Origin of the sequence: Streptomyces sp. NPDC048288 (assembly GCF_043201555.1) — a bacterium.
Classification (GTDB): domain Bacteria; phylum Actinomycetota; class Actinomycetes; order Streptomycetales; family Streptomycetaceae; genus Streptomyces.
Genome location: NZ_JBICZD010000001.1, coordinates 229,384 through 344,726 on the forward strand (window position 1 = coordinate 229,384; position 115,343 = coordinate 344,726).

Sequence of the window (115,343 nt, forward strand, 5' to 3'; positions counted from 1 at the left end):
GTGGGGCAGGAGGACCTGCTGCTCGACCGTGCGGTGCAGCAGGTGGTGGCCGCCGCCCGGGCCGCCGACGCCGACACGGACGTGCGGGATCTGAGCCCGGACCAGTTGCAGCCCGGCACGCTCGCCGAGCTGACCAGCCCGTCGCTCTTCTCGGAGCGCAAGGTCGTGGTCGTCCGCAACGCGCAGGACCTGTCCGCCGACACGATCAAGGACGTCAAGGCGTACCTCGGGGCGCCCGCCGAGGAGATCACCCTCGTGCTGCTGCACGCGGGCGGCGTCAAGGGCAAGGGGCTGCTGGACGCGGCGCGCAAGGCGGGGGCCCGGGAGGTCGCCTGCCCGAAGATGACCAAGCCCGCGGACCGGCTCGCGTTCGTGCGCAGCGAGTTCCGGGCCTCCGGGCGGTCCGCCACGCCGGAGGCGTGTCAGGCGCTGGTCGACGCCATCGGCAGCGATCTGCGGGAGCTGGCGTCGGCCGTGACCCAGCTCACCGCCGACATCGAGGGCACCATCGACGAGGCCGTCGTCGGGCGGTACTACACCGGGCGGGCCGAGGCGTCGAGCTTCACCGTCGCCGACCGGGCCGTGGAAGGGCGTACCGCGGAGGCGTTGGAGGCCTTGCGCTGGTCGCTGGCGACCGGGGTGGCGCCGGTGCTGATCACGAGCGCCCTCGCGCAGGGCGTGCGGGCGATCGGGAAGCTGTCCGGCGCGCGCGGCGGGCGGCCCGCGGATCTCGCGCGGGAGCTGGGGATGCCGCCGTGGAAGATTGACCGGGTACGGCAGCAGATGCGCGGGTGGACACCGGACGGGGTTGCCGTGGCGCTGCGGGCCGTCGCCGATGCGGACGCGGGCGTCAAGGGCGGCGGGGACGATCCCGAGTACGCCCTGGAGAAGGCCGTGGTGACCATCGCGCGGGCGGCGCGGTCGCGCGGGCGGGGGTAAAGCCCGCCGCCGGGACTGGGAGGGGCTGGGCCCCCATCGGCCCCCTGAAATCCGTCGGAAGCGCCGAAAGCCCCGATGTCCCACCCTGGGGAAGGGTGAGGTATCGGGGCTTCGGTTCGTGCTGTGAGGAGCCACGCCCGCGTGGCGAACGCAGGCCGCGCGTGGCTCCGGGGGGCCGGCCGGGGGCGGATGAGAGAGGGCCCGCCCGGGTCCGTCCGGCGATCAGATCAAAGAAGAGGTTCAGCCCTGGAGGGACGCGACCTTGGAAGCGAGCGCCGACTTCTTGTTGGCGGCCTGGTTCTTGTGGATGACGCCCTTGGAGACGGCCTTGTCGAGCTGACGCGCGGCAGCGCGCTGCAGCTCGGTGGCCTTCTGGACGTCGCCCGCGGCAGCGGCCTCACGGGCCTTGCGGATCGCGGTCTTCAGGGAGGACTTGACGGCCTTGTTGCGCAGCCGAGCCTTCTCGTTGGTCTTGATCCGCTTGATCTGGGACTTGATGTTCGCCACGAATGAGCCTTTTCAGGTTCTTGTCCGGGGCCGTGAAGCTCCCGTACCGATGATTTCCAGAAGATGTGCCTCGCGCTGAGAGGGCATGAGACACAGCTGCCCACACTACCAGCGAGGCGGACAACGGCCCAAACCTGTCCCTGGTCCCTCTCCATGGGACCATGGAGGCTACGTATCGATCCGACCCGAGGCACAAGGCGCCTCAAGAGACAGGACCCTGCGTGCCCGCGACCCCTAACAATGTGCCCGAGCCGAGCCGTACCGCCCCGGCTCTGATTCGCAATTTCTGCATCATCGCGCACATCGACCACGGCAAGTCCACGCTCGCCGACCGGATGCTCCAGCTGACCGGTGTGGTCGAGCAGCGGCAGATGCGTGCTCAGTACCTCGACCGGATGGACATCGAGCGCGAGCGCGGCATCACGATCAAGTCCCAGGCGGTGCGTCTGCCCTGGGCCCCCACCGAGGGCCCGGACCAGGGCAGCACGCACATCCTCAACATGATCGACACTCCGGGGCACGTCGACTTCACGTATGAGGTGTCGCGGTCGCTGGCGGCCTGCGAGGGGACCGTTCTTCTCGTCGACGCCGCCCAGGGCATCGAGGCGCAGACCCTCGCCAACCTCTACCTGGCGATGGAGAACGACCTCACGATCATCCCCGTGCTCAACAAGATCGACCTGCCGGCCGCGCAGCCGGAGAAGTTCGCCGAGGAGCTGGCGAACCTGGTCGGCTGTGAGCCGGACGACGTGCTGCGGGTCTCCGCGAAGACCGGTGTCGGCGTCGACGCGCTGCTGAACAGGGTCGTCAAGGAGATCCCGGCGCCGGTCGGCGTCGCCGACGCGCCCGCCCGCGCGATGATCTTCGACTCGGTCTACGACTCCTACCGCGGTGTCGTGACGTACGTCCGTGTCATCGACGGCCAGCTCAACAAGCGTGAGCGCATCAAGATGATGTCGACCGGCGCCACGCACGAGCTGCTGGAGATCGGGACGAACTCGCCGGAGATGCTGTCCGCGGACGGACTGGGCGTCGGCGAGGTCGGCTATCTGATCACCGGTGTGAAGGACGTCCGGCAGTCCAAGGTCGGTGACACGGTCACCAGCCAGAACAAGGGCGCCACGGAGGCCCTGGGCGGCTACAAGGACCCGAAGCCCATGGTCTTCTCCGGGCTCTATCCGCTCGACGGCTCCGACTATCCGGAGCTGCGCGAGGCCCTGGACAAGCTGCAGCTCAACGACGCCGCGCTCGTCTACGAGCCGGAGACCTCGGCGGCGCTCGGCTTCGGTTTCCGCGTCGGCTTCCTCGGGCTGCTGCACCTCGACGTGATCCGGGAGCGGCTGGAGCGCGAGTTCGGGCTCGACCTCATCGCCACCGCGCCGAACGTGGTCTACCGCGTGGTCATGGAGGACGGGACCGAGCACACGGTCACCAATCCGAGCGAATTCCCCGAGGGGAAGATCAACGAGGTGTACGAGCCCGTCGTACGGGCCACGATCCTCGCGCCGAGCGAGTTCATCGGCTCGATCATGGAGCTGTGCCAGACCCGGCGCGGCACCCTGCTCGGGATGGACTACCTGTCGGAGGACCGGGTCGAGATCCGGTACACGCTGCCGCTCGCGGAAATCGTCTTCGACTTCTTCGACCAGTTGAAGTCGAAGACGCGCGGCTACGCGTCGCTGGACTACGAGCCCACCGGCGAGCAGACCTCCAGCCTGGTCAAGGTCGACATCCTGCTGCACGGCGACAAGGTCGACGCCTTCTCGGCGATCACGCACAAGGACGCGGCGTACGCGTACGGCGTGCGGCTCGTCGCCAAGCTGCGCGAGCTGATCCCGCGGCAGGCCTTCGAGGTGCCCATCCAGGCCGCCATCGGCTCGCGGGTGATCGCCCGCGAGACCATCCGCGCCATCCGCAAGGACGTCCTCGCCAAGTGCTACGGCGGCGACATCTCCCGTAAGCGCAAGCTGCTGGAGAAGCAGAAGGAAGGCAAGAAGCGGATGAAGATGGTGGGTTCCGTGGAGGTTCCGCAGGAAGCCTTCATCGCCGTGCTGAGCAGTGATGACAGCGCGGGATCGGCCAAGAGCAAGAAGTAACCGCGGGTAACTTGTGACCGCGTCCGCAAAACGGGTGCAAGAGGGGTCCGTCGTACGAAAGTGTGGCGGGCCCCTACGCGTGCGTAGGGTCGCTCTGCGTGGAACATGCGGGGAAACAGACAGGCCGATGCCCCTTACGTACAGGCCGGTCGCGGCTTAGTCTGATCCCTGCTCGATAGTTACTCGCGAGTTAAACAACCAGCTTCAGCCCCGCCGTGAGTAAAACCAGCCGCACTGAGCCAGCCGCATCGTCGCGGGCCCCGGAGGATGTCGTGAGCGACACACAGACACTGATCGAGAACCGACCGCCGTCCGTGGCGGCCCTCTTCCTGGATCGCGTTGCGGCCACACCGGACGCCGAGGCCTACCGTTACCCGGTGCCCGCGGCTTCCGGCCAGGGCCCGGACGACTGGAAGTCGCTCAGCTGGGGACAGGCCGCCGAGCGGGTCTACGCGATCGCGGCCGGTCTCATCGAACTCGGCATCCAGCCGGAGCAGCGGGTCGCCCTCGCCTCCTCCACCCGCGTCGAGTGGATCCTCGCCGACCTCGGCATCCTGTGCGCCGGAGCGGCCACTACGACCGTCTACCCGCAGACCAACGCGGAGGAGTCGGCGTTCATCCTGTCCGACTCCGGGAGCCGGGTGCTGATCGCGGAGGACGCGGCGCAGGTCGCCAAGGCCGTCGAGAAGCGCGCCGAGCTGCCCGAGCTCACCCAGGTCGTCGTCATCGACGCGGCCGGCGTGGAGACCGGCGACTGGGTCATCACGCTCGCCGAGCTGGAGCAGCGCGGTGCCAAGTACCTGGAGAAGCACCCCGAGCTGATCAAGGAGCGGGTCGGCGCGATCACCAAGGACCAGCTCGCCACCCTCATCTACACCTCCGGCACCACCGGCCGCCCCAAGGGCGTACGGCTGCCGCAGGACAACTGGTCGTACATGGCGAAGGCGATCGCCGCGACCGGGCTGATCAGCGGCGAGGACGTGCAGTACCTGTGGCTGCCGCTCGCCCATGTCTTCGGCAAGGTGCTCACCTCCGGGCAGATCGAGGTCGGCCACGTCACCGCCGTCGACGGCCGGGTCGACAAGATCATCGAAAATCTGCCGGTCGTGCAGCCGACGTACATGGCCGCCGTGCCGCGGATCTTCGAGAAGGTCTACAACGGCGTCGCGGCGAAGGCCCGCGCGGGCGGCGGCGCCAAGTACAAGATCTTCCAGTGGGCGGCCGAGGTCGCCCGCGAGTACGCCAAGGTCACCCAGGACAACTTCCGCCGCACCGGCGCCGCGACCGCCCCCTTCGGGCTCACCGCGAAGCACAAGGTCGCCGACGGGCTCGTCTACAGCAAGCTGCGGGAGGCCTTCGGCGGGCGGCTGCGGGCCTGTGTCTCCGGCTCCGCCGCGCTCGCACCGGAGATCGGCTACTTCTTCGCCGGCGCCGGTGTGCACATCCTGGAGGGCTACGGCCTCACGGAGTCCTCGGCCGCGTCCTTCGTGAACCCCGGCGAGGCCTACCGCACCGGTACGGTCGGCAAGCCGCTGCCCGGCTGCGAGGTGCGGATCGCCGACGACGGCGAGATCCTGCTGCGCGGCCCCGGCATCATGCAGGGCTACCACGGGCTGCCCGAGAAGACCGCCGAGGTCCTGGAGAGCGACGGCTGGTTCCACACCGGTGACATCGGCGAGCTGTCCCCCGACGGCTATCTGCGGATCACCGACCGCAAGAAGGACCTCATCAAGACGTCCGGCGGCAAGTACATCGCGCCGGCCGAGGTCGAGGGGCAGTTCAAGGCGGTCTGCCCGTACGTCTCCAACATCCTGGTGCACGGCGCCGACCGGAACTTCTGCACCGCCCTGATCGCCCTCGACGAGGTCGCGATCCTGGAGTGGGCCAAGGAGAACGGCCTGGGCGGCAAGTCCTACGCCGACGTGGTGGCCGCGCCGGCGACCGTCGAGATGGTCGACGGGTACGTCAAGGAGCTCAACGGCGGTCTGCAGAAGTGGCAGACCATCAAGAAGTTCCGGCTGCTGCCCCGGGACCTCGACGTGGAGCACGGGGAGATCACGCCGAGCCTGAAGCTGAAGCGGCCGGTCGTGGAGCGGGAGTACAAGCACCTCATCGACGAGATGTACGCGGGGACCCGCGAGGCCTGAGGGCCTGAGGGGCTCGGTTCCGGGCGCGGGCGCGTGGGGGCTGTTCACGCAGTTCCCCGCGCCCGTTCCCGTCAGCGGGGCCTGCCCTGGCCGAGCAGTCGCCGCAGCTCCCTGGCTTCTTCTCGCAGCGTTGCCACATCGACGGGTTCCTCGCCGAGCCGGTCCTCCAGGACCGCCAGCCGCTTGCTCAGCTCGCTGAAATCCGCCTTTTCCCGTGCCAGCAGGGTCTGCAGCTGCTGGTTCTTCCGGTGCAGTTCCAGGAAGACGTTGACCTTCGCCCGCAGCACCCAGGGATCGAACGGCTTCGTCAGATAGTCGGCGGCGCCCGTCGCGTAGCCCCGGAACGCGTACCCCGCCTCCTCCTCCGCTCCCGTCAGGAAGATGATCGGGACGTCTTTCGTCTGGTCGAGGCGTTTGATGTTCGCGGCGGTTTCGAAGCCGTCCATGCCCGGCATACGGATGTCGAGAAGGACCACGGCGAACCGGCGGCGCAGCAGCGCCTTCATCGCCTCCTCGCCGGAACGCGCCCGTACGATCGGCTCGTTCAGCGACGCCAGAACGGCCTCCAGCGCGATCAGGTTGTCCTCCATGTCGTCGACCAAGAGGATGCCGGCCCGCTCGTCAGGGATCATTGCTGCGTCCGTTCGTTGTCGGCCGTCTCGCCGTCCTCGGTGCCGTCGGGGTCCAGGAGCGCGCAGACGACGGTGAGCAGCCGGTCGACGTCGACCGGTTTGGGCACGTAGTCGTTGGCGCCGCGCGCGATGGACTTCTCCCGGTCGCCGGGCATGGCCTTCGCGGTGAGGGCGACGATCGGCAGGCCCGTCCAGCGGGGGGCGCGGCGGATCGCCGCGATGGTCTCGTAGCCGTCCATCTCCGGCATCATGATGTCCATCAGGACCAGTTCGACGTCCGGGTTGCGTTCCAGGGTCTCGATGCCCTCCCGGCCGTTCTCGGCGTACAGCACCGGCATGCCGACCCGCCCCAGGACATGGGTGAGGGCGAACACGTTGCGGATGTCGTCGTCGATGATCAGGACGCGGCGGCCGGGGAGGATCCGGCCCGCGCGGCCTGTCTGCCAGGCTTCCAGCCTGGTCGGGGCCGGCCAGGCGTCGTCGGTGTCGGGGGCGGTGGCCGGGGCGGGGTCGAGGACCGGCAGGGCGTGGTCCTTGGGGGTGGGGCCCGCCGCCGTGTGGCCGGGGCTGACGACCGGGACGTACAGCGTGAACGTCGAGCCCTTGCCCGGTTCGCTCTCCGCGACGATACGGCCGCCCAGCAGGCCCGCGATCTCCCGGCTGATGGACAGCCCGAGGCCGGTGCCGCCGTACTTGCGGTTGGTGGTGCCGTCGGCCTGCTGGAAGGCCTCGAAGATGACCGGGAGTTTCTCGGCGGCGATGCCGATGCCGGTGTCCGACACCTCGAAGGCGATCACCTCGTCGCTGTCGCGGACGCAGTGGCGCGCGGGGTCCTTCTCCCGGGTCACCCGTAGTTCCACGCGTCCCTTGGCGGTGAACTTGATTGCGTTGGAGAGCAGGTTGCGCAGGATCTGCTGGAGGCGTTGTTCGTCCGAGTACATCTCGCGCGGTACGTCGTCGCCGACGGTCACCTCGAAGGCCAGGCCCCGGTCCAGGGTGAGCGGGCGGAAGGTCGCGTGGACGTAGTCGAGGAGTTTGATCAGGGGGAGGCGCTTGGGGCGTACGTCCATCCGGCCGGCCTCGATCTTCGACAGGTCCAGGATGTCGTTGATGAGCTGGAGGAGGTCCGAGCCCGAGCGGTGGATCGTCGTCGCGAACTGGACCTCCTGATCGGAGAGATGGCCGTCCGGGTTGTCGGACAGCAGTCGGGCCAGAATCAACAGGGAATTCAGTGGAGTGCGCAGTTCGTGCGACATGTTCGCCAGGAACTCCGACTTGTACTGGGAGGATGTCGCAAGGAGGGCCGCTTTCTCCTCCAGTTCCGCGTTCGAGCGCTGCAGTTCGGCCTGTTGTTTCTGCAGTTCGTCAGAGCGTTCCTGGAGCTGCATCGCGAGCCGTTGCGACTCGCCGAGCAGGGACTCCGTGCGCGAGTTGGCGATGATCGTGTTGATGGCCACGCCGATGGTGTTGACGAACTGGTCGAAGAACGCCAGGTGGACGTCGGAGAAGCGGGAGAAGGAGGCCAGCTCGATCACGCCGAGGAGTTTGTCCTCGAAGAGGATCGGGATGATGACGATCGTGGTCGGGGCGGCCTCGCCCAGACCGCTGTTGATCTTGATGTAGTCCGGTGGGGTCTCCTCCACGAGGATCCGCTGCTTCTCGCGGGCCGCCTGGTGGACCAGGCCGTGCACCGGGAGCCCGCCGGTCTCGACCGTGGCGCCCTGTGCCGACCCGTAGCCGGCGATGAACGCCAGCCCCTTCGCCGGTACGGCCGTGCGCACGGCGGCGCCGTCCTCGTCCGGGTCGGCCAGGAAGAACGCGCCGTACTGGGCGTTCACCAGCGGGGTCAGCTCGCGCAGGATCAGGTCGGCGACCTCCATCAGGTCGCGGTGGCCCTGCATCAGCGCGGCGAGCCGGGCCAGGTTGGACTCCAGCCAGTCCTTCGCGCGGGTCGTCTCGCGCAGGTTGGCCACCATCAGGTTGATGTTGTCCTTCAGTTCGGCGACCTCGCCCTGTGTCTCGACGGTGATCGAGCGGGACATGTCGCCCTGGGCCACGGCCGAGGCGACCTCGGCGATCGCGCGGACCTGGGTGGTGAGGTTGAGCGCGAGTTCGTTCACGTTCGTCGTGAGGCGTTTCCAGGTGCCGTACACGCCTTCCACGCGGGCCTGGCCGCCGAGCTGTCCCTCGGAGCCCACCTCGCGGGCCACCCGTGTCACCTCGGAGGAGAACGAGGACAGGGTGTCGACCATCGTGTTGATGGTCGTCTTGAGTTCGAGGATCTCGCCGCGCGCGTCCACGTCGATCTTCTTCGACAGGTCGCCCTGGGCCACGGCGGTCGCCACCTGGGCGATGTTGCGGACCTGGGAGGTGAGGTTGTCGGCCATGTAGTTGACGTTGTCGGTCAGGTCGCGCCAGACCCCGGAGACGCCGAGGACCTGTGCGCGGCCGCCCAGCCGGCCGTCGGTGCCGACCTCGCGGGCCACGCGGGTCACCTCGTCGGCGAAGGCCCGCAGTTGTTCCACCATCGTGTTGACGGTGTCCTTCAGTTCCAGGATCTCGCCGCGCGCGTCGACGGTGATCTTCTTGGAGAGGTCGCCGTTGGCGACGGCCGTCGTCACCTGGGCGATGTTGCGGACCTGGGAGGTCAGGTTCAGCGCCATGAAGTTGACGTTGTCGGTGAGGTCTTTCCAGACGCCGGAGACGCCCCGGACCTGCGCCTGACCGCCGAGGTTTCCTTCGGTGCCGACCTCGCGGGCGACGCGGGTGACTTCGTCGGCGAAGGCGGACAGCTGGTCCACCATCGTGTTGATGGTTGATTTCAGTTCAAGAATCTCGCCTTTCGCCTCCACGGTGATTTTCTTGCCGAGGTCTCCCTGGGCGACGGCGGTGGAGACGAGAGCGATGTTGCGGACCTGGGACGTCAGGTTGTCCGCCATGAAGTTGACGTTGTCGGTGAGGTCTTTCCAGACGCCGGAGACGCCCCGGACCTGGGCCCGGCCGCCGAGGTTTCCTTCGGTGCCGACCTCGCGGGCGACGCGGGTGACTTCGTCGGCGAAGGCGGACAGCTGGTCCACCATGGTGTTGATGGTTGATTTCAGTTCAAGAATTTCGCCTTGTGCGTCGACCGTGATCTTCTGGCTGAGATCTCCGTTGGCGACGGCCGTCGTCACCTGGGCGATGTTGCGGACCTGCGAGGTCAGGTTCGACGCCATGAAGTTGACGTTGTCGGTGAGGTCCTTCCAGACGCCCGACACACCCCGCACCTGGGCGCGCCCGCCCAGCCGGCCCTCCGTGCCGACCTCGCGGGCGACGCGGGTGACCTCGTCGGCGAACGCGGAGAGCTGGTCCACCATGGTGTTGACGGTCAGCTTCAGTTCCAGCAGTTCGCCGGTCGCCTCGATGGTCACCGTGCGGGTCAGGTCGCCGCGGGCCACCGCCGTCGTCACCAGGGCGATGTCGCGGACCTGGGCGGTCAGCCGGGACGCCATGGTGTTGACGGCCTCGGTCACGTCCCGCCAACTGCCCGAGAGCCCCTGCACCTTGGCCCGGCCGCCGAGCCGCCCCTCGGTGCCGACCTCGCGCGCGACCCGGGTCACCTCGCCGGTGAACAGGGACAGCTGGTCGACCATCTTGTTCACCGCGCGGCCCAGCCGCCGCAGATCGCCGCGCAACTGCCGGCTGCCGTCGTGCAGATCGACCCGCTGGGTGAGGTCACCGCCGGCCACCGCGTCCAGCACGCGCGTGGCGTTCGCCGCCGGCGCGACCAGGGCGTCGAGAACCTGGTTGACGTCGTTGACACGGGACGTCCAGGCGCCCTGGCCGGGACTCGCCGACAGGCGTTCGTCCAGGCGGCCGTGGCGCACCAGCTCCCGTTTCACGCGGCGCACATCGGTGTTGAAGTGGATGTTGCGGTCCATGATCTGGTTGAAGACGGCGGTGAGTTCGCCGACGATTCCCTCGCCCGTCTCCGGCACCTTGGTGAAGTCGCCGTCGCGGGCGGCGGTCATCGCGGCGAGCAGAGGGCGCAGTTCGGATGCTCGGAGTTGTTCCAGTTTCTGTCCGTCTTCGAGCACACGCGTAGCACTGTTCTCACTCATGGCGGCCCACTTCGGTAACTCGGTGCTTATGGGCGCAGTCAGTCTGTCACTCTGTCCGCATCGATCGGGATGTATTCGTCCGAACTGCTCGGGGAGCTGGACATGGGGGCCATACCCACGCAACGGGAGACCGTCTCCCGGGTCCGTGAGGCGCCTGCGCACGACGATGCGCCCGCGCGCGACGAGACATCAGCGCACCGAAACGCGCCCGCGCAGCACGACGCGCCCGCGCAGCACGACGCGCCCGCGCACGACGACCCGCCCGCGCACGAGACCGCGGGCTTACGCGCCCAGGGGCGCGTGACTCTGCACGGAAGCCCTCTCGCGCCCGGTTCCGCCCGCGCACTGGTGCGCGCCTCCCTCGACGAGTGGATCGACTGCGGACTGCTGGGCCGGGAGCGGCAGCGGGTCGCCGAGGACGCCATGGTCGTCGTCAGCGAACTCGTCACCAACGCCGTGGTGCACGCCGGCACGGACGTCGAGGTCGACTGGTGGCTGGAACAGTACGCACCGGAAGAGGACGAGGAGCCGGCGTTCGTCGTCGAGGTCACCGACCACCACCCCTCCCGCGCCCCGCGCGACCACCCGGGCGAGACGCCGTACGAGACACCGGAGTTCGGGCGCGGGCTGCGGCTGGTCGCCTCGCTCGCCGAGTCCTGGGGGGTGACCTACCGCACCGGCGCGAAGTCGGTGTGGGCGCGGCTGACCGGCCGCGGCGGCACGCTCCCCGACGAGCGGGAACTGAAGGTCGCCGAGATCCTCGCCCCCGAGCCGCCCGCCCCCGCGGACGACCCCCCGCGGGCCTGCTCCCACCGCCCCGAACGCGACCGGGACTGGCTCAACCGGGGCGCCCTCACCTTCCTCGCCGAGGCCTCCGACCTGCTCGCCGGGCAGCTCGACGAGAACCTGGTGGCCGCGCTCACCGGGCAGCTGATCGTGCCCCGGCTCGCCGACTGGTGCGCGGTGTGGCTGGAGGACGAGGCGACCGTGCGCGGCGCCGGCTGGCGCGATCCCACCGGCGCGGGCGGGCCGCGGCTGGCCCGGGTCTGGCACGGCAGCGAGAACCGCATCGAGGAACTGCGCCGCGCCCTGGAGAAGGACCCGCCCTGCGCCCGGGACGGCATGGGGGTGCCCCCGGTCGAGCGAAGCCGGGAGTGGGGGAGGTCCGGGCCCGAGCCGTATCCCTGGCCCCGCGAGGCGCTCGGCCCGCAGGGCGCCCTCGGCTCGGCGCTCGCCTACCGGCTGATCGCGGGCGGCCGCCCGCTCGGCACGCTCGTCATCGGGCGCTCCGGCCCCGACGGCTTCCCCGACGAGATCACCGGCCTGGTCGAGGACTTCGGCCGCCGGGTCGCCCTCGCCATCGGCGCGGCCCGCCAGTACGCCCGCCAGGCCACCATCAGCGCCGTGCTCCAGCGCGGACTGCTGCCCGGCGCGGTCGCCGAGATCCCGGGGGTGCGCAGCGCGCTCGTCTACGAACCCTGCGACAAGGGCGGACCGAGCGGCGACTTCTACGACCTCTTCCCGGCCGGTGACGGCCGCTGGTGCTTCGCCGTCGGCGACGTCCAGGGCAAGGGCCCCGAGGCCGCCGTCGTGATCGGGCTCGCCCGGCCCTGGCTGCGCCTGCTCGCCCGCGAGGGCTACCGGGTCGCCGACGTCCTGGACCGCCTCAACCAGCTCCTCCTCGACGACGCCACCGAGGCCGCCGACGCCGCCGCCCGCGCCCTGGTCGCCGCCGGCGGCCGCCCGCTGCCGCCCGGCGACGGCCCGCAGACCCGCTTCCTGTCCCTCCTCTACGGCGAGCTGACCCCGCTGGAGGGCGGCGGGGTCCGCTGCACCCTCGCCTCCGCCGGGCACCCGCTGCCGCTGCTCCTCGGCCCCGACGGCGAGGTCAGCACCGCCGCCCGGCCGCAGACCCTGCTCGGGGTCATCGAGGACGAGACGTACACCAGCGAGACCGTCGAGCTCGCGCCCGGCCACAGTCTGCTGTGCGTCACCGACGGGGTCACCGAGCGCCGCTCCGGCACCCGCCAGTTCGACGACGGCGACGGGCTCGCGCGGGCGCTGGCCGGCTGCGCGGGGCTGAGCGCCGAGCTGATCGCCGAACGGATCAGACGGCTCGTCCACGAGTTCGGCGGCGGCCAGCCCGAGGACGACCTGGCCCTGCTCGTCCTCCAGGCGGAGTGACCGGCGGAACGACCTGCGGAACGGCCTGCGGAGTGACCGGCGTCGTACGGGACAATGGAGGACATGCCTTCCGCACTCCCCGACGGCGAGCCCGTCCCCGACGACGGCGCGCTCCCCGCTTCCGCGCTCGCCGGGGCCGCCGCCCGCCCCCTCGGGTTCTACCTGCACGTCCCCTACTGCGCGACCCGCTGCGGCTACTGCGACTTCAACACGTACACCGCGACCGAGCTGCGCGGCACCGGCGGTGTCCTCGCCTCCCGCGACAACTACGCGGACACGCTGATCGACGAGGTCAGGCAGGCCAGGAAGGTCCTCGGCGACGACCCGCGCGAGGTGCGGACCGTGTTCGTCGGCGGCGGTACGCCGACGCTGCTGGGCGCCGCCGATCTCGTACGGATGCTGGGCGCGATCCGGGACGAGTTCGGGCTCGCGGCGGACGCCGAGGTCACCACGGAGGCGAACCCGGAGTCCGTCGACCCGGCCTATCTGGCGGCCCTGCGGGAGGGCGGCTTCAACCGGATCTCCTTCGGCATGCAGAGCGCGCGGCAGCACGTGCTGCGGGTGCTCGACCGCACGCACACCCCCGGCCGCCCCGAGGCATGCGTCGCGGAGGCCCGCGCGGCCGGCTTCGAGCACGTCAACCTCGATCTGATCTACGGCACCCCGGGCGAGTCCGACGACGACTGGCGGGCCTCCCTGGAGGCGGCGATCGGGGCCGGCCCCGACCATGTGTCGGCGTACGCGCTGATCGTCGAGGAGGGCACCCAGCTCGCCCGCCGGATCCGCCGCGGCGAGGTCCCGATGACCGACGACGACGTCCACGCCGACCGCTACCTGATCGCCGAGTCGGTGCTGACGGACGCGGGCTTCGACTGGTACGAGGTGTCCAACTGGGCCACCTCCGAGGCGGCCCGCTGCCTGCACAACGAGCTGTACTGGCGGGGCGCCGACTGGTGGGGCGCCGGACCGGGGGCGCACTCCCACGTGGGCGGGGTGCGCTGGTGGAACGTCAAGCACCCGGGGGCGTACGCGGCGGCCCTCGCGTCCGGACGCTCCCCGGGCGCCGGACGCGAACTCCTGACGGACGAGGACCGCCGGGTGGAGCGCGTCCTGCTGGAGCTGCGGCTGCGCGAGGGCGTGCCGCTGGCGCTCCTCAAGGAGGAGGGGCTCAGCGCGTCGCGCCGGGCCCTGTCGGACGGACTCCTGGAACAGGGGGCCTACGACGAGGGGCGGGCCGTGCTGACGCTGCGCGGGCGGCTGCTGGCGGACGCCGTGGTCAGGGACCTGGTCGACTGATCACTCCGGTGGGTGAACGGTGGGTGAACGGGGCGTCAGGCCCCCTCGCCACCCGTGACGAAGTCGATCAGTTCCTCCACCCGGCCCAGCAGCTCCGGCTCCAGGTCCCTGTACGAGGTCACCTTCGCCAGGATCGCCTGCCACACCGCGCCCGTGTTCTCCGAGGGCCAGCCCAGCGCCCGGCACACGCCCGTCTTCCAGTCCTGGCCGTGCGGGACGCGCGGCCACGCCTCGATGCCCAGGGACGACGGTTTCACGGCCTCCCAGATGTCGATGTACGGGTGGCCGACGACCAGGGCGTGGTCGCTGGTGACCGACTGGGCGATGCGCCACTCCTTGGTGCCGGGGAGCAGGTGGTCGACGAGGACACCCAGGCGGGCGTCCGGGCCGGGGGCGAATTCGGCCACGATGGAGGGGAGGTCGTCGACGCCCTCCAGGTACTCGACGACCACGCCCTCGATGCGCAGGTCGTCGCCCCAGACCTTCTCGACGAGTTCCGCGTCGTGGCGGCCCTCCACGTAGATGCGGCCCGCGCGGGCGACACGCGCGCGGGCGCCGGGGACGGCGACCGAGCCGGAGGCGGTACGGGACGGGCGTGCCGGACCCGCGGACGCGGGCCGTACCAGGGTGACGACCTGTCCCTCCAGGAGGAAGCCGCGCGGCTCCAGAGGGAAGACGCGGTGCTTGCCGAAGCGGTCCTCCAGGGTGACCGTGCCCGCCTCGCAGCGGATCACCGCGCCGCAGAACCCGGTGCCGGGCTCCTCCACCACCAGGCCGGGTTCGGCGGCCACCTCCGGCGCCGGCTTCGGCTTCTTCCACGGCGGGGTCAGGTCGGCGGAGTACTGGCGCATTCGGATGACGATAGGAGAAGCCGAACGGGTGCGCCTACGACACGCCGAAGCGGGCCGCCAGGGCGTCGCGCTGGGCCCGTACGAACGCCGCGTCGACCACCGCTCCGTGACCGGGGACGTACCGGGCGTCGTCACCGCCGAGCGACAGCAGGCGGTCCAGGGCCGCGGGCCAGCGGGACGGTACGGCGTCGGGGCCGGCCTGGGGATCGCCGGACTCCTCCACCAGGTCGCCGCAGAAGACCACCGGCGGGTCGCCGGGGACGAGGACCGCGAGATCGTGGGAGGTGTGGCCGGGGCCCACGTCGGCCAGCAGGGCCCGGCGGCCGCCGCCCAGGTCGAGGGCCCGCTCGCCGGAGACCGGGCGGCGCGGCAGTGGGAGGGCGTCGGCCGCCTCCTCGGCCTCGGGGGCCGGGAGGCCGTTGTGGACCGCGTCCAGGCGCAGCGCCTCGCGGTCGTGGGCGAAGACGGCCTCCGCGCCCGCCGCCGCGTACAGGTCGGTGCCCGCGAAGGCGGGCGTGCCGAAGACGTGGTCGAAGTGGGGGTGGGTGAGCGCGAGATGGGTCACACGGCGCCCGGCCAGCGCCTGCGCCTCCGTACGCAACCGCGCGCCCTCCGCCAGGCTGGACCCGGCGTCCACCATCAGGACCGCGCCCGGACCGAGGACCAGCCCCGCCGTGCAGTCCCAGCCCGGCAGCCGGCACCGGCCGACGCCTTCGGCCACCCGCTCCCACCCCAGCTCTTCCCAAGTCACCGTCATGCCGCGACGCTAGCCGTAGAACGTCACGGGTCCTGACCGACCTTGCCCAGTCAGTACCCGACGGCCGTACACTGGGCCGGGGATGTTGGCACTCGGGATCGCAGAGTGCCAGACGAAAGACCCGAAGGACCCGAAAGGCCGCGGGCACGACTTTCTGGAGGTGTGGCGCTGGATGCTGAGTGAACGCAGGCTTCAGGTATTGCGCGCCATCGTCCAGGACTATGTCGGCACCGAGGAGCCGGTCGGGTCGAAGGCGCTGACCGAGCGGCACAACCTCGGGGTCTCCCCGGCGACCGTGCGCAACGACATGGCCGCCCTGGAGGACGAGGGGTACATCGCCCAGCCGCACACCAGCGCCGGGCGGATCCCGACCGACAAGGGCTACCGGCTGTTCGTCGACAAGCTCGCCGGCGTCAAGCCGATGAGCGCGCCCGAGCGGCGGGCGATCCAGAACTTCCTCGACGGCGCCGTCGACCTCGACGACGTCGTCGCGCGGACCGTGCGGCTGCTGGCGCAGCTGACGCGGCAGGTGGCGGTGGTGCAGTATCCGTCGCTGACGCGGTCCACCGTGCGCCACGTGGAGCTGCTGTCACTGGCTCCGGCCCGGCTGATGCTGGTGCTGATCACCGACACCGGGCGGGTCGAGCAGCGGATGGTCGACTGCCCGGCACCCTTCGGGGAGACGTCGCTGGCGGATCTGCGGGCGCGGCTGAACAGCCGGGTCGCGGGGCGCCGGTTCTCGGACGTGCCCCGGCTGGTGGAGGATCTGCCGGACGCCTTCGACGTCGAGGACCGCGGCACGGTCTCGGCGGTGCTCTCCACGCTGCTGGAGACGCTCGTCGAGGAGAACGAGGAGCGGCTGGTGATCGGCGGCACCGCCAATCTCACCCGCTTCGGGCATGACTTTCCCCTCATGATCCGGCCCGTCCTGGAGGCCCTGGAGGAACATGTCGTTCTTCTCAAGCTCCTTGGCGAGGCGGGGGATTCGGGCATGACCGTACGTATCGGTCACGAGAACGCCTATGAGGGACTCAACTCCACGTCCGTGGTGTCGGTCGGTTACGGTTCGGGCGGCGAGGCACTCGCCAAACTCGGCGTGGTCGGACCGACCCGCATGGATTACCCGGGAACGATGGGAGCGGTACGAGCGGTGGCACGGTACGTCGGACAGATCCTGGCGGAGTCGTAAGTGGCCACGGACTACTACGCCGTTCTCGGCGTGCGCCGCGACGCGTCGCAGGAAGAGATCAAGAAGGCCTTCCGTCGGCTCGCGCGCGAGCTGCACCCGGACGTCAACCCGGACCCGAAGACCCAGGAGCGGTTCAAGGAGATCAACGCCGCTTACGAGGTGCTCTCGGACCCGCAGAAGAAGCAGGTCTACGACCTCGGCGGCGACCCGCTCTCGCAGGCGGGCGGCGCGGGCGCGGGCGGCTTCGGGGCCGGTGGCTTCGGGAACTTCTCCGACATCATGGACGCGTTCTTCGGTACGGCGTCCCAGCGTGGGCCGAGGTCGCGTACGCGGCGCGGCCAGGACGCGATGATCCGGATCGAGGTGGAGCTGGACGAGGCCGCTTTCGGTACGACCAAGGACATCCAGGTCGACACGGCGATCGTCTGCAACACCTGTAACGGTGAGGGCGCGGCGCCGGGCACCTCCGCCCAGACGTGTGACATGTGCCGGGGCCGTGGTGAGGTCTCGCAGGTGACGCGGTCCTTCCTCGGCCAGGTCATGACCTCGCGGCCCTGCCCGCAGTGCCAGGGGTTCGGCACGGTCGTGCCGACGCCGTGCCCCGAGTGCGCGGGCGACGGGCGGGTGCGGTCGCGGCGGACGCTGACCGTGAAGATCCCCGCCGGTGTCGACAACGGCACCCGGATCCAGCTCGCCGGTGAGGGCGAGGTCGGGCCCGGCGGCGGTCCCGCCGGTGACCTGTACGTCGAGATCCACGAGCTGCCGCACTCCACGTTCCAGCGGCGCGGCGACGACCTGCACTGCACGGTGACGATCCCGATGACGGCGGCCTCGCTCGGCACGAAGGTGCCGCTGGAGACGCTGGACGGCATGGAGGAGGTCGACATCCGGCCGGGCACCCAGTCCGGGCAGTCGATCCCGCTGCACGGGCGCGGTGTCACGCATCTGCGGGGCGGCGGCCGGGGCGACCTGATCGTCCACGTCGAGGTGATGACCCCGACCAAGCTCGACCCCGAGCAGGAACGCCTCCTGCGCGAGCTGGCGAAGCTGCGCGGCGAGGAGCGGCCCACGGGGCAGTTCCAGCCGGGGCAGCAGGGCCTGTTCAGCCGGCTGAAGGACGCGTTCAACGGGCGTTGACGGGGGCGCCCGCGGCGGGTCGCGGAGGGGTCGTGCCGCCGCGATATGTGGCATGTGCCAAAGAGGCGACCCGATTCGGTCTTGTTCGGAGGACGTGACAACATGCCGTCATGTCCTCCGCACTGACCGATCTCTTCCCCTTTCCGATCGTGCAGGCCCCCATGGCCGGCGGGGTCTCCGTCCCGCAGCTGGCCGCCGCCGTGTCCGAGGCGGGCGGGCTGGGTTTCCTCGCCGCCGGGTACAAGACCGCCGACGGGATGTACCAGGAGATCAAGCAACTGCGGGGGCTGACCGGCCGCCCCTTCGGCGTGAACCTGTTCATGCCGCAGCCGGAGTACGCGGAGTCCGGCGCCGTGGAGCTGTACGCGCACCAGCTGGCCGGTGAGGCCGCCTGGTACGAGACCGAGCTCGGCGACCCGGACAGCGGCCGGGACGACGGGTACGACGCGAAGCTTGCCGTACTCCTCGACAACCCGGTGGCCGTCGTCTCCTTCCACTTCGGTGTGCCGACCCGCGAGGTGCTGGAGTCCCTGCGCCGGGCCGGAACCCTCACCCTGGTCACGGCGACCACCGCCGAGGAGGCCCTCGCCGTCGAGCGGGCCGGGGCGGACGCGGTGATCGCGCAGGGCGTCGAGGCCGGCGGGCATCAGGGCACCCACCGGGACATCGCCGAGAACGACGGAGCCGGGATCGGGCTGCTGTCGCTGATCGGCCAGATACGGGAGACCGTGGGCATCCCGGTGGTCGCCGCCGGCGGGATCATGCGCGGCAGCCAGATCGCCGCCGTGCTCGCGGCGGGCGCGAGCGCCGCCCAGCTGGGTACGGCCTTCCTCGCCACCCCGGAGTCCGGCGCCGCCGACATCCACAAGCAGGCCCTGACCAACCCCTTGTTCGTCCGCACGGAACTGACCCGGGCCTTCTCCGGGCGGCCCGCCCGCGGGCTCGTCAACCGCTTCCTGCGCGAGCACGGGCCGTACGCGCCCGCCGCCTACCCGGAGGTTCACCACCTCACCTCCCCGCTGCGCAAGGCCGCCGCCAAGGCCGGGGACGCGCAGGGCATGGCGCTGTGGTCCGGGCAGGGGCACCGGATGGCCCGGGAGCTGCCCGCCGGGCAGCTGGTGGAGACCCTCGCGGAAGAACTCGCCGCCGCGTCGACAGCGTTGTCGACCAAGCTGCCCCGGGGCGAGGGGGGCCCGCGATGACCGCTCCCGTGTTCGTCGTGGAGGACCTCCGCGCGGACGGCTCCGGACAGTACGTGCTGGACGGGCCCGAGGGCCGGCACGCGGTCTCCGTGAAGCGGCTGCAGCCCGGCGAGGAGGTCGTCCTCACCGACGGCGTCGGCCGCTACGCGGTGTGCGACGTGATCGCCGCCGAGGGCAAGGACCGGCTGGTCGTCCACCTGAGGACGGTCGCCGAGGAGCCCGCGCCGCAGCCCCGCATCACCGTCGTCCAGGCCCTGCCCAAGGGCGACCGCGGCGAGGTCGCCGTGGAGACCATGACCGAGGTCGGCGTCGACGCGATCGTGCCCTGGCAGGCCGCCCGCTGCGTCACCCAGTGGCGGGGCGACCGGGGGCTCAAGTCGCTCGCGAAGTGGCGGGCCACCGCCCGTGAGGCCGGCAAGCAGTCCCGCCGGGTCCGGTTCCCGGAGGTCGCGGACGCGGCGAGCACCAAACAGGTTGCCGCACTTCTCGCCGAAGCCGACCTCGCCGCCGTCCTGCACTCCGACTTCGAGCACGGCAGCACACCGCTGGCCACCGCCGACCTGCCCGCGACGGGCGAGATCGTGCTGGTCGTCGGCCCTGAGGGGGGCGTCGCCCGGGACGAGGTGGCGCTCTTCGAGGAGGCGGGCGCGCGGACGTACGTCCTGGGGCCCAGCGTGATGCGTACCTCGACCGCCGGCACGGCCGCCGCGGCCCTGCTGCTCGGCCGCACCGGCCGGTGGTCCTGACCCGCACGACCCTCTGCACGACCCTCTGGGGGACACACCGTGGAACTCGCCCAAGTCCGGCTCCTGGTCACCGACTTCGCCGCCTGCTACCGGTTCTACGCCGAGGTGCTCGGGCTGCGGCCGCAGTCGGGGGCGAGCGAGGGACCGTACGAGAAGTTCAGTCCGCACGCCGGGTCCGCGGGGATCGCCCTGCAGGACCGGACGATGATGGCCGAGGTGCTGGGCGAGCTGGGGGACACCGCCACCGGGCACCGGTCGCTGGTGGTGCTGCGCGTCGACGACCTCGACGCCTACTGCGAGCAGATCGCCGCGCGCGGCGCGGTCCTGGTGCAGGGGCCCGTGCCCATGACGGAACGTATGCGGGTCGCCCACCTCAAGGATCCCGAGGGGAACCTGGTGGAACTGCAGGAATGGCTGCTGCTGCGCACCTGAAGGGTGACGGCTGCGAACACGTGAGTGGCCGTATGCCCCCTACCGTCACGGGCCCGGCGGTGGGAGGCTGCCCTTCATGGGGGCATTGAGCCGGATTCCGCGCCGGCCGCGCGGGGCCAGGGTGGCGGCCGTGGCGGGGCTCGCGGTGATCGCCGTGGGCGGTGTCGTGGGCTGCCAGCCGACCGACCTGAACTCCGCGACCGTCGCGTACACCACCGACCAGACCGCCACCGCCGAGCTGAAACGGCAGCACGTCGACGTCAGCTGGCTCACCTGCACCGGCAACTACGGTTCGTCGGCGACCGGTTCCACGAAGACACCGTCGGCCTCGCAGACCACCGTGGTCTCCGTGGACTGCCGGGGCCGGACCAAGGACGGGCGGGACATCACCGTCACCGGGCGGGTCACCAAGGCGGTCAGCGGGGCGTGTGTGCGCGGGAGTCTCGTCGCCAAGGTCGGCGGCAAGGAGTGGTTCCGGGTGAAGGGCCTCGGCAACTGCGACGCCACGCCCGGCCCGACGTACAGCACCTACCGGCCGCCCACCTACGGGCAGCAGCCCGGCCCCACCGTGACCGTGACGAAGACCGTCTGGTGCCAGGGTGACCCCAAGTGCTGGCCCGTGCAGGGCAAGTGATCGAAATCGGCCGCCGGGAACCCGCCGCGGTGCATAGGCTGAGCGGGTGACTCAGGGTGCAGCGACAGGACCGCGGTCCTACCTCCGATTTCCCCATGTCCACGGCGACCTGGTCGCCTTCACCGCCGAGGACGACGTGTGGCTCGCGCCGCTGGACGGCGGCCGGGCCTGGCGGGTCAGCGCCGACAACGTCCCGGTGACCCTGCCCCGTATCTCACCGGACGGGACCACGGTCGCCTGGACCTCCACCCGCGACGGCGCCCCCGAGATCCACCTCGCCCCCGTCGACGGCGGCTCCGCCACCCGCCTGACGCACTGGGGGAGTTCCCGCACCCAGGTGCGCGGCTGGACCGCCGACGGGCAGGTCCTCGCGATCACCACCTACGGCCAGGCCAGCCTCCGGCGCAGCTGGGCCCGTACCGTCCCGCTCGACGGCGGCCCGTCCACCGTCCTCCCGTACGGCCCGGTCGGCCATGTCGCCCTCGGCCCGCACCCGGTGCTGCTGTCGGCGCCGATGGGCCGCGAGGCGGCCTGGTGGAAGCGGTACCGGGGCGGTACGGCGGGCAAGCTGTGGATCGACCGGGACGTCCGCGACGGGGAAGGCGCGGGCGGGTTCGTACGGCTGCACGCGGAGCTGGACGGCAACCTCGAATACCCCGTCTGGGCCGGCGAGCGGATCGCGTTCCTCTCCGACCACGAGGGCACCGGGGCGCTGTACTCCTCCCTCGCCGACGGCTCCGACCTGCGCCGGCACACGCCCCTCGACGGCTTCTACGCCCGGCACGCGGCCGGCGACGGCAGCCGGGTCGTCTACGCGTCCGCCGGTGAACTCTGGCTCCTGGACGACCTGGAGGGGGCCGAGCCGCGCCGGCTGGACATCCGGCTCGGCGGCTCCCGGGTCGACCGGCAGCCGTACCCGGTGAACGCGGGACGCTGGTTCAGCTCCGCCTCGCCCGACCACACCGCGCGCGGCAGCGCCGTCCTGGTCCGCGGCGGGGTGCACTGGGTGACCCACCGGTCCGGTCCGGCGCGCGCGCTCGCCGCGCAGCCCGGAGTACGGGGACGGCTGCCCGTCACCTTCCGCGCGGACGCGGAGGAGTGGGTGGTGTGGGTGACCGACGCCGAGGGCGACGACGCCCTGGAGTTCGCCCCCGCCACCGGCCTCGCGCCCGGCTCCACCCCGCGCCGGATCGCCGCCGGACAGCTCGGCCGGGTCCTGGAACTCGCCGTCGCCCCCGACGGCGGCCGGGTCGCCGTCGCCGCCCACGACGGCCGCCTGCTCCTCGTCGAACGCGAGAGCGGCGAGGTCCGCGAGGTCGACCGCAGCGAGGACGGCGACGTCTCCGGCCTCGCCTTCTCCCCCGACTCCGGCTGGCTCGCCTGGTCGCACCCCGGCGCCGGCGGCCTCGCCCAGCTCCGCATCGCCCACACCACCGACCTCACCGTCACCGAGGCGACCCCGCTGCGCTTCCAGGACTACGCCCCCGCCTTCACCCGCGACGGCAAGCACCTGGCGTTCCTCTCCACCCGCTCCTTCGACCCGGTCTACGACGAGCACGTCTTCGACCTGGCCTTCGTGGTCGGCGACCGCCCGCACCTGATCACCCTCGCGGCCACCACCCCCTCCCCGTTCGGCCCGCAGCGGCACGGCCGCCCCTTCGAGACCCCCGACAAGGACGAGACCCCCGACGCCGAGGGCACCCCCGCCACCCGGATCGACCTGGAGGGCCTCGCCGACCGGATCGTGCCCTTCCCCGTCGAGGCCGGCCGCTACTCGGGTCTGCGCGCCGCCAAGGACGGCGTGCTCTGGCTGCGCCACCCGGTGCGCGGTGTCCTCGGCGCCTCCCGCGCCCATCCCGAGGACCCCGCGCCCAAGACCGAGCTGGAGCGCTACGACCTCGCCCAGCAGCGCATCGAGTACCTCTCCTCCGACGCCGACCACTTCGAGGTCAGCGGCGACGGGAAGCGGGTCCTGCTCTGGTCCGACGGCAAGCTCAAGGTCGTCCCCAGCGACCGCCGCGCCTCGAACGACGACGACAGCGACACCAACATCACCGTCGACCTGGCCCGGGTACGGCAGACCGTCGACCCGGCCGCCGAGTGGCGGCAGATGTTCGACGAGACCGGCCGCATCATGCGCGACCAGTTCTGGCGCCCCGACCTCGGCGGCGTCGACTGGGACGGCGTCCTCGCCCGCTACCGCCCGCTCGTCGACCACTGCGCCACCCACGACGACCTCGTCGACCTGCTCTGGGAGGTCCAGGGCGAACTCGGCACCTCGCACGCCTACGTCACCCCGCGCGGCGGCCACGGCAACGGCGCTCGCCAGGGCCTGCTCGGCGCCGACATCTCCCGGCACGAGGACGGCAGCTGGCGCATCGACCGCATCCTGCCCGCCGAGACCTCCGACCCCGGCGCCCGCTCCCCGCTCGCCGCACCCGGCGTCGCGGTCCGCGCCGGCGACGCGATCGTGGCCGTCGCCGGCCGCCCCGTCGACCCGGTGACCGGCCCCGGCCCGCTCCTCGTCGGCACGGCCGGCAAGGCCATCGAACTGACCGTGTCCCCGGCCGGCGGCGGCGAGCTGCGCCACCCGGTGGTCGTCCCGGTCGCCGACGAGGAACCGCTGCGCTACCACGCCTGGGTCGCCGACCGCCGCGCCCACGTCCGCGAACTCTCCGGCGGCCGGCTCGGCTACCTCCACGTCCCCGACATGCAGGCCCCCGGCTGGGCCCAGATCCACCGCGACCTGAGCGTCGAGATGGCCCGCGAGGGCATCGTCGTCGACGTCCGCGAGAACCGCGGCGGCCACACCTCCCAGCTCGTCGTCGAGAAACTCGCCCGCCGCATCGTCGGCTGGGACCTGCCGCGCGGCATGCGGCCCTTCAGCTACCCGAGGGACGCACCCCGCGGCCCGGTGGTCGTCGTCGCCAACGAGTTCTCCGGCTCCGACGGCGACATCGTCAACGCGGCCATCAAGGCCCTCGGCATCGGCCCGGTCGTCGGCACCCGCACCTGGGGCGGCGTCATCGGCATCGACAGCCGCTACCGCCTCGTCGACGGCACCCTAGTCACCCAGCCGAAGTACGCCTTCTGGCTGGAGGGCTACGGCTGGGGCGTCGAGAACCACGGCGTCGACCCGGATGTGGAGGTCGTCCAGACCCCGCAGGACTGGGGCGCGGGGAGGGATCCCCAGCTCGACGAGGCGGTACGGATAGCGCTGGAGGCGTTGGAGACGGCTCCCGCGAAGACTCCACCGACGCTGCCGAACTGAGAAGGGGCGCGGGGCTGATTCGATATGCGGCTCCGCCGCGTGGGCGCGACCAGCCCCCACCGGACCCGCACCCGACGACGATACGATGCCCTCGAAACTGATCACCGGGCGAGGAGAAGACATGCCAGGGGAACCCCAGGACGACTGCCTCTTCTGCAAGATCGTCGCAGGGCACGTCCCCGCGACGATCGTCCGGGAGACGGACACCACCGTCGCCTTCCGGGACATCAACCCCCAGGCACCCACCCACGTCCTGGTGATCCCCAAGGTCCACTACAAGAACGCGGCCGAACTCGCCGAGAGCGAACCCACGATCGCCGCCGACATACTGCGCGAGGCCCGCACCGTCGCCGACGAGGACAAGCTGGAGAGCTACCGCATCGTCTTCAACACCGGCAGCGGCGCCGGCCAGACCGTCTGGCACGCCCACGCCCATGTCCTCGGCGGCCGTGGCCTGACCTGGCCGCCCGGATAACCCACCGTGTCCGTACGCGAGTTGGTGGTCCTCGGCACAGCCAGCCAGGTACCCACCCGGCACCGCAACCACAACGGCTACCTGCTGCGCTGGGACGGCGAGGGCATCCTCTTCGACCCCGGCGAGGGCACCCAGCGGCAGATGCTGCGCGCCGGGGTCGCCGCGCACGACCTGAACCGGATCTGCGTCACCCACTTCCACGGCGACCACTCCCTCGGCCTCGCCGGGGTCATCCAGCGGATCAACCTCGACAAGGTCCCGCACCCGGTCACCGCGCACTACCCGAAGTCGGGGCAGCGCTTCTTCGACCGGCTTCGCTACGCCACCGCCTACCGCGAGACCGTCGGCGTCACCGAGGCCCCGGTCCACGGCGAGGGCGGCGACCTCGCCGCCACCCGGTCCTACCGGCTGGAGGCCCGCCGGCTCTCCCACCCGGTGGAGTCCTACGGCTACCGGCTCACCGAACCCGACGGCCGCCGCATGCTCCCCGAACGGCTCGCCGCGCACGGCGTCACCGGCCCCGACGTCGGCCGGCTCCAGCGCGCGGGTGTCCTCGGGGACGTCACCCTCGACCAGGTCAGCGAGGTGCGGCGCGGCCAGCGGTTCGCGTTCGTGATGGACACCCGGCTGTGCGCGGGGGTGTACGCGCTCGCCGAGGGCTGCGACCTGCTGGTCATCGAGTCCACCTTCCTCGACGAGGACGCCGGACTCGCCGTGGACCACGGCCATCTGACCGCCGGGCAGGCGGCGGCCGTGGCCCGGGACGCGGGCGTACGGCACCTGGTGCTGACCCACTTCAGCCAGCGCTACTCGGAGCCCGAGGAGTTCGAACGGCAGGCGCGGGCCGCCGGGTACGAGGGCGAGCTGACCGTGGCACGGGATCTGCTCCGGGTGCCGGTCCCGAAGCGCAGGTGAAACGGCCGTACCATGCTCTGATGCCCCTCCCCAAAGCAGAACTGCACCTCCACATCGAAGGCACCCTGGAGCCCGAGCTGGCGTTCCGGCTCGCCGGACGCAACGGCGTCGAGCTGTCGTACCCGGACACCGACGCGCTGCGCAAGGCGTACCAGTTCGAGGACCTGCAGTCCTTCCTGAACCTGTACTACGAGCTGATGGCGGTCCTGCGCACCGAGCAGGACTTCGAGGACCTCGCCAACGCCTACCTTGCCCGCGCCGCCGCGCAGGGCGTGCGGCACGCCGAGATCTTCTTCGACCCGCAGGCGCACATCGCCCGGGGCGTCGGCATGGGCACGGTCGTCGAGGGCCTGTGGCGGGCGCTCGGCCAAAGCGTCGAGAACCACGGGGTCTCCACCCGGCTGATCATGTGCTTCCTGCGGGACGAGTCCGCCGAGTCGGCGATGGCGACGCTGCAGGCCGCGCGGCCGTACCTGGACCGGATCACCGGCATCGGGCTGGACTCGGCCGAGGTCGGGCATCCGCCGGCCAAGTTCCGCGAGGTGTACGAGGCGGCGGCCGGGCTCGGGCTGCGGCGGGTGGCGCACGCGGGTGAGGAGGGGCCGCCGCAGTACATCACCGACGCCCTGGACCTGCTCGGCGTGGAGCGCGTCGACCACGGGCTGCGCTGCATGGAGGACCCGGAGCTGGTCGCGCGTCTGGTGCGGGAGCGGATCCCGCTGACGCTGTGCCCGCTGTCCAACGTCCGCCTGCGCGCCGTCGACGTGCTGGCCGAGCATCCGCTTCCGGCCATGATCGAGGCCGGGCTGCTGTGCACGGTCAACTCCGACGACCCGGCCTACTTCGGCGGGTACGTCGCCGACAACTACCACGCCGTACGCGACACCCTGGGCCTGTCCCGGGAGCAGATGCGGGAGCTGGCCCGCAACTCCTTCCTCGCGTCCTTCCTGGAGGACGACGAGGAACTACGGGCCCGCTACCTCGCCGAGGTCGAGGCCCACGAGTTCGGCTAGGCCGCCGGGCCGCTGCTCCGATACTCCGCTACGCCGCGACGTCCAGCCGGACGGCCGTCTCGTCGGCGAACGCGGCGCCGGCCGTGACGGTGGTGGTCCTGCGCCGCAGCGCCACCGCCGTCAGCGGTACGGCGACCGCCAGCAGGGCCACCGCCAGGATCGTCCCCATCGCCGGGAAACCGGCCCGGGCCGCCAGCAGACTGCCGGTCACCGGGCCGACGGCCGTCCCCAGCGAGGACGCCGACCCGACCAGCACCGCCCAGCGGCCGCGCGGGTCCAGGGAGGCGGCCAGGCCGATGACGTACGACAGCACGACCGGGTAGAGCACGTTCCAGGCGATCTCGCCGGACGCGAACGTCGTCAGGTCGGTCGCGGACGCGCTGAGTGCGATACAGCCCGCGATGAGGATCGTGCCGAGGCCGATCGGCAGCGCCTGGCCGAGCCGGGGGCCGAGGGCGCCCGCGCCGACCACGCCCAGCAGACCGGCGCCGAGCGCCACCGCGAACACCGCGCCGACGGTCACCTCGCTGAGATGCGCCTGCGTCAGGCCGATCCGGCCGCTCACGCCCCAGAGCGAGTTCTGGACGGCCGACCAGCACGGCATGGCGGCGGCCAGCAGCAGACCCGAGCGGAGGTGCGGGAGCCGGGAGCCGCCGGTGGCGGTGCGGGGGAGGGCCGGGGCGGTACGGGGGGCCAGCCGGGCGGTGAGCGGCCAGACCGCGAGCGCGGTGAGCGCGATCGCGGCGAGGGGCTGCGCGTGGCCGGGGCCGAGGTGCGGGACCGTCAGATAGACGGCACCCGCGAGGGCGGAGACGCCGAGCAGGCCGAGGGTGGTGGTGCGGTGGGGGTCGCGCTGGGCGGCGATGCCGGTGGCGGCGACCGCGGTGACCGTGCCGGAGCCGAAGCCGCCGACGACCGCGCCGGCGATGACCGCGGGGACGTGGGTGGTCAGGGCCGCGCCGCCGTAGCCGAGGACGGCGAGGAGCAGTCCGGTCCGGGCGAGGGCGCGGGGGCCGACGCGATCCACTCGCGAGGCGAGCAGGAAGCCGGCCGTCGCCGAACTCAGCAGCAGGGCGCTGCCGATGGCGCCTGCCTGGGTCGCGGAGAGGGGGAGCCCCGACTGGAGTCTGCCGACGGTGGTCGGCAGGAGGTACGGGGCGAGGTACCCGGCCGTGAAAAGGGCGACGAGGGGCCAGGGGGTGGTGCGGGGGGCGGACACGGGCGTTCCCAGGGCATGCGAAAGGAGCGGCTCAAGAAGGGGGTTGGGCGCAGGCCGTCGACGGACAGGAACGCGCGGGCAATTTGTATCAAGTGAGGGGAGCGCGAAGAGGGGGTGGGGGGTGTGATGTGGGGCACGTCCGGGTTTTGGGTGAGGGGGAGGGGGTAGCCGCGCCGTGCGTGTTCTTGGGAGCGGATGGGTTTGCGGGTGCGGCTGGGTGGGGGCTGGTCGCGCAGTTCCTCCCCCAGCCTTCGGCCGGGGGTACCCCCAGCGCCCCTTGGTTGGCTGCGGTTCGGGTGTTTCAGGCTCGGGCTTCTAGCGCCAGTTGACCGTGCCGCCCGTTGTCGCTGATTCGATTCTTGCGCGGGTTTCGGCCATCACGGCGATGATCTGGTCCTCGTGGGCCGGAGTCAGGCGGGCGATCGGTACCGAGCAGCTGATGGCGTCCTGGGCAGGGGTGTCGTAGCGCAGGGCGAAGCCGAAGCCGATGATGCCGGTGACACCCTCCTCGCGGTCGATGGAGTGGTCGCGGGCGCGGACGCCGGCGAGGTCGGCGGCGAGGGCGGCCTTGGTGGTGCGGGTGTTGGGGGTCAGGGCCGGGTAGGGGCCGTCGGGCAGGTCGGCGTCCGGGCGTTCCGCCAGGAGTGCCTTGCCGAGGGCGCCCGCGTGGGCGGGGAACCGGCGGCCCACTCTGCTGATGGTGCGCAGGTACGCGTGGGACTCGCGGGTCGCGAGGTAGGCCACGTCGCGGCCGTCGAGGCGGGCCAGGTGGATGGTCTCGCCCAGGGCGTCCGACGCCTCGTCGAGGTAGGGGCGTACGAGGCGGACGCGCGGGTCGGAGTCCAGGTAGCTGGTGCCGGTCAGCAGGGTGCGGATGCCGATGCCGTAGAGGGAGCCGGTCGTGTCGGTGCGGACCCAGCCCCGGGCGATCAGGGTCTGCAGCAGGGCGTACATCGAGCTGCGCGGGACGCCGAGCGCGTCCGCGAGTTCCTGGAGGCGGGCCGGGCGGTCGCCGCGGTCCGCGAGGAGCTCCAGCAGCTCCACCGTGCGCGCCGCGGACTTCACCTCGCGGACGCCTGCTGTCTCGGACATGTGCAGATCGTAGAGGGGCGCGGGCGGGGTGCGCCGTTGACGGGGGTGCGTTCGCATATCTAGTCTCTGTCTTCGTATGTAGACGACGTTTACGTAGGGAGATGGGTTCGGTGGGCGGACAGCCGGAGAGTGTGGTGCGCGCGCTGCGGGACGCGATGGCGAAGGGGGTGCTGTCCTTTCCGCTGACCTCCTTCCACGCCGACGGGTCCCTGGACCTGGACGGGTTCCGGGCGTACGTCGCCGGGCAGCTGGCCGCCGCGCCCGGCGCGCTCTTCCCGGCCTGCGGCACCGGGGAGTTCTTCTCGCTCGCCGAGGACGAGTACCGGCAGGTCGTGGGCGTGGCGGTCGAGGAGGCCGGCGGAAGGGTGCCGGTGGTCGCGGGGGTGGGGTACGGCTGGGCGCAGGCCGCCCGGTTCGCGCGGATCGCCGAGGAGGCCGGGGCCGACGCCCTGCTCGTGCTGCCGCACTATCTCGTCGCCGCCCCGCAGGACGGGCTGGTCGCGCAGCTGGAGCAGCTCGCGGCCCGGACCTCGCTCCCCCTCATCGCCTACCAGCGCGGCCAGGTCGCCTACACGGCCCACTCGTTGACGCGGATCGCCCGCATCCCCGGTGTGATCGGGCTCAAGGACGGGCACAGCGACCTCGACCGGCTGCAGCGGCTCACCCTCGCCGCCCCGGACGGCTTCCTCTTCTTCAACGGCGCCGCCACCGCCGAGATCCAGGCCCGCGCCTACGCCACCGTCGGCGTCCCCGCCTACTCCTCCGCCGTGCACGCCTTCGCCCCGGAGATCGCCGACGCCTTCTTCGCCGCCCTGCGCGACGGCGAGCAGGGCACGACCGACAAGCTGCTGCGCGACTTCTACGTGCCGTTCGTCGAACTCCGCGACCGCGTCCCCGGATACGCCGTGTCGCTGGTGAAGGCGGCTGCCCGGCTGCGCGGCCGGCCCGTGGGACCCGTCCGCGCCCCCCTCACCGACCCGTCCGCCGCCGACCTCGCCGAGCTGCGGGCCCTGCTCGGCGCCGGCCTCGACCTCGCCGGAGCGTCCCTGTGAACCTCACGATCACCGACGTCCGCCTGACGCCGATCCTCGTCGCCGACCCGCCGCTGCTCAACACTCAGGGGGTGCACCAGCCGTACACGCCCCGGCTGATCGTCGAGGTGGAGACCGCCGACGGGGTGGTCGGGATCGGCGAGACCTACGGGGACACCAAGTACCTGGAGCTGGCCCGGCCGTTCGCGGCGCGGCTGGTCGGCCGTGCGGTCTCCGACCTGAACGGGCTGTTCACCGTCGCCGACGAGGTCGCCGTGGACGCCTCCCGGGTCTCCGGGCAGGTCGACGTGGGCGGGCTGCGGGGCGTGCAGACCGCCGACAAACTGCGGCTTTCGGTCGTCTCCGGCTTCGAGGTCGCCTGCCTCGACGCCCTCGGCAAGGCGCTCGGACTGCCCGTGCACGCGCTGCTCGGCGGCAAGGTGCGCGACGCGGTCGAGTACAGCGCGTACCTGTTCTACAAGTGGGCCGCGCATCCGCGGGGCGTGCCGGCCGAGGCCGACGACTGGGGGCCCGCGCTCGACCCGGCCGGGGTCGTGGCACAGGCCCGCCGGTTCAAGGACCGCTACGGGTTCACCTCCTTCAAGCTCAAGGGCGGGGTCTTCCCGCCCGAGCAGGAGATCGCGGCCGTACGGGCGCTGGCCGAGGCGTTCCCCGGGCACCCGCTGCGCCTCGACCCCAACGGCGCCTGGTCCGTGGCGACCTCGCTGAAGGTCGCGGCGGAACTCGCCGACGTCCTCGAATACCTGGAGGACCCGGCGCTCGGCACCCCGGCGATGGCGGAGGTGGCGGCCGGCACGGACGTGCCGCTCGCCACCAACATGTGCGTGACGACCTTCGGCGAGATCCGGGAGGCGTTCAGCAGCGGGGCCGTGCAGGTCGTCCTCTCCGACCACCACTACTGGGGCGGACTGCGCAACACCCGGGAACTGGCCGCCGTCTGCCGCACCTTCGGCGTCGGCGTCTCCATGCACTCCAACACCCACCTCGGGATCAGCCTGGCCGCGATGACCCACGTCGCCGCGACCGTCCCCGACCTCCACCACGCCTGCGACTCCCACTACCCCTGGCAGTCCGAGGACGTCCTCACCGAGCGGCTCGTCTTCACGGACGGCCGGGTCGCCGTCCCCGACGCGCCGGGCCTCGGCGTCGCACTGGACCAGGAGAAGGTACGACGGCTGCACCGGCGCTGGCTGGACGACGACGGCACCCTGCGCGACCGCGACGACGCGGCCGCGATGCGGGTCGCCGAGCCGGGGTGGACCACACCGGCGGTACCGCGCTGGTAGAGGCGCTCGTTCGGGCGGTCGTACGACGACTGCGGCCGCCTCCGGTACGACATGGTGCAGACTGGCCGGATCCGCACCACGTCAGGGAGCGCACCGTGACCGCGTCCAACGCGTTCGCCGGAGAGGAACCCGAGTACCTCGACGACGACAGGGGAGCAACAACACCGCACTGTGCCGCGCAGGTCGACCCGCTGGCCGGCTTGCGCGCACCGGGCGATCCGCCCTGGGACGTCTACCTCACCGGCACCGTCTTCCTCGACATCGTCTTCACCGGCCTCGCCTCCGCCCCGGTGCGCGGCACCGAGTCCTGGGCGCGCGGGATGGGATCCAGCCCCGGCGGCATCGCCAACATGGCCACCGCCCTCGCCCGGCTCGGGCTGAAGACCTCCCTGGCCGCGGCCTTCGGCGACGACCACTACGGCGAGTACTGCTGGGACGCGCTCGAACAGGGCGAGGGCATCGACCTCTCCCCGTCCCGGACCGTGCGCGGCTGGCACTCGCCGGTCACCGTCTCCATGGCCTACGAGGGTGAGCGGACCATGGTCTCGCACGGCCACGAACCGCCCGCCGACACCCTGTTCCGCCAGCAGAACGCACCCGGCCGCCCCGCCCACGCGCGCGCCGCCGTCGCCTCGCTGCTGCCCGGCAAACGCAACCCGTGGATCGCCAGGGCCGCCGCCGAGGGCACCCGGATCTTCGCCGACGTCGGCTGGGACGAGACGGGGGAGTGGGACCTGGCCGCTCTCGCCGACCTCGAACACTGCGAGGCGTTCCTGCCGAACGCGGAGGAGGCGATGCGGTACACCGGCGCCGACTGCCCGCGCGCCGCCGCGCACGCCCTCACCGCGTACGTGCCGCTCGCCGTGGTCACCCTCGGCGCGGACGGCGCGTACGCCGTCGACGGACGCACCGGCGAGTCCGCCGAGGTCCCGGCCATCGCCGTGGAGGCCCTCGACCCGACCGGTGCCGGCGATGTCTTCGTCGCCGGCTTCGTCACCGGCACCCTCGCCGACTGGCCCCTCGCCGACCGCCTCGCCTTCGCCGGCCTCACCGCCGCGCTGTCCGTCCAGGAGTTCGGCGGCTCCCTCTCGGCCCCCGGCTGGTCGGAGATCGGGGCGTGGTGGCGGAAGGTGCAGTCGGTGGCGGGCCAGGACCCGACGGCCCTGCGGCGCTACGCCTTCCTGGACGGCCTGGTACCGGGCGAGGACCAGGTACGTCCCTGGCCGTTGCGAAGGGCAGTCCCGACGATCGGTTTCGGCCGCGCGGGGTGACCCGGTGCGGGTACGCCGGGGCCGGGGCAGAGTTTCGCTCACCGGCGCTTGCAGGGTGCCGCTGCGCCCACCCGTGCCGCCCTGCGGCACGCCTGCCCGCAGCTGAGTAGCTGAGTGGCTGAGTAGTTGCGACGCGGCCCGCGGCCCGCGGCTGGGGGGAGGCGGTCGGCGCGGCGCCCGCGGCTCCGCAGAACGCGGCTGGACCGCGCCCCGTCCGACCGTGGCTCTGCAGCACGCAGCCGCACAGCGCCCCGTCAGGGGCGCGGGGCTGTATTCGATCTGCGGCTACCGCCGCGTGGGCGCGACCAGCCCCCACCGGCCCGCAGCCGACGATGAGCCGGGACCACCCCCGCCTACTCTCCGAGCACGCCGGAAACCAGCCCCCGTACCAGTTCCCGGACGCTCTCCGACACCTCGGACAACGCGCCGGCGAACAACTCCTCCAGCCCGCCCCCACCGGCTCCCACACTCCCCGCGCTCACCACATACCCCTCCCGCACCGCGACCCTCAGCACACCCTCCGTGTCGACCGCCGCCGCGGCCAGCGTCGGCACCTCCCCGCCCCCCGCGTCGGCCACCTTCGCGTAAGCGCCCCGCACCGGCTCCCGCCAGCGCAGCGCCAACAGCACCGGAGACTTCGCCTGGACCTCGGCGAGGTCCACCTCCTCCACCCCGTCCGTCGTGAGCACGTCGGCCCGCGCGTCCAGCACCAGCGCCGCGGGCAGCAGATCCCGCAGGCTCGACCCCGCGATGTTCCCGCCGACCGTCGCCGCCCGGCGCACCGCCCCCGTGCCGACCCCCTTCGCGGCCAGCCGCAGCACCTCCGGAACCCGGTCGTCCACCTGGTGCAGCAGCACCGCCCCGCCGAGCACCCCGTCCCCTATCACCGTCGCCTCCGGCACCCGCCGCAGGGACACCGCCTGTTCCGGGAAGCCGTCCCGCTGCCAGGCGGCCCACACGAGGGTCGCTCCGCCGACGGGTATCGCCCCCTCGGCCAGGTACTCCCGGGCCTCGGACACCGACGTGGGCAGTCGCAGCTGCACGGCTACCTGCTTTCTGAGGAGCTCTGTAAGGACATAAGGACGTAGCTCGGATTCTGCCCCGGCGTACAGGAGCGCATGCAGGGCTCACGGTTTCACTGAGGGCGCCCTTCCCCAAGAAAAGGCCTACGGCGTTGTCAGTGCCACGTCGTACGCTTGATACCGCGAGGCCGCCCTCAGCTACGCGGCCGTGATGAGGAGGAACCGCAGGCCTTAAGCGCCGGCCCATGACTCAGACACCCACAGCTCACTCTCCCGCGCAGCAGCAGGCCCGAGCTCAGTTCGAGGTTCCCGCCCAGCACCCGATGGTCACGGTACTGGGATCCGGCGACTCCCTGCTGCGTGTGATCGAGAAGGCCTTCCCGGCGGCCGACATACACGTCCGGGGCAATGAGATCAGCGCGGTCGGCGAGGCGCATGAAGTCGCCCTCGTCCAGCGCCTGTTCGACGAGATGATGCTGGTGCTCCGCACCGGGCAGCCGATGACGGAGGACGCAGTGGAACGCTCGATCGCCATGCTGCGGGCGAGTGAGAACGGGGAGGGCGCGGAGGAGACCCCGGCCCAGGTTCTGACCCAGAACATCCTGTCCTCGCGCGGCCGCACCATCCGCCCCAAGACCCTCAACCAGAAGCGGTACGTCGACGCGATCGACAAGCACACGATCGTCTTCGGCATCGGCCCCGCCGGTACCGGAAAGACGTACCTGGCCATGGCCAAGGCGGTGCAGGCCCTGCAGTCCAAGCAGGTCAACCGCATCATCCTGACCCGGCCGGCCGTGGAGGCGGGCGAGCGGCTGGGCTTCCTGCCCGGCACGCTCTACGAGAAGATCGACCCCTACCTGCGCCCGCTGTACGACGCGCTGCACGACATGCTCGACCCGGACTCGATCCCGCGCCTGATGGCGGCCGGGACGATCGAGGTCGCGCCGCTGGCGTACATGCGCGGCCGCACCCTCAACGACGCCTTCATCATCCTGGACGAGGCCCAGAACACGAGCCCCGAGCAGATGAAGATGTTCCTCACCCGGCTCGGCTTCGAGTCGAAGATCGTGATCACCGGTGACGTGACGCAGGTCGACCTGCCCAACGGCACCAAGAGCGGTCTGCGCCAGGTGCAGGACATCCTCGAAGGCGTGGAGGACGTGCACTTCTCCCGGCTGACGTCCCACGATGTCGTACGGCACAAGCTGGTGGGCCGTATCGTCGACGCGTACGAGAAGTTCGACAGCCAGCACGGCACGGAGAACGGCGCGCACCAGGGCGGCCGCTCGAAGTCCGGGCACAAGGGGAAGTAGACAAGCACCGCGCCATGTCGATCGACGTCAACAACGAGTCCGGAACCGAGGTCGACGAGCAGGCGATCCTCGACATCGCCCGCTACGCGCTCGCACGGATGCGCATCCACCCGCTCTCCGAGCTCTCGGTGATCGTCGTGGACGCCGACGCCATGGAGCAGCTGCACATCCAGTGGATGGACCTGCCCGGGCCCACCGATGTCATGTCCTTCCCGATGGACGAGCTGCGGCCGCCGTCGAAGGACGAGGAGGAGCCCCCGCAGGGGCTGCTCGGCGACATCGTGCTCTGCCCGGAGGTCGCCGCCAAGCAGGGCGCCGAGGCCGAGACCCAGCACTCCATGGACGAGGAGCTCCAGCTGCTCACCGTCCATGGCGTGCTGCACCTGCTCGGCTACGACCACGAGGAGCCCGACGAGAAGGCCGAGATGTTCGGCCTGCAGGCGGCCATCGTGGACGGCTGGCGCGCGGAGCAGGGCCTGACCGGGCCCTCGCCGGCGCCGACGGTCTCCTAGTCGGGCGGGTCGTCCTCGAATGAGTCCGCAGATCGTTCTCGGCGCGATCGCCCTGGTCGTCGTCGCCTGGCTGGCCGCCTGCGCCGAGGCCGGTATCGCCCGCGTCTCCAGTTTCCGCGCCGAGGAGGCGGTGAAGTCCGGGCGGCGCGGCAGCGCCCGGCTCGCCGAACTCGCCGCCGACCCGACCCGCTACCTCAACGTGGCGCTGCTGGTCCGCGTCGCCTGCGAGATGGCCGCCGCGGCCCTCGTCACCTACGAGTGCCTCCAGGAGATCCCCAGCACCTGGCAGGCGCTGCTCGCCGCGATCGGCGTGATGGTGCTCGTGTCGTACGTCGCCGTCGGCGTCTCCCCGCGCACCATCGGCCGCCAGCACCCGCTGAACACGGCCACGGCCGCCGCGTACGTGCTGCTGCCGCTGGCCCGGATCATGGGCCCGGTCCCCTATCTCCTCATCCTCATCGGCAACGCGCTCACCCCCGGCAAGGGCTTCCGGCGCGGCCCGTTCGCCTCCGAGGCCGAACTGCGCGCCCTGGTCGACCTCGCCGAGCAGGAGTCCCTGATCGAGGACGAGGAGCGCCGCATGGTGCACTCGGTCTTCGAGCTGAGCGACACGCTGGTCCGGGAGGTCATGGTCCCGCGCACCGACCTCGTCGTCATCGAGCGCTACAAGACCATCCGGCAGGCCCTCACCCTCGCGCTCAGGTCCGGTTTCTCGCGGATACCCGTCACCGGGGAGAGCGAGGACGACATCGTCGGGATCGTGTATCTGAAGGACCTGGTCCGCAAGACGCACATCAGCCGGGACGCCGAGGCCGACCTGGTCTCCACCGCGATGCGGCCCGCGTTCTTCGTCCCCGACACCAAGAACGCCGGCGACCTGCTGCGCGAGATGCAGAAGGAACGCAACCACGTCGCCGTCGTCATCGACGAGTACGGCGGCACGGCCGGGATCGTCACCATCGAGGACATCCTGGAGGAGATCGTCGGCGAGATCACCGACGAGTACGACCGTGAACTCCCGCCCGTCACCGACCTCGGCGACGACCGCCACCGGGTCACCGCCCGCCTCGACATCACCGATCTCGGCGAGCTGTACGGCCTGGAGGAGTACGACGACGAGGACGTGGAGACCGTCGGCGGACTGCTCGCCAAGGCCCTCGGCCGGGTTCCCATCGCCGGTGCCTCCGCCCAGGTCGAACTCCCCGACGGCCGCAGGCTGGCGCTGACCGCCGAGGCGGCCGCCGGACGCCGGAACAAGATCGTGACGGTGCTGGTGGAGCCGGTTCCGGCCGCCGGCGAGCCCGGGGAGGACGCGGCCGAGTGAGCCCCGACCAACTCCGCGCCCTCTGCCTCTCCTTCAACGCGGCCGAGGAGGACTTCCCCTTCAACCCGGACATCTCCGTCTTCAAGGTGCTCGGCAAGATGTTCGCGCTGAGCTGGATCGACGCGAAGCCGCTCAAGGTCAACCTCAAGTGCGACCCCGAGGACGCGATCCGGCTCCGCGCCGACCACGAGGGCCTGATCACCCCCGGCTACCACATGAACAAGCGCCACTGGAACACCGTCACCGTGGACGGCGGACTCCCCGACCGGCTCGTGAGAGAGCTGGTCGAGGACTCGTACGACCTTGTCGTCGCCGGCCTGCCGAGGGCGGAGCGGCTGCGGCTGGACCGGCCGTGACGGCGATCAGCCGTCGAGCTTCCGCACGGCACGGGCAGTGAGTTCCAGGAAACGGACGCACTTCTCGCCGCGGAAGCCACCGGCGTCCTCGTGTTCGAGGCGGATCTCGATCCTCGGTACGGCGGTAAACCCGGTTGCCCATGGTGGGCGGGCGCGGTCGGATCCCTTGTATGACGATCAGGTATCCGCGCCCTCTGCGCCCCGGTGACCGTGTCGGTGTCACCTCTCCCTCCAGTGGAGTGCCCGAGCCGCTGCGCGCGCGGCTCGACGTGGCGGTCCGTACGGTCGAGGAGGCCGGGTACGAGGTGGTGGTCGGGCGGTGCATGGACGGGGCCACGCACGTCAGCGCATCGGCCGCCGAACGCGCCGCCGAACTCACCGGGATGCTGACCGACCCGTCGATCCGGGCCGTCGTACCCCCGTGGGGCGGCGAGACAGGCATCGACCTCCTCCCGCTGCTCGACTTCGAGGCCATCGGGCGGGCCGAACCGACCTGGGTCGTCGGCTACTCGGACATGTCGACCCTCATCACCCCGCTGACCCTGCGCACCGGGGTCGCGACCGTGCACGGCAACTGCCTCATGGAAACGCCCTACCGGCCGCCGGAGGGGCTCCTTTCCTGGCTGGACGTCGTGGCCGCGCCGCAGGGGCCGCCGTTCACCCAGACCCCGCCCGGGCGGTACCGGGCCGCGGGGCGGGACGACTGGATCGCCGAGCCCGGTATCCGGGGCCTCACGCTGGACGCGGAGGGCGGCTGGACCCGGCTCGACGGAGACGGGGACGTGGATGTGGAGGGCCGGCTGATCGGCGGCTGCGTCGAGACCCTCGTGGGCCTCGCCGGGACGCCGTATCTGGACGCGGCCGGCTTCGCCGGGGAGGAACCGCTGATCGTGTACGTCGAGGCCTGTGAGGACAACGCGTTCACCATCTGCCGGAACCTGCACGGCATGCGGCTCGCCGGGTTCTTCGACCGGGCCGCCGCCGTCCTCGTCGGCCGCACCCGCGCGCCCGACAGCCCCACCCTCGGCCAGCACGAGGCCGTGCTCGACGCGCTCGGGCCGCTCGGGGTGCCGATCGTGGCCGACGTGGAGTGCGGTCATGTGCCGCCGTATCTGCCGCTGGTGAACGGCGCGCGCGGCCGGGTGCTGTACACGGCCGGACGCGGTCAGATCATCCAGCGACTCGACTGACTCCGTCCGACGGCGGGGAGTGGGGGCGGGGCGCGTCCCGGATGTTCGTATGCTCGGGGGCATGACCGACAGCAGCGCGCTTGATCCCGAGGACCGCAAGATCGTCACCCTGGCCCGTTCGGCCCGGGCCCGCAACGGGGTGCCGGAGGGGGCGGCCGTACGGGACTCCACCGGCCGTACGTACGTCGCGGGGAGCGTGGAGCTGCCCTCGCTGGCGCTGAGCGCGCTGCGGACGGCGGTGGCGATGGCGGTGGCGTCGGGGGCGGAGTCGCTGGAGGCGGCGGCGGTCGTGAGCGGGGCGGGGGAGGTCGACGCCGACGACTTGGCCGCGGTGCGGGATCTTGGGGGGCCGGGGACGCCGGTGCTGCTGGCGGGGCCGGACGGGGAGGTTCGGCTCACTGTCTCCGCGTGACTCCTTGCCCACCCGCCCACCCGACTCGGTCCGCCGAGAAGCGAGGACTTGTTGACTCCGTCGGGGGAGGGGTGGGAGTTGGTTGACTGGGGTGGCGGGGTGTGGGGGCGGGTGCGGCTTCGTCGTGGTTGCTCGCGCAGTTCCCCGCGCCCCTGAAGGGGCGCAGGCTGAGCCCACCTAAGGGGCGCGGGGAACTGCGCGATCAGCCCCCACGCACCTGCACGGACGCCACCACCGCAACCGCTCCTTCGGCCAACCCCCACAGGAAGGTAGGCCGGAATTCAACCTTGTCGGTCTGTGTCTCTCACGCATCAATGGGAACGTGCAATCCGACGGGCCGTCAGATTCTGATGGTGCGTCGGTTCCAGTGCCCCGCGGTGTGCCCGCATCCACCCGGACCGGGGCCGTCGTCCCCACATGGCATTCCCACGTAACGGGAAGGGAGACCGATCCCCATGAAACGAATCGCCACCGGTGCGGCACTCGCGGCGGGGGCCCTCGCCGCCACGGCGCTGGCCTTCGCGCCCACGGCAGCCGCCGTCACTCCGACCACCGCGACCGTCACCGCCAGCTGCGGCATCTTCGGCGGCGGCGCGGCCACGCTCACCGCGACCCAGAGCGGCACGAGCGCCACCCTCACGCTCACCTCCAGCGCGATCACCACCCCGCTCGCCCTGTCGGCGAACTCCATCGCCTCCACGCTGACCATGGCCAACTCGACCGGCAGCAACGTCGTCTTCAGCGGCACCGTGAACCCGGCCATGGCCGCCGGCTCCGCGGTCACCGTCGGCCCGCTCCCCGGCACCGTGGCCTCCGGCGACAGCCTCGACTTCTACGGCGGCTCGCTGAAGATGGTCATCTTCGGCGTCACCGTCACCTGTACGTCCAGCGCCGCCCAGTCGCCCGGACCCTTCGTCTTCTGACCGGGCCGGCTGACGGGTACGTTCCGGATGCCGCAGAAGCTGATGAACCGTCAGGTTTCTGCGGCATCTCCATTGACTTCTCACGCGGCCTCCACATCAATGGCCCCCTGTCGGCGCAGAGGAGCCGCTGCGCCCGCAACCCTCAGGAGGGGGCCAAGATGGGTTCACCCCCAGGATCACGAAGATCCCGACGGTGGCGCTGGATCTCACTGTTCGGGGCGACCGCGCTCGCGGTCACGGCGGGCGGCGCGCTGGCCTGTCCGGCCGGTGCCGCCGGCACGAACGTCGACTTCGCCACGCACTGCATCCCGCCCGCCGTCGCGGGCCTCCCGCCGATCGACGGCACCACCACCGCCAACATCTCGGTGGACAACACCAGCCCGAAGGTCGGCGACACGGTCACCGTGACCTACACCGTGGTCACGCCCGCCGCCAACAACCCCACCGCACTCGCCCTGCCGGCCGACATCATGACGCCGACCGGGAAGGTGACGCTGGGCGGCGCGCAGACCGGTGACGTGACGGTGACCGGGCCGAAGAAGAACGATCCGGTGCCGGGGTACGGGACCTTCCCCTCGTTCTCCATGACCGGGACGTTCACCGTCACCTCGGCGGGCGCCATCACGCTCTCGCCCAGTGACTACAACATCCACACCAGCTACATCCTGGAGCTGGACACCCCGTGCACGGTCACCAACCCGCCCGCCCCGGTGTCGGAGACCGTCACGGCGACCTCGACCACCCCGGTCAACAACCGGGCCATCAGCCTGGACAAGGCCTCCGGCAACCCCGGTGACAGCGTGACCGTCAGCGGGCAGAACTTCACGCCGGGCGCGACCGTGACGCTGGCCGGACGGTCGGGCAGCAGCCAGACCGCGGACACGGCCACGGCGACCGCGGGCTCCGACGGTTCCTTCAGCGCGCCGATCGTCGTCAACGACAAGACGACGACCGGGATCGTGGCGTACGAGGGGAGTGCGTGGAGCGATACCGCGGGGGCCGGGCCGGCCGCCTATGTCGTGAACGACACGACGCCGGTGCCGGACGGGAGTCAGAAGCTGACGACCACGGTCAAGGCGGGCACCCTGTCCATGTCCCAGGCCGGGGACTCCGTCGCGCTGTCGGCGGTCGACTTCGGTCAGGGCGGGGCCTCGACGGGCGCGTTGCAGACCGTGACCGTCAAGGACTTCCGCGGCGGGCCGGCCGGCTGGTCGCTCACCGGCAAGGTCACCGACTTCACCGGTCCGGGCGCCAAGATCGACGCGGGCAAGCTCAGCTGGACCCCCGCCTGCGCGACCAAGACCGGCAGCCCCAGCACCTGTGCGGCCGGTTCGGCGGGCACCGTCGGCGCATCCGGAGCGACCCTCGCGTCGACCCCGGACTCCACGCTCACCGGGGGTCAGTTCACCGTCGACGCCGGACTCAGCCTGGACGTACCGGCGTTCACGCCTCCGGGGTCGTACTCCGGAGTCCTGACCCTGACGCTCACCTGAGCCAACTCCCCGCGTGGCGGCCGGGCTCCCGGAGACGGGGGCCCGGCCGTCACCCGACCGCTTCCGACCGGGGGTCCGCACCCATGCGTCGCGCCAAGCCGTACGTCCTCCTCCTGAGTCTGTTCCTGACCCTGCTCCCGGGCGTCTTCCTCACGGCGGGTCCCGCGCGTGCCGCCGACAACGGCAGCTGGTCCGTGTATCCGGTCGCCTCCAAGATCGCGGCGCGGCCGTACTTCTACCTCTCCCTCGACCCCGGGCGGACGATCACCGACAAGGTGGCCGTCGCCAACAAGACCGGGAAACCGCTGACCTTCCGGCTGTACGCGGCCGACGCCTACAACACCGCGCGGGACGGCGGCTTCGCCGTCCGGACCGTGAAGGAGCGGATGCGGGGCGTGGGTGCCTGGGTGAAGCTCGGGAAGGCGCGGGTCACGGTGCCGCCGCACAGGACGGTGACGGTTCCCTTCACTCTGCGGGTGCCCCAGGGGGCCGAGCCCGGTGACCACCCGGGTGCGATCGTGGCGCTGGACGAGCGCGTCGACCCCGGGTCGGGCTCCCTGGCGCTCGGGGTGCAGCGGGCCGTCGGCGCCCGGGTCTACCTGCGGGTGAGCGGTCCGACATTGCCGGCCCTCGCCGTCGAGAACGTGCATCTCACCCATCACCAGCCGCTCGTCCCCGGTCTCGGCGACAGCACGGCGACGATCTCCTACACCCTGCACAACACCGGGAACGTCACCCTGGACCCGAAGGTACGGCTGCGCGCGCGGGGCCTGTTCGGCCGGACGCTGCTCAGCCGCGACCTCACCGGGGTTCCCTCCGAACTGCTCCCGGGGGAGCGGGTCCGGCTCACCGCGCCCTGGCGGGACGCGCCCCAGTTCGACTGGGGGGACGTGACGCTGACGGCCAGCGCGACCGGTACCAAGGAGTCGGCGAGCGCCTCGTTCCTCGCGCTGCCGTGGCTGGTGGTGGCGCTGGCCTTCGTCGCCGGGGTGGCGGGCGGCGTGCTGATCGCCAGGTCGCGCCGGGGCGGCGGAACGCCGCTGCTGACGCGTCTCAGAGGGCGTCGGGGCCGCGTTCGCCCGTCCGCACCCGTACGACCGTCTCCACCGGCAGTGCCCACACCTTCCCGTCCCCGATCTTCCCCGTCTGCGCGGCCCTGACGATCGCCTCGATCACCGGCTCGCAGTCGGCGTCGTCGACGACGACCTCGATCCGGACCTTGGGCACCAGGTCGACCTGGTACTCGGCGCCCCGGTACACCTCGGTGTGGCCGCGCTGCCGGCCGTACCCGCTGGCCTCGGTCACGGTCAGGCCGTGCACGCCGAGTTCCTGGAGGGCGGTCTTCACCGCGTCGAGGCGGTAGGGCTTGACGATCGCGGTGACGAGCTTCATGGCTGGGTGGTGACCTTCTGGGCGGTGGGGAGGACGGAGTGGCCGACCGGGGCGCCGTGGCCCAGGACCCCGTGATCGTAAGCCGTCTCGGCGTGCACCGTAAGGTCCAGTCCGGTGTGCTCCTGGTCCTCGTCCGCCCGGAAGCCCATGACCTTGTCGAGCAGCCGGCCGATGCCGTACGTCATGGTGAAGGCGTACACGGCCACGACCACGACCGCCACCGCCTGCTTGCCGAGCGGGGCGAGCCCGCCGCCGTAGAAGAGACCCTCGGCGCCCCCGGTCATCGCCTTCTCCGCGAACAGGCCGATGAGCAGGGTGCCGATGACTCCGCCGACCAGGTGGACGCCGACGACGTCCAGCGAGTCGTCGTAGTCGAACCGGAACTTCCAGCTCACGGCGTACGAGCAGACCACGCCCGCCGCGAGGCCGACGACGAGGGAGCCGAGCAGCGAGACCGAGCCGCAGGACGGGGTGATGGCCACCAGGCCCGCGACCGCGCCCGACGCGGCGCCCAGGGTCGTCGGATGGCCGTCGCGCTTCTGCTCGACGAAGAGCCAGCCGAGCAGGCCGGTGCAGCCGGCGGCCAGGGTGTTGAGGAAGGCGGCGGCCGCGAGGCCGTTCGCGCCGAGCGCGCTGCCCGCGTTGAAGCCGAACCAGCCGAACCAGAGCAGACCGGCGCCCAGGACGACCATGGGGAGGTTGTGCGGGCGCATCGCGTCCTTCTTGAAGCCGAGCCGGGGGCCGAGGACCAGGCAGAGCGCCAGCCCGGACGCTCCCGAGGTGATCTCGACCGGCAGGCCGCCCGCGAAGTCCAGCGCCCCGAGGTGGTGTGCGATCCAGCCACCGGGGCCCCACACCCAGTGCGCCACCGGAACGTATACGAGCAGTGCCCAGACCGGTACGAACACCAGCCAGGCCCCGAATTTCGCCCGGTCCGCGATCGCGCCGCTGATCAGCGCGGCCGTGACGATCGCGAAGGTGAGCTGGAAGGTGGCGAAGAGCAGGGTGGGCACGGTGCCCTGGACGCTGTCCGGACCGAGTCCGCTCATCCCGGCGTGTTCGAGCCCGCCGATCAGCCCGGCCGCCGCGTCCGGTCCGAACGCCAGCGAGTAGCCTCCCGCCAGCCACACCACCGTGACCAGCGCGATCGACACGAAGCTCATCATCAGCATGTTGAGGACGCTCTTCGTGCGGACCATGCCGCCGTAGAACAGGGCCAGTCCCGGTGTCATCAGCAGGACCAGGGCGGTGGCGGCGAGCAGCCAGGCGGTGTCACCGGTGTCGGCGTGCGCGGCGGCGAGGTACACGGGGCGTCTCCAACCTGGGCGGGGGCTCGTCAGAGGGTCACCGGTTCCCGTTTCCGGTCGCGTACGGCTGTGTTTCCGTGACGTTTCGTTGCCGTGGGGTTACCGAAATCTCACGGTGCGGCGGGGTGTCGTGGATCAGGGAGAATGGGGGCCATGAGCGTTCGCAGCCAGTCAACCGAGCCGTCGGAATCGTCGGAGGCCGTCCACCGGGCGGGCTTCGCCTGTTTCGTCGGGCGTCCCAACGCGGGCAAGTCCACCCTCACGAACGCTCTGGTCGGGCAGAAGGTGGCGATCACCGCGAACCAGCCGCAGACCACGCGGCACACCGTGCGCGGCATCGTGCACCGGGAGGACGCCCAGCTGATCCTGGTCGACACCCCCGGCCTGCACAAGCCGCGCACGCTGCTCGGCGAGCGGCTGAACGACGTGGTCCGCACCACCTGGGCCGAGGTCGACGTCATCGGCTTCTGCCTGCCGGCGAACGAGAAGATCGGCCCCGGTGACCGCTTCATCGCGAAGGAACTCGCGGGGATCAGGAAGACCCCCAAGGTCGCCGTCGTCACCAAGACCGACCTCGTCGACTCCAAGACCCTCGCCGAGCAGCTGATCGCCATCGACCAGCTCGGCAAGGAGCTGGGCTTCGAGTGGGCCGAGATCGTCCCCGTCTCCGCGGTCGGCGACAAGCAGGTGAGCCTGCTCGCCGACCTGCTCGTCCCGCTGCTCCCCGAGGGCCCCGCCCTCTACCCCGAGGGCGACCTCACCGACGAGCCCGAGCAGGTCATGATCGCGGAACTGATCCGCGAGGCGGCCCTCGAAGGCGTCCGCGACGAGCTCCCGCACTCCATCGCCGTCGTCGTCGAGGAGATGCTCCCCCGCGAGGACCGCCCCGCCGACAAGCCCCTCCTCGACATCCACGCCAACCTGTACATCGAGCGCCCCAGCCAGAAGGGCATCGTCATCGGCCCCAAGGGCACGCGCCTGAAGGAGGTCGGCATCAAGAGCCGCAAGCAGATCGAGGCACTGCTGGGCACACCCGTCTTCCTCGACCTCCACGTGAAGGTCGCCAAGGACTGGCAGCGGGACCCGAAGCAGCTGCGGCGGCTGGGGTTCTGAGGCCGGGGTGGGCGGGGCTTGGCGGTCGGCGTCCGAGGGAGGCCGGCATCAAGTCCCGCGAGCAGATCGAGGCACTGCCGGGGACGCCCGCCGCGCGGCGGTAGCCGCATCCCGGGGTCACGTCCGGGTCGGGGTCAGGTCCTGGAGGCCTACTACGCGTAGCAGTTGGAGGCGTTCGTAGGACTCCGTGCCTGGGCGGGCCGTGTGGACGACGAGTTGCTGGTGGGTGTCGGCGTTGAGGAGGACCTCGCAGTCGAGTTCGAGGAGGCCGACGGTGGGGTGGCGGAAGCGTTTGGTGGTGGCTCGGCGTACGGCCACCTCGTGGTCGGCCCAGAGGCGGGCGAACTCCTCGCTGCCGGACAGGAGTTCGGCGACCAGGGCGGCGGGGGCCGGGTCGGTGGGGCGGGCCGCGGCCACCGCGCGGAGGTTCGCCACGTGTTCACGGGCCCGCGCCGGGCGGTCCTCCGGCGGGAACAGGTCGCGGGCGGCCGGGTCCAGGAAGTAGCGGCGCAGCAGGTTGCGCTCGCGCGGCGGGCGGGCCAGCACATCGCCGCTGAGCGCCCGGGACAGCGCGTTCTGGGCCAGGATCTCGCCGCAGTCCGTGGACACCAGCGCCGGGGTGTCGTGCAGCCGGTCCAGGACCAGGAGCAGGCCCGGGCGGACGTGCGTGCTCGCGGTCTCCCGGCGCGGGGGCTCCTCGCCGGTCAGGTGGAACAGGTGGTCCCGTTCGTCCTCGGTCAGGCGCAGGGCGCGGGCCAGCGCCGTCAGCATCTGGCGGGACGGGCGCGGGCCCCGGGACTGTTCGAGGCGCGTGTAGTAGTCGGCCGACATGCCGGCCAGCGACGCCACCTCCTCGCGCCGCAGCCCCGGTGTGCGCCGCCGGACGCCGGGTGCCAGCCCCACGTCGGAGGGGTCCAGGCGGGTACGGGCGCGGCGCAGGAAGTCGGCGAGCTCGGGGCGGTCCATGTCTCCAGGGTGGCGCCGCCCGCCCGGCTTATCCAGGGACCGTCGATCCCCTGATCGGAAGGTCTCTCCCGGTGCCGCCGCGGGACGGCGAGGGTGGGGGCAACCAGAGCGAAGGAGACGGTCATGATCACTCTTGTCACCGGTGCGACCGGCCAGGTCGGGCGGCGCTTCGTGCCCCGGCTGCTGGCGGAGGCCCGGACGGGGGCCCAGGCGGGGGAGAGGGTACGGGTGCTGGTGCGGGACGCGGCCCGGGGGGAGCCGTTCGCGGAGCTGGGCGCCGAGGTCGTCGTCGGGGACCTGCGGGACGAGGAGGCGCTCGGCAAGGCCGTCGCCGGGACGGACGCCGTCGTGAACGTCGCCGCCTCCTTCCGCGGGGTCCCCGACGAGGAGGCCTGGGCCGTCAACCGGGACGCGGCGGTGGCGCTCGGCCGGGCCGCGCTCGGCGCCGGCGTACGACGGTTCGTGCAGGTCAGCACCGGGAACGTGTACGGCACCGGACGCGGTCGCCCGCTCGTCGAGGACGACGAGAGCCGGCCCGGCGGCGAGATGTGGGGCGCCTACGCCGAGTCCAAGGCGGCCGCCGAGCGGGAGCTGCTCGCGCTGGCGGACGGCATGGAGGTACGGATCGGGCGGCTGCCCTTCGTCTACGGCGAGGGGGACCCCCACCTCGCCAACTCCCTGCACTGGGCCGCGAACTGGGCCCCCGCCCAGCGCCTCCAGATGGCCCACCACGCGGACGTCGGACAGGGGCTGCTGCGGCTGCTGTACGCCCCGGCCGTGAACGGCCCGGTCTACAACATCGCCGACGACGCCCCCGTCACGACGGTCGAGCTGTACCAGCTCAACGGCGTCGCGGTGCCGGCCGGCCTGAGCGAGCGCGGCGACCGCGACCCCTGGTTCGGGATCATGTCGAACCGGAAGATCCGCCGGGACCTCGGCTTCCGGCCGATCCACCCCAGCGTCTGGACCGCCCGGGACGCCGGAGCCCTCTAGAGCGGGCCCTAGTCGACCCCCCGTATCCGCCCCACGAGCGCCGCCCCCGCCAGCCCGATCACCGCCGCCACCAGGTAGAGGACCCGGTAGCCGCCGAGATACGTGACGATCGGCGCGGCGAGGGCGGGGGCCGCGACCTGCGGCAGGGCGTTGGCCACGTTGATGACGCCGAGGTCCTTGCCCCGGTCCAGGGCCTTCGGCAGGACGTCCGTCATCAGCGCGAAGTCGACCGAGGTGAACACCCCGAAACCGATGCCGAGGAAGGCCGCCGCGACGATCGCCCCCGGCCAGGTCTGCCAGGCCGCAAGCAGCGCCGTCGCCGCCGCCATCAGCATCCCCGACCAGACCACGAAGGGCTTGCGGCGGCCCAGCCGGTCCGACCAGACCCCGCCCACCACGACCGTCGCCATCAGCGTCAGCCCGTTTATGGCGGTCAGGATCAGCACGCCCTGCTCGGCGTCGTGGTGGTGGAGGCGGTCGCGGAGGTAGTAGAGGAGGTACAGCAGGACCAGCGCGTTGCTGAGGTTGATCAGGAACCGGGTCAGCCACGCCCAGCCCAGGTCCGGATAGCGGCGCGGGCTCAGCCAGAAACCGGCCAGGAAACCCCGCCAGGACCACGCGGGCCGGTCCGCCGGCGCCAGCCGCAGATCCGGGTGGCGGAGTACGTACGGCAGCACGCCCAGCGCCGTGAACACCGCGCAGGCCACATAGCCCGCCCCGACGCCCCCGGCGGCCGTCGCCAGGCCCGTGCCGCCGACCACGCCCAGGATCTGCGCGGCCCCCAGCCAGCCGCCCACCGCCCCCCGCTGCAGCCTCGGCACCCGGTCCGGCACCGCCGCCGTCACCGCCGCGAAGGCCGCGTTCAGCGTCAGCTGGACCAGGGCCCAGCCCAGCATCATCGTCCACATCCCACCGGCGCCCGCGAGCAGCAGCAGGGACAGCGCCCCGCCCGCCGTGCCGGCGACGATCCACGGGGTGCGGCGGCCCCAGCGGGACGTCGTACGGTCCGACAGCGCGCCGAAGACCGGGTTCGCCGCCAGCGACACCACCGCGCCGACCCCGGTCACCCACGCCAGCATCGTCTCCTTCGACATCCCGGAGCCGGGCGCGAAGTCCTTGGCCTGGGAGGCCAGCAGGATCTGCAGCGGGCCGTACCAGCCCACCCAGATCGCCCCGTTGGCGAGGGAGAGCGCCGACGTCCAGCCGCGCCCGACCTTCTCGGCCGGTTCCGCCAGGGCGGCCGGCTCCCCGGCCGGCTCACGTGTCGTCGTCATCTCTGCGCCCGCAGCACGTCCCGGAACCAGTGGTACGACGACTTCGGCGTCCGCGTCTGGGTGGCGTAGTCGACGTGCACCAGGCCGAAGCGGCGCTCGTAGCCCTCCGCCCACTCGAAGTTGTCGAGGAGGGACCAGACGAAGTACCCGCGCACGTCCACGCCGGCCTCGGCCGCCTTGTGCAGCGCCCGGATGTGGCCGTCCAGGTAGGCGATGCGGGCCTGGTCGTCGAGGCCCTCGTACGAGCAGCCGTTCTCGGTGATGACGACGGGCGGCAGCCGGTCGCCGTAGCGGTCGCGGAAGCCGGTGAGGAGTTCGGTGAGGCCCTCCGGGACCACCGGCCAGCCGAAGTCCGTCACCGGGACGTCCTCGATGTCCTGGACGGAGAAGGGGAGTTCGGCGGGGAGGGTGAGCCCGCCGAACTCGATCTCGGTGCCCTGCGGGGCGCCCACCCTGGTCGGGGCGTAGTAGTTGATCCCGTACCAGTCGAGCGGTTCGGAGATCACCTTCAGGTCGGCGGCGACGTCGCCCGGCATCAGGTCGCCCATGCCGTCCGGGTACTCGCCGAGCAGGACCGGCTCGGCGAACAGGCGGTTGAGGAGGAGGTCGTAGAAGGCGGCCGCCTCCAGGTCCGCGGGCTCCTGGGAGGCCGGCCAGGTCGGGCCGTGGGAGTTGGCGATGCCGATGTCGCCGGCGCCGGCCGCGCGCAGCGCCCGGACGGCCAGACCGTGGGCGAGGAGCTGGTGGTGGGCGACCGGGAGCGCGTCGAACATCAGCTGCTTGCCGGGGGCGTGGGCGCCCAGGGCGTGGCCGAACAGGGTGTGTTCGGCGGGCTCGTTGAGGGTGATCCACTTCTTGACGCGGTCGCCGAGCCGGTCCACGACCGTGGCGACGTGCTCGGCGAAGCGCGCGGCCGTGTCCCGCTCCAGCCAGCCCCCCGCCTCCTGGAGGGCCGACGGCAGGTCCCAGTGGAAGAGGGTGGGGACCGGGCGTACGCCCGCCGCGCACAGGTCGTCCACGAGACGGTCGTAGAAGTCCAGGCCGCCCGTCGAGCGGACCCTCGGCCAGGAGATCGAGAAGCGGTACGCGTCCACGCCGAGGCCGGCCAGCAGGGCCGTGTCCTCGCGGTGGCGGTGGACGTGGTCGCAGGCCACCGCCGCCGTGGAACCGTCCTTGATCCGGCCCGGTTCCGCCTCGAAGGCGTCCCAGACGGACGGCTCGCGCTCGTCGGCCGCGCCCTCGATCTGATGGGCCGAGGTCGAGACACCCCAGAGGAAGCCGTCGGGGAACCGCGGGAAGGGGGGTATCGGATTGACCGAGTCACTCAGCATGGCCGGGATCATCCTTACCCCCGGTTACGGAAGTCAACGCCCGGACGGGAACTACCCGTTACGCGCCTTCTTTCAACACCCGGGAGATCAGTTCGCGTTGCTCGTCGGTCAGCCGGGGATCGGCCGCGTACACCGTCCGTCCGTCCACCGTGATCTCGTAGGCGAACCCGTCCGGCACCCCGGGCGGCGGAGCGCCCCGGCCGGCCGCGAGCGCGCGCTCGGCCAGGGTCTGCCACTCGTGGGCGTCGGGCCGGCCCGAGGTGTCCACCTCGGCCCGGCGCTCGATGCCCGCGAACCCGCCCGTACGCCTCACCTGAATACGCATGGGTCCCTGTGTAGTACGGACTCAGCCGGTCTGCACCCCCACCTGGGCCCAGGCCTTGAGGACCGCCTCGGTCTCCTCGCCCTCCTTGTAGCGGGCCTTGGCGGCGGTCACCGTGAGCTTGGCGAAGTCCGTGAACCGGGCGTCCGAGGCCAGCTCGCCGCCGGTGAGGACGTCGTACCAGATCTGCCCGGCCCGCTCCCAGGCGTTGCCGCCGAGGGCGGTGGCGAGCAGGTAGAAGGCGTGGTTGGGGATGCCGGAGTTGATGTGCACCCCGCCGTTGTCCCGGCTGGTCTTCACGTACTGCGCCATGGTCGCGGGCTGCGGGTCCTTGCCGAGGCGCGGGTCGTCGTACGCGGTGCCCGGGGCCTTCATGGAGCGCAGCGCCACGCCGTGCACGCCGGGGGCGAGCAGGCCCTCGCCGATCAGCCAGTCGGCCTGGTCGGTGCTCTGGCCGAGGGAGTACTGCTTGATGAGGGAGCCGAAGACGTCCGAGACCGACTCGTTGAGGGCGCCGGACTGGCCGTAGTACTCCAGGTTGGCGGTGTACTGGGTGACGCCGTGGGTGAGCTCGTGGCCGATGACGTCGACGGAGCTGGTGAAGTCGGTGAAGATCACGCCGTCGCCGTCGCCGAACACCATCTGCTCGCCGTTCCAGAAGGCGTTGTCGTAGTCGCGGTCGTAGTGCACGGTCGCGTCGAGCGCGAGCCCGTTGCCGTCGATGGAGTCGCGCTCGTACGCCTTCAGGTACAGCTCGAAGGTGGCGCCGAGGCCGGCGTAGGCGCGGTTGACGGTGGCGTCCTGGCCGGGCTCGGAGCCCTCCTCGCGGACCTTGGTGCCGGGCAGGTCGGTGCCGTGCTGCGCGTCGTAGATCGTGCGGCGCGGGGTGGCGTCGGGGCCCGCCGGGGCGGCGATCGCGGCGAGGGTGCGCACGGCGGTCACGCGGCGGCGGGTACGGGCCGCGGAGTCGTGCTGCAGGGTGCGCAGCGCGGAGTCGGCGAGCGTGCCGTCCTCGTGCTGGGCGAGCTGGTCGAGGATGTGCGGCGGCACGATCCCGCAGAAGACGGGCGTGCGGCGGATGACGGGCTCGGAGCCCCCGTGGGTCGTCATGCACGGCACCCTCGCACTGCGTCACGCGGCTGTCACTACCCGCAACCATGATTGGTGAAATACCGTGACAATTGACCACCCTCCGTGAGGGGGAGTGGTATGGCGCACGTTTTGTCCTGTTCCTCCCCCTGGTCCCGCATACTGATACGGCGCCCCGCCTCCGCAGGGCCTCGGCTAGCATGCTTCGCATCATGCGTTTCGGGCTGCTTCTTCTTAGCTGCCGCGGCGAGGGCCTGTAGTCCAGGTCGACTCCCTCCCCGCGGAGCTTCGCGTTGCGTCGTCGGCCGTCCTTCCGGACACCCACTAGGAGCCCCGCAATCATGGCGAACCGCCAGCAGCCCAGCAGCATGCCGATCCACAAGTACGGCCGCTACGACCAGGTCGACATCCCGGACCGCACCTGGCCGGACAACCGGATCACCGTCGCCCCCCGCTGGCTCTCCACCGACCTGCGCGACGGCAACCAGGCACTGATCGACCCCATGTCGCCCGAGCGCAAGCGCCGGATGTTCGACCAGCTGGTCAAGATGGGCTACAAGGAGATCGAGGTCGGCTTCCCGGCCTCCGGCCAGACCGACTTCGACTTCGTGCGCTCGATCATCGAGGAAGAGGGCGCGATCCCCGACGACGTCACGATCTCCGTACTGACCCAGGCCCGCGAGGACCTGATCGAGCGGACCGTCGAGTCGCTGAAGGGCGCCAGGCGGGCCACCGTCCACCTGTACAACGCCACCGCCCCGGTCTTCCGCCGGGTGGTCTTCCGCGGTTCCAAGGACGACATCAAGCAGATCGCGGTGGACGGCACCCGTCTCGTCATGGAGTACGCCGAGAAGCTGCTGGGCCCGGAGACCGAGTTCGGCTACCAGTACTCGCCGGAGATCTTCACCGACACCGAGCTGGACTTCGCGCTGGAGGTCTGCGAGGCGGTGATGGACGTCTACCAGCCGGGCCCGGGCCGCGAGATCATCCTCAACCTGCCTGCCACGGTGGAGCGTTCGACGCCGTCCACGCACGCGGACCGCTTCGAGTGGATGAGCCGCAACATCTCCCGCCGCGAGCACGTCGTCATCTCCGTCCACCCGCACAACGACCGCGGTACGGCCGTGGCCGCCGCCGAGCTGGCGCTGATGGCCGGCGCCGACCGCGTCGAGGGCTGCCTGTTCGGACAGGGCGAGCGGACCGGCAACGTCGACCTGGTCACCCTGGGCATGAACCTGTTCTCGCAGGGCGTCGACCCGCAGATCGACTTCTCCGACATCGACGAGATCCGTCGTACGTGGGAGTACTGCAACCAGATGGAGGTCCACCCGCGCCACCCGTACGTGGGCGACCTGGTCTACACGTCCTTCTCCGGCTCCCACCAGGACGCCATCAAGAAGGGCTTCGACGCCATGGAGGCCGACGCCGCGGCCAAGGGCGTCACCGTCGACGACATCGAGTGGGCGGTCCCGTACCTGCCGATCGACCCCAAGGACGTCGGCCGCTCCTACGAGGCGGTCATCCGGGTCAACTCGCAGTCCGGCAAGGGCGGTATCGCCTACGTCCTGAAGAACGACCACAAGCTGGACCTGCCGCGCCGGATGCAGATCGAGTTCTCCAAGCTCATCCAGGCCAAGACGGACGCCGAGGGCGGCGAGGTCACCGGCGCCGACATCTGGGCGGTCTTCCAGGACGAGTACCTGCCGAACCCGGAGAACCCCTGGGGCCGCGTCCAGGTCCGCACCGGCCAGTCGACCACCGACACCGACGGCACCGACACCCTCACCGTCGAGGCGACCGTCGACGGCGAGGACACCGTCCTGACCGGCTCCGGCAACGGCCCGATCTCCGCCTTCTTCGACGCGCTGCAGGGCCTGGGCATCGACGTACGCCTCCTGGACTACCAGGAGCACACGATGAGCGAGGGCGCCTCCGCGCAGGCCGCCTCCTACATCGAATGTGCGATCGACGGCAAGATCCTCTGGGGTATCGGCATCGACGCGAACACGACGCGTGCGTCGCTGAAGGCGGTCGTCTCCGCCGTCAACCGCGCGACGCGATAACCCCTCTGACCGGCGGTTTCGGGGCCCTGATCACCTGTTACGGCGATCAGGGCCCCGCTGCTTCTCGGCCATCCGGCCGTGGAGGTCACGGAAAGGTCTCGTACGGGGTACTGACTCCACCTCCTCCATGTGGCTAACATCACGCCAGCGGTGGCGATGTTGCCACGGCGTTACGGAGGTGCGACGTGCTGCCAGTACGGGGACGAGACGGCCGAACCGTCAGGCCTGCCCGCATTCTGGGCACCCGCACCGCGTGGACACCCGTCGGCGACGGCCAGTTCTTCTGCCCCGGCTGCGGAGGCGACCGCAACTACCAGCGCCTCACCGGCCGCCGCCGCTTCACCCTGCTCGGCGTGCCGGTGCTGCCGCGCGGCACCACCGGCCCGGTCGTGGAGTGCGCCGCCTGCCGCCACCACTACGGCACCGACGTACTCGACCACCCCACCACCACCCGCTTCTCCGCGATGCTCCGCGACGCCGTGCACACCGTCGCCCTCGCCGTCCTCGCCGCCGGCGGCACCTGTTCCCGTACGGCCCTGGAGGCGGCCGCGGCCACGGTCCGCGCGGCCGGTTTCGAGGACGCTACCGAGGACCAGCTGGGCGCGCTGGTCGACGCCCTCGCCGCGGACACCGGCCGGGTGTTCGAGCAGCCCGGCGGCGCGAGCCTCGCGATAGAACTGCACGAGGCCCTCGACCCCCTCGCCCCGCATCTCGCCCCCGGCGGCCGCGAGTCCCTCCTCCTCCAGGCCGCCCGCATCGCCCTCGCCGACGGCCCCTACACCACCGCCGAACGCGAGGTCCTCGGCACCGTCGGCGCGGCCCTCACCATCTGCGCCCACGACGTCACCCGCCTCCTGGCAGCGGCCCGCACACCGTCCTGAACGTCACCCGCCCCCGTCTCCGGGCGTTTCGTCTCCGGCGTTCCGCGCGGGTGCGATCGGCTCTCGGCTCTCGGCCGAGCCTCCCTCGGCCCGGCGTTCCCAGGGTGAGGTTCCGGCGCTCTCCGGGTGAGGTTCCGGCGTTCTCCGCGGGCGCGTCCTCCGTTCTCCGGGCCGCGGTGGATTTCCGGCGCGGCCGAGTGTCCCGTCCGGCCGGGCGGGGAACTTCCTTGCGTACCGGAGGACTTCGCCGGACCCACAGGGGACCCGGGGAACGCGTGCGAACGTCCTCGGCGGGCGTCGGGGGACGAGGGGGAGCGCATGAGACCGGGCATGCGCTGGATGCTGGTGGTGGCTCTGAACGTGATCGCGTTCACGGGCGTCTTCCTGCTGTTCTACGCGGTGGACGTGCCGCTGCTGCCGCGGTCCGACGACAGCCGGGTCGCCGTGGGGGTGGCCGCGGCGACCGTCGCCGCGACCGTCGGCGGCACCTGGGGGGCGTGGTGGGCCCCGCGTGCCGCCCGGCCCGAGGCGGGCCCGCCGCCGGACGCCGTACGCCTGGAACTGCCGCATGCCACCGTCACCGTGTCCGGCTCCGCGCCGCCGCCCGAGCCGGCTCCCCTCCTCGTCCGGATGGGGGACCTGCCCCGGGAACCGGTCGGCTTCCAGCCACGCCGTGATCTGCTCGCCGAACTCGCCGGTGCCGCCGAACGGCACGAACTCGCCGTGGTCCACGCGGTGACCGGTGCCCGGGGCGTCGGCAAGACCCAGCTCGCGGCGGCCTACGCCCGGCGTCGTATCGAGGACGGGTGGCCCGTGGTCGCCTGGATCACCGCGGAGAACAGCGGGCAGCTGGCCTCGGGCCTCGCCGACCTCGCCGACCAGCTCGGGGTGCGGGAGGCCGGGGACGACGCGGTGCCCGCGGCCCGGGCGGCCCTCGACTGGATCGGCCGCCATCCCGGCCACCGGTGCCTGCTGGTGCTCGACAACGCCACCGACCCCGACGAGGTGCTGCGCTGGCTGCCCACCTCCGGGCACGCCCAGGTGGTGGTCACGGCCACCTCCCGGGCCTTCGAGTACCTGGCCGCCGCCCGGGTCGACGTCACCGTCTTCAGCGAGGAGGAAGCGCTGGCCTTCCTGCGGGAACGGGTCGGCGCGGACCAGGACGGGGCGGCCGAACTCGCCGCGGAGCTGGGCCGGCTGCCGCTGGCGCTCGCCCAGGCCGCGCACGTCATCCGGTCCCGGGACACGGGCTACCGGCCCTACCTGGACCGGCTGCGCGCCTATCCGCTGGACTCGGCGCTGGAGAAGGTGCCGGGGGAGCGCTACGCGCACCGGCTGGCCGAGGCGGTGCTGATCTCGCTCGAACAGGCCGAGCAGGCGGGGCCGGCCGGCGTCGTACGGACGGTGCTGGAGATCCTCTCGGTGCTGTCCCCGGCCGGCGTGCCCCGGGAACTGCTGCACGGGGCGGCCCGCGAGGCGGGCGTCGACGACCCCACCGCCGTCACGGACGCCCTCGGCGCCCTCTTCCAGGCCTCGCTCGCCACGAACACCGGCACGGACGCCCCGAGCGTGCACCGGCTGGTCCAGCGGGTGGTGCGCGAACGCGCGGGCGCGGCCCTCGGATCCGTCGTGGCCGATGTCGCCCGGTACCTGGGAGAGGTCCGGGTGCCCGTCCACGAGGCCTGGGAGCGAAGGGAGTTCGCCGGTCAGCTCGTCGACCAGATCGACGCGCTCTGGTCGGTCGCGTGCCATGCCCCCGTCGAACCGGGCCCGGACCTGTGGACCGATCTGGTGCTGCTGCGGCGCTGGGCGGCCTACGGGCATCTGCGGCACGTCGGCGCGACCACGAGGGCGCTGGCCCTGGCCGTGCGCACCCGGGCCGACTGCGAGGCGGCCCTGGACGAGGACGCCCCCGCGCTGCGGCTCGCCCTGGAGCTGGAGGGCGACCTGTACAGCACCGCCCGGCGCAGCGAGCAGGCGGTCACGGCCTACGTCCGGCGGCTGGAACTCGCCGGGCGCGCCCTCGCCCCCGACGACCCCGAACTCGAACAGGCCCGCCGGGACCTCGCCGGTGCCTACCTGGACGGCGGACGGTTCGAGCTCGCCGTCCCCATGTTCGAGGAACTGGAGCGTGCCGCGCGGCGCACCCACGGCTCCGATCACCGCGAGGCGCGCGAGGCGCTGGACGAACTCGCGAACGCCTACGCGACGGCGGGGCGGCGCCAGGAGGCGGTGAGCGCCGTGGCACGGCTGCGCTCGGACGTGCTCGGCGCCGCCGGTCCGACGGAGGCGGGCCCGGACTCGCTCGTCGGCCTCGCCGACGCCTACCAGGCGGTCGACGAGGCGGAGGAGGGCGTTCTCCTGCTGCGCCGGTACGTGGAGGAGTGCCGGCTCGCCCACGGCCCCGGCTCCTGGGAGACGTTGTCCGCCCGCAACCGCCTGGCCCGCTGCTGCGCGGACGCCCAGCTGTACGCCGAGGCCCTCGCCCTGGCCGAGGAGGCCGTCACCGACGCCGAGGAGACGTTCGGACCGTCGGCCGCCGAGACTCTCGTGGTCCGTGACACCCTCGCCTACTGCCTGCAGCTGGCCGACCGGGACCAGGAGGCCACCGACCTGTTCCGGCGGCTGGTGGCCGACGAGACCGCTCTGCTCGGCCCCGAGCACATCAGCGTCCTGCATGCCCGCCGCCGACTCGTCTGGTCCCTCGACCAGTCGGTCCGCCACCGGGAGGCCTACGAGGAGAGCCGGGCCCTGCTCGCGGACCACGAGCGGATCCTCGGCGCGGAGGACCCGGCCACCCTGGACGTGCGCAGCCACCACGTCTCCTTGTGCGTGCGGCACGGCCGCCGCGAGGAGGCGGTGGACGGCGCCCGCGAACTGCTCGCGGACCACGAGCGGCTGTGCGGACCGCGCGATCCGCAGACCGTCCAGGTCCGGCTGGCCCTCGGAGACGCCCTCACCGCGGCCGCACGGCACGCGGAGGCGGAGGAACTGCTGCGCGACACGCTGCGGGACGCCGAGAGCACGCTGCCCCCCGGTCACCCGAAGGTGTTCTCGGCCCGGAGCCGGCTGGCCGGCCTGCTGCTCACCACGGGCCGGTACCAGGAGGCGCGGGAGCTTCGGGAGCGGGCCGTCGCCGAGAACGCCCGGCTGTACGGGGAGGATCACGTCAACGTGGTGTGGGCCCGTGCCGACCTGGTCGGCACGCTCCAGCACGGCCAGCAGTACGAGGCGGCCCTGGCCGTCCAGCGCCGGGTCGCCGAGGACATCGCCCGGCGCTGGGGCGAGGACCATCCGGCCACCCTGCTGGCCGGCCGCCGGACGGCCTCGGCCTGCGACTGGGCCGGCCGGTACCGGGAACAGCTCGCGCTGGCCGAACGGAGCGTCGCCGACCACGAGCGGCACTACGGGGCCGACAGTCTGCTCACCGTGTTCACCCGTCAGGAGCTGGTCCAGGCTCTGCTGCGCAACCGGATGCGCGGCGCGGCCCGCAGACTCAACCGGGAGCTGTACACCTGGCTGCGCGGTGCGCTGGGCGACGAGCACCCCCTGACCATCGGCGCGCTCGAAGACATCGCCGACGACCTGCGTACCGCGCAGCGGCGGCTGAAGGCCCTGCGGCTGCGCAGGCGGGTGCTGCGAGCCTGGCAGGCCCGGTCCGACCCCTGGAGTCCGAGCACGGTCGCCGCCCGGCGCAGGCTGGGCTCGGCCTACTGCTCGGTCGGCCTGGTTCACCGCAACGCCATGCTGCAGAAGCGGCTTCTCGACGACCTGACGGCCCGTTTCGGTCCGCACCACACGATGACCCTGATGCAGCAGGACTGGTGGAGCCACGCGCTGTGCGTCTCGGGCCGTTGGCGTCGGGCCCGGGAGATCGCGCGGGCCCGGCTCGCTTCCTACGAACGGCTGTACGGTCCCGGGCACCCCTGGACGCTGGAGGCCCGCCGGTTCGCCGCCCTCATCGACCGCTACACGCTGCGGGTGCGCGCCTCGCTGGCCGGGTACACCGCGCTCGCCGCCGACCATGCCCGGATCCAGGGCCCCGACCATCCGATGACCGCCCGGGCCCGCAGCAACGCGGCCCGCGCCACGGTGTGGGCCCTGCACCCGCGTCGCGCGGCGTTCCTCTTCGACGCCGTGCGGGACGACACCGTCCGCCGCTACGGTGCCGACAGCGTCCAGGTCCGCGTGTTCCTGCGGTACTACCGCCCGCTCTGCCTGGTGACCGGTCACTGGCGCGGTCTGCGCGCCGCGTTCCGCCTCCGCTCCTGACACTCCGTCGGGTTTCGCAACCACCGTGACCCGTTTGGCCGTTGTGGGGATGCAATATGAGTGAAGGGGAGCACCATGGAAGAGTGAGCCATGTGTCTCCTGTGACCCGCGTGAGCCGGATCTCCGTCGCCGCCGCCCTGCTGCTGGGGGCGTTCGCGGTCGAGCCCAGGGCCTGGGCGGCGACCTGTGAGTCCTCCGTGCCGTACGTCTCCGGTGAGGGCGGCTACGCCCAGTACCGCATCCCGGCCGTGGTCCGCACCTGGCGCGGCACCCTGCTGGCCTTCGCGGAGGGCCGGCACACCACCGCCGGGGACAGCGGTGACATCGACGTGGTGCTGAGACGTTCCTCCGACGGCGGCTGCACCTGGAGCCCGCTCCAGGTGGTGGCCGACGGCAACGGCGACACCCGCGGCAACCCGGCGCCGGTCGTCGACCCGCGCACCGGCGACATCGTCCTGGTGACCTCGTACAACGACGGCTCGGTGAGCGAGGCGCAGATCATGCGCGGCCAGGTCACCCAGGCGCAGAGCCGCCGGGTGTTCGTGCAGCGCAGCCGCAGCGACGGGCGGTCCTTCACCGCCCCGCGGGAGATCACGGCCCAGGTGAAACCTTCCGGCTGGCGCTGGTACGCCACCGGACCCGGCCATGCCGTCGCCCTCACCGAGGGCCCGCACCGGGGCCGGCTGGTCGTCGCCGCCGACCACTCCGCCGCCCCGCGCGCCGGCTCCGCCGACACCGGCAGCGAGGCCAAGTACTACGGCGGGCACGCCCTCTACAGCGACGACCACGGCCGCACCTGGCATCTCGGCTTCGTCGACGACTCCTACACCGGCCACGACAACGCCAACGAGACGACCGCCGCCCAACTCCCCGGCGGGCGCCTCTACTTCAACGCCCGCGACCAGAACGGCTCCAGCCCCGGCAACCGGCTGGACGCCTGGTCGAGCGACGGCGGCGAGACCCTGGACGCCGGCTACACCGTCCAGCCGACCCTCGACGAGGTGCCGGTGGTCGAGGGCTCGGTCCTCCAACTCCGGGGCGCGGACTCCCCGCTGCTCTTCTCGGCGCCCTCGGTCCCGACCGCCCGCAGGTCCATGGCCCTGTGGAGCAGCACGGACCAGGGCATCACCTTCGACCGGCTCCGCACCCTGTCCGACCGGAAGGCGGCCTACTCGGACCTGGTCCAGGTGGACAAGAGCACGGTGGGGGTGCTGTACGAGACGGGCACGCGCACGGCGTACGAGACGATCGAGTTCCGGCGCCTCCCGGCCCCCTGAGGAAACCTTTCGCACCACCGGGCAACCGAATCCGGGCGCCCGGTGGTCTGGAGGGCGAGGGGGTGGCTGATGCAGGCCGAACTCGAGGCCCAGTTCCAGGAATTCGTCAGAGCGCGGTGGTCCCATCTCGTACGGACCGCCGTTCTGCTCACCGGCGACCCGCACCACGCGGAGGACCTCACGCAGACCGCGCTGGCCAAGGCGTACCGGTCGTGGCGCCGGGTCTCCCGCGCCGACCATCCGGAGGCGTACGTCCGCCGCATACTGGTCAGCTGCAACAGCGACCGCTTCCGCAAGCGGCGGGTGGCGGAGTCGCTGACCGCCGCGCCGCCGGAGCACCCGGGGCACGACGACGCCGTGACCCGGGCCGACGAGCGCGGCACGCTGCTCGCGGCCCTGGCCCAGCTGCCGCCCAGGCAGCGCGCGGTGGTGGTGCTGCGGTACTGGGAGGACCTGTCCGAGGGGGAGGTGGCCGAGGTGCTCGGCTGCTCCCCGGGCACGGTCAAGAGCCAGGCGTCCAAGGGCCTGGCGAAGTTGCGTACGTTCCCGGGGCTCGCGCAGACCATGAGCCACGCGGGGTCCGGGCAGGGAGGCGGCAGGTGAGCGCGGAACAGCGGGACGGCGGAGTCGGGCCGGACTTCGAGGCACAGGTCCGGGCCCTGCTGGCGGGGGAGGCGTCGGCGGTCCGGCCGTCACCGGTGCCGTATCCGGAGATCCGCCGCCGGGGCGTGCTGGAGCGGCGCCGGCGACTCGCCGTGGGCGGGGCCGCGCTGGCGGCGCTGGCGGCGGTGCCGGTCGGCGCGTACGCGCTGGGCGGCGGCAGCACGGTGACGAGCCCGGCCGGGCCCGGCCCCACCGCGCACCACAGCGCGCCTCCGACCCCCTCCGCCACCCCGAGCGGGTCCGCGTCGGCCGAGCCCGCGCCGCCCGCGTCCGCGGGCCAGCTCCTCGACGGGATCACCTTCGGGCTGGCCGTGCAGGGGCTCGGCCAGTGCCTCGACACCAACAAGGCGAACCACTCGACCAAGGACCCCACCTACGTCGACCTGGGCCGCCCCGCCGACTACCGGATCATCCTCGCGATGCGGAGCACCGGCGACTCGAACGCCCCCGGCGACGGCTACTTCGTGGTCGCGGTGCGCGAGAAGCCGACGGCGACCCGGATCATCTGCGACATCAGCGACGGCCAGGCCGGGCTGAACATCAGCTCCGGGGACCCCTTCGGCGGCGCCAAGCTGCCCGTGGTCCCGGACATGAACAGCGGCAAGCTGTACCAGCAGTCGTTCATCGACAAGGGCAACTGGAAACTGCCGTTCCGCTGGGGGATCATCGGCAACTACCGTGGCGCGGTGGCCAGGATGACCTTCTCCTACGGCGACAGCACGGGCGAGGCGCTCCTCGACCACGGCTGGTTCGTCGCCACCGGCACCCTGCACCGGCAGGTCACCGAGGCCCCGCACCTCAAGGGGTACGACAAGACGGGCAAGCTCGTCTACGACTCCGGCCAGGACGCCTCCTACGAGAAGACGCTGCCCTAGGGCCCGCCCCGGCCGGTCCGGGTCAGCCGGTCCCGACGCCGTGCAGCAGGTTGGCGACCAGCCGGCCCGCGAACGCGTCGGTGAGGGGCTGGTCGGGGAGCAGCAGGCGGTGGTAGCAGGCGCCCCAGAGCTGGTCGACCAGGATCTCGGGGTCGGCGTCGGCGCGCAGCTGGCCGCGGTCCTGGGCGCGCCGCATCGCCGCCACCGCGAGCTCGCGCCGGGGCCCGGAGTAGCGCTCCAGCAGGGCGGCCAGGAGGTCGGGGTCGGTCTGGGCCCGGCCGATGAGCCCGCCGATGACCGGGCCGGCCGGTGTTCCGGTGAGCAGCCGGACGAAGGCGCGGACCTGGGCCGTCAGGTCGGCCGCGATGTCGCCGGTGTCGGGGAAGGCGAGGGTGGACTCGACGGCGTGGAAGTAGCCGTCGAGCGCGAGCGTGCCGCGTGAGGGCCACCACTTGTGGATCGTCGTCTTGCTGACCCCGGCCTCCTGGGCGACCCGCTCGATGGTGAAGGCCGCCATGCCCTCCCGCAGGAGCAGGGCCCCGGCGGCGGTGAGGATGTCGGCCCGCACCTCGTCCGCGGGCCGCCGTCCCCGCCCGCGCCGCACCGGCGTACCCGGAGTCCCTTCGACCTGCTGCACCTGATGCCTCCTGCCCGTGTCCGTCGACCTTCGACCGCCGATCTTCGACCACTCACTGTGACATATGGACGGCGCGTCCACCATCTGCTTATATGGACTCAGCGTTCATTAATAGTCCTCCCCGGAGAGGTGGAATCACGATGTCTGAGGTCACACGTGTCGCACTGGTCACCGGAGCGTCCGGCGGCATCGGCCGCGCCGTCGCCGAGCGGCTGGCCGCGGAAGGCGTGGCGATCGGCGTCCACTACGCGGGCAACGCCGAGGCCGCGCAGGAGGTCGTCGCCGCGGTCGAGCGGGCCGGCGGGCGCGCGGTCGCCGTCCGGGGCGACGTCGCCGACGAGACCGCCATGGCCGAGGCGTTCGACGTGGTGGAGAAGGAGTTCGGCGGGATCGACGTGGTCGTCCACACCGCCGGGGTGATGACCCTCGGGCCGGTCGCGGAGTTCGGCCTGGACGACCTCGACCGTATGCACCGCACCAACATCCGCGGCACCTTCGTCGTCGCCCAGCAGGCCGCGCGCCGGGTCCGGGCCGGCGGTGCGATCATCACCTTCTCGACCTCCGTCACCCGGCTCGCCGCCCCCGGCTACGCCGCCTACGCGGCCAGCAAGGGCGCCGTCGAGGCGATGACCCTCGTCCTCGCCCGCGAGCTGCGCGGCCGCGACATCACGGTCAACGCGGTCGCCCCCGGCCCCACGGCCACCCCGCTCTTCCTCGACGGCAAGGACGAGGAGACGGTACGACGGCTCGCGGCACAGGCCCCGCTGGAGCGGCTCGGCACCCCCGCCGACATCGCCGAGACCGTCGCCTTCCTGGCCGGCCCGGGCCGCTGGGTCAACGGCCAGGTGCTGTACACGAACGGCGGGATCGCCTGACGGTGTGCCGCGAGGTGCTGGTGTGCCGCGAGGTGCCCGCGGGCGACTGCGGGCGCCGTCGCGGCTGGTCGTGGCCGGACGCGCGCCCACGCGGCGGAGCCGCCTGTGGATGCGGCCCCGCGCCGCTTCGGGCCGCCCCTAGTCCTCGGTCTCCTCGCGCAGCGCCGTATCGAGCAGGGACCGGGCCGCCCAGCGCATGACCTCCTTCGCCTCCGCCGCCTCCAGTTCGCAGACGTCGCGGGTCGAGACCAGGGACTCCACGCCGTAGACCAGGGTGAGCGCCATGGTCAGTCGACGGAGTGCGGCGGGCGGGAGGGTGTCGGTGAGGGGGGCCAGGGCGGTGCGGGTCAGGTCGAGGCGGTTGCGGCTGCGGACCGGGAACCCGTCCTCCTCCGGGCCGTCGCCGCCCTGCTCGAGGGACCGCTCCAGGCTCGCGCTCAGCATCGCCCGCCAGGCCGGCTCGTTCGCCAGCTGCATGTCGGCGACCCGGGAGACGATCGCGTCCACCCGCCCGGCCGGGTCGGCGGGCAGGTCCGCGGTGAGGTCCGGGGCGCGCATCAGCGTGCGGGTCTCCCGGAGCAGCTCCTGGGGGCTGGAGAAGTACCGGTAGGCGGTGGCCGTCGAGACCCGGGCCGCCTCGGCCGCGTCCGCGATGGTGACCGGGTGCCCCTCGCGCAGCAGCTCGGCGGCCGCGTCGAGGAGGGCCCGGCGGGTGCGCAGCTTCTGGTTGCGCCGGCCGTCCCGCGCGCCCCTCGCGCCCTCCGCACTCCTTTCGCTCCCCTCCATGATGAGAACCCCTCTTGTCGTGAGAACCATTTCTCATTATGGTAACAGTGTCTCACTACGGGGGCCGCGGCTCCGTGCGAGAGCACGCGGCGCGACGAGAGAGGGGGCTCCTGACCATGGGCTCCATGACACCCGCCGAAATGGAAGAGCTGATCGAGGCGCACATGAGCGCCGAGGAACGCGGTGATCCGGAGGGGTCGGTCGCCGTCTACACCGACGACATCGAGCACGACGTCGTCGGCGACCCGAACGGCCCGAAGCACGGCATCCCGGCGGCGCTCGACTTCTACCGCCAGCTGTGCAAGGACTTCCGCGCCGAGAGCGAGGAGCGCACCCGCACCTACTACTCCGACGACGCCGTGACCATGGAGAACGTGATGACGGGCACGGTCCCGGGCGCCATGCTCGGCATCCCGGGCGGAGGCCGCCGGATCACCTTCCGGATCCTGCACGTCTTCGAGTTCCGCGACGGCCGCATCTCCCGGGAGAACGTCTGGCTGGACGGCGCCGCCGTGGCGGCCCAGCTGACCGCTCCCGCGTAGCACCCCGGCGCCGGCCGCCCGCCCGGCGGCCGGCGCCGACTCCCGCCGTTCCGGGGTGTCGTCGGGGCGCCATCGGGGTGCCGTAGGAGCGCCATTGGTCCCACCTCTGACGGTTTACGCCATTCGCGCGCCTTGCCTTGACCGCCCCCGAACCCCCTCTTATGGTCGCGCTTACACAGGACGTCCGACGTCTCCGTTCCCCCACACTGGAGGCTCCGTGCGCGACGAGGCGACCCACGGCCGCAGGACGTTCCTGAAACACGCCGGGGCCCTGGGCGCGGCCGCCTCGCTGACCACCCTGCCCGCGCTGACGGCCTGCGGCCCCAAGTCCACCATCGACCTCGGCGGCGGCTCCGACCGCACCCTCACCGCCGTGATCGGCTACGGCAACGACGGCAGCTGGGACCCGACCCAGACCGCGTCCGCGTTCGCGATGGCCGCCAACAACCACCTCTACGAGGGCCTGGCCGACACCGACCCGATCACCCGCGCCCCCTACCCGGCGCTGGCCACCGGGCTGCCCGCCGACCCGAACGCCACGACCTGGCGGTTCACCCTGCGCCCCGGCGCCACCTTCCACGACGGGAAACCGGTCACCGCCGACGACGTGGTCTTCGTCTTCGGCCGGATCCTCGACCCGGGCACCCCCACCCTCGCCCACGGCTTCTTCGCGAGCTGGCTGAAGGAGGCCCGCAAGGTCGACACCCGGACCGTCGACCTGGTGCTCCGCTTCCCCTTCCCGGACGGGATCGCCCGCCTCACCCTCGCCAAGATCATGCCGAAGCACGTGTTCTCCCGGCCCGGCGCCTGGGACGACGCGATCCGGGGACTGGCGGTCGGCTCGGGGCCGTACCGGCAGACCGGGCACCACCCGAAGTCGAACACCACCTTCGCCGCGTACGACCGCTACAACGGCCCCCGTGCCCCTGCCTTCCAGCGCATGAACTGGCTGACGATCGTCGACGCCGCCTCACGCGTGGCGCGGATCTCCGGGGCCGGCGCGGGCGCGCAGATCTCCGACAACATCCCGTACGCCAACATCCCCCGCCTCGAACAGGGCGGACTCTCGGTCGGCGGCGGCGCCGGGATGAACAACGCGTTCCTGATGTTCAACACCCGGCACAAACCCTTCGACGACGTCCGCGTCCGCCAGGCCCTGCACTACGCCATCGACAAGGCGAAGATCGTCGAGGTCGCCCTCAAGGGCCACGGGAAACCCGCGAGTTCGTTCCTGAACGAGACCAACCCCGCCTACCGGCGGGCGAAGACGGTCTACGACTACGACCCGGACAGGGCACGGGCCCTGCTGAAGGCCGCCGGGGTCGGCGGACTCCGGGTGAACATCCTCGCCGTCAACGTGAGCTGGCTCGTCGACTGCCTGCCCACCATCAAGTCGTCCTGGGACGCGATCGGGGTCCGCACCACCCTGTCCCCGCAGGAGACCACGGCCGTCTTCACCAAGATGGACCAGAAGCAGGACTACCAGGTCGTCGCCGCCGTCTCGAACCCCAACCAGTTCGGCCTCGACGCCGACCTGATCATGCACTACAACTACGGCCCCGAGAACCTCTGGACGGGCTACGCCCGCTGGGCCGACAACGCTGTCGCCAGGCAGCTCTTCAAGGCCATGGACGCGGCCACCCGCGAACCGGACCCCGGGAAGAAGAGGACGATGATCCAGGACTACATCGACGTCGTCGCCGAACAGGCCGTCCTCTACCCGGTCGTCCACAACGAGCTGATCACCGCCTGGGACCCGCGCAGACTCACCGGCATAAGGGCCCAGCCCTACCCCGGCATCAACGTCCTCACCGCCAAGTGGGCCTGACGGCATGACCGCCGTCCTGCGCATCCTGCTGCGCCGCGTCGCCCTGCTGGTGCCCCTGCTCCTCGGCATCGCCCTGTTCGTGTTCCTGGTGATGGGCTTCTCCGACGTCGACCCGGCGTCCGCGTTCTTCCAGGGCGCCAACCCCACCCCGGCGCAACTGCACGCCTTCCGCGCCCACAACGGCCTCCTCGACCCCCTCCCCGTCCGCTACTTCCACTTCGTCGGCGACCTGCTCCACGGCGACCTCGGCACCAGCGCCCTCACCCGCACCCCGGTCCTCGACCAGGTCCTCACCGCACTGCCGCTCACCCTCCAGCTGACCTTCCTCGGCCTCGGCATCGCCGTCGTCCTGGCCCTCGCCGGCGGCGTCACCGCGGCCATCCACCGCGACCGCTGGCCGGACCAGGCCATCCGGGTGCTCTCCCTGATCGGCGTCGCCGCCCCCGCCTTCTGGCTCGCGCTGCTGATGATCCAGTACCTCGCGGTCGACCGCGGCTGGTTCCCGGCCGGCGGCTACATCAACCCCGAGGACTCCGTCACCGGCTGGCTGAGGACCATGGCCCTGCCCGCCCTCGCGCTCTCCCTGCCGGTCGCCGCCCAGCTCACCAGAATCGTCCGCACCTCGGTGGTCGAGGAACTGGACAAGGACTACGTCCGCACCGCGATCGGCAGCGGCCTGCCACCCCACGTCGTCGTCGGCCGCAACGTCCTGCGCAACGCGCTCGTGAACCCCCTGACCGTGCTCGGCCTGCGGGTCGGCTACCTCCTCGGCGGCGCCGTCGTCATCGAGACCATCTTCGCCCTGCCCGGCATGGGCAAGCTGATGATCGACGCCGTGCAGAACGGCGACCCGGCCGTCGTCCAGGGCGTCGTCCTCACCACCGCCACCGGCTTCGTCGTCGTCAACCTCGTCATCGACATCCTCTACCTGCTGGTCAACCCGCGTCTGAGGGAGGCGACATGACGACCTTCACCCGCACCGGCCTCACCGCCGCCCTCGCCCGTCCCGGCGTACGGCTGCGCAGGCTCACCCCGCCGTCCAGGACGGCCCTCGCCTTCCTGGCCGTCGTCGTCCTGGTGGCGCTCCTCGCCCCCCTCCTCGCCCCCGACGACCCACTCGCCCAGCAGACCCCCGTCGACGGCACCGGGCACCCCTCCGCCGGCCACTGGATGGGCCAGGACAGCCTCGGCCGGGACATCCTCAGCCGGCTGATGTACGGCGCCCGCTGGTCCCTCGCCATCGGCCTCGGCGCCACCGCCCTGGCCCTCGTCGCCGGCGCCCTGCTCGGGGCCCTCGCGGCCACCTCCCGACGAGCCGTGGACGAGACGCTGATGCGCTGCCTGGACGTGGTGATGGCGTTCCCCGGCATCGCCCTCGCCGCCGTCCTCGTCTCCGTCTTCGGCGGCGGCCTCACCGTCCTGATCTGCGCGATCGCCTTCCTCTTCACCCCGCCGGTGGCCCGGGTGGTCCGCGCGAACGTCCTCGACCAGTACGGCGAGGACTACGTCACCGCGGAACGCGTGATCGGCGCCCGCACCCCGCACATCGTGCTCCGCCACGTGGCCGTCAACTGCGCCGCCCCCGTCCTCGTCTTCTGCACCGTCCAGGTCGCCGAGGCCATCGTCTTCGAGGCCTCCCTCTCCTTCATCGGCGCGGGCGTCCGCCCCCCGGACCCCTCCTGGGGCAGCGTCATCGCCGACGGCAAGAACATGGTCCTCACCGGCGGCTGGTGGGCCACGGTCTTCCCCGGCCTCCTGATCCTCCTCACCGTCCTCTCCCTCAACATCCTCTCCGAGGGCGTCTCGGACGCGTGGGCGTCCCCGGCACCGAGAGAGACGGAACCGACGGAGCCCGTGGAGGTAGGCGAGCCGGGAGAGGTTCCGGAGCTGCCCTCCTTGACCGAGGCCGCCGACCGGCTACGACAGCGCGCCCGGCCCCTCCCCTCCCACGAGGGCCCGCCGGTCCTGTCCGTGGAGAACCTCACCATCGCCTTCCCGGACCGCCACCGGGGCACGAACATCGTGAACGGCATCACCTTCGAGGTCCACCCGGGCGAAGTCCTCGGCCTGGTGGGCGAGTCGGGCTGCGGCAAATCCCTGACGGCTCTCACGATCATGGGCCTGCAGCCGAAGACGGCACGGGTAACGGGCCGAATCGATTATTACGCCGCTCAGGGAACGCGCCCTGAAGGGGCGCGGGGAACTGCGCGACCAGCCCCCACTCACCCGCACCCGCCCACAGACCTCACCACCCCCCACCGCCGCCTCCTCGGCCACGAGATCGCGATGGTCTACCAGGACGCCCTGTCCTCCCTGAACCCCTCCATGACCATCAACGCCCAGCTCAAGCAACTCACCCGACGAGGCGGCCACCACACCCCCGCCGAACTCCTCGCCCTCGTCGGCCTCGACCCCACCCGCACCCTCCACAGCTACCCGCACGAACTCTCCGGCGGCCAGCGCCAACGCGTCCTCATCGCGATGGCCCTCTCCCGCGACCCCCGCCTGATCATCGCCGACGAACCGACCACCGCCCTCGACGTCACCGTCCAGGCCCAGGTGATGGACCTCCTCCTGCGCCTCCGCGAGGAACTCGGCTTCGCCCTGATCCTGGTCTCCCACGACCTCGCCCTGGTCGCCGACGTCACCGACCGGGTGGTGGTGATGTACGGCGGCCAGATCGTCGAGACCGGCGTCACCGCCGAACTGGTCGGCTCCCCGACCCACCACTACACCCGAGGCCTCCTCGGCAGCGTCCTGTCGCTGGAGTCCGGGGCCGAGCGCCTGACCCAGATCAGGGGCGTGGTCCCGTCCCCCGCCGACTTCCCGGCGGGCTGCCGGTTCAGCGACCGCTGCCCCGCGGCGACCGACGTGTGCCGGACGACCCCGCCGGCCCTGCTCGGCACCCCCACCCACACCGCGGCCTGCCACCACCCGGCCGCCGACCTGGCGAGCACCGAGGCGGTGACATGAGCGCGGTGGAGCTGACCGGCGTCCACGTGGTCCACAAGGCCCGCGGCGGAGGCTTCCTCGGCCGCGACCGGGTGTACGCGCTGACCGGCGCCGACCTCACCGTGGCGCCCGGCGAGACGGTCGGCGTGGTCGGCGAGTCGGGGTGCGGGAAGTCCACGCTGGCCAAGGTGCTGGTGGGCATCCAGCGGCCGACCGCCGGCACGGTCACCTTCCACGGCCGCGACCTGTGGTCGATGCCGGCGGCCGACCGCAGGGCGACCGTCGGCGCGAGCACCGGCATGGTCTTCCAGGACCCGTCGACGGCCCTGAACCGCCGGCTGCCCGTGCGCCGTATCCTGCGCGACCCGCTGGACGTCCACGAACGCGGCACCCGGCCCGAACGGGAGGACCGGGTACGGGAGTTGATGGCCCTGGTCGGTCTGCCCCGGGCGCTCGCCGAGGCCCTCCCCGGGCAGCTGTCCGGCGGCCAGCGCCAGCGCGTCGCGATCGCCCGCGCGCTCGCCCTTGACCCCGACCTGGTGGTGGCCGACGAACCGACCAGCGCCCTGGACGTCTCGGTCCGCGCCCAGATCCTGAACCTCCTGCTCGACCTGCGCGAACGCCTCGGTCTCGCGATGGTCTTCGTCTCCCACGACATCCAGACGGTCCGGCGGATGAGCGACCGGGTGATCACCATGTACCTGGGCCGGATCGTCGAGGAGACCCCGGCCGCCGAGGTCACGGCCGCCGCCCGGCACCCGTACACCCGCGCCCTGTTCTCGGCCACCCCCGGCCTGCTGAACCCCATCGACCCCATCCCGCTGACCGGTCCGGTGCCCTCGGCCACCCGCCCCCCGTCCGGGTGCCCGTTCCGCACCCGCTGCTGGCGGGCGGACGACGCCTGTGCCGTCCGCATGCCTGACTTCACGGCCGCGTCACGCCCGGGTCACCGCTACCGCTGTCACCATCCGTTGGAGGAGGACCAGCCGAGCCACAGCCTGCACCAGGAGCCCTGATGACGCTGCCCACCCCGCTGACCGGTGTCGTACCGCCCGTCTGCACCCCCCTGACACCGGACCGCGAGGTGGACGTCCCCTCCCTGAAACGGCTCGTCGACCATCTGGCGGGGGCCGGGGTGGACGGCCTGTTCGTGCTCGGCTCGACGTCGGAGGCGGCGTATCTGACGGACCGGCAGCGCCGGCTGGTCACGGAGACGGTGGTGGCGCACACCGCCGGCCGGCTCCCGGTCCTCGCGGGAGTGATCGACATGACGACGCCCCGGGTCCTGGACCACGTCGCGTCCGTCACGGCCGCCGGCGCGGACGGGATCGTCGTCACCGCCCCCTACTACACCCGCACCCACCCCGCCGAGATCGCCCGCCACTTCCGCCTGGTCGCCGAGCGGTCGCCGGTCCCGGTGATCGCCTACGACATCCCGGTCGCCGTCCACACCAAGCTCCCCGCCGACCTGGTCCTGGAGCTGGCCGCCGACGGGGTGCTGGCCGGGCTGAAGGACTCCAGCGGCGACCTGGCGGGCTTCCGCGAGGTCGTCATGGGCGGCCGTCGGCTGACCGGCTTCAGCGTGCTGACCGGCTCCGAGCTGACCGTCGACTCGGCCCTCGCGCTGGGCGCCGACGGGGTGGTCCCGGGTCTCGCCAACGTCGACCCGGACGGCTACGTCCGTCTGTACCGCCTCTGCCGGGCCGGCGACTGGGACCGGGCCCGGGCCGAACAGGAGCGGCTGTGCGCCCTCTTCCGCATGGTCGGCATCGGCGACCCGGCCCGGATGGGCGGCAGTTCGGCGGCGCTCGGAGCGTTCAAGGCGGCGCTGCACCTGCGCGGGATCATCGCCTGCCCGGCGACCGCCGAGCCGCAGGTCGCCCTGTCGGAGGCGGAGACCGAGTGCGTGGGCAAGTACCTCGCGGGGGCGGGCCTGATGCAGGGGCCGCCGGAGCGGTGGTGACCGCGACAGACTCCCGCCGAGTCTAGGCACGCAGCGCCACCCCGGTGATGCGAAGCGTGAAATTCCCAGGGGCGGGGGAGCCAGGTGAGGTGAACGCGAAGAACCTCCCCATCGGCTCCTGTGCCGTCGACACCCGCAACGGGCGGCTGGGCATCGTCATGGGGCACGAAGGCCCCTACGTGCAGCTGCGGCCGTACGGGGGAGGACGGGAGTGGGACGCCCACCCGGACGCCGTCCGCGTCGCCACCCAGGCCGAACGGCTCAGCGCGGCCACCGCCCACGCCAACGCCCGCAGCCGCGGCGAGGTCCCTTGAAGGTTCCGTTCCGGAACGGCCCCCCGCCGCGGCAGGGCAGAATGGGCCCATGAGCCTGTTCCGCGACGACGGCATCGTGCTGCGCACCCAGAAGCGGGGTGAGGCGGACCGGATCATGCTGCAGCCATGCGGGGAACACGGCATCCGACTGCGGCTGCGCCGCGGGCCGCGCCCCCAGCCAAGGGTCGGTGCGCCATGAGTCTCTTCCGGGACGACGGCATTGTCCTGCGCACCCAGAAGCTCGGTGAGGCGGACCGGATCATCACCCTGCTCACGCGGGGACACGGGCGGGTGCGGGCCGTGGCGCGGGGGGTGCGGCGGACGAAGTCGAAGTTCGGGGCGCGGCTGGAGCCGTTCTCCCATGTCGACGTGCAGTTCTTCGCGCGGGGCAGTGAGCTGATCGGGCGCGGGCTGCCGCTGTGCACGCAGAGCGAGACCATCGCGCCGTACGGCGGCGGGATCGTCGCCGACTACGCCCGGTACACCGCCGGGACGGCCATGCTGGAGACCGCCGAGCGGTTCACCGACCACGAGGGCGAGCCGGCCGTGCAGCAGTACCTGCTGCTGGTGGGCGCGCTCAGGACGCTCGCCCGGGGCGAGCACGCCCCGCACCTCGTCCTCGACGCCTTCCTCCTGCGCTCCCTCGCCGTCAACGGCTACGCGCCCAGCTTCGACGCCTGCGCCAAGTGCGGCATGCCCGGCCCGAACCGCTTCTTCTCGGTCGGCTCCGGTGGCACCGTCTGCGTCGACTGCCGGGTGCCCGGCAGCGTCGTACCCTCGCCGCAGACCCTGGTACTCCTCGGCGCGCTGCTTACGGGAGACTGGGAGACCGCGGACACGGCCGAGGCGCGATACGTGCGGGAGGGCAGCGGGCTGGTGTCCGCCTATCTGCACTGGCATCTGGAGCGCGGGCTGCGCTCGCTCAGGTATGTAGAGAAGAGCTAGAGGGAGACGAGAAGCACATGGTCGTACGCGGGATCCTGGGGCGTCAGCGCCGCGAGTACCAGGCGCCGGAGCCGCACCCGTCCGGCGCCCGCCCGCCGAAGCTCCCGGGCGAGCTGGTCCCGGGCCATGTGGCCATCGTCATGGACGGCAACGGCCGCTGGGCGAAGGAGCGCGGGCTGCCCCGCACCGAGGGCCACAAGGTCGGCGCCGAGCAGGTGCTGGACGTGCTGCAGGGCGCGATCGAGATCGGCGTCCGCAACATCTCGCTGTACGCCTTCTCCACCGAGAACTGGAAGCGCTCGCCCGAAGAGGTCCGCTTCCTGATGAACTTCAACCGCGATTTCATCCGCAAGTCCCGCGACCAGCTCGACGGACTCGGCGTCCGGGTGCGCTGGGCGGGCCGGATGCCCCGGCTGTGGAAGTCGGTCGCCAAGGAGCTGCAGGTCGCCCAGGAGCAGACCAAGGACAACGACCTGCTCACCCTGTACTTCTGCATGAACTACGGCGGCCGGGCCGAGATCACCGACGCGGTGCAGGCGATCGCCGAAGAGGTCAAGGCGGGCCGCCTCGACCCGTCGAAGATCAGCGAGAAGACCCTGCAGAAGCACATGTACTACGGCGACATGCCGGACGTGGACATGTTCCTGCGGCCCAGCGGCGAGCAGCGCACCTCCAACTACCTGATCTGGCAGAGCGCCTACGCCGAGATGGTCTTCCAGGACGTGCTCTGGCCCGACTTCGACCGCCGTGACCTGTGGCGGGCGTGCGTCGAATTCGCCTCCCGGGACCGGCGGTTCGGCGGTGCCATCCCCAACGAGGAGCTACTGGCCATGGAGGGCAACCAGGAGGGCAACTGACCGCCATCCACCGTTCATGAGGGCCGTCGAGGATGCGGAAGATCCACGGCCACCCCCCGGTCCCCCGCCTCTGGAACGGTCCTCATGAAGCGCGTCATCCCTGTTCTCTCCCTCGGCGCCCTGCTCCTGACCGCGCTGCCCGCGCACGCCACGGACACCGGGCTCACCCACCGCGACAGCTACGGCACCAAGGCCGTCTACGCCCCCGGACAGAACCCGCGGACCTACCAGCAGCCGCCCGCCGGTTACACCGCCGTCTTCACCGAGAACGTCTCCCGGCACGGCTCCCGCTCCGCCAGCGACGGCGAGGACGGCGACACGATCCTCGCCCTGTGGAACCAGGCGAAGACCGACGGCCAGCTCACCCGGCTCGGCGAGAAGTTCGGCCCGGACGTGCAGGCCCTCGAAGCGGCCATGAGCGCCGTCGGCTACGGCAACCTCAGCGGGCGCGGCAAGGACGAGCTGCGCGCCACCGCCGTCCGCCTGGAGAAGCGCCTGCCGTCCCTCTTCTCCTCGATCGCCGCGAACGGCGAGAAGATCGACGTCGTCAGCTCCGGCCAGGGCCGCGCGGTCGACAGCGGTACGGTCTTCTCCACCGCCCTCACCGACGCCGACCCCGCGCTGAAGGCCTCCCTCGGCACCGCCCGCGTCGACAAGAACCTGCTCTACTTCCACAAGTCGTCCGGCGGCGCCGACTACCAGAAGTGGCTGGCGAGCGACGAGCGTCTCGCCACGACCCTCGAGTCGATCACCGACCAGCCGGCCTCGCACCGCGCCGCCGCCCGGGTCCTGGGCAGGATCTTCAAGCCGGCGTTCGTGCGGCGCGTCGTGAACGGCGAGTTCGCCGCCACCGCCGACGACATCACCGCCGCCACCGCCGTCTACAACCTCTACGCCATCGCGCCCGCCATGAGCGAGGAGAGCCCCGACGGCAAGGGCTGGGACTTCGACCGCTACCTCGCCCCGCGCGACGCGGCCTGGTTCGGCTACCTCGGCGACGCCGAGGACTTCTACGAGAAGGGCCCGAGCTTCTCGGACAGCGACATCACCTACAAGATGGCCCAGCCTCTCCTCGACGACCTCTTCAAGCAGGTCGAGGCCAAGCGCGACGGCACCAGCACCCTCGGCGCCGAACTCCGGTTCACCCACGCCGAGGAGATCATCCCGCTGGCCGCCCTCATGCGGCTCCCCGGCAGCGAGCAGCCCGCCACCCCGGGCACCGACTACACCTACGCCAACAACCCCTGGCGCGGCGCCGACGTCGCCTCCCTCGCCTCCAACATCCAGTGGGACGTCTTCAAAAAGGGCGACGACTACCTGGTACGCATGCTCTACAACGAGAAGGAGATCGCCTTCAAGGCGGGCTGCACCCCGATCAAGAAGGGCTCCAAGTTCTACAACCTGAACGAACTGGAGCGCTGCTTCGGCCGGGACTGAAGCGCCCCGTAAGGGGCGCGGGGAACTGCGCGAGCAACCCCCACCGGCCCGCGGACGACAATCGGCTTACCCCGCGGCGCACTCCGCACACGTGCCGAAGATCTCCACCGTGTGGGCCACATTGACGTACCCGTGCTCGGCCGCGATGGCCTCCGCCCACTTCTCGACGGCGGGGCCCTCGACCTCGACGGCCTTGCCGCAGACTCTGCAGACCAGGTGATGGTGGTGCTCCCCCGTGGAGCACCGCCGGTACACCGACTCGCCTTCGGAGGTGCGCAGGACGTCCACCTCGCCGGCGTCGGCGAGGGACTGGAGCGTGCGGTACACCGTGGTGAGGCCCACCGAGTCGCCCTTGTGCTTGAGCATGTCGTGCAGTTCCTGCGCGCTGCGGAACTCCTCGACCTCGTCCAGGGCCGCCGCCACGGCTGCCCGCTGACGGGTCGAGCGGCCCTTCACGGGCTGTCCAGCGGTCGTCACCGGTTGCCTCCTCGCCTCTTCGCCTCTGCCGGGCCATTGTGCCAGCCCGGGCTGAGCGCGTTCAGACGCCGACCTCGTCGGCGGCCCCCCGGCCGGCCGGAATCGCGCACTCCGCCGGATCTCCCGCAGGGCGCCGGGCGGCGGCCGCGCGGGCGCGTCGGCGGGCCAGCGGGGTGGCCAGCACGCTCAGCGCGATGAACGCGGCGATGGTCAGCAGCACGATCGTCGCGCCCGGCGGGACGTACTGGTAGTACGACGTGATCGTGCCCCCGATCGTCACCGTCACACCGATAGCGACGGCGATCGCGAAGGTGGCGGCGAAGCTGCGGCTCAGCTGCTGGGCGGCGGCGACCGGGACGACCATGAGCGCGGAGACCAGGAGCAGGCCCACCACGCGCATGGCCACCGTCACGGTGACCGCGGCGGTGATCGCCGTCAGGAGGTTCAGGGCCCGTACCGGCAGGCCGGTCACCCGCGCGAACTCCTCGTCCTGGCTGACCGCGAACAGCTGCCGGCGCAGGCCGAGGGTGACCAGCAGGACGAAGGCGGCCAGCAGGCAGATCGCGGTGACGTCGGACTCCGACACCGTCGACAGCGAGCCGAAGAGGTACGACATCAGGTTGGCGTTGGAACCGCCCGGCGCGAGGTTGATCAGCATCACGCCGCCGGCCATGCCGCCGTAGAAGAGCATCGCGAGGGCGATGTCGCCGCGGGTGCGGCCGTACCAGCGGATCAGTTCCATCGCGATCGCGCCGAGGACGGAGACCGCCGTGGCCATCCAGACGGGGGACGCCGAGAGCAGGAAGCCGAGGCCGACGCCGGTCATGGCGACATGGCCGATGCCGTCGCCCATCAGGGCCTGGCGGCGCTGGACCAGGTAGATGCCGACGGCGGGGGCGGTGATGCCGACCAGGACGGCGGCGAGCAGGGCCCGCTGCATGAAGGCGTAGTTCAGGAAGTCCATCAGCTCAGCAGTCCCGTGCGCAGTGGTGTGTGCTCGTCGTGGGGGTGGACGTGGTCGTGGCCGGGCAGGGCGTGCTGGCCGACCGCCCGCGGGGGCGGGCCGTCGTGCAGGACGCAGCCGTCGCGGAGCACGACCGCGCGGTCGATCAGGGGTTCCAGCGGGCCCAGTTCGTGCAGGACGAGGAGGACGGTGGTGGCCTGGGCGACCTGCTCGCGCAGGGTCTCGGCGAGGATCTCCTGGCTGGCCAGGTCGACGCCCGCCATCGGCTCGTCCATGATCAGCAGTTCGGGTTCGGCGACCAGCGCGCGGGCGATCAGCACCCGCTGGTGCTGGCCGCCGGAGAGCGCCTCGACGTTGTCCTTGGCCCGGTCCGCCATGCCGACCAGGCCGAGGGCGTGCCGTACGGCCGCGTGGTCGGCCTTGCGGAAGAGGCCGAAGCGGGTGCGGGAGAGCCGGCCGGCGGAGACGACCTCGGTGACCGTGGCGGGGACGCCGCCCGCGGCGGTGGTGCGCTGCGGGACGTAGCCGATCCGGGACCAGTCGCGGAAGGTACGGCGCGGGGTGCCGAACAGGGATATCTCGCCGCCGCTCACCGGCACCTGGCCGATGACCGTGCGGATCGCGGTCGACTTGCCGGAGCCGTTCGCGCCGAGCAGCGCGACGACCTCACCGCGGCGCACGGTGAGGTCGATGCCGCGCAGGACGGGGCGCGAGCCCAGCTCGGCGGTGACGCCGCGCAGGGATATGACGGGCTCGCCGCTCATCTCGTCGTCTCCTCCTGTCACGTCGCGTGTCACTTGGCGCCCAGCGCCTGCCGGAGCGCCTTGAGGTTGGCCTCCTGGACCGTGAAGTAGTCCTTGCCGCGGGACTTGGCGGTGATGCCCTCGATGGGGTCGAGGACGTCCGTCTTGAGGCCGGCGTCGGCGGCGATGGTCTTGGCGGTCTTGTCGCTGACGAGCGTCTCGTAGAACACGGTGGTGACGCCGTCGGCCTTGGCCATGGTCTCCAGGTCCTTGACGCGGGCCGCGCTCGGCTCCGACTCGGGGTCGAGGCCGTTGATGGCCTCCTCGGTCAGGCCGTAGCGCTCGGCGAGGTAGCCGAAGGCCGCGTGGGTGGTGATGAAGACCTTGGTCTTCGTGTCCGCGAGGCCGGTCTTGAACTGGGTGTTCAGGGCGTCCAGCTGCTTCACCAGGGCCGCGGTGTTCTTCTTGTAGTCGGCCGCGTGGTCCGGGTCGGCCTTCTCGAAGGCCTTGCCGACGCCCTCGGCGACCTGGGCGTAGCGCACCGGGTCCAGCCAGATGTGCGGGTCGAGGCCGGACAGCTCCTTGTTCTCGGAGGTGTCGTGGGAGGCCGCGTGGCCGCCGACCTCGTTGCCGTGCTTCTCCAGCGTGGTCAGGGAGGCCGCGTCGATCTTCGTCCGCACCGACGACTGGGCGACCGCGTCGTCGACGGAGGGCTGGAGGTTCTTCAGGTAGAGGACCGCGTCGGACTTCTCGACCTGGACGATCTGCTTGGGGCTGATCTCCAGGTCGTGCGGTTCCTGGCCGGGCGAGGTGAGACTGGTGACGTGGACGTGGCTGCCGCCGATCCGATCGGCGAGGAAGGCCATCGGGTAGAACGACGCGACGACGTCGAACTTGCCGGTCTGGGCCGCCGTGGCGTCGCCGCCGCAGGCCGTGAGGGTGGCTATGCCGAGTGCGGTGACGGTGGTCGCGGCGGCCGCGGGTATCAGGCCTCGTCGTACGTTCATGAGAGTCATTTTCAACAAACATGGAAACCGTTGTCAACAAGCCTCGGTGAGAGGCCGGTAAGGGGATCCGATTTGGTTGAGGGGGAGGCCCCGCCGGTACGCTGAAGCATTCGCTCTGAAGCATTCTCGCTTCGTCGCCCGTCGTCGTAATGAAGAGAGCACCGTGGCCGCCGACAAGATCGACACCATCGTCAGCCTGAGCAAGCGCCGTGGCTTCGTATTCCCGTGCAGTGAGATCTACGGAGGCCAGAAGGCCGCCTGGGACTACGGGCCGCTGGGTGTCGAGCTCAAGGAGAACCTGAAGCGCCAGTGGTGGCGCTACATGGTGACGTCGCGCGAGGACGTGGTCGGCATCGACTCGTCCGTCATCCTGGCCCCCGAGGTCTGGGTGGCCTCCGGTCACGTCGCCACTTTCACGGACCCGCTGACCGAGTGCACCGCCTGCCACAAGCGGTTCCGCGCGGACCACCTGGAGGAGGCCTACGAGGCCAAGCACAACCGCCTCCCGGAGAACGGCCTCGCGGACGTGAACTGCCCGAACTGCGGCAACAAGGGCCAGTTCACCGAGCCCAAGCAGTTCTCGGGTCTGCTCTCCACCCACCTCGGCCCCACCCAGGACAGCGGCTCCGTCGCCTACCTGCGCCCGGAGACCGCCCAGGGCATCTTCACCAACTTCGCCCAGGTGCAGACCACCTCGCGCCGCAAGCCGCCGTTCGGCATCGCGCAGATGGGCAAGTCCTTCCGCAACGAGATCACGCCCGGCAACTTCATCTTCCGCACCCGCGAGTTCGAGCAGATGGAGATGGAGTTCTTCGTCAAGCCGGGCGAGGACGAGAAGTGGCAGGAGTACTGGATGGAGCAGCGCTGGAACTGGTACACCGGCCTGGGCCTGCGTGAAGAGAACATGCGGTGGTACGACCACCCGAAGGAGAAGCTCTCCCACTACTCCAAGCGCACCGCCGACATCGAGTACCGCTTCCAGTTCGGCGGCAACGAGTGGGGCGAGCTGGAGGGCGTCGCCAACCGCACCGACTACGACCTCGGTGCGCACTCGAAGGCCTCCGGCCAGGACCTCTCCTACTTCGACCAGGAGGCCGGGGAGCGCTGGACGCCGTACGTCATCGAGCCGGCGGCCGGTGTCGGCCGCGCGATGCTGGCGTTCCTGCTCGACGCCTACGTCGAGGACGAGGCGCCGAACGCCAAGGGCAAGCTGGAGAAGCGCACGGTGCTCCGCCTGGACCACCGCCTCGCCCCGGTGAAGGTCGCGGTCCTGCCGCTGTCCCGCAACCCCGAGCTGTCCCCGAAGGCCAAGGGCCTCGCCCAGGCGCTGCGGCAGAACTGGAACATCGAGTTCGACGACGCCGGCGCCATCGGCCGCCGCTACCGCCGTCAGGACGAGATCGGCACGCCGTACTGCGTCACCGTCGACTTCGACACGCTCGAGGACAACGCCGTCACGGTGCGCGAGCGTGACTCGATGAAGCAGGAGCGGGTGTCGCTCGACCAGATCGAGGGCTACCTCGCGGGCCGTCTGATCGGCAGCTGAAGCCTGCGGTACCGGTGCCGGGTCCCCGCCGGGGACCCGGCACCGCCGTGTTCACCGGCCCTTGTTCACAGGTCCAGGTCGGCGAAGAGCGCCCCGTGGTCGGACGCCTCGTTCGCCTTCGACGTCACCGTGTCGAACGACTTGAACGTCCTCGGCGCCCACACCCCGCGCCGCTCCACGTCCACGTGCCGCACCAGCCCCCACAGCTCCGGCGACAGCAGCAGATAGTCGATCTTCTGGCTGAGCGTGTGCCCGGTGCCGTACGTGCCGGGGTCGCCCGCGTAGCCGGGGTGGCTCATCACGTCCCGCAGCCCGGTGTCCAGCAGCAGCCGCACCGGCTCGCTGTCGGGGGAGTCGTTGAGGTCGCCGGCGACCAGGACGTGCGGGGAACGCTCCAGCGCGGCCTCGTAGATCTCCGTGACCCGCTCCGCCTGGGCCTTGCGCCGGGCGAGTCCGCCGCCGCGCTTGCTCTTGAAGTGGTTGCCGAGGATCCACAGCGGGGACCCGTCGAGATCGATCTCGTACTCCGGGCAGTCCCGGCTGAACACCGGCTGCCCGTGCGCGTCCTTGTCGGCGATGTGCGACCGTACCGACCTGATCGGCAGCCGGCTGAGGATCCCGACGTCGATGCCGCGGCTGTCGTTGCCGTCGATCAGCAGGTTGAACGGGTAGGGGCGCTTGTGCAGCAGCCCGCCCAGGATCTGGGTGTTGAAGCGGTCCAGCGAGAGCCGGTCCTCCACCTCGACCATCAGCAGCACGTCGGCGTTGATCTCGGTGACCACCCGGCCGGTGTTCTTCACGACGTCCAGGTCGACGTCGTCCTGCACCAGCTCGGCCCAACCGGCCCAGTGCGGGCGGCCCTTGGCGGTGACGGTGATGACCGGGTCGGCGTCGGGCCCGCTCTTCCTGAAGAGCTGGGCGGTGCCGCCCCGGGTCTGGTTGACGTAGATCGGCGGCGGGTTCTCCGGGTCCAGGTCGTAGGCCTTGTACTTCTCGATCAGCTCGGCGATCCGGTGCTTGTCCCCGTCGGAGTAGACGGGGTGGTCGAGAAGGGAGACCAACTCGGCGAACTCGTCGAGGACTTGCTTGCGCAGAGCCGCGTCCGCCAGGTCGAAGACCGTGGCCCGGCGGAACAGGTTCTCGGCGTTGAACGTGGCGATGCGGAGCGTCATGGCGGTCCCCTCGGGCGGCGCGGAGTGCGCACGGCCGGCCGGCGGCAGGCGCCGCCGGGGAGACTGCTCGCCGACATCTCCATTCTCGGAGCCGGGGCGGGGTCTGTCGAACGGAGGGCGGGGACGGTCCCCCCTTGCTGGTCCCGCGTACCCCGCCCCGGCGGTCCGGGGCCGGCCGCCCGGGCTCAACGGCGCTGCAGCGCCTTCACGTTGTCGCCGAAGGTCCAGTTCTTCGAGCCGTCCCAGTTGACCGACCAGGTCATCAGGCCCTTGAGGGAGGTGCCGTAGTGGTTCCAGGCCTGGGAGACCAGGGACGGTGACAGGTAGCCGCCGCCCGCGCCGGACTGGGCGGGCAGGCCCGGGACCTGCTTGTCGTACGGCACCTTGATCGTCGTACCCTGCACGACCAGGCCCTTGTTGAGGCAGTCGGTCTGCGCGGTGAAACCGGCGACCGTGCCCGCCGCGTAGGAGTCGCCCGAGCAGCCGTACATGCTGCCGTTGTAGTACTGCATGTTGAGCCACCACAGTCGGCCGTTGTCGGCGTACTTCTTGACGATCGGCAGGTAGGCGCCCCAGATCGAGCCGTAGGTGATGCTTCCCCCGGTGACGTACGCCGTCTCCGGTGCCATCGTGAGGCCGAAGCCGGACGGCATCCGGGCCAGGATCCCGTCGATGATGCGGACCAGGTTGGCCTGGGAGGCGGAGAGCTGGGTGATGGACCCGCTGCCCACCAGGCCGGTCTCGATGTCGATGTCGATGCCGTCGAAGTTGTACTTCTGCAGGATCGGCACGATCGTCGCGACGAACCGGTCCGCCACGGTGGCCGAGCCGAGGTCGATGCCGGCCGTCGCGCCGCCGATCGACAGCAGGATCGTCTGGCCGGCCGCCTTCGCCGCGCACATCTCGGCGGGCGTCGCCACCTTCACGCCCGCGTCCATGCCGTCCTCCCACAGCGCGGTGCCGTCGGAGCGGATGACCGGGAAGGCCGCGTTGATCACGTTGTAGCCGTGGGCGGCGATCCGGGAGTCGGTGATCGGGGTCCAGCCGAAGGGCGGATGGACGCCGTTGGCCGAGCCGTCCCAGTTCTCCCAGTAGCCCTGCAGGACCTTGCCGGCGGGACGGGACTTGACCGCGCAGGTGTCGGCGGCCGAGGCGGTGGGCGCGGTGGCGATCGCGAGCGGGGCCAGTACGGCCGTCGTGAGACCGGCGGCGAGCAGGCGCAGCGTACGGCGGAGCATGAGCGGTCCTCCCGGTGGGGGTGCGGTGAGGTGTCGTAGGCATGACAGTGCTCGTGGTCCAGACCTCCCGTCAATAGGTCTGGACCATTCCGTGAAGGGTGTGACGACTGGGTGTGACGACCGGGCGTGACGACTATGGAATGACAGATATTGAAATCTGTCAGCTGTCATGCCAGGGTGGAGCCATGACGATGCACACCCATTCCCTCGGATCCACCGGCCCCCAGGTCTCCGCCCTCGGCCTCGGCTGCATGGGCATGTCCGGGATGTACGGCGAGGCGGACCGCGCCGAGTCCGTCGCCACCATCCATGCCGCGCTGGAAGCCGGCGTGACCCTGCTCGACACCGGCGACTTCTACGGCATGGGCCACAACGAACTGCTGATCGCCGAGGCCCTGCGTACCGCCCCGGCCGCCCTCCGTGAGAACGCGCTGATCAGCGTGAAGTTCGGCGCCCAACGCGGCCCGGACGGCGCATGGCACGGCTACGACGCCCGCCCGGCCGCCGTGAAGACCTGGGCCGCCTACTCCCTCCAGCGCCTCGGCGTCGACCACATCGACGTCTACCGCCCCGCCCGCCTCGACCCGAACGTGCCGATCGAGGAGACCGTCGGTGCCATCGCGGAACTCGTCGAGCAGGGATACGTCCGCCACATCGGCCTGAGCGAGGTCGGCGCCGACACCATCCGCCGGGCCGCCGCCACCGCCCCGATCGCCGACCTCCAGATCGAGTACGCGCTCATCTCCCGCGGCCCCGAGCGGGAGATCCTGCCCACCCTTCGCGAACTGGGCATCGCCGTCACCGCGTACGGTGTGCTGTCCCGCGGGCTGATCTCCGGCCATGTCACGCCCGGCCAGGGGTTCGCCGCGAACGACTTCCGCGCCCACTCGCCCCGGTTCCAGGGCGACAATCTCCAGCACAACCTCACGCTGGTCGAGTCCCTGCGCAAGATCGCCGAGCAGAAGGGCGTCTCCGTGGCCCAGATCGCCATCGCCTGGGTGCTGTCCCAGGGCCCGCGGCACAACACAGACATCGTGCCGTTGGTCGGCGCCCGCACCCGCGAGCGGCTCGGCGAGGCGCTGGGCGCCCTGGACGTGACCCTGGACGCGGCCGACCTCGCCGCCATCGAGGCCGCCGTACCGGCGGACGCGGCGGCCGGCGAGCGGTACGCCCCCGCGCAGATGGCCATGCTCGACAGCGAACGCTGATCGCGCTGCCGGGTACCGTCTAGGCCATGGCAGCGACGTCCCCGACCCCGACCCCGACCCCGGTCCTGACCGCCGAGCGCATCCTGGAGGCGACCGAGGAAGTGCTGCGCCGGCACGGCCCGGCGAAGGCCACCGTGGTGGACGTGGCCCGCGCGCTCGGCGTCAGCCACGGCAGTGTCTACCGGCACTTCCGGACCAAGGCGGCGCTGCGCGAGGCGGTGACCAAGCGGTGGCTGGACCGCACCTCGGCCGCGCTGTCCGGCATCGTCGCCGAGGACCGGGACCCCGAGACCCGGCTGCGCGACTGGCTGCGGGCCCTGTTCGAGGCGAAGCGCCGCAAGGCGGGCGCCGACCCGGAGCTGTTCGCCACCTACATGGTGCTGGTCGACGAGAACGGCCCCGCGGTGGGCGGCCACATCGCCGACCTGACCGGACAGCTCACCGAGATCGTCCGGGACGGGGTCGGCACGGGCGCGTTCACCGTCGCCGACCCCGCCGCCGCGGCCCGTGCCGTCTTCCACGCGACCGGCCGCTTCCACGACCCGGGCTACGCGCGGGAGTGGGAGCGGCCGGAGGCCGAGGCGGACTTCGCCTCGCTGGTGGAACTGCTGGTGCGCGGTCTCAGGTCACGTTGACCGTCACGGCCGGGGAGTAGACCTTCTTGCCGACCGCCGAGACCCGCAGGTGCTCGTTGCCCACGGTGTTGAGCTTGGCGGTCAGCGAGTAGGAGCTGCCGTTCTTGGTCTTCGTGGTCGCCTTGAGCGGGACCCACTTGCCGGCCTTCTGGTGCTGGAGCACCAGCGGCCAGCCGACCTTCAGCCCCTGGGTGCGGCCGGTGAAGGTCACCGAGCCACCGGCGTTGACCGAGGTCGTGCTCGGCTTGATGGTGATCGAGGCCATGGCGGACGCGGACGGGGACGGGCTCGGCTTCGGCTTGGCCTCCGTGGCGAAGGCGCCGGCGCTGCCGGCCGACAGCAGGGCCAGCGAGAGGGCACCGGCGGCGAGGGCGCGGGACGCCGGGTGGCGGTGGGTGCGGTGCATGGCAGAGCTCCTGTCGAAGGGGACGAGGACTCATCCAGGCTTGGCCGGGTCGCGCCGGGCGGCGACCCGAACGGCCGTCCGGGCGGTTCCGCGAGGAGCGCGGACCGCCCTTTGAATCCGTAAAGTCCGCAGGTCGCGACATATGCGCTGACCTCGCGATTCGCCCTGTCCCGTGTCACCCGAACGGCGTAGCGGGGCGGGCTAGGCCGTGACCCGCCAGAAGTCCCGCATCAGCGGGGTGGGCGTCGGGCCGGTCATCGCCGCCTGGGTCATCAGGACCGTGACCGTGCCGGTGGCGGGGACCAGATGCGCGGTGGTGCCGGTGCCGCCGACCCAGCCGTACCGGCCCGGGACGTTCCAGGGGTCGGCCGGGGTCACGTCGACCTGGCCGCCGTACCCCCAGCCCTGGCCCTCCAGGAAGAGGGCGGCGTCGTCGCGCTGGGCCGCCGTGAGGTGGTTGGTGGTCATCCGGCTGACCGAGGTGGGGGTCAGCAGCCGGCGGCCGTCCGGGGCGGCCCCGGCGTTCAGGAGCAGCCGGGCGAACGCCAGCCAGTCGTCGGCCGTGGAGACCAGGCCCCCGCCGCCCGAGGGGAAGCGCGGCGGCCCGCTCCAGCCCCCGTCCGGGGTGTCCGACAGCCGCAGGGTGCCGTCCTCGGCCGGGTGGTAGGACGAGGTGAAGCGGTGCCGCTTCGACGCCGGCACCTCGAACGCCGTGTCCCGCATGCCCAGCGGCTCGAAGACCCGTTCCGCGAGGAAGTCGGGGAACGTACGGCCCGACGCCCGCGCGACCAGGATGCCCTGGAGGGCGGACGAGGTGCCGTACAGCCAGGCCTCGCCCGGCTGGTGCAGCATCGGCACCCGGGCGAGCAGACCCAGCCAGGTGTCCGGGTCCGGCCAGTCCCGGAACGGGATGTGGTGCCGCTGCACCGCGATCAGGGCCCGCACGGCGGGCAGGGAGAAGTCGGCGGCCAGGCCCCAGCCGGCCCGGAAGCTGAGCAGGTCCTCGACGGTGACCGGGCGGTCCGCGGGCACGACGTCCTCGACGGGGCCCGTGGGCGTCCGCACCACCATCGGCTCCGCGAGCTCCGGCAGCCACTTCTCGACCGGGTCGCCGAGCCCGATCCGGCCCTCGTCCACCAGCATCAGCACCGCCGCCGCGGTGATCGGCTTGGTGATCGACGCGATCCGGAACACCGAGTCCCGGGCCATCGGCGCCGACCCCTCGGCATCCACGTCGCCGACGGCCACCACCTCGACGTCCGCACCACGGGCGACGAGCCCGACGGCCCCCGGAACGGTCCCCTCCTCGACATGGCGGCGCAGGGTCGCCCGGAGCGCGGTCACGGTCATCGGTCGTCCTTCCCTCGGATGCGGTCGTCTGTACGACTCCCGCCCCGGCGGAAAGTCATCGCGAGGGCTGCGCCCCGGCGGGGTCCACGGTGGCCTGGTGCTCCTCGGCCAGGTGCTCCTCCGCCTTCAGCCACGGCAGGAACTGCGCGCTCTGCTTCCAGCCGCAGGTGTCACACCTGATCGTCCGCTGGATGCCGGTGCGCTGCACCCGAACCGTGTGCTCCCGCCCGTGCTGGTCCCACCGGCTCACCTTGCTCGAGTCGATCTGTGACATAACGCCTCCGGAGTATGTGCCCGTTCTGCCGTTCGGCACGTGTCGACGGGAGGAGTGTGCAGCAAGACCAACATCAACGGGGATTTCTTCACACCGAGTTGGCCAAGCCGTGTCCGGGGGTCCGATCGCGGCCGCTGTGCAGGCATTTGGACCTTCGCGACCCAACCGTCGGACCGGGAACCGGACTTGGTGTACCGGCGGAAACCCTGGACAGAAAATTGACCCTGGCTCAAGATGAGAGCGACCTTGTGAAGCGGCCACCGGCACGGAGAGGCGATGCTGCCGGATCCTCAACGTTTCCTGGCCGTCTCCGGCCGCCGGATCGCGCGCGCCGAGGGCGCGGCCCAGGTCGTCAGGGAACTCTGCCTGTCGACAGTACCGGACCTCGCGGACGGCGCGTTCGTCTACCTCGCGGACCGCCGGGCCGACCGGGGTGCGCCGCTGACCCTGCTGCTGGACGGGACACCGGCCGAACTCGGCGGTGTCATGGGCGGGATTCCCCCGGCCACGGCACAGGTGCCGTCCGACGGCGTGCTGGCCGGGTTCCTGCGCTGCGGCAGAACGCGGGGCAGGGGCGCGGAGGACGACGTCGACGTCGACGTCGACAAGGCACTCCGTGAGCTGCTGGGGAAGGGTCCCCGGCTGCCGCAGGGGGACCGGGTGCTGCTCGCGCCGCTGCGCGCGACCGACGCGGTCGTGGGCCTCGCGGTGTTCCTGCGGCGACCGGACCGGGAGGACTTCGTGGCGGACGACATCGCCCTCGCCGACGCACTGTGCGCGCAGGCCGCGCTCGGCGTGAGCGAGGACACCGCCGCGGATCCCGTCGCCTCCGCCGTGCCGAAGGCCCCGGACGAGGACCGGCTGCGGTACGTCGGCGCCGCAACCCGGCGGATCGCCCGCGGCTTCGACACCGACGAGATCGTCCTCGGCCTGTGCCGGGCCGCCGTACCGACGTACTCCGACGCGGCCCTCGTCTACCTCCGCGACCCGCTGCCGGTCGGTGACGAACGCCCCACCGGGCCCGCCGTGCTGCGGCTGCGCCGCACCGACCGGATGAAGGGCCCCGGCGCCGAGGGCCTGGTCTGGCCGGCCGAGACGGTCGACGACGAGCAGGACGACCTGGACGCGGGCGACTGGAGCGAGGTGGTGCCCGGCGGTGCGCTCGCCGAGGTGCTGCGCGGGGTCCGGCCGGTGTTCGCCGACGACCGGGCGACCCGCGCCGCGCTCGGCGAACTCGTCGGCGAGGACAGCGCGTTGAACGGCTGGGCCGGTTCGCACGCCATCCTCGCCCCGCTGCGCGGCCGCCGCCGGGTCACCGGCGCCGTGGTCTTCCTGCGCCGCCCGGAGCGCCCCGCGTTCGAGCCCGCCGACCTGCTGGTCGCCGCCCAGCTGGCCACCCACACCGCGCTCGGCGTCGACAAGGCCGTGCTGTACAGCCGCGAGGCCTTCATCGCCGACCGGCTGCAGCGCGCGATGCTGCCGCAGGCCCTGCCCCGGCCCACCGGCGCCCGGCTGGCGTTCCGCTACCTCCCGGCCGCCGAGACCGCCCGGGTCGGCGGCGACTGGTACGACGCCATCCCGCTGCCCGGCAGCCGGGTCGCCCTCGTCGTCGGCGACGTCATGGGGCACTCCATGACCTCGGCCGCCGTCATGGGCCAGCTGCGCACCACCGCGGTGACCCTGGCGGGCCTCGACCTGCCCCCGCAGGAGGTCCTGCACCACCTCGACGAACAGGCCCAGCGACTCGGCACCGACCGCATGGCGACCTGTCTGTACGTCGTCTACGACCCGGTCTCGCACCGCATCACCGTCGCCAACGCCGGTCATCCGCCGCCCATCCTGCTGCACCCGGGCGGCAAGACGGAGGTCCTCTCGGTGCCGCCGGGCGCCCCGATCGGCGTCGGCGGCATCGACTTCGAGGCGGTGGAGCTGGAGGCGCCCGCCGGGGCGACCCTGCTGCTCTACACCGACGGCCTGGTGGAGTCCCGGCTGCGCGACGTGTGGACCGGCATCGAGCAGCTGCGCGAGAAGCTCGCCGTCACCGCCCAGCTGACCGGCCCCGACCGGCCGCCGCCGCTCGAAGCGCTCTGCGACGAGGTCCTCGACATGCTCGGCCCGGGCGACCGGGACGACGACATCGCGCTGCTCGCCGCCCGCTTCGACGGGATCGCGCCCAGCGATGTGGCGTACTGGACGCTGGACCCGGAGGACACCGCGCCCGGCCGGGCCCGCCGGTTCACCCGGCAGGCCCTGGCCGGCTGGGGCCTGGAGGACCTCACCGACACTGCGGAGCTGCTGGTCAGCGAGATCGTCACCAACGCCGTACGGCACGCCTCCCGCCCGATCAGCCTGCGGCTGCTGCGCACGGACGTGCTGCGCTGCGAGGTCGGCGACGACGTGCCGCAACTGCCCCGGCTGCGGCGGGCGTCGCCCGACGAGGAGCACGGGCGCGGTCTCTATCTGGTGAACCGGCTGGCGCGGCGCTGGGGCACGACCCGGCTGGGCACCGGCAAGATCGTCTGGTTCGAGCTGGGCGGGTAGCTCCGCTGGTGGCGCCGGGACGACGGGTTGTTGTTCGGCTGCGGCGCCGTCGTGGCTGGTCGCGCAGTTCCCCGCGCCCCTTTGGGGCGCTGGTGCTGGTTCAGCCGACCGTGCGGGGCAGGCGGAGGCTGAGGAGGCCGGTCAGTACCACCAGGCCCAGTTGGACCAGGAGGGTGGTGACGAGGGCGTCCCGCATGCCCTGGTGGGGGACCAGGGAGAGGAACAGGGTGCCCAGGGTGGCGACGCCGAGGGCGAGGGCGGACTGCTGGGTGGTGACCATGACGCCGCTGCCGACGCCGGCCCGCGCGGGCGGTACCTCCGACATCACCAGCCGCAGCACGTTCGGGAGTTGGAGGGCCTGGCCGGCGCCCGCGATCGCGACCCCGGGGAGCAGCGCGGTGAAGTCCAGGTGCGGCCAGTCCCGCCGGGCGGCGAGGACGACCAGGACCAGGCCGACCGCCTGGAGCACCGACCCGGCGGACACCACCCGGCTGCCGTACCGGGCGATCAGCCGCGGTCCGGCGAGCGAGACGAACAGGAAGACGACGGCCATCGGCGCGAGCGCCAGCCCGGCCGGGACCGGGTCCATGTGCTCCCCGCTCTGCAGGGCCACGGCGATCACGAACATGAACCCGCTGAAGCCGACGGAGAACGGCAGCATCAAGGCCAGGCCCCGGCGCAGCGAGGTGAGTGCGAACAGGCTCGGCGGGACCAGCGGGGTGCGCCCGGCCCGGTCGGCGCGGCGCTCCACGGCGTAGAAGGCGACGGCCACGCCCGGGAACGCGGCCAGCGACAGCCAGGTCCACAGCGGCCAGCCCGCGGCCCGGCCCTCGGTGAGCGGGGCGAGCAGGGTGAGCAGGGAGAGGGCGAGCAGGACGGTGCCGGGCCCGTCGACGGGTTCGGGCCGCTGCGACCTCGTCTCGGGCACGAACCGGGCGCCGAGCAGCAGCCCGACGAGCACGACCGGCACGTTGACGAGGAACACGGAGCGCCAGCCGGTGCCCGCGATGTCGGCGGCGACCAGCACCCCGCCGAGTATCTGCCCGGCCACCATGGAGAGGCCGGCGGTGGCGCCGTACAGGCTCATGGCCTTCGCGCGGCGGCCGCCGCTGGTGGCGGCCTGGATGGTGGCGAGGACCTGCGGGAGCATCGCGGCGGCCGAGGCGCCCTGGGCGACCCGGGCGGCCACCAGCGACCAGGCGCCGGGCGCCAGTCCGCAGGCCAGCGAGGTCAGTCCGAAGGCGGCCATGCCGCCGAGGAAGAGCCGGCGGCGCCCGAACAGGTCGCCGAGCCGGCCGCCGAGGACCAGCAGCACGGCGTAGGCGACGCCGTACCCGGCGACGACGAGTTCCAGGACGGCCTCGCCCGCGTGCAGGTCCGTCCCGATGGTGGGCAGGGCGATGTTGACGATGAAGAAGTCGATGAGGGGCAGGGCCGCGGCCAGCAGGACGGTGAAGAGCCCGGGCCCGCCGAGCGCCGGTGGCGCGGACGGGGACCGTACGGTCGCAGGGGTGACGGTTTCGGTCATGACACCGAGCCTGCTGTGCCGCTCAGCCTGGTACCAGAGTCTGTTCATCCTGGTAGAAGAAGTACCTGGCAACAGGATCCGCGAGGCGGCAGGCTGGAACCATGACGACCTCGGCCCATGAGACGGCGGTCCCGGCGGCGGCTCCCACGGCTCCCACGGCTGCCACGGCTGCCACGGCTCCCGCGGCGGCACCGGCGGCCCGCAACGCCTGCATCCGCCGCAGCGAGCTGGCGGCCTTCCTGCGCAGCCGCCGGGAGCGGATCACCCCGGAGCAGGTGGGCCTGGTGCGCGGCACCCGCCGCCGCACCCCGGGGCTGCGCCGCGAGGAGGTCGCCCAGCTCTCCGCGGTCGGGGTCACCTGGTACACCTGGCTCGAACAGGCCCGGGACATCCAGGTCTCCGTCCAGGTCCTGGACGCCCTCGCCCGCACCCTGATGCTCGACGGCAGCGAACGCGCCCACCTCTTCCAGCTGTCCGGTGCCATCGACCCGACCCCGGCCGCGAGCTGCACGGGCGTCACCCCGGCGCTGCAGGAGATGCTCCGGGCCCTGGAACCGATCCCGGCCTGTGTGCAGAACAGCCGCTACGACATCCTCGCCTACAACCGCACCTACGCCCGGCTGCTGTGCGACCTCGACGCGGTCCCGCCCGAGGACCGCAACTGCATGGTCCTCGTGTACACCCACCCGGAGTGGCAGCGCTCCATTGTGCACCTGGAGGAGACCCGCCGTCTGATGGCCGCGAAGCTCCGCGCCTCCATGGCCGGCCATCTCGGCGAGCCGGCCTGGAAGATGCTGGTCAAGCGGCTGACGGCGGAGTCCCCGGAGTTCCGCGCCAACTGGGAGCGGTACGAGGTGGTGGGCGTCCGCACCAGGACCAAGCAGTTCCTCAACCCGTACGTCGGTCTCCTCAACCTGGACCACACGGACCTGTGGCTGACCCCCGAGGCCGGGGCGCGGATGGTCACGTACGTGCCGACGGACGAGGAGTCGAGGCAGCGGCTGGACCAGCTGTACGCGATGGTGGCCGCCGGGCGCGGTTGAGTACGGATACTCAGGACAGGGCACGGCCGTTCGAACCACCATGCGGGGAGGGGACGGAACACCACGACCGCAGGGGGCGACCGATGGGACCAGGTCTTGTCCGCACACTGATACGGCTGACAGTCGGCAACCGTCTGTCGGCGGCCTATCTCACCCTGGTCGCCGTCGTCATCGCCAAGGCGACCGTCGACTCCCTGTTCGTCCAGGACCCGGACCCCGACTTCGCCTGGCTCTGGCCGCCGCTGGTCACCTTCCCCACGTTCCTGCCCGTCGCGGCGCTGGGCCGTACGGTCTGGGACCCGGCGATCATGCCGAACTGGTTCTTCATCACCATGATCGTCGTGTCGGCCCTGCTGCAGTCCCTGGCCCTGGGCGCGCTGCGCCGGGCGGTGCGGACCCGTCACCAGCGCATGATCAGGTCCTGCTGACGGGGGTCGCCCCGGCCGCGAGGCCCTAGACCGGCTCTCCGGCGCCCACCACCTGGCGGATCTCCGCCGACTCCAGGCGCTGGGCCGCGCGGTCGGCCGTGGTGCGGGCCCAGCGGCCGTTCGTCAGGGCGCCGAGGGTGAGGACGGCGAGCCCGCAGCCCGCGAGGATCCACCAGCCGGGACGGGCGGCGGTCACGAAGGTCGTGCGGTACGCCGACCCGGTGATGCCCGAGGCCAGCACCGCGCCGATGACCGCCACGCCCAGGGTCTGGCCCAGCTGCCTGCTGGTGGAGGCGACCGCGGCCGCGACGCCCGCCTGGGACCTCGGCATGCCGGAGACCGCCGTGTTGGTGATCGGGGCGTTCACGAAGCCGAAGCCGATGCCGAACACGACATAGCCGAGGAAGAGGGTGGTGTCGGAGGTCTCCGCCTCGAAGGCCGCGAACAGCACGGCGCTCGCGGTCATCGCCACTCCGGCCACCACCAGCGGCAGCCGCGGACCCCGGCTCGCGACCAGGCGGCCGGCGAGCGGGGCGCACAGGAACATCGGGACCGCCATCGGCAGCATCCACAGGCCCGCGTGCAGGGCGTCCAGGCCGCGCACGTTCTGCAGGTAGAGCGTCGACAGGAAGAGGAAGCCGCCCAGGGACGCGAACGCGCTGATCGCGATCACGGTGGCCCCGCTGAACGGCGCCGAGCGGAAGAAGCGCAGGTCGATGAGGGGTTCGTCGCGCCGGGGCTCGTACCAGAGCAGTCCGGCCAGGGCGACGAGGGCCACCGCGGCGAACGGCAGCACGGTGGCCGCCCCGGCGGTCGGCGCCTCGATGATCGCGTACGTCAGCGAGCCGAACAGGGCGATGACCAGCACCTGGCCGACCGGGTCGGGCCGGCGGGCCTTCGGCGCCCGGGACTCCGGCACGAAGCGCAGCGTCAGCAGGACCGCCGCCAGGCCCACCGGGATGTTGACCCAGAAGATCGCGCGCCAGCCGACCGACTCCACCAGCAGGCCGCCGACCAGCGGGCCGGCGGCCATGGATATGCCGACCACCGCACCCCACACCCCGATCGCCCGGGCCCGCTCGCGCGGCTCGGTGAAGGTGTTGGTGATGATCGACATGGCGACGGGGTTGAGCATCGAGCCGCCCACCGCCTGCACCATCCGGAACGCGATCAGCGATTCCAGGTTCGGCGCGAGGGAGCACAGCAGCGAGCCGATCGAGAAGACGACCAGCCCGGTCATGAAGACCTTCTTGCGGCCGACCCGGTCGCCCGTCGAGCCCGCGAGCATCAGCAGCGAGGCCAGCACCAGGGTGTAGGCGTCGATGGTCCACTGCAGGCCCGCCGTCGAGGCGTGCAGCTCGCGCTGCATGGACGGCAGGCCGACATTGAGCGCCGTGGTGTCGAGGCTCACGATCAGCAGACTCATGCAGCAGATCGCGAGGACGAGCATCCGGCGGCGGGGGCTGAGCTCGGGCATGTCACTCATCGTACGCCCGCTTCGATAGTGTGTCTAACTAATAGTGCCGCTAACTAATGACCGATACATGATCATTGTGCGCCCCGAGCCGGCGCACCCCGCGCATGCGCGACAATGGGGCAATGCCCACGCCCGAGTCGCCCCTCCAGATCGGCCCGCACACGGTCCTGCCGCCGGTCGTCCTCGCCCCCATGGCGGGGATCACCAACGCGCCCTTCCGGACCCTGTGCCGGGAGTTCAGCGGCGGCAAGGGGCTGTTCGTCAGCGAGATGATCACGACCCGGGCGCTGGTCGAACGCAACGAGAAGACCATGCAGCTGGTCCACTTCGACGCCAGCGAGAAGCCGCGCTCGATCCAGCTGTACGGCGTCGACCCGGCCACCGTCGGCAAGGCCGTCCGCATGATCGCGGACGAGGACCTGGCCGACCACATCGACCTGAACTTCGGCTGCCCGGTCCCCAAGGTGACGCGGAAGGGCGGCGGCTCCGCCCTCCCCTACAAGCGCAACCTGCTCCGCGCGATCCTCCGCGAGGCGGTCGCCGGCGCCGGCGACCTGCCCGTCACCATGAAGATGCGCAAGGGCATCGACGACGACCACATCACCTACCTCGACGCCGGCCGGATCGCCGTCGAGGAGGGCGTCACGGCGATCGCCCTGCACGGCCGCACCGCCGCCCAGCACTACGGCGGCACCGCCGACTGGGAGGCCATCGCCCGCCTCAAGGAACACGTCCCGGAGATCCCCGTCCTCGGCAACGGCGACATCTGGTCGGCCGAGGACGCGCTCCGCATGGTCCGCGAGACCGGCTGCGACGGCGTGGTCGTGGGCCGCGGCTGCCTCGGCCGGCCCTGGCTCTTCGCCGACCTGGTCGCCGCCTTCGAGGGCCGCCCCGAGGACGTCCTGAAGCCGGCCCTCCGCGAGGTCGCCGACATCATGGTCCGGCACGCCACCCTGCTCGGCGAGTGGATCGGCGACGAGTCCAAGGGCGTCGTCGACTTCCGCAAGCACGTCGCCTGGTACCTGAAGGGCTTCGCGGTCGGCAGCGAGATGCGGGGGCGCCTCGCCATCACCTCGTCCCTGGCCGAACTCCGCGCCGGCCTCGACGAACTCGACCTCGACCAGCCCTGGCCCACCGGCGCCGACGGCCCCCGCGGCCGCACCTCCGGCAACAACCGCGTGGTCCTGCCGGACGGCTGGCTGAAGGACCCCTACGACTGCGCGGGCATCACCGACGAGGCCGAACTGGACACTTCCGGCGGCTGAACGCCCCGCCCCGCAAGGGGCGCTGGGGGTCCCCCCGGCCGAAGGCTGGGGGAGGAACTGCGCGACCAGCCACGACGGCGCCGCAGCCGGGCTGATCGCGGCACTTCCGGTGGAGCCCTAGTTCGTCTTCGGGTGCGGAGTCGACCCGTACGCCGTCAGGAACTTGTCGCGGAAGGCGCTCATCTTCCACACCGGCGCGTCGTGTGCCGGGCGCAGCCCGTCGGTCCAGTTCCAGGAGTCGATCGCGTCAAGGACCTTCGGGTCCTTGGCGACGATCGAGATCGGCACGTCCCGGCTGGCGTGGTTGCCGCTGACCCGGGCGATCGGCTGGTGGTCGCCGAGGAAGACGAGCACCGTGTCGTCGTTGCCGTAGCGCTCCAGCCACTCGGTGAGCGCGGTCACCGAGTACTGGACCGACTTGCCGTACTCCTGGCGGGACTTGGTGGTGTCGGCGATGACGTCGGACGCCTTGTTGCCGGCCTTCTGGATGGCGTCGAAGATCGAGCCGTCGCCCAGCTGGTCCCACGGCACCATCTTCGGGATCGGCGCCCACGGCTGGTGGCTGGAGGTCAGGATCACGAACGACATCCGGGACTTGCCGTCGGCCGGCTTCTTGCTGTGCACCCGGTCCTGGAACTGCTGCAGCGCGTACTGGTCGGGCATCGTGGACCAGCTGAACTTCGGTCCCTTGTAGCCGAGCTGGAAGGCGTTGTAGACCTTGTCGAGGCCGTAGTAGCTCTGCTCCGGCCAGCCCTTCTGGATACCCGGCATCACGCCGACGGTGTCGAAGTCACCGGTCTTCTGGAACGCCTTGGTGATGGAGAGGTGGTCGCTCGCCATCACGGTGCGGTAGCGCTGCTGGTTGCTGACCCACAGCCCCGACATGGTCGTGGAGTGGCCGAGCCAGCTGCTGCCGCCGTACGTCGCCGACGTCAGCCAGCCGCTCTTCGCATGGAAGCCGGCCTTCGCGAGCGCCGCGGTCCGCACGGCGAGGGTGCTGTCGACGCCGGGTGCCTCGATCGGGTCCTCGATGGCGCTGCGGCCGTAGCTCTCGATGAACGTGAAGACCACGTCCTTGCCGCGCAGGCTGGTCAGCAGCTGGTCGGGCGGGGTGTTCCCGAAGGCGTCCACCTTGGCGACCTTCCGGAACTCGGCCTCGTCGTGCAGGGTGTCCTTCACCTGCCGGGCCTTGATCTCCAGCGTGGTCGCGGTGCTGTCGGCGGCGAGCGGCACACCGCCGGCGAGCTGGACGCCGAAGGAGGAGCAGGTGATCCAGACGACACCGGCGATCAGCGTGCCGCGGGTGGCCCGCCCCGGATGCCGGGCGAGCAGATTGCTCAGCCGGACCGTGGCGAGGGCGAGCAGCACGAACACCACCAGTACGAGGACGACGGCACCGACGGCGACGGCGAGGGTGGCCGTCCGGCCCAGCGTGTCCTCCAGATACGACTCCGCGTCGGCGAGCAGGCTCCAGTCCAGGATGGCGTTGAAGCTCCGGCCCAGGTACTGCTTGAACCCCATGTCGAGCGCGTTGACCAGGGTCAGCGCGCCCAGCACCACACCGAACACCGCGGCCAGCACGATCCGGGGCCGCCGGGGCAGCGCCAGCGCGACGGCCGCCGCGATGATCCCCTCGGACGGCAGCCGCACGAACTTCGCGGGCCCCAGCGCGACCACGGTGTTCGGCATCACCAGCGCCCCGATCACGAGCGCCGCGCAGAGCACGTTGACACCGACCGACAGCGCCGTGGCAGCCCCGGGATGCGCCTCCCCCCACCCCTCCCGCCGCTCCCGAACCCGCCCACTCCAGGCGGCCCAACCCCGGCGACGGGGGCGGGGGGTGTCGGGGGCGGGGGCCGGTTCGCCGGAGCTTCCGGTGGCGGCGGGGGCGTCTGCGGCCTCGGGTTCCGCCCCGACTTCAGCGACGGCCCCGGGGCCGCTCCCGGCCTGGGCCTCAGCATCCGTCCCGGCCTGGGTCTCGGGGTCCGTCTCGGAGGTGGCTTCGGCTTCGGCCTCGGATCCGGAGTCGGCCTCGGCCTGGGTCTCGGGGTCCGCCTCGGAGGCGGCTTCGGCTTCGGCCTCGGAAGCGGCGTCGGCCTCGCCGGTGGCTATGGACTCGGGTTCGGCCTCAGGAGTGGCCTCGGCCTCGGACGCGGCGTCGCTCGACTCGTCCCCGGCCGCAGGACTTCCGGCCGCACCGGAAGCCGCTTCCCGCTCGGACCTCAGCACCTCGGACTCCTCCGGCGGGGCTTCGCGCTCGGACGGCCCGGACGGTGTGTCCGATGGCTGGCGAATGCTCGTGTGCTGAGACAACCCGGAGGTCCTTCCGTGCGAGACCCGTAGAACGGAGGCGGCGGACCAACGCTGGGGAGGCCTGGGCCCGCCGACTTCCCGTACGGTTTGCCCAAGTCCCCTGTTCAGGGCCAACGGCAAATACCCGGCAAACGCCCAGTCAACGCGCCCTGAAGGGGCGCGGGGCTGTGCCGATATGCGGCTCCGCCGCGGGGCGCGACCAGCCCCCACCGGCCCGCAGCCTACACACGACCCCCCTACGCACCCCCCACCGCAGTCAGCAACGCCAACGGCGCCGCCGCCGACCGCGATTCCCGCACACACGCATGCGGATACGGCACCGGCTCCGGATGCGTGTCCCTGCCGTACCCGGCCAGCACCTCCGGCAACCGGTGCCCGCCCGCCGTGGCCGCGTCCACCAGCCCGTGCGCCACCGCCCGCGCCTCGTCGTGCAGCCCGTACCGCGCCAGCCCCAGCGCGATCAGCGCGTTGTCGTGCGGCCACACCGATCCCCGGTGGTACGACAGCGGGTGGTACGCCGCCTGCCCCGCGGCCAGCGTCCGCACCCCCCACCCCGAGAAGAAGTCCGGCTCCAGCAACCGCCGGCCCACCACCTCCCCGTACTCCTTGTCCAGCAGCCCGGACCACAGCAGGTGCCCCGCGTCCGAGGCGAGCGCGTCGACCGGCCGGCCCTCCCCGTCGAGGGCCAGCGCCGGGAAGGAGGACTCGTGCATCCAGAAGTCCCGCTGGAACCGGTCCCGCAGATCTGCGGCGGCCTGCTCCAGGAGCGCGGCGTACGTCTCGTCGGCCCACACCGTCCGCGCCACCCACGCCGTCCGGCGCAACGCGTCGTACGCGTACCCCTGCGCCCCCGCCGCCATCACGGTGCCCATCGGCCGGCTGCCGTCGGCGGAGCAGATCGCGCCGGGGGAGTCCTTCCAGTTCTGGTTGGCGAGGCCGCCCTTGTCCGCGCGGTAGACGAGATAGCCGCGCGAGGTCAGCCCGCCGTGGTCCAGCATCCAGCCGACGGCCGCCCGGGCGTTGCGCTCCAGCCGCCGGGCCAGCTCCACGTCCCCGGTCTGCTCCACGTACGTGCCCAGCAGGATCAGGAACAGCGGGGTGGCGTCGACGGATCCGTAGTAACGGCCGTACGGCACCTGCCCGAAGTGGGCCAGTTCCCCGTGCCGTACCTCGTGGACGATCTTCCCGGGCTGGGCCACGGAGTGCGCGCCGGCCTCGGTCGCCTGGGTGGCGGCGAGCGCGGGGAGGGTGGCGGCGGCCAGCCGGGGGCGGTAGGGGAGGGCGAAGAGGGAGGTGAGGAGGGCGTCGCGGCCGAGCAGGGTGAGGAACCAGGGGGCGCCCGCCGCCGGGACCTTGAGCTCCTCGCCGTCCGGGCCGGTGGCCGGCACCTGGAGGGTGGCGAGGTCGGCGAGGCCGCGGGCGCAGGCCGCCGCCAGCTCCGGCCAGCCGGTCGGGAAGGCCACGCCTTCCACGAACTCTCCTTCCAGGGCCAGGAGTTGTTCGTTGAGCGCGGCCGGGTCGCGCGGTACGCGCAGCGCCCGCCGGTCGCCGTGCGGGCGGCCGATCACCCGGACGACCAGCTCGGTCGTGCCGTGCGGGGCGAGTTCCAGCGTCCAGACCATCCGCCGGGCGCCGGTCCCGGTCTCCTCCACGCCGTCCGGCGCGGGCTCGGCGGTGATCGTCGTGACGGATCGCCATTCGCCCCGGCGGTAGCTGAACTCCAGTCCGTCGTCGAGGACCTGGCGGGAGCGGACGGCACCGGACTTGGTGTAGGTGCGGTGGTCGGCGCGGAGTTCGAACTGGTCGGTGAAGTCCGCGTCGGCGGTGATCGCGAGGCGGATCGTGGTGGGCACCGGGCGGTTGCTGGTGACCCGCAGGGACTCGACGAACGAGCCGTCACCGACGGCCTGTTCACGGAAGAGCGTGTGCGCGGGCGGTTCCTGGCGGCCGCCGCGCGGGACCAGGACGCAGCGGGTGCCGTCCCCGTCGCCGACCGGTGTGAGCACCTCGGGCAGTGCCCCGTCGACGGTCAGCTGCCAGCGGCTGAGGTGGCGGGCGTCCCGTACGAATAAGCCGTCCGGGGAGCCCCCGCCCCGCACGCCGCTGATGTCGCCGCGGTCGTCCACGGCGGCGAACGTCGCGCCGTGCACGAGCAGATGATGCCGGTCCGTCATCCCCGGTCCCCTCCTTTGTCCTTCAGGTCGAACGTGCGGTGTCCACCGAAGACACCTCGTTTTGTCAGCTCTTGTCCAGATTTTGACGCTCGTCATGCGGCGCCCGTTGCCGGTGGTGCAGATCGAGCGCGAGGGCGGCCGTCCAGCTGAACCCGGTCGCGCCGCACGCCTCGCCGGTGTACGGGTCGACGTACTCGGCGAACCCGCTCGCGTCGGCCGTCCGCAGGACCGCCTCGGCGAGCGCGTCCGCCCGCTCCCGCTCGCCGTGCTCGCGCAGCCCCCGCTCCAGCAGCCAGCCGGTGTTGAACCAGGCCGGGCCGCGCCAGTAGCGGTGCGGGTCGAAGGCCTCGCCGAGCAGGTCGTAGCTGGGGACCAGGAGGGTGCCGGTGCCGAAGTGCGGGCCGCTCAGCGTGCGGACGAGCGCGGCGGCGATCTCGCGCGGCAGCTCCGGGAGCAGCAGCGGGACCAGCCCGGACACCCCGCGCTCGGGAATCAGCCCGCCGCCCGTGCCGCCTGTGCCGCCCGTGCCGCCTGTGCCGTCCGCGACGTCCGTGCCGCTCGCACCGCTCGCACCGTCCGTGCCGCTCCCGCCGGCCCGCAGGTCCCGGCAGAGGAAGATCTCCCTCTCCGGGTCCCAGAGCCGGTCCACCAGCGCCGCCGTCAGCCGCTGTGCCCGCGCGTGCCGGGCCGTGCCGGTCGCCCCCAACTCCCGTGCGATACGGGCGAGGGCATGCTCGGAGGCGATGAGCAGCGCGTTGAACGCGGGGTCCTCGACGGCGAACTCGCGCTTGCGGTCGGCGTACTCGGCGTCCCGGTAGTCGGCGGCCAGCCGCACGTACCGCCCGTAGTCCAGATCCGTCGGCCGGTCCTCGGCGGCGCCGTGCTCCAGGTCGGCGCGGCGGAAGGAACGGGCCGGGGCGGGCGCGACCCGGGCCAGCGGGGCGTCCCAGCAGGGGCTGTTGTCCATACCCTGTTCCCAGGGGTGGACGACGGACGCCAGCCCGCCGCCGCCCAGGTCCCGCCGGTGCAGCAGATAGCGGTGCCAGGCGGCCAGGCGCGGGTAGACGCCGGCCAGGAAGCCGCGCGCCCGGGACAGGCCCGGGTCGGCGAGGTGCACCAGCCAGGCGGCCAGCGCGTGCACCGGTGGCTGCACGATCCCGGAGGTCTGTACGGTGCGCGGGGCGCCCGCAGCGCGCCCCGCGGTCGAGGAGCGCCAGAAGTCGGGGCTCGGGAAGTACGCGTCGAGGGGCACGGAGGGGTTGAACACGATGTGCGGGATCCGCCCGTCGGCCCACTGGGCGGCCAGCAGCGTCTCCAGCTCCGTCTGTGCGCGCAGCGGCGAGAGGTGCCGCAGCCCGATCGCGATGAACGCCGAGTCCCACGACCACTGGTGCGGATACAGGTTCCGGGAGGGCACGGTCGAAGCGCCGGTCCAGTTGCCGTCGAGCACCCGTGCGGCCCTGACGTGCAGGGACCCCGGCCCGGTCGGGGACAGGGGCGGTGGATCGTATGCAATCCCGCGATCGAGTGCAGGGGTGGTGAGCTGGGCAGTGCGATCCACTCGGGACTCCCCGAAGACGTTCGGCCGGCCGGGTTCGGCAGTGGCTACCGTAGGGTTACGTCTATTTAACACGCAAAACTCAATATGTAATGCAAGCTTGAGAAACACAAGGGGGTGCGCATGACCGGACGTCCCGGCAGGACCGGCAGGGCCGGTGGGACAGGGAAGGGCGGCGGGCCGGCCAGCGCCGGCGACCTGCTCGAACTGGTCCGCAGCGGCCGGGCCGTGACGCGCGGCGCCCTCCAGCAGGCCACCGGACTCTCCCGGGCGACCGTCGGCCTCCGGCTGGACCGGCTGTTCCGCGCGGGCTGGCTGCGCGAGGGCGCGGGCGGCCCGGTCGACTCCCCGCTGGGCGGCCGCCCGTCCATCACCCTGGAGTTCGACGACTCCCACGCGGTGGTCCTCGCCGCCGACCTGGAGACCCGCCATGCCCGGGCCGCCGTACTGTCCCTGACCGGGGAGATCCTCGCCGAGCACTCCGGCACGGCGGTCATCCAGGACGGCCCGGAGGCCGTGCTCGCCGAACTCGGCCGCTGGTTCGCCGAGTTGCTGGAGAAGGCCGGCCACCGAGCCACGGAGGTGTGCGGGATCGGCCTCGCGGTACCGGGACCGGTCGACACGGACACCGGCCGGGTCGTCCAGCCGCCGATCATGCCGGGCTGGGACGGCTACGACATAAGGGGCCGCACGGCCCGGGCCTTCACGGAGCACACGGGCGCGCCGGCCGTGCCGGTCCTGGTGGACAACGACGCGAACCTGATGGCGTACGGCGAGCAGCGCACCGGATACCCGGACTGCTCGGCGTTCGTCCTGGTGAAGGTCTCGACCGGTATCGGCGCCGGGGTCGTGGTCGACGGCACGATCTACCGGGGCATCGACGGCGGCGCCGGGGACATCGGTCATATCCGGGTGGGCGCGGAGGCGCAGTGCCGCTGCGGTTCCTACGGCTGCCTCGCCGCCGTCGCGAGCGGCGGCGCCGTGGCCCGGAGGCTGGCGGAGGCCGGGGTTCCGGCGGCGTCCGGCTCAGATGTGCGCGATCTGCTCGCCTCGGGCCATCCGGAGGCGGCCGCCCTGGCGCGGGACGCCGGCCGCAGCGTCGGGGACGTGCTGGCGACGGTCGTCACCCTCCTCAACCCCGGCGTGCTGATGATCGCCGGGGACCTGGCGGGCACCCCGTTCCTCACCGGCGTACGCGAACTGCTCTACCAGCGGGCGCTGCCCCGCTCCACCGCTCACCTGGACGTCGTCACCTCGCGGCTGGGGGAGCGGGCGGGGCTGATCGGCGCCGGAGCGCTGGTCGTGGAGCATCTGTACGCGCCGGAGCGGGCGGAGCAGCGGCTGCTGTCGCTGGGCGTGTGACGGGCCGGTTTCCGGCTGGTCGCGGCGTCCGGATCCGCGTCCGCATGGTGAAATCCGCGCGTCTGTGGGAGCGTGATTCTCGCCACCCTTGATAAGGGTTGCGCTCAGATGAGCGGATCATGGGCGACTGCACTTCTCCAAGGGGTGGCACTGGGTGCCACCCCTTGATCGTTCATCGATCGAAATCAGGTGTGCGGTATGACCGCTCACATGAGCGGTAAAGTGCCGTGCTGAGCGTTCTTGTGTTCAAGAAGTGAAAACACAACCGTGTCACCGCTTGCCAAGCTTTGACTTTCGATCCGGTGGCGGACGACTGGTTACGGGCGCATGACACGCAAGTAGACGTACCCAGGCGCCTTCGATCTGGGTATGTTCCTCGCCGTCAGGGCAGCCACCGCGTCCTCGAGGGAGTCGAGACCCGTGTCGGAAAACAAAGAACCCCACGTAGCGAAGCTCGTCTACGACTTCACCGAGGGAAACAAGGACCTCAAGGACCTCCTGGGTGGCAAGGGCGCGAACCTCGCCGAGATGACCAACCTGGGGCTCCCCGTTCCCCCCGGCTTCACCATCACGACCGACGCGTGCAAGGTCTACCTCGACAGCGGCGAGGAACCGGCGGCACTGCGTGACGAGGTGAGTGCGCACCTCGACGCGCTGGAACAGCGGATGGGCAAGAAGCTCGGCCAGGCCGACAACCCCCTCCTGGTGTCGGTCCGCTCCGGAGCAAAGTTCTCCATGCCCGGCATGATGGACACGGTCCTGAACATCGGCCTCTCCGACAAGTCCGTGCAGGGCCTGGCCAAGCAGGCCGGCGACGACCGCTTCGCGTGGGACTCCTACCGCCGCCTCGTCCAGATGTTCGGCAAGACCGTCCTCGGCGTCGACGGCGAGCTCTTCGAGGAGGCCCTGGACGCGGCGAAGGAGGCCAAGAAGGTCACCGTCGACACGGACCTGGAGGCCGCCGACCTCAAGAAGCTCGTCACCAGGTTCAAGAGGATCGTCAAGACCGAGGCCGGCCGGGACTTCCCGCAGGACCCGCGCGAGCAGATGGACCTCGCGATCCGCGCGGTCTTCGACTCCTGGAACACCGACCGCGCCAAGCTCTACCGCCGCCAGGAGCGCATCCCCGGCGACCTCGGCACCGCGGTCAACGTCTGCTCGATGGTCTTCGGCAACCTGGGCCCCGACTCCGGCACCGGCGTCGCCTTCACCCGCGACCCCGCCTCCGGCCACCAGGGCGTCTACGGCGACTACCTCCAGAACGCCCAGGGCGAGGACGTCGTCGCGGGCATCCGCAACACGGTCCCGCTCGCGGAGCTGGAGCGGATCGACAAGAAGTCGTACGACCAGCTGATGCAGATCATGGAGACGCTGGAGAACCACTACAAGGACCTCTGCGACATCGAGTTCACGATCGAGCGCGGTCAGCTGTGGATGCTCCAGACCCGCGTCGGCAAGCGCACGGCGGGCGCCGCCTTCCGGATCGCGACCCAGCTGGTCGACCAGGGCCTGATCGACGAGACCGAGGCCCTCCAGCGCGTCACCGGCGCCCAGCTCGCCCAGCTGATGTTCCCGCGCTTCGACGAGCAGGCGAAGGCCCAGCAGGTCGGCCGGGGCATCGCCGCCTCGCCCGGCGCCGCGGTCGGCAAGGCGGTCTTCGACTCCTACACCGCCGTCAAGTGGTCCCGCTCCGGCGAGAAGGTCATCCTGGTCCGCCGCGAGACCAACCCCGACGACCTCGACGGCATGATCGCCGCGGAGGGCATCCTCACCTCCCGCGGCGGCAAGACCTCCCACGCCGCCGTCGTCGCCCGCGGCATGGGCAAGACGTGTGTGTGCGGCGCCGAGGACCTCGAGGTCGACACCAAGCGCCGCCGGATGACCGTCCCCGGCGGCCATGTGGTCGAGGAGGGCGACGTCATCTCCATCGACGGCTCCTCCGGCAAGGTCTACCTGGGCGAGGTCCCGGTCGTACCGTCCCCGGTCGTCGAGTACTTCGAGGGCCGGATGCACGCGGGCGCCCAGGACGCCGACGAACTGGTCGAGGCCGTCCACCGCATCATGGCCTTCGCCGACCGCAAGCGCCGGCTGCGCGTGCGCGCCAACGCCGACAACGCCGAGGACGCCCTGCGCGCCCGCCGCTTCGGCGCCCAGGGCATCGGCCTGTGCCGCACCGAGCACATGTTCCTCGGCGACCGCCGCGAACTGGTGGAACGCCTGATCCTGGCGGACACCCAGGAGGACCGCGAGGAGTCCCTGCGCGCCCTGCTCCCCCTCCAGAAGAAGGACTTCGTCGAACTCTTCTCGGCGATGGACGGCCTCCCGGTGACGGTCCGCCTCCTGGACCCCCCGCTGCACGAGTTCCTCCCGGACATCACGGAACTCTCGGTCCGCGTGGCCCTCGCCGAGTCCCGCCAGGAGCCGCACGAGAACGAACTCCGCCTCCTCCAGGCCGTCCACCGGCTGCACGAGCAGAACCCGATGCTGGGCCTGCGCGGCGTACGCCTGGGCCTGGTCATCCCCGGCCTGTTCACCATGCAGGTCCGCGCGATCGCCGAGGCGGCCGCCGAACGCAAGAACGCCAAGGGCGACCCGCGCGCCGAGATCATGATCCCCCTGGTCGGCACGGTCCAGGAGCTGGAGATCGTCCGCGAGGAGGCCGACCAGGTCATCGCCGAGGTCGAGGCGGCCACCGGCACGAACCTGAAGCTCTCCATCGGCACGATGATCGAGCTCCCGCGCGCCGCCCTGACTGCGGGCCAGATCGCCGAGGCCGCGGAGTTCTTCTCCTTCGGCACCAACGACCTGACGCAGACCGTCTGGGGCTTCAGCCGGGACGACGTGGAGGCCTCCTTCTTCACCGCCTACCTGGAGAAGGGCATCTTCGGGGTCTCCCCCTTCGAGACCATCGACCGCGACGGCGTCGGCTCCCTGGTCGCGGCGGCCGCCAAGGCCGGCCGGGCCACCCGCCCCGACCTCAAGCTGGGCGTCTGCGGCGAGCACGGCGGCGACCCCGAGTCCGTCCACTTCTTCCACCAGGTGGGCCTCGACTACGTCTCCTGCAGCCCCTTCCGGATCCCGGTGGCCCGCCTGGAGGCCGGCCGCGCCGCGACCGAGTCACAGGGCAGCGACCACCGCTGAGACGCGCCAACCGCAGAGGCCGGCCCCGACCGGCCTCCGCCGAACCCCGGGTCCGCCGTCCGTCCCCGACCCTCAAGACCGATGGGCGGCGGGCCCGGCACGCAAGAGGAGGGGCGGCACCCTGTGCGGGGGTGCCGCCCCTCTCCGCTCTCCGCCTGTCAGTGGTTGACGGTGATGTGCTTGGCGAGCGCGGTGACGGAGAGGTCGCCGTGGTCGACCCACTCGGGGAAGGCGAGTGTCTTGTGCTGGGTGGAGGCGGGCGGGGTGATCTCCAGGTAGGAGGCGCGCACGGCGCCCGAGGTACTGGTGTTGGCGTGCGTCCAGGCGACGACGGCCTCGGCGCTCTCGCCGTCCTTGAGGGTGAGGGTCTTGCGGCCCGGGTCCTTGGCGTACCAGGTGTCACCCCAGTGCGTGTGGGACGTGAGGGCCTTGTGCCGGGAGTTCTCCAGGCCCAGACCGGGGTAGCCGCGCAGCACACAGGTCCTGCCGCTGAGGTTGCGCAGCCTGATCACGACCCCCTCGTGGTTCATGCCACCGGCGAGCTGCTCGCCGAACGTGGCCTTGAGCGCGGAGGCCGAGCAGGTCGGCGTGGTCCTCGCGCCGCTGGTGCCCGCGGCCGAGGCGGTGCCCGCCCAGGCGAGGCCCAGGCCGGCGACGGCGGCCACGGCGAGCACCGCACGGCCGAGCCTGCGGCCGGAGCGGCGCCTCGCCGTGGAACGGGTGACGAGGGTCTGGTCGGTGGTGTTCCGGTGTTCGTTCACGATGACGGTGCTCCACTCGTACTCTGCGCCGCGAGCCGCGTCCGCGTCCGGCGCCGTCTTCTTGTGCCCTACACCAGGTTCGATGCGCGCCACGGCGGAAATGTTCGCCGTATTTCGCGACAATTTCTCCCGCCCCGAGCGCCGGCACGCGCGCCCCGCCGCCCCCCTTCACACCGACGGCTCCGCCCACTGGTCCGCCGGCACCACCCCGACGGACCGGCCGTCGGCGTCCAGGAGGCGGCCGAGGAGTCTGTCCAGCCGGAGGATGTCGCTGACCGCCGCGCAGTTGCGGGTCCCGGGGAGCAGGATGAGGGTCTCCGGCGGCCGCCGTCGGTGAACACGATGCGGGCCTGTACGTCGGTGATACCTGGCACCCGGGGAGCAGGTCCGAAGGCCTCGTCCACGTCCTGAGGTCCCTGCTCGCCGAGGCTGACCTGATCATGGCCGTCGACGGCCGCTCGGACTGCGGGGATCCTCTGTGGCCCCCGGCCATCAGTCGGTGGCCACCGCCAGGTGCGGCGGGGGATCGTCGGATTTCGGCCGGTGTCCTGTTTTGGATCACCTGATCTGATGGTGATCAAGAGGCTGAAGGATTCGCCACGTAGTTTGATCGCTACTTTCTGTAACTCCGGTTGTCGTTGGGGTGACCGGGGCTCTGGGAGAGGTGCGTGTTGAAGAAGGTAGTGGTGGGGTTTGTTGCGGCCGGTGTCTTTCTCGCGGGTGCGGGGACGGCGTTCGCTTCGTCGTGGCAGAAGTTGTCCCTCAAACCGGTGGATCGAGCGGCTGCCTTCGAAAAGGGGCGCTACCGGTTCAACCCGGCCGGACAGAACCACGGTTCGTTCGAGTGGAGCGGGCGGCTGGTCGATGCGGCCCCGCGCGATGGGCACAACGTGTTCGTGGCGGTTCGCGTCGAGGGCCATCCGCCGGTCCGCTACTACGGAAAGCAGGGCAAGGCCGTCGACCTGCACCACTACAACTGGGACGGAGCCCAGCGGTACACGGACGACGCCTACATCACCCTGTGCGTGGACCGGGGGTCCATCAGAGGAGAACTCTGCTCCGCCCAACTGCACCTGACGTCTCCGCAGAAGGACTGAGCAGGTTCACGATGCACGAAGTGCTCGCAGCTCGGGGAATCGAGCTCGCCTACGGCTCCTCGCACGTGGTGAAGAGAGCCGACATCGGGGTCCGGCGAGGTGAGATCGCCGCCATCACCGGTCCCAGCGGGTCGGGGAAGTCGTCGCTGCTGTACTGCCTCGCAGGCGTCCTGCCGGTCCAGGGTGGTGAAATCCGCTTCGAGGGACGCTCGCTGGGTGAACTCGACGACAGTGAGCTGAGTGCCCTGCGGCGCGACCGGTTCGGCTTCGTCTTCCAGTACGGCGAGCTCCTTCCCGAACTGACCGTGGAGGAAAACGCCGCGCTGCCGCTGCGCCTGGCAGGACAGCGGAAGGCGGAGGCGCTCGCCGCCGCAGGCGAGGTACTTGGCCGGCTCGGTCTCGCAGACCTGCGCGGGCGACGCCCGTCGCAGGTCTCCGGCGGGCAGTGCCAACGAGTCGCCGTGGCCCGCGCCCTTGTGCACCGGCCGGCGGTGGTGTTCGCCGACGAGCCGACCGGCGCCCTCGACAGCGTCAACGCGCAAGCCGTGCTGGATGAGTTCCTCGTGCTGGCCCGCTCCCAGGGCACGGCCGTCGTACTCGTGACGCATGATCCGGACATCGCGGCCCGGGCGGACACCAGGTACACCATGGTCGACGGGGTGCTCACCCTGCAGGGAGCGTTGACCCGGTGAGAGAACTCATGCTGGGGCTGCGACTGCTGTTCGGCAGCGGTCGCGGCAACCGCGTGCGATTCGCGCTCATGACGCTGGGCAGCTCGATGGGGGCGTGCTGTCTGGCGATCATGCTGACGATTCCCGGCATCCTGGCGGTCCAGGATGGCCGTGTGGCGGCTCGGCAGCCCGATTCCCCCCACTCCGGGGCGACTGCCGGCCTGCCCCTGTGGCTGGAACGGGCCGATCCCTACGGCTCACACGTCCTCACCCGCGTCTTCATGGCCCGGGGCCCGACGGCCGTGGTGCCGCCTCCGGGCCTGAAGGCCATCCCCGGCCCTGGAGAGGTCTTTGTATCCCCGAGCCTGCGTGAACTGCTGGGCAGGGAGCCGGGACTGGCCCACCGCCTGCCCGGGCGGGAAGCGGGGCTGATCGGCCCCCAGGGCCTGGCCCGTCCGGACGAACTCGTCGCCTACGTGGGCACGAACCGCGACGACCTCCCCGACGGTCGACGCGCCGCCGGGTTCGGACACGACTCGGCGCCGCCCCCGGCCCTGGACCCGTCGGCACTCGACAGCCTGCGCTTCACCATGGCGTGCGTCGTCCTGTTGCCGCTCGTTGTGTACCTGTCGGTGTGCGCCCGTCTCTCCGCCGCGGAACGATCCCGGAGACTTGCCGCCCTTCGACTGATCGGCATGAGCATCCAAGAGGTGCAGCGGGTGAACGCTGCCGAGACCGTGGCCGCGGCCGGACTCGGTGCCGTTCTCGGGCTGGGTGAGTTCTGGGTCCTGAACCAACTCGCTGCCCGGGTCGGCCTTCCCGGGTTCACGTGGTATCCGGGGGACGGCGCGCTGTCCGCTTCGACACTCGTGGCATGCCTGGCCGGTTGCCCCGTGCTCGCCTGGTTCGTGGGACGCGCCAGTGCACGGAAGGCGGCGGCGAACCCGCTCGCCGTACGCAGGTCAGCGGTGCAGAAGGCACCTTCGTCCTGGGGGTTTCTCCCGCTGCTCGCAGGATCGGGCATCGCTGCGGGGTACTGCGTGGCCGGCGCGACAGGGCATGTACCCGATGGCAGCTTTCTGCCCGCGCTGCTCATTCCCTCGTCGGCGCTCCTGATCGGGTTCGGCCTCGTGGCGGCACTTCCGTCGGTGAGCCGGTTCTTCGCGCGACGGCTCGCCCGATCGACCCGTTCTCTCGCGCTCAGTCTCGCGATGCGACGCAACGAAGCCGAGCCGGGGGGCGTGCTGCGGGTGTCCGCGGGCCTGGTCCTGCTCGTGTTCGTGACCTCATTGGCTCAGGGGGTGCTGATCCAGTTCGACGAAAGCATCAGGAACTCCTCCCCGCTGCAGAGCTATGACATGCCCTACGACCAACTCACCGCAGGGCAGCGGAAGTCGCTCGAACAACTTCCGGGTGTTCGAGGCCATGTGATCACCCTGCAGGCCTCGTTGGTCGGTGCCTCGGAGTGGGCAGAGGCCCCTGATGTCGTGGTGGCCACGTGCGCGCAACTGCGGGCAGTGGTGGCATGGGTCGGTGACTGCGCCGACGGGCAACCGATCCGACTGTGGGACGGCGACGGGTACACGGGCGGGCCGGATTTCGCCGGGCGGAAGATTCTTCTCTCGTCGAAGACCGGACAGAGCGGCGCGCAGCTCACAGTGCCCGAGCGAGTTGTCCGGTACCGCGCCCTGGACAGCATCGGACTCGGCATTCAGCCGGTGCTCGTTCCACCGTCCGTGCTGCCGACGGACGCCCGCCCCGGATGGGGCAGGTACGTCCTGGTCAGTGCATCCGATCCGGACACCGTCCGCCAGGTTCTCGACGGCATCGGACGCATCGGCCCGACCATCGAAGTCACCCCCGAAGGAGTGAACCCCACCGACTTCCAGGAGTTCGCCGTAGTCAGGACGCTCCTCACCGTCGGCATGGTCCTGGGCCTGGTCATCGCCGTCGCCGCGTTCGTGGTGGCGGCCACCGACCGGGCCGTCGAGCGCCGCTCCCAGGTCACCGCCCTCTCGCTCCTCGGCGCCCGCCCTCGAACCCTGCGAGCCGTGCAGGTCACCCAGGTCGTCCTGCCATTGACCGTGGGGTTGGTCCTGGCCGTGGTGGTCGGAAGGGTCGCCGAGTCCGGGTACCTGGTCTACTGCCAGGGGGCGACCTTCTGGGACGGCGAAGGGCTGCCTGTCCTCCTCGTCGGCACTCTGGCCGTGATCGTGGTCGCCGCGCTGGGCGCATTGCCGCTCGTGGGGCGGCGGATCGATCCGGAGCTGATTCGGCGGGACTGAGACCGAGAGGTAGTTGAGGCAGGGGGCGGCACCCGGTATCAGGGGGTCGCCCCCTCCGGTCGTCGGGGTGTGGGTAGGTGCGGTTGAGTCGGCGGGGGACCTGCGGAAGGCTTCGGGGGCATGGAGTTCTTCTGTTATCACAGGGACCGGGCCGGTTCCGGGGTGCTGCGTGGGGCGTTGGTGGAGGAGCACTGGTCGTACATGGACCGGTACGACGACGGGCTGATCGCTCGGGGGCCGACGTTCGGGGCGGACGGGGAGACGGTCAGTGGGAGTGTGCACATTGTCGAGCTGCCGGATCCGGCGGCTGCCCGGGCGTTCGCCTTCGACGAGCCGAACTATCAGGCGGGTGTGTACCGGGACGTGCTGCTGCGGAGGTGGCGGAATCTGCTGGGGCGCACGATGTGGGAGTTCCCGGGTGGGCGGACCGGTGGCAGGCGGTACCTGGTGGTGGGGCTCGGGCCGGTGCAGGACGGTGAGGGTGGGGGTGGTGGTGAGGGTGGACTGCCGGGCGGGGGCGGTCGTGACGAGCTGATCGCGTTCGGGCCGTTGCTGTCCGATGACGGCAGGGTGTGGGTCGGTACGGCGGCGCTGGTCCGGGCGGAGGGGCCGGAGGCGGCGCGGGCCGTGCTGGCGCCGGTGCGGTACGCGGATGTCGAGGTGCAGGAGTGGGAGTTCGGCGGGCGGCGGTGAGGGGGGGCAGGGTGGGTGGGCCTTCGCTAGGGGGTCAGGGGGAAGAGGCAGAACTCGTTGCCCTCCGGATCCGCCAGGACGGTGTGATCGTCGTGGCGGGCGCGCACCGACGCCCCGAGGGCCGTCAGGCGTAGCGTCTCCGCCTCCGGGTCGGCGGCGCGGACGTCCAGGTGGACGCGGTTCTTCAGCTGCTTCCGTTCCGGGACGAGCTGGAACCACAGGCGCGGGCCACCCGACGCCGGTTCCAGGAGGACCGTCGGGTCGTCCTCGGGGCTGTCGATGCCCAGGGAGCGCAGGCGGGCCAGTTCGGTGTCGTCGTAGGGGGCGATGGCGTAGTCGTCGAGGGCGGCGGCCCAGAAGCGGGCCGCCGAGGCGGGGTGGGCGGCGTCGAAGACGAGGTCGTGGAGGTGGGCCATGGGCGCATCCTGTACGGCCGGGTGACGTCACGCGACCAGCAACTCCGCGAGTGTGTCGGCGAATTCGGTGACGCGGTCCCGCCCGGGGCCGCTCCGGGCGATACGGAACCCGTGCCGGCGACCCCAGAACGCCGCCTGCACGGCGTGGAACTGGGCCCAGCGTCCGACACGTTCGCGGTCCAGCTCCGCCGCGTCCGCGAAGACGTCGAGGAGACGGTGGACGGCCCTGGCGAGGTGGTCGGCCCGCATGAGCGAGAGCGCGCGGGACTTCAGCAGGGTGCCGCCGTCGTACGCCGGGTCGCCGGCACAGCCCTTCGGGTCGACGGCGAGCCACGGCTCCCGGTCCGCCCGCAGGATGTTCCGTGCGTGCAGGTCGCCGTGGACGAGGGTGTCCGGCTGGGCGAGGCCCAGTTCACGGGCCGTGGCGACGGCCGCCTCCGTCACGCGGGGCGGGAGCGTGTGGGACAGCTCTGCCGCGTTCCGGTGCAGCTCCGCCGCCCAGAGCTCCGCCCGGTCCCGGAGGCGGGGCAGGGCCGGGGGTGCCGGGACGGCCAGGCGGTGGTTGAGGCGGCCCGCGATGGTCACCACCGTCTCGTCGTCGGACTCCAGTGCGGCGAGCGTGGTCGGGTGGGCCCGTTCCAGGAGGAGGGCGAAACGGGCGTCGTCACGTCGGTGGAGCCGCACCGCGCCCCGGCCGGCCCACACCTCGAAGGCGTCCGGCTCGTGGACGTTTCCGGGGTGCGGGAAGGACACCTTCAGGACGGCGCGTGTGCCGGTGGGCCGCTGTCGCACGGGGACGATCAGACCGACACCCCCGTGCGTCACCTCACCGTCGGGCACGCACTCCCAGCGCTCCAGCAAGTCGGCAACGATCGCGGGGAGTTCGGCGATCCAGGCCGCCCCACGATCGCCCTCGCGGTCGATCGTGCCCCGCACCAGTGCCTCCGGAATGCCGATCACCCCGGCACCCTACGCGGCGCCGGCCGGACCGTGCGCGGGCAGTGCGGGGTACGGCCACGATCGGCGGCAGGCCACGTCCGGCGGCCACGACGGACGGTCGAAGGCGGCGGTCACGTCCGACGGCAGGCCACGTCCGGCGGCCACGACGGACGGTCGAATCCGGCGGCCACGTCCGACGGCAGGCCCCGGCCGACGGTCGAATCCGGCGGCCCCGGCGCCCCGCCCTCCCAGGCCCGCGCCTACAGCGAAGCGCCGCTGTCCACCAGCAGGTCCGTTCCCACCACCGACGCCGCGGCGTCGGAGGCCAGGTAGAGCACGGCCGCCGCGATCTCCTCCGTGGCCGAGACCCGGCCCAGGGGAAGGGTGGCCCGCGCCCGCTCCGCCCGGTCCGCGTCCGTCTCGCCCGATCGCAGCGACATCGGGGTGGCGGTCGCGCCGGGGCTGACCACGTTGATGCGGACGCCGTCGCGGATGTGGTCCAGTGCCGCGCCCCGGCTCAGCGCGGTCACCGCGGCCTTCGTCGCCGCGTAGGCGGCGGCGCCGGGGGCGGTGGTGTGGACGCCGAAGTTCGAGGAGACGGTGACGATCGCGCCGCCCGTCGGCTGGGTCCGCATCCGCCGGATCTCGGCCTGCAGCGCGAGGTGCACGCCGGTGACGTTGACCGCCAGCTGCTCGTGCCAGTCGGCCTCCGGGAGGTCGGCCAGTGGCACCCCGCCCCGGAAGAGCCCCGCGTTGTTCACCGCCACGTCCAGCGAGCCGAAGTGGTCCACGGCGGCCACGACCAGCGCCTCCGCGTCCCCGGACCGCGAGACGTCGGCCGGCGCCGCCAGCGCCGCGCCGCCCCGCTCCTCGATCAGCGCGACCGTCTCCTTCAGCGGCTCGGCGCGGCGGCCCGCCACGACCACGCGCGCGCCCTCCGCCGCGAACGCCAGGGCGACGGCCCGCCCGATGCCGCTGCCGCCGCCGGTGACCAGCGCCGTACGACCCGAGAATCGATCCCCGGTGGTGGTAGTCATCAATGCGATCTCTCCCTTTCCCTTTTCCCTTTTCTTGAACGATCGGTTCAGTATCGAGGTGAAAAAAATCCCCGCGTCGGCGGGGAGTGCCGGTCAGTCCAGCAGGCGCAGTGCCTGGTCCGCCGCGTCCCGGACCCGTGCCGGGTCCGTCGAGGCCTTGCCCACCACCCGCAGGCCCTGCAGCAGGACCAGCAGGGTGCGGGCGAGGGCCAGCGGCGCCCGGTCGGCGGGGAGTTCGGCCTGGGCCTGGGCCCGGACGAGCGCCGCGTGCAGGGCGGTCTCGACGCGGTCCCAGTCGTGTTCGACGCTGCGCGCGGCGGCCGGGTCGTGCGGGGCGAGCTCGGCCGCCGCGTTGGTGACCATGCACCCGCGCAGCCGCAGGCCGTCGGTGGCGGACTCGTCGGCGTACTGCCGTACCAGCGCGCGTACGGCCGGCAGCACCGGGCCCGGCTGGGACAGGGCCCCCAGCAGGGGCGGGAGGCGGTCCTGCTGGTAGCGGTCCAGTGCCTTCAGGTACAGGTCGTGCTTGCTGCCGAAGGTCGCGTAGAGGCTGGCCCGGCCGATGCCTAGGTGCTCGACCAGGTCGGCCATGGACGTCGCCTCGTAGCCGCGCCGCCAGAACAGCTCCAGGGCTGACAGCAGCGCGGCGTCCGGGTCGAACTCCTTGGTCCTGGCCATGTGCCAGAGCCTAGATTTTTCCAGAACGATCAGTCAAGTAAGCCTGGAGGGCAGGGTGGGGAGTTCAGGCCGTCCGTACCTCGTACGCGGCCACCCGCACCGTCTCGTCGTCCAGGCACTGTCCGGTCGCCAGGTCGAAGCGCTGCTTCAGCAGGGGCGAGGCGACGAACGGGCGGCCCTGGTGGGTGCCGGTCAGGCCGCGGGAGAGGACCGCCGCGCCGCCGAACGGGTCGCGGTTGTCGATGGCGTACAGCCGGTCCGCGCGGTCGCGGAAGAGGGCGACCTGGCGGCCGTCCGGCAGCAGCGCGGCCACGCCCCGGCCGGGGGTCAGCCGGTCCAGGTCGCAGACCGTGAACCAGCTGTCCTCCAGCCGCAGTTGGACCTTCAGGTCGGTGGTCTCGGGTGCCAGGGTCATCGCTGGGCGCTTCCTTCCAGGACCTCTTCGGTGGGGCGCATGCCGATGGACAGCAGCGGCAGGTCGGGCTTCATCTGGTCCCGCTCGGGCACGAAGCCGACGACCGGGTCGGGGGTGTCGGGGGCGTTGACGAAGGACACGAACCGGGCGAGCTTCTCCGGGTCGTTGACGGTCGACGCCCACTCGTCGGCGTAGTGGGCGACATGCGCCGCCATCAGCGACTCCAGCTCCTCGCAGATGCCCAGGGAGTCCTCGACGACGACGTCACGGACGTGGTCGAGGCCGCCCGGGATCCGCTCCAGCCAGGTCGAGGTGCGCTCCAGGCGGTCCGCGGTACGGATGTAGAACATCAGGAAACGGTCGATCAGCCGGACCAGTTCGGCGTCGGACAGGTCCTGCGCGAGCAGGTCCGCGTGGCGCGGGGTGGCGCCGCCGTTGCCGCCGACGTACAGGTTCCAGCCGCCCGCGGTGGCGATCACGCCGAAGTCCTTCGACTGGGCCTCCGCGCACTCCCGGGCACAGCCGGAGACCGCCGACTTGAGCTTGTGGGGCGAGCGCAGACCGCGGTAGCGCAGCTCCAGGTCGATCGCCATCCGCACCGAGTCCTGGACGCCGTACCGGCACCACGTCGAGCCCACGCAGGACTTCACCGTCCGCAGCGACTTGCCGTACGCGTGCCCGGACTCGAAGCCCGCGTCCACCAACCGCGTCCAGATCAGCGGGAGTTGTTCCACCCGCGCCCCGAACATGTCGATCCGCTGACCGCCGGTGATCTTCGTGTAGAGGCCGAAGTCGCGGGCGATCTCGCCGATCACGATCAGCCCCTCGGGGGTGATCTCGCCGCCGGGGATCCGCGGGACGACCGAGTACGAGCCGTTCTTCTGGAGGTTGGCGAGGAAGTGGTCGTTGCTGTCCTGGAGCGCGGCCTGCTCGCCGTCCAGGACGTAGCCGCTCGCGCCGATCGTCGGGGCGAGGGAGGCGATGATCGACGCCACGGCCGGCTTGCAGACCTCGCAGCCGTCGCCGCCCCGGGCGCCGTCCCGGCCGTAGCGGTCCAGCAGGTCCTGGTAGGTGTTGAGGCGCAGCGCGAGGACGATCTCGTACAGCTCCTCGCGGGTCTGCGCGAAGCAGCCGCACAGGCCCTTGTCGACCTCGACGCCGGACGCCTCCAGCTCCGCCGTGACCAGCTGGCCGAGCACCTTGACGCAACTGCCGCACGTCGTACCGGCCTTGGTGCACTTCTTCACCTCGGGCACGGTGGTGCAGCTGTGCTCGGTGACCGCGCCGCGGATGGTGCCCTTGCGGACGTTGTTGCAGGAGCAGATGATCGCGTCGTCCGGCAGCGCGGTCGGGCCGAGCTGCACGGACTCCCCGGCTCCGGCGGGCAGGACGAGGGACTCGGGGGAGACCGGCGGGACGGAGCCGGTGAAGGCCTTCAGCGTGCCGTACGCCTCCGCGTCCCCGACCAGGATGCCGCCGAGGAGTGTGCCGTCCCGGCCGATGACCAGCTTCTTGTACAGGCCGGAGCGGGAGTCGGAGTAGACGACGTCCAGGCAGTCCTCGGCCGTGCCGTGCGCGTCGCCGAAGGAGGCCACGTCCACGCCGAGCAGCTTCAGCTTGGTGGACAGGTCGGCGCCGGTGAAGGCGGCCTCGTCGGCGGCGATGGTGGCGGCGGCCGTCTCGGCCTGCTCGTAACCCGGCGCCACCAGGCCGTACACCCGGCCGTCCGCCGCCAGCGCGCACTCGCCGATCGCGAACACCTGCGGGTCGGAGACGGTACGGCACTGCTCGTCGACCGTGATGCCGCCGCGCTCGCCGACGGACAGCCCGCAGTCCCGGGCGAGTTGGTCGCGCGGCCGGACACCGGCGCTGAACACCACCAGATCGGTGGCGAGTTCGGAACCGTCGGACAGCTTCATGCCGGTCACGGCGCCGGTCTCGTCGACGACGATCTCCTGCGTGCCCACTCCCGTGTGCACGCTCAGCCCCATCTCCTCGATGGTGCGCAGCAGGGCCGCGCCACCGCCCTCGTCCACCTGGACGGGCATCAGCCGGGGCGCGAACTCCACGATGTGCGAGGTGAGTCCGAGGCCCTTGAGCGCGCCGGCCGCCTCCAGGCCGAGCAGGCCGCCGCCGACCACGGCACCCGTCGTGGCCGTCCTCGCGTACTCCTCGATCGCGAGCAGGTCCTCGATCGTGCGGTAGACGAAGCAGCCGGTGGCGTCCTTGTTCGGGACGGGCGGCACGAACGGGAAGGAACCGGTGGCGAGGACGAGCGTGTCGTACGCGAACACCGCGCCCGACCGGGCCGTCACCTTCCGCGCCTCGCGGTCGACCGTCACCGCCGGGTCGCCGACGTACAGCTCGATGCCGTGCGTCTCGATGAACTCCTGGTCGGTCAGGGAGAGTTCCTCGGCGGTCCGGCCCGAGAAGTACGAGGTGAGGGCGACCCGGTCGTACGCCGGACGCGGCTCTTCGCACAGCACGACCACGCGGTGCGTGGCGGTCAGGCCGCGCTCGGCGAGCGCCTCCAGGAAGCGCTGGCCGACCATGCCGTGG

98 protein-coding genes (2 of these 98 only partly in view) are annotated in these 115,343 nt (G+C 71.8%); 60 read left to right on the plus strand and 38 right to left on the minus strand.

The features are described from left to right. Positions 1 to 939: the 3' portion of a DNA polymerase III subunit delta gene (gene holA / locus ACGFZS_RS01000; RefSeq protein WP_393793336.1), read on the plus strand. Its footprint begins 51 nt before the window's first position; 939 of the gene's 990 nt are visible here — the last part of the coding sequence; its start codon lies off the left edge, out of view; its stop codon occupies positions 937 to 939. Between the two features lie 240 nt (positions 940 to 1,179). On the opposite strand, the gene rpsT is transcribed toward holA, so the two are convergent. Further along, positions 1,180 to 1,446, minus strand: a complete 267-nt coding sequence (gene rpsT, locus ACGFZS_RS01005; RefSeq protein ID WP_046733201.1) for a 30S ribosomal protein S20 — start codon at positions 1,444 to 1,446, stop codon at positions 1,180 to 1,182. Between the two features lie 221 nt (positions 1,447 to 1,667). Between rpsT and lepA the strand changes: the two genes are divergently transcribed. Next, a complete protein-coding gene (lepA, locus tag ACGFZS_RS01010; RefSeq protein ID WP_365682677.1) occupies positions 1,668 to 3,542 on the plus strand; it encodes a translation elongation factor 4 in 1,875 nt (624 codons plus the stop codon). Positions 3,543 to 3,814: 272 nt separating this feature from the next. Further along, positions 3,815 to 5,689 carry an AMP-dependent synthetase/ligase gene (locus tag ACGFZS_RS01015; protein WP_393793337.1) on the plus strand — a complete coding sequence of 625 codons (1,875 nt, stop codon included), beginning with the start codon at positions 3,815 to 3,817 and terminating at the stop codon, positions 5,687 to 5,689. Positions 5,690 to 5,760: 71 nt separating this feature from the next. Here the strand turns inward: ACGFZS_RS01015 and ACGFZS_RS01020 are convergent, their stop codons facing one another. After that, a complete protein-coding gene (locus ACGFZS_RS01020; RefSeq protein WP_365682681.1) occupies positions 5,761 to 6,321 on the minus strand; it encodes a response regulator in 561 nt (186 codons plus the stop codon). Then, the gene (locus ACGFZS_RS01025) at positions 6,318 to 10,421 is read right to left on the minus strand and encodes a HAMP domain-containing protein (protein ID WP_393793338.1); all 4,104 of its coding nucleotides are present in this window, start codon (positions 10,419 to 10,421) and stop codon (positions 6,318 to 6,320) included. Before ACGFZS_RS01025 ends, ACGFZS_RS01020 begins: the two co-directional genes overlap by 4 nt. Before the next feature lie 102 nt (positions 10,422 to 10,523). Here ACGFZS_RS01025 and ACGFZS_RS01030 point away from each other — a divergent pair, with 102 nt between their 5' ends. Further along, entirely contained in the window at positions 10,524 to 12,605 is a 2,082-nt protein-coding gene (locus ACGFZS_RS01030) for a SpoIIE family protein phosphatase (RefSeq protein WP_393793339.1), read from the plus strand. Between the two features lie 63 nt (positions 12,606 to 12,668). Further along, the gene (gene hemW, locus ACGFZS_RS01035) at positions 12,669 to 13,901 is read left to right on the plus strand and encodes a radical SAM family heme chaperone HemW (RefSeq protein ID WP_393793340.1); all 1,233 of its coding nucleotides are present in this window, start codon (positions 12,669 to 12,671) and stop codon (positions 13,899 to 13,901) included. Between the two features lie 35 nt (positions 13,902 to 13,936). Here the strand turns inward: hemW and ACGFZS_RS01040 are convergent, their stop codons facing one another. Both ACGFZS_RS01040 and ACGFZS_RS01045 read right to left on the minus strand, forming a co-directional pair. Beyond that, positions 13,937 to 14,752, minus strand: coding sequence for a DUF3097 domain-containing protein (locus tag ACGFZS_RS01040; protein ID WP_365682689.1), 816 nt, complete (start codon positions 14,750 to 14,752; stop codon positions 13,937 to 13,939). 34 nt (positions 14,753 to 14,786) lie between these two features. Continuing rightward, on the minus strand, positions 14,787 to 15,509 hold the full coding sequence (locus ACGFZS_RS01045; RefSeq protein ID WP_393793341.1) for an MBL fold metallo-hydrolase: 723 nt from the start codon (positions 15,507 to 15,509) through the stop codon (positions 14,787 to 14,789). Positions 15,510 to 15,681: 172 nt separating this feature from the next. On the opposite strand from ACGFZS_RS01045, the gene hrcA reads away from it, so the two are divergent. The 10 genes from hrcA to ACGFZS_RS01095 all read left to right on the plus strand — a co-directional run bounded on the left by hrcA (position 15,682) and on the right by ACGFZS_RS01095 (position 26,523). Continuing rightward, complete coding sequence (hrcA, locus tag ACGFZS_RS01050; RefSeq protein WP_355710777.1) at positions 15,682 to 16,698, plus strand: heat-inducible transcriptional repressor HrcA; 1,017 nt, start codon at positions 15,682 to 15,684, stop codon at positions 16,696 to 16,698. Further along, a complete protein-coding gene (dnaJ, locus tag ACGFZS_RS01055; protein WP_355710776.1) occupies positions 16,699 to 17,835 on the plus strand; it encodes a molecular chaperone DnaJ in 1,137 nt (378 codons plus the stop codon). 110 nt (positions 17,836 to 17,945) lie between these two features. Beyond that, positions 17,946 to 19,037, plus strand: coding sequence for a nitronate monooxygenase (locus ACGFZS_RS01060; protein WP_393793342.1), 1,092 nt, complete (start codon positions 17,946 to 17,948; stop codon positions 19,035 to 19,037). Continuing rightward, positions 19,034 to 19,783: a 16S rRNA (uracil(1498)-N(3))-methyltransferase gene (locus tag ACGFZS_RS01065; RefSeq protein WP_393793343.1), complete on the plus strand. Its 750-nt coding sequence runs from the start codon at positions 19,034 to 19,036 to the stop codon at positions 19,781 to 19,783. The genes ACGFZS_RS01060 and ACGFZS_RS01065 overlap by 4 nt, the downstream gene beginning before the upstream one ends. A gap of 39 nt (positions 19,784 to 19,822) precedes the next feature. Next, positions 19,823 to 20,215: a VOC family protein gene (locus ACGFZS_RS01070; RefSeq protein WP_393656663.1), complete on the plus strand. Its 393-nt coding sequence runs from the start codon at positions 19,823 to 19,825 to the stop codon at positions 20,213 to 20,215. Positions 20,216 to 20,291: 76 nt separating this feature from the next. Further along, complete coding sequence (locus tag ACGFZS_RS01075) at positions 20,292 to 20,849, plus strand: hypothetical protein (protein ID WP_393793344.1); 558 nt, start codon at positions 20,292 to 20,294, stop codon at positions 20,847 to 20,849. A 46-nt stretch (positions 20,850 to 20,895) separates the two neighbouring features. Beyond that, positions 20,896 to 24,120 (plus strand): S41 family peptidase, encoded by a 3,225-nt coding sequence (locus tag ACGFZS_RS01080; RefSeq protein WP_393793345.1) that lies wholly within the window; start codon positions 20,896 to 20,898, stop codon positions 24,118 to 24,120. Between the two features lie 121 nt (positions 24,121 to 24,241). Continuing rightward, positions 24,242 to 24,595: a histidine triad nucleotide-binding protein gene (locus tag ACGFZS_RS01085; RefSeq protein WP_365682702.1), complete on the plus strand. Its 354-nt coding sequence runs from the start codon at positions 24,242 to 24,244 to the stop codon at positions 24,593 to 24,595. A gap of 6 nt (positions 24,596 to 24,601) precedes the next feature. Beyond that, complete coding sequence (locus ACGFZS_RS01090; protein ID WP_393793346.1) at positions 24,602 to 25,510, plus strand: ribonuclease Z; 909 nt, start codon at positions 24,602 to 24,604, stop codon at positions 25,508 to 25,510. A 20-nt stretch (positions 25,511 to 25,530) separates the two neighbouring features. After that, complete coding sequence (locus ACGFZS_RS01095; protein WP_393793347.1) at positions 25,531 to 26,523, plus strand: adenosine deaminase; 993 nt, start codon at positions 25,531 to 25,533, stop codon at positions 26,521 to 26,523. A 28-nt stretch (positions 26,524 to 26,551) separates the two neighbouring features. Here the strand turns inward: ACGFZS_RS01095 and ACGFZS_RS01100 are convergent, their stop codons facing one another. Continuing rightward, positions 26,552 to 27,742, minus strand: a complete 1,191-nt coding sequence (locus tag ACGFZS_RS01100; RefSeq protein ID WP_393793348.1) for an MFS transporter — start codon at positions 27,740 to 27,742, stop codon at positions 26,552 to 26,554. A gap of 315 nt (positions 27,743 to 28,057) precedes the next feature. Next, entirely contained in the window at positions 28,058 to 28,834 is a 777-nt protein-coding gene (locus tag ACGFZS_RS01105) for an IclR family transcriptional regulator (protein WP_393793349.1), read from the minus strand. A 155-nt stretch (positions 28,835 to 28,989) separates the two neighbouring features. Between ACGFZS_RS01105 and ACGFZS_RS01110 the strand changes: the two genes are divergently transcribed. The 3 genes from ACGFZS_RS01110 to ACGFZS_RS01120 all read left to right on the plus strand — a co-directional run bounded on the left by ACGFZS_RS01110 (position 28,990) and on the right by ACGFZS_RS01120 (position 32,443). Beyond that, positions 28,990 to 29,886: a 5-dehydro-4-deoxyglucarate dehydratase gene (locus ACGFZS_RS01110; protein ID WP_393794097.1), complete on the plus strand. Its 897-nt coding sequence runs from the start codon at positions 28,990 to 28,992 to the stop codon at positions 29,884 to 29,886. Next, positions 29,883 to 31,172 (plus strand): glucarate dehydratase family protein, encoded by a 1,290-nt coding sequence (locus ACGFZS_RS01115; protein ID WP_393793350.1) that lies wholly within the window; start codon positions 29,883 to 29,885, stop codon positions 31,170 to 31,172. The genes ACGFZS_RS01110 and ACGFZS_RS01115 overlap by 4 nt, the downstream gene beginning before the upstream one ends. 95 nt (positions 31,173 to 31,267) lie before the next feature. Continuing rightward, positions 31,268 to 32,443 (plus strand): carbohydrate kinase family protein, encoded by a 1,176-nt coding sequence (locus ACGFZS_RS01120; protein ID WP_393793351.1) that lies wholly within the window; start codon positions 31,268 to 31,270, stop codon positions 32,441 to 32,443. A 353-nt stretch (positions 32,444 to 32,796) separates the two neighbouring features. Here ACGFZS_RS01120 and ACGFZS_RS01125 read toward each other — a convergent pair whose 3' ends face one another. Then, positions 32,797 to 33,486: an FAD binding domain-containing protein gene (locus ACGFZS_RS01125; RefSeq protein WP_393793352.1), complete on the minus strand. Its 690-nt coding sequence runs from the start codon at positions 33,484 to 33,486 to the stop codon at positions 32,797 to 32,799. 224 nt (positions 33,487 to 33,710) lie between these two features. Here ACGFZS_RS01125 and ACGFZS_RS01130 point away from each other — a divergent pair, with 224 nt between their 5' ends. From ACGFZS_RS01130 to ACGFZS_RS01170, 9 genes are all read left to right on the plus strand, one after another. Next, on the plus strand, positions 33,711 to 34,778 hold the full coding sequence (locus ACGFZS_RS01130) for a PhoH family protein (protein ID WP_359224507.1): 1,068 nt from the start codon (positions 33,711 to 33,713) through the stop codon (positions 34,776 to 34,778). A gap of 14 nt (positions 34,779 to 34,792) precedes the next feature. After that, positions 34,793 to 35,290, plus strand: a complete 498-nt coding sequence (gene ybeY, locus ACGFZS_RS01135) for an rRNA maturation RNase YbeY (protein ID WP_181802918.1) — start codon at positions 34,793 to 34,795, stop codon at positions 35,288 to 35,290. 19 nt (positions 35,291 to 35,309) lie between these two features. Beyond that, positions 35,310 to 36,614, plus strand: coding sequence for a hemolysin family protein (locus tag ACGFZS_RS01140; protein ID WP_393793353.1), 1,305 nt, complete (start codon positions 35,310 to 35,312; stop codon positions 36,612 to 36,614). After that, complete coding sequence (locus ACGFZS_RS01145; protein ID WP_393793354.1) at positions 36,611 to 36,970, plus strand: MmcQ/YjbR family DNA-binding protein; 360 nt, start codon at positions 36,611 to 36,613, stop codon at positions 36,968 to 36,970. Before ACGFZS_RS01140 ends, ACGFZS_RS01145 begins: the two co-directional genes overlap by 4 nt. Before the next feature lie 170 nt (positions 36,971 to 37,140). Then, entirely contained in the window at positions 37,141 to 38,160 is a 1,020-nt protein-coding gene (locus ACGFZS_RS01150; RefSeq protein WP_393793355.1) for a S66 peptidase family protein, read from the plus strand. A gap of 61 nt (positions 38,161 to 38,221) precedes the next feature. Next, positions 38,222 to 38,572, plus strand: a complete 351-nt coding sequence (locus ACGFZS_RS01155) for a cytidine deaminase (RefSeq protein ID WP_393793356.1) — start codon at positions 38,222 to 38,224, stop codon at positions 38,570 to 38,572. Between the two features lie 455 nt (positions 38,573 to 39,027). Next, positions 39,028 to 39,495 carry a hypothetical protein gene (locus ACGFZS_RS01160; protein ID WP_393532890.1) on the plus strand — a complete coding sequence of 156 codons (468 nt, stop codon included), beginning with the start codon at positions 39,028 to 39,030 and terminating at the stop codon, positions 39,493 to 39,495. Positions 39,496 to 39,653: 158 nt separating this feature from the next. After that, positions 39,654 to 40,988 (plus strand): beta-xylosidase, encoded by a 1,335-nt coding sequence (locus tag ACGFZS_RS01165; protein WP_393793357.1) that lies wholly within the window; start codon positions 39,654 to 39,656, stop codon positions 40,986 to 40,988. 83 nt (positions 40,989 to 41,071) lie between these two features. Further along, positions 41,072 to 42,148: a WxL protein peptidoglycan domain-containing protein gene (locus ACGFZS_RS01170; protein ID WP_393793358.1), complete on the plus strand. Its 1,077-nt coding sequence runs from the start codon at positions 41,072 to 41,074 to the stop codon at positions 42,146 to 42,148. Here the strand turns inward: ACGFZS_RS01170 and ACGFZS_RS01175 are convergent. Beyond that, positions 42,042 to 42,380: a P-II family nitrogen regulator gene (locus tag ACGFZS_RS01175; protein ID WP_393793359.1), complete on the minus strand. Its 339-nt coding sequence runs from the start codon at positions 42,378 to 42,380 to the stop codon at positions 42,042 to 42,044. The two genes, ACGFZS_RS01170 and ACGFZS_RS01175, sit on opposite strands and share 107 nt — an antisense overlap. Then, positions 42,377 to 43,687: an ammonium transporter gene (locus tag ACGFZS_RS01180; protein ID WP_393793360.1), complete on the minus strand. Its 1,311-nt coding sequence runs from the start codon at positions 43,685 to 43,687 to the stop codon at positions 42,377 to 42,379. Before ACGFZS_RS01180 ends, ACGFZS_RS01175 begins: the two co-directional genes overlap by 4 nt. Before the next feature lie 144 nt (positions 43,688 to 43,831). Here ACGFZS_RS01180 and era point away from each other — a divergent pair, with 144 nt between their 5' ends. Further along, entirely contained in the window at positions 43,832 to 44,800 is a 969-nt protein-coding gene (era, locus tag ACGFZS_RS01185) for a GTPase Era (protein ID WP_393793361.1), read from the plus strand. 117 nt (positions 44,801 to 44,917) lie between these two features. Here the strand turns inward: era and ACGFZS_RS01190 are convergent, their stop codons facing one another. Beyond that, on the minus strand, positions 44,918 to 45,766 hold the full coding sequence (locus ACGFZS_RS01190; protein ID WP_393793362.1) for a helix-turn-helix transcriptional regulator: 849 nt from the start codon (positions 45,764 to 45,766) through the stop codon (positions 44,918 to 44,920). 123 nt (positions 45,767 to 45,889) lie between these two features. Here ACGFZS_RS01190 and ACGFZS_RS01195 point away from each other — a divergent pair, with 123 nt between their 5' ends. After that, on the plus strand, positions 45,890 to 46,759 hold the full coding sequence (locus ACGFZS_RS01195; RefSeq protein WP_393793363.1) for an NAD-dependent epimerase/dehydratase family protein: 870 nt from the start codon (positions 45,890 to 45,892) through the stop codon (positions 46,757 to 46,759). Between the two features lie 8 nt (positions 46,760 to 46,767). Here ACGFZS_RS01195 and ACGFZS_RS01200 read toward each other — a convergent pair whose 3' ends face one another. From ACGFZS_RS01200 to ACGFZS_RS01215, 4 genes are read right to left on the minus strand one after another with little or no spacing between them, the layout of a single operon-like run. Beyond that, positions 46,768 to 48,033: an MFS transporter gene (locus tag ACGFZS_RS01200; RefSeq protein ID WP_393793364.1), complete on the minus strand. Its 1,266-nt coding sequence runs from the start codon at positions 48,031 to 48,033 to the stop codon at positions 46,768 to 46,770. Continuing rightward, positions 48,030 to 49,364, minus strand: coding sequence for a GH1 family beta-glucosidase (locus ACGFZS_RS01205; protein WP_393793365.1), 1,335 nt, complete (start codon positions 49,362 to 49,364; stop codon positions 48,030 to 48,032). Before ACGFZS_RS01205 ends, ACGFZS_RS01200 begins: the two co-directional genes overlap by 4 nt. A 58-nt stretch (positions 49,365 to 49,422) precedes the next feature. Further along, positions 49,423 to 49,689 (minus strand): protealysin inhibitor emfourin, encoded by a 267-nt coding sequence (locus tag ACGFZS_RS01210; protein WP_359218201.1) that lies wholly within the window; start codon positions 49,687 to 49,689, stop codon positions 49,423 to 49,425. A 21-nt stretch (positions 49,690 to 49,710) separates the two neighbouring features. Next, positions 49,711 to 50,796, minus strand: coding sequence for a M4 family metallopeptidase (locus tag ACGFZS_RS01215; RefSeq protein WP_393793366.1), 1,086 nt, complete (start codon positions 50,794 to 50,796; stop codon positions 49,711 to 49,713). Between the two features lie 320 nt (positions 50,797 to 51,116). Here ACGFZS_RS01215 and leuA point away from each other — a divergent pair, with 320 nt between their 5' ends. The 6 genes from leuA to ACGFZS_RS01245 all read left to right on the plus strand — a co-directional run bounded on the left by leuA (position 51,117) and on the right by ACGFZS_RS01245 (position 60,806). Beyond that, positions 51,117 to 52,838 carry a 2-isopropylmalate synthase gene (leuA, locus tag ACGFZS_RS01220; protein ID WP_393793367.1) on the plus strand — a complete coding sequence of 574 codons (1,722 nt, stop codon included), beginning with the start codon at positions 51,117 to 51,119 and terminating at the stop codon, positions 52,836 to 52,838. A 185-nt stretch (positions 52,839 to 53,023) separates the two neighbouring features. Then, complete coding sequence (locus tag ACGFZS_RS01225; protein ID WP_393793368.1) at positions 53,024 to 53,719, plus strand: TerB family tellurite resistance protein; 696 nt, start codon at positions 53,024 to 53,026, stop codon at positions 53,717 to 53,719. A gap of 318 nt (positions 53,720 to 54,037) precedes the next feature. Then, positions 54,038 to 57,991, plus strand: a complete 3,954-nt coding sequence (locus tag ACGFZS_RS01230) for a tetratricopeptide repeat protein (protein ID WP_393793369.1) — start codon at positions 54,038 to 54,040, stop codon at positions 57,989 to 57,991. Positions 57,992 to 58,092: 101 nt separating this feature from the next. After that, positions 58,093 to 59,268 (plus strand): exo-alpha-sialidase, encoded by a 1,176-nt coding sequence (locus ACGFZS_RS01235; RefSeq protein ID WP_393794098.1) that lies wholly within the window; start codon positions 58,093 to 58,095, stop codon positions 59,266 to 59,268. 69 nt (positions 59,269 to 59,337) lie between these two features. Beyond that, a complete protein-coding gene (locus ACGFZS_RS01240) occupies positions 59,338 to 59,871 on the plus strand; it encodes a SigE family RNA polymerase sigma factor (RefSeq protein WP_393656604.1) in 534 nt (177 codons plus the stop codon). Next, positions 59,868 to 60,806 carry a hypothetical protein gene (locus tag ACGFZS_RS01245; protein WP_393793370.1) on the plus strand — a complete coding sequence of 313 codons (939 nt, stop codon included), beginning with the start codon at positions 59,868 to 59,870 and terminating at the stop codon, positions 60,804 to 60,806. Before ACGFZS_RS01240 ends, ACGFZS_RS01245 begins: the two co-directional genes overlap by 4 nt. 22 nt (positions 60,807 to 60,828) lie before the next feature. Here ACGFZS_RS01245 and ACGFZS_RS01250 read toward each other — a convergent pair whose 3' ends face one another. Further along, entirely contained in the window at positions 60,829 to 61,443 is a 615-nt protein-coding gene (locus ACGFZS_RS01250; RefSeq protein WP_393793371.1) for a TetR/AcrR family transcriptional regulator C-terminal ligand-binding domain-containing protein, read from the minus strand. A gap of 140 nt (positions 61,444 to 61,583) precedes the next feature. Between ACGFZS_RS01250 and ACGFZS_RS01255 the strand changes: the two genes are divergently transcribed. After that, complete coding sequence (locus ACGFZS_RS01255) at positions 61,584 to 62,318, plus strand: SDR family oxidoreductase (RefSeq protein ID WP_365682760.1); 735 nt, start codon at positions 61,584 to 61,586, stop codon at positions 62,316 to 62,318. A gap of 138 nt (positions 62,319 to 62,456) precedes the next feature. Here the strand turns inward: ACGFZS_RS01255 and ACGFZS_RS01260 are convergent, their stop codons facing one another. Continuing rightward, the gene (locus ACGFZS_RS01260; protein ID WP_393793372.1) at positions 62,457 to 63,104 is read right to left on the minus strand and encodes a TetR family transcriptional regulator; all 648 of its coding nucleotides are present in this window, start codon (positions 63,102 to 63,104) and stop codon (positions 62,457 to 62,459) included. Between the two features lie 125 nt (positions 63,105 to 63,229). Here ACGFZS_RS01260 and ACGFZS_RS01265 point away from each other — a divergent pair, with 125 nt between their 5' ends. From ACGFZS_RS01265 to ACGFZS_RS01315, 11 genes are all read left to right on the plus strand, one after another. Then, positions 63,230 to 63,646 (plus strand): ester cyclase, encoded by a 417-nt coding sequence (locus ACGFZS_RS01265; protein WP_365682764.1) that lies wholly within the window; start codon positions 63,230 to 63,232, stop codon positions 63,644 to 63,646. Between the two features lie 217 nt (positions 63,647 to 63,863). Continuing rightward, positions 63,864 to 65,474 carry an ABC transporter substrate-binding protein gene (locus ACGFZS_RS01270; protein ID WP_393793373.1) on the plus strand — a complete coding sequence of 537 codons (1,611 nt, stop codon included), beginning with the start codon at positions 63,864 to 63,866 and terminating at the stop codon, positions 65,472 to 65,474. Positions 65,475 to 65,478: 4 nt separating this feature from the next. Continuing rightward, positions 65,479 to 66,438: an ABC transporter permease gene (locus tag ACGFZS_RS01275; RefSeq protein WP_393793374.1), complete on the plus strand. Its 960-nt coding sequence runs from the start codon at positions 65,479 to 65,481 to the stop codon at positions 66,436 to 66,438. Beyond that, positions 66,435 to 68,447 (plus strand): dipeptide/oligopeptide/nickel ABC transporter permease/ATP-binding protein, encoded by a 2,013-nt coding sequence (locus ACGFZS_RS01280; RefSeq protein WP_393793375.1) that lies wholly within the window; start codon positions 66,435 to 66,437, stop codon positions 68,445 to 68,447. The genes ACGFZS_RS01275 and ACGFZS_RS01280 overlap by 4 nt, the downstream gene beginning before the upstream one ends. Beyond that, positions 68,444 to 69,442: an oligopeptide/dipeptide ABC transporter ATP-binding protein gene (locus ACGFZS_RS01285; protein ID WP_393793376.1), complete on the plus strand. Its 999-nt coding sequence runs from the start codon at positions 68,444 to 68,446 to the stop codon at positions 69,440 to 69,442. Before ACGFZS_RS01280 ends, ACGFZS_RS01285 begins: the two co-directional genes overlap by 4 nt. Then, complete coding sequence (locus ACGFZS_RS01290; protein ID WP_393793377.1) at positions 69,442 to 70,389, plus strand: dihydrodipicolinate synthase family protein; 948 nt, start codon at positions 69,442 to 69,444, stop codon at positions 70,387 to 70,389. The genes ACGFZS_RS01285 and ACGFZS_RS01290 overlap by 1 nt, the downstream gene beginning before the upstream one ends. Before the next feature lie 89 nt (positions 70,390 to 70,478). Beyond that, positions 70,479 to 70,703, plus strand: coding sequence for a hypothetical protein (locus ACGFZS_RS01295; RefSeq protein ID WP_355710796.1), 225 nt, complete (start codon positions 70,479 to 70,481; stop codon positions 70,701 to 70,703). Positions 70,704 to 70,752: 49 nt separating this feature from the next. Continuing rightward, complete coding sequence (locus tag ACGFZS_RS01300; protein WP_393793378.1) at positions 70,753 to 70,902, plus strand: hypothetical protein; 150 nt, start codon at positions 70,753 to 70,755, stop codon at positions 70,900 to 70,902. Next, complete coding sequence (recO, locus tag ACGFZS_RS01305) at positions 70,899 to 71,648, plus strand: DNA repair protein RecO (protein ID WP_359218229.1); 750 nt, start codon at positions 70,899 to 70,901, stop codon at positions 71,646 to 71,648. The genes ACGFZS_RS01300 and recO overlap by 4 nt, the downstream gene beginning before the upstream one ends. A 17-nt stretch (positions 71,649 to 71,665) precedes the next feature. Then, on the plus strand, positions 71,666 to 72,505 hold the full coding sequence (locus tag ACGFZS_RS01310) for an isoprenyl transferase (RefSeq protein WP_393793379.1): 840 nt from the start codon (positions 71,666 to 71,668) through the stop codon (positions 72,503 to 72,505). An 84-nt stretch (positions 72,506 to 72,589) separates the two neighbouring features. After that, complete coding sequence (locus ACGFZS_RS01315) at positions 72,590 to 73,942, plus strand: histidine-type phosphatase (protein ID WP_393793380.1); 1,353 nt, start codon at positions 72,590 to 72,592, stop codon at positions 73,940 to 73,942. A 66-nt stretch (positions 73,943 to 74,008) separates the two neighbouring features. On the opposite strand, the gene ACGFZS_RS01320 is transcribed toward ACGFZS_RS01315, so the two are convergent. The 4 genes from ACGFZS_RS01320 to ACGFZS_RS01335 form a co-directional block, all read right to left on the minus strand. Then, complete coding sequence (locus tag ACGFZS_RS01320) at positions 74,009 to 74,419, minus strand: Fur family transcriptional regulator (RefSeq protein ID WP_393532813.1); 411 nt, start codon at positions 74,417 to 74,419, stop codon at positions 74,009 to 74,011. A gap of 61 nt (positions 74,420 to 74,480) precedes the next feature. Further along, a complete protein-coding gene (locus ACGFZS_RS01325; RefSeq protein ID WP_365682788.1) occupies positions 74,481 to 75,383 on the minus strand; it encodes a metal ABC transporter permease in 903 nt (300 codons plus the stop codon). Next, positions 75,383 to 76,147, minus strand: a complete 765-nt coding sequence (locus tag ACGFZS_RS01330; RefSeq protein WP_393793381.1) for a metal ABC transporter ATP-binding protein — start codon at positions 76,145 to 76,147, stop codon at positions 75,383 to 75,385. Before ACGFZS_RS01330 ends, ACGFZS_RS01325 begins: the two co-directional genes overlap by 1 nt. A 29-nt stretch (positions 76,148 to 76,176) precedes the next feature. Next, complete coding sequence (locus ACGFZS_RS01335) at positions 76,177 to 77,133, minus strand: metal ABC transporter substrate-binding protein (protein WP_393793382.1); 957 nt, start codon at positions 77,131 to 77,133, stop codon at positions 76,177 to 76,179. A gap of 163 nt (positions 77,134 to 77,296) precedes the next feature. On the opposite strand from ACGFZS_RS01335, the gene ACGFZS_RS01340 reads away from it, so the two are divergent. Then, positions 77,297 to 78,679 (plus strand): glycine--tRNA ligase, encoded by a 1,383-nt coding sequence (locus tag ACGFZS_RS01340; RefSeq protein WP_393793383.1) that lies wholly within the window; start codon positions 77,297 to 77,299, stop codon positions 78,677 to 78,679. 65 nt (positions 78,680 to 78,744) lie between these two features. Here ACGFZS_RS01340 and ACGFZS_RS01345 read toward each other — a convergent pair whose 3' ends face one another. Together ACGFZS_RS01345 and ACGFZS_RS01350 are read right to left on the minus strand one after the other, a co-directional pair. Continuing rightward, the gene (locus tag ACGFZS_RS01345) at positions 78,745 to 79,851 is read right to left on the minus strand and encodes an endonuclease/exonuclease/phosphatase family protein (RefSeq protein ID WP_393793384.1); all 1,107 of its coding nucleotides are present in this window, start codon (positions 79,849 to 79,851) and stop codon (positions 78,745 to 78,747) included. 185 nt (positions 79,852 to 80,036) lie between these two features. Beyond that, a complete protein-coding gene (locus ACGFZS_RS01350) occupies positions 80,037 to 81,089 on the minus strand; it encodes a chitinase (protein ID WP_393793385.1) in 1,053 nt (350 codons plus the stop codon). A 185-nt stretch (positions 81,090 to 81,274) separates the two neighbouring features. On the opposite strand from ACGFZS_RS01350, the gene ACGFZS_RS01355 reads away from it, so the two are divergent. Next, the gene (locus ACGFZS_RS01355; protein ID WP_393793386.1) at positions 81,275 to 82,297 is read left to right on the plus strand and encodes an aldo/keto reductase; all 1,023 of its coding nucleotides are present in this window, start codon (positions 81,275 to 81,277) and stop codon (positions 82,295 to 82,297) included. A 26-nt stretch (positions 82,298 to 82,323) separates the two neighbouring features. After that, a complete protein-coding gene (locus ACGFZS_RS01360) occupies positions 82,324 to 82,932 on the plus strand; it encodes a TetR family transcriptional regulator (protein WP_393793387.1) in 609 nt (202 codons plus the stop codon). Here ACGFZS_RS01360 and ACGFZS_RS01365 read toward each other — a convergent pair. From ACGFZS_RS01365 to ACGFZS_RS01375, 3 genes are all read right to left on the minus strand, one after another. Next, the gene (locus ACGFZS_RS01365) at positions 82,919 to 83,338 is read right to left on the minus strand and encodes a hypothetical protein (RefSeq protein WP_393793388.1); all 420 of its coding nucleotides are present in this window, start codon (positions 83,336 to 83,338) and stop codon (positions 82,919 to 82,921) included. The two genes, ACGFZS_RS01360 and ACGFZS_RS01365, sit on opposite strands and share 14 nt — an antisense overlap. A gap of 201 nt (positions 83,339 to 83,539) precedes the next feature. Then, entirely contained in the window at positions 83,540 to 84,688 is a 1,149-nt protein-coding gene (locus tag ACGFZS_RS01370) for a serine hydrolase domain-containing protein (protein WP_393793389.1), read from the minus strand. 55 nt (positions 84,689 to 84,743) lie between these two features. Then, complete coding sequence (locus ACGFZS_RS01375) at positions 84,744 to 84,962, minus strand: hypothetical protein (protein WP_365682805.1); 219 nt, start codon at positions 84,960 to 84,962, stop codon at positions 84,744 to 84,746. A gap of 276 nt (positions 84,963 to 85,238) precedes the next feature. Here ACGFZS_RS01375 and ACGFZS_RS01380 point away from each other — a divergent pair, with 276 nt between their 5' ends. Continuing rightward, positions 85,239 to 87,503 (plus strand): SpoIIE family protein phosphatase, encoded by a 2,265-nt coding sequence (locus ACGFZS_RS01380; protein WP_393793390.1) that lies wholly within the window; start codon positions 85,239 to 85,241, stop codon positions 87,501 to 87,503. Positions 87,504 to 87,603: 100 nt separating this feature from the next. On the opposite strand, the gene ACGFZS_RS01385 is transcribed toward ACGFZS_RS01380, so the two are convergent. Next, a complete protein-coding gene (locus tag ACGFZS_RS01385; RefSeq protein ID WP_393793391.1) occupies positions 87,604 to 89,031 on the minus strand; it encodes an MFS transporter in 1,428 nt (475 codons plus the stop codon). A 101-nt stretch (positions 89,032 to 89,132) separates the two neighbouring features. Here ACGFZS_RS01385 and ACGFZS_RS01390 point away from each other — a divergent pair, with 101 nt between their 5' ends. After that, positions 89,133 to 90,074, plus strand: coding sequence for a helix-turn-helix transcriptional regulator (locus ACGFZS_RS01390; protein ID WP_393793392.1), 942 nt, complete (start codon positions 89,133 to 89,135; stop codon positions 90,072 to 90,074). A gap of 83 nt (positions 90,075 to 90,157) precedes the next feature. After that, complete coding sequence (locus tag ACGFZS_RS01395) at positions 90,158 to 90,502, plus strand: SCO4225 family membrane protein (protein WP_355710719.1); 345 nt, start codon at positions 90,158 to 90,160, stop codon at positions 90,500 to 90,502. A gap of 25 nt (positions 90,503 to 90,527) precedes the next feature. On the opposite strand, the gene ACGFZS_RS01400 is transcribed toward ACGFZS_RS01395, so the two are convergent. Next, positions 90,528 to 91,979, minus strand: a complete 1,452-nt coding sequence (locus ACGFZS_RS01400; protein ID WP_393656549.1) for an MFS transporter — start codon at positions 91,977 to 91,979, stop codon at positions 90,528 to 90,530. A gap of 122 nt (positions 91,980 to 92,101) precedes the next feature. Here ACGFZS_RS01400 and dusB point away from each other — a divergent pair, with 122 nt between their 5' ends. Beyond that, positions 92,102 to 93,244, plus strand: coding sequence for a tRNA dihydrouridine synthase DusB (dusB, locus tag ACGFZS_RS01405; protein WP_393793393.1), 1,143 nt, complete (start codon positions 92,102 to 92,104; stop codon positions 93,242 to 93,244). A gap of 117 nt (positions 93,245 to 93,361) precedes the next feature. Here the strand turns inward: dusB and ACGFZS_RS01410 are convergent, their stop codons facing one another. The 3 genes from ACGFZS_RS01410 to ACGFZS_RS01420 form a co-directional block, all read right to left on the minus strand. Next, positions 93,362 to 95,473: a sulfatase-like hydrolase/transferase gene (locus tag ACGFZS_RS01410; protein WP_393793394.1), complete on the minus strand. Its 2,112-nt coding sequence runs from the start codon at positions 95,471 to 95,473 to the stop codon at positions 93,362 to 93,364. A 320-nt stretch (positions 95,474 to 95,793) separates the two neighbouring features. After that, complete coding sequence (locus tag ACGFZS_RS01415) at positions 95,794 to 97,731, minus strand: glycogen debranching N-terminal domain-containing protein (protein ID WP_393793395.1); 1,938 nt, start codon at positions 97,729 to 97,731, stop codon at positions 95,794 to 95,796. A gap of 64 nt (positions 97,732 to 97,795) precedes the next feature. Continuing rightward, complete coding sequence (locus ACGFZS_RS01420) at positions 97,796 to 99,292, minus strand: hypothetical protein (protein ID WP_393793396.1); 1,497 nt, start codon at positions 99,290 to 99,292, stop codon at positions 97,796 to 97,798. A 120-nt stretch (positions 99,293 to 99,412) separates the two neighbouring features. Between ACGFZS_RS01420 and ACGFZS_RS01425 the strand changes: the two genes are divergently transcribed. Both ACGFZS_RS01425 and ppdK read left to right on the plus strand, forming a co-directional pair. Further along, on the plus strand, positions 99,413 to 100,651 hold the full coding sequence (locus tag ACGFZS_RS01425) for an ROK family protein (RefSeq protein WP_393793397.1): 1,239 nt from the start codon (positions 99,413 to 99,415) through the stop codon (positions 100,649 to 100,651). Positions 100,652 to 101,071: 420 nt separating this feature from the next. After that, entirely contained in the window at positions 101,072 to 103,792 is a 2,721-nt protein-coding gene (gene ppdK, locus ACGFZS_RS01430; protein ID WP_393793398.1) for a pyruvate, phosphate dikinase, read from the plus strand. Between the two features lie 158 nt (positions 103,793 to 103,950). Here the strand turns inward: ppdK and ACGFZS_RS01435 are convergent, their stop codons facing one another. After that, positions 103,951 to 104,553, minus strand: a complete 603-nt coding sequence (locus ACGFZS_RS01435; RefSeq protein ID WP_393793399.1) for a DUF4232 domain-containing protein — start codon at positions 104,551 to 104,553, stop codon at positions 103,951 to 103,953. Positions 104,554 to 105,323: 770 nt separating this feature from the next. On the opposite strand from ACGFZS_RS01435, the gene ACGFZS_RS01440 reads away from it, so the two are divergent. From ACGFZS_RS01440 to ACGFZS_RS01455, 4 genes are all read left to right on the plus strand, one after another. Beyond that, complete coding sequence (locus tag ACGFZS_RS01440) at positions 105,324 to 105,650, plus strand: hypothetical protein (RefSeq protein WP_393793400.1); 327 nt, start codon at positions 105,324 to 105,326, stop codon at positions 105,648 to 105,650. Positions 105,651 to 105,661: 11 nt separating this feature from the next. Then, positions 105,662 to 106,342: an ABC transporter ATP-binding protein gene (locus tag ACGFZS_RS01445; protein WP_393793401.1), complete on the plus strand. Its 681-nt coding sequence runs from the start codon at positions 105,662 to 105,664 to the stop codon at positions 106,340 to 106,342. Further along, positions 106,339 to 108,606, plus strand: coding sequence for an FtsX-like permease family protein (locus ACGFZS_RS01450; RefSeq protein ID WP_393793402.1), 2,268 nt, complete (start codon positions 106,339 to 106,341; stop codon positions 108,604 to 108,606). Before ACGFZS_RS01445 ends, ACGFZS_RS01450 begins: the two co-directional genes overlap by 4 nt. Positions 108,607 to 108,726: 120 nt before the next feature. Then, on the plus strand, positions 108,727 to 109,299 hold the full coding sequence (locus ACGFZS_RS01455) for a YciI family protein (RefSeq protein ID WP_393793403.1): 573 nt from the start codon (positions 108,727 to 108,729) through the stop codon (positions 109,297 to 109,299). Positions 109,300 to 109,325: 26 nt separating this feature from the next. Here the strand turns inward: ACGFZS_RS01455 and ACGFZS_RS01460 are convergent, their stop codons facing one another. From ACGFZS_RS01460 to nirB, 6 genes are all read right to left on the minus strand, one after another. Next, positions 109,326 to 109,715 carry a VOC family protein gene (locus ACGFZS_RS01460; protein WP_393793404.1) on the minus strand — a complete coding sequence of 130 codons (390 nt, stop codon included), beginning with the start codon at positions 109,713 to 109,715 and terminating at the stop codon, positions 109,326 to 109,328. A gap of 27 nt (positions 109,716 to 109,742) precedes the next feature. Next, complete coding sequence (locus tag ACGFZS_RS01465) at positions 109,743 to 110,675, minus strand: aminoglycoside phosphotransferase family protein (protein ID WP_393793405.1); 933 nt, start codon at positions 110,673 to 110,675, stop codon at positions 109,743 to 109,745. Positions 110,676 to 110,914: 239 nt separating this feature from the next. Continuing rightward, positions 110,915 to 111,691: an SDR family NAD(P)-dependent oxidoreductase gene (locus ACGFZS_RS01470; RefSeq protein ID WP_393793406.1), complete on the minus strand. Its 777-nt coding sequence runs from the start codon at positions 111,689 to 111,691 to the stop codon at positions 110,915 to 110,917. A 93-nt stretch (positions 111,692 to 111,784) separates the two neighbouring features. After that, a complete protein-coding gene (locus ACGFZS_RS01475; protein WP_393793407.1) occupies positions 111,785 to 112,369 on the minus strand; it encodes a TetR/AcrR family transcriptional regulator in 585 nt (194 codons plus the stop codon). Between the two features lie 64 nt (positions 112,370 to 112,433). Next, positions 112,434 to 112,784 carry a nitrite reductase small subunit NirD gene (gene nirD / locus ACGFZS_RS01480; protein ID WP_393793408.1) on the minus strand — a complete coding sequence of 117 codons (351 nt, stop codon included), beginning with the start codon at positions 112,782 to 112,784 and terminating at the stop codon, positions 112,434 to 112,436. Further along, positions 112,781 to 115,343: the 3' portion of a nitrite reductase large subunit NirB gene (gene nirB, locus ACGFZS_RS01485; protein ID WP_393793409.1), read on the minus strand. The gene runs 47 nt beyond the window's last position; only the last 2,563 of its 2,610 coding nucleotides appear in the window; its start codon lies off the right edge, out of view — the gene reads right to left on this strand; the stop codon is at positions 112,781 to 112,783. Before nirB ends, nirD begins: the two co-directional genes overlap by 4 nt.

Coding starts and splice junctions, on each gene's coding strand:
- recO (WP_359218229.1), top strand. CDS start 70,899: ATGAGTCTCTTCCGGGACGACGGCATTGTCCTGCGCACCCAGAAGCTC.
- ACGFZS_RS01310 (WP_393793379.1), top strand. CDS start 71,666: ATGGTCGTACGCGGGATCCTGGGGCGTCAGCGCCGCGAGTACCAGGCG.
- ACGFZS_RS01375 (WP_365682805.1), bottom strand. CDS start 84,962: ATGTCACAGATCGACTCGAGCAAGGTGAGCCGGTGGGACCAGCACGGG.
- ACGFZS_RS01355 (WP_393793386.1), top strand. CDS start 81,275: ATGACGATGCACACCCATTCCCTCGGATCCACCGGCCCCCAGGTCTCC.
- ACGFZS_RS01140 (WP_393793353.1), top strand. CDS start 35,310: ATGAGTCCGCAGATCGTTCTCGGCGCGATCGCCCTGGTCGTCGTCGCC.
- ACGFZS_RS01315 (WP_393793380.1), top strand. CDS start 72,590: ATGAAGCGCGTCATCCCTGTTCTCTCCCTCGGCGCCCTGCTCCTGACC.
- ACGFZS_RS01330 (WP_393793381.1), bottom strand. CDS start 76,147: ATGAGCGGCGAGCCCGTCATATCCCTGCGCGGCGTCACCGCCGAGCTG.
- ACGFZS_RS01085 (WP_365682702.1), top strand. CDS start 24,242: ATGCCAGGGGAACCCCAGGACGACTGCCTCTTCTGCAAGATCGTCGCA.
- ACGFZS_RS01325 (WP_365682788.1), bottom strand. CDS start 75,383: ATGGACTTCCTGAACTACGCCTTCATGCAGCGGGCCCTGCTCGCCGCC.
- ACGFZS_RS01445 (WP_393793401.1), top strand. CDS start 105,662: ATGCACGAAGTGCTCGCAGCTCGGGGAATCGAGCTCGCCTACGGCTCC.
- ACGFZS_RS01390 (WP_393793392.1), top strand. CDS start 89,133: ATGACGACCTCGGCCCATGAGACGGCGGTCCCGGCGGCGGCTCCCACG.
- ACGFZS_RS01385 (WP_393793391.1), bottom strand. CDS start 89,031: ATGACCGAAACCGTCACCCCTGCGACCGTACGGTCCCCGTCCGCGCCA.
- ACGFZS_RS01425 (WP_393793397.1), top strand. CDS start 99,413: ATGACCGGACGTCCCGGCAGGACCGGCAGGGCCGGTGGGACAGGGAAG.
- ACGFZS_RS01415 (WP_393793395.1), bottom strand. CDS start 97,731: ATGACGGACCGGCATCATCTGCTCGTGCACGGCGCGACGTTCGCCGCC.
- ACGFZS_RS01350 (WP_393793385.1), bottom strand. CDS start 81,089: ATGCTCCGCCGTACGCTGCGCCTGCTCGCCGCCGGTCTCACGACGGCC.
- era (WP_393793361.1), top strand. CDS start 43,832: ATGGGGGCCATGAGCGTTCGCAGCCAGTCAACCGAGCCGTCGGAATCG.
- ACGFZS_RS01240 (WP_393656604.1), top strand. CDS start 59,338: ATGCAGGCCGAACTCGAGGCCCAGTTCCAGGAATTCGTCAGAGCGCGG.
- dusB (WP_393793393.1), top strand. CDS start 92,102: ATGCCCACGCCCGAGTCGCCCCTCCAGATCGGCCCGCACACGGTCCTG.
- ybeY (WP_181802918.1), top strand. CDS start 34,793: ATGTCGATCGACGTCAACAACGAGTCCGGAACCGAGGTCGACGAGCAG.
- ACGFZS_RS01265 (WP_365682764.1), top strand. CDS start 63,230: ATGACACCCGCCGAAATGGAAGAGCTGATCGAGGCGCACATGAGCGCC.
- ACGFZS_RS01300 (WP_393793378.1), top strand. CDS start 70,753: ATGAGCCTGTTCCGCGACGACGGCATCGTGCTGCGCACCCAGAAGCGG.
- ACGFZS_RS01190 (WP_393793362.1), bottom strand. CDS start 45,766: ATGGACCGCCCCGAGCTCGCCGACTTCCTGCGCCGCGCCCGTACCCGC.
- ACGFZS_RS01095 (WP_393793347.1), top strand. CDS start 25,531: ATGCCCCTCCCCAAAGCAGAACTGCACCTCCACATCGAAGGCACCCTG.
- ACGFZS_RS01280 (WP_393793375.1), top strand. CDS start 66,435: ATGACGACCTTCACCCGCACCGGCCTCACCGCCGCCCTCGCCCGTCCC.
- ACGFZS_RS01175 (WP_393793359.1), bottom strand. CDS start 42,380: ATGAAGCTCGTCACCGCGATCGTCAAGCCCTACCGCCTCGACGCGGTG.
- ACGFZS_RS01170 (WP_393793358.1), top strand. CDS start 41,072: ATGCGTCGCGCCAAGCCGTACGTCCTCCTCCTGAGTCTGTTCCTGACC.
- nirD (WP_393793408.1), bottom strand. CDS start 112,784: ATGACCCTGGCACCCGAGACCACCGACCTGAAGGTCCAACTGCGGCTG.
- ACGFZS_RS01105 (WP_393793349.1), bottom strand. CDS start 28,834: ATGTCCGAGACAGCAGGCGTCCGCGAGGTGAAGTCCGCGGCGCGCACG.
- ACGFZS_RS01260 (WP_393793372.1), bottom strand. CDS start 63,104: ATGGAGGGGAGCGAAAGGAGTGCGGAGGGCGCGAGGGGCGCGCGGGAC.
- ACGFZS_RS01285 (WP_393793376.1), top strand. CDS start 68,444: ATGAGCGCGGTGGAGCTGACCGGCGTCCACGTGGTCCACAAGGCCCGC.
- ACGFZS_RS01065 (WP_393793343.1), top strand. CDS start 19,034: ATGACCGCTCCCGTGTTCGTCGTGGAGGACCTCCGCGCGGACGGCTCC.
- hemW (WP_393793340.1), top strand. CDS start 12,669: ATGCCTTCCGCACTCCCCGACGGCGAGCCCGTCCCCGACGACGGCGCG.
- ACGFZS_RS01025 (WP_393793338.1), bottom strand. CDS start 10,421: ATGAGTGAGAACAGTGCTACGCGTGTGCTCGAAGACGGACAGAAACTG.
- ACGFZS_RS01290 (WP_393793377.1), top strand. CDS start 69,442: ATGACGCTGCCCACCCCGCTGACCGGTGTCGTACCGCCCGTCTGCACC.
- ACGFZS_RS01165 (WP_393793357.1), top strand. CDS start 39,654: ATGGGTTCACCCCCAGGATCACGAAGATCCCGACGGTGGCGCTGGATC.
- ACGFZS_RS01040 (WP_365682689.1), bottom strand. CDS start 14,752: ATGCGCCAGTACTCCGCCGACCTGACCCCGCCGTGGAAGAAGCCGAAG.
- ACGFZS_RS01150 (WP_393793355.1), top strand. CDS start 37,141: ATGACGATCAGGTATCCGCGCCCTCTGCGCCCCGGTGACCGTGTCGGT.
- ACGFZS_RS01470 (WP_393793406.1), bottom strand. CDS start 111,691: ATGACTACCACCACCGGGGATCGATTCTCGGGTCGTACGGCGCTGGTC.
- ACGFZS_RS01475 (WP_393793407.1), bottom strand. CDS start 112,369: ATGGCCAGGACCAAGGAGTTCGACCCGGACGCCGCGCTGCTGTCAGCC.
- ACGFZS_RS01365 (WP_393793388.1), bottom strand. CDS start 83,338: ATGCACCGCACCCACCGCCACCCGGCGTCCCGCGCCCTCGCCGCCGGT.
- ACGFZS_RS01215 (WP_393793366.1), bottom strand. CDS start 50,796: ATGACGACCCACGGGGGCTCCGAGCCCGTCATCCGCCGCACGCCCGTC.
- ACGFZS_RS01155 (WP_393793356.1), top strand. CDS start 38,222: ATGACCGACAGCAGCGCGCTTGATCCCGAGGACCGCAAGATCGTCACC.
- ACGFZS_RS01335 (WP_393793382.1), bottom strand. CDS start 77,133: ATGAACGTACGACGAGGCCTGATACCCGCGGCCGCCGCGACCACCGTC.
- ACGFZS_RS01370 (WP_393793389.1), bottom strand. CDS start 84,688: ATGACCGTGACCGCGCTCCGGGCGACCCTGCGCCGCCATGTCGAGGAG.
- ACGFZS_RS01210 (WP_359218201.1), bottom strand. CDS start 49,689: ATGCGTATTCAGGTGAGGCGTACGGGCGGGTTCGCGGGCATCGAGCGC.
- leuA (WP_393793367.1), top strand. CDS start 51,117: ATGGCGAACCGCCAGCAGCCCAGCAGCATGCCGATCCACAAGTACGGC.
- ACGFZS_RS01020 (WP_365682681.1), bottom strand. CDS start 6,321: ATGATCCCTGACGAGCGGGCCGGCATCCTCTTGGTCGACGACATGGAG.
- ACGFZS_RS01110 (WP_393794097.1), top strand. CDS start 28,990: ATGGCGAAGGGGGTGCTGTCCTTTCCGCTGACCTCCTTCCACGCCGAC.
- ACGFZS_RS01075 (WP_393793344.1), top strand. CDS start 20,292: ATGGGGGCATTGAGCCGGATTCCGCGCCGGCCGCGCGGGGCCAGGGTG.
- ACGFZS_RS01360 (WP_393793387.1), top strand. CDS start 82,324: ATGGCAGCGACGTCCCCGACCCCGACCCCGACCCCGGTCCTGACCGCC.
- ACGFZS_RS01455 (WP_393793403.1), top strand. CDS start 108,727: ATGGAGTTCTTCTGTTATCACAGGGACCGGGCCGGTTCCGGGGTGCTG.
- ACGFZS_RS01275 (WP_393793374.1), top strand. CDS start 65,479: ATGACCGCCGTCCTGCGCATCCTGCTGCGCCGCGTCGCCCTGCTGGTG.
- ACGFZS_RS01205 (WP_393793365.1), bottom strand. CDS start 49,364: ATGCTGAGTGACTCGGTCAATCCGATACCCCCCTTCCCGCGGTTCCCC.
- ACGFZS_RS01160 (WP_393532890.1), top strand. CDS start 39,028: ATGAAACGAATCGCCACCGGTGCGGCACTCGCGGCGGGGGCCCTCGCC.
- ACGFZS_RS01380 (WP_393793390.1), top strand. CDS start 85,239: ATGCTGCCGGATCCTCAACGTTTCCTGGCCGTCTCCGGCCGCCGGATC.
- ACGFZS_RS01255 (WP_365682760.1), top strand. CDS start 61,584: ATGTCTGAGGTCACACGTGTCGCACTGGTCACCGGAGCGTCCGGCGGC.
- hrcA (WP_355710777.1), top strand. CDS start 15,682: ATGCTGAGTGAACGCAGGCTTCAGGTATTGCGCGCCATCGTCCAGGAC.
- ACGFZS_RS01060 (WP_393793342.1), top strand. CDS start 17,946: ATGTCCTCCGCACTGACCGATCTCTTCCCCTTTCCGATCGTGCAGGCC.
- ACGFZS_RS01030 (WP_393793339.1), top strand. CDS start 10,524: ATGGGGGCCATACCCACGCAACGGGAGACCGTCTCCCGGGTCCGTGAG.
- ACGFZS_RS01400 (WP_393656549.1), bottom strand. CDS start 91,979: ATGCCCGAGCTCAGCCCCCGCCGCCGGATGCTCGTCCTCGCGATCTGC.
- ACGFZS_RS01460 (WP_393793404.1), bottom strand. CDS start 109,715: ATGGCCCACCTCCACGACCTCGTCTTCGACGCCGCCCACCCCGCCTCG.
- ACGFZS_RS01195 (WP_393793363.1), top strand. CDS start 45,890: ATGATCACTCTTGTCACCGGTGCGACCGGCCAGGTCGGGCGGCGCTTC.
- ACGFZS_RS01130 (WP_359224507.1), top strand. CDS start 33,711: ATGACTCAGACACCCACAGCTCACTCTCCCGCGCAGCAGCAGGCCCGA.
- ACGFZS_RS01200 (WP_393793364.1), bottom strand. CDS start 48,033: ATGACGACGACACGTGAGCCGGCCGGGGAGCCGGCCGCCCTGGCGGAA.
- ACGFZS_RS01395 (WP_355710719.1), top strand. CDS start 90,158: ATGGGACCAGGTCTTGTCCGCACACTGATACGGCTGACAGTCGGCAAC.
- ACGFZS_RS01045 (WP_393793341.1), bottom strand. CDS start 15,509: ATGACGGTGACTTGGGAAGAGCTGGGGTGGGAGCGGGTGGCCGAAGGC.
- ACGFZS_RS01345 (WP_393793384.1), bottom strand. CDS start 79,851: ATGACGCTCCGCATCGCCACGTTCAACGCCGAGAACCTGTTCCGCCGG.
- ACGFZS_RS01230 (WP_393793369.1), top strand. CDS start 54,038: ATGAGACCGGGCATGCGCTGGATGCTGGTGGTGGCTCTGAACGTGATC.